Genomic DNA, 114,678 nt, shown 5'->3' on the forward strand with positions numbered 1-114,678 from the left:
AGGTTCATAGCGCTGAGGGTGTGGCCGACGCCGCAGCTAAAGATGAATAGGATCAGCAGCAGCAGATTGAGCCAAATGTCGCGCTTGGCCTTTAGCAGCAGCGGCAATAGAGTCAGGGGAATAATGAAATACGCCGCCGCGATCGCGCCATTGGCAGCAGTCTCCATGCTTGACTCTCCCCTAGAATAGTGCCCCTTTCCTATTCTCAGCCTATGGCCTGCCAGGCCATTAGGACGGGAAACCTCCAATTATTAACTGGCGGCAAGTAAAACATTCACCGGGGAAATGCCGAGCAATTCAAGCTAGCTTCACGGCTTCTACAGAGCACGATCCAGTAAATTTCCGCTGGCGTTAAGTGCAACGTCCTATTGCGAAGCACAACAAACTTTATCGAGGCGTAAAGGTTCAGCCTGAACAGTGGCCGATAACGGTAGGTTCTCGGAGAATGGGGTCATGTACCCAGGCCTAGTACCCCAAGGCTGGCCTGGTTCCTCTTATGTATAAGGACTATCGTTATGAACAATCCCCAAGAAGTGCTTGAGCACCTAAAGCAGCTCGAAAAAGTCGGTACAGTACAAAGCGCCCTATATCGCGAAGAAGCCCAGGCACTACTCGCCGACGACACCGTTAGTCTTAAGTGGCGACGGGCGATCGCCGATCGCCTCAACCGAGCCAACCACGACCTAGCCCTGCACACCGTCAGCAGCGAAGACAGCTACTAAACATCCAATAACCCTCGGCTGAACCCAGCTCATTCACAACTGGAGTTAGCCCAATGACGCCCGGCGGAGCAAAGTCTCTGCCGGGCGTTTGGCTGCGTTCCCAAAGGGCGGCTAGGTCGGATCGCCCTAACCATGTATAGTCTCAAATCACTGCAGGAGCAGGCTGAAGAGCACTAAGAGAAGTCGCGGCCCAGCTACTTTCCCAATCAGAGATTCCCAGGATTTCACTTTGGGCAACCGCTCCGGGCAGCGCTGGCATCGCACCATTACTGGGCTGCAAGTACCCTGCCTCTAGAAGGCTAGTCTGAAACACGTCTGCCAGCAGCTCGTGCACAGTGGTAGTCGGGTGCTGCTGATCCCACCAGAAGTAGCCGGGGTCGTCGAGTAGCCCTTGGTTCAGCAGCGGGTCAGTGACATTGGTAAAACCAAACTCCGCTGGAGACCCAATAATTTCATTGGTCAGCCCAAACAGATCGACCGGGATAATGTCGATCGTAGCGGACAGACTTTGCTCCAGCGCCTCTAGCGTACTGGCCAAGCCAGCATTAAACGCCTGGCTGAGCGCCGTGGCCTGGGCACTGGTGCCATCACCCAGGGCGCGGGGTGTCAGGCCCAGGTTGGGCAGGTTAGGCACTAAAAATGTATCGGCCCCCCGCGCCGCGAGGCTGCCAATTGCCGTGGCGATATTCTGCACCGAGTTGGCCAAGAAGGCTGGAATTGCAGCGGGGTCGCTGGGCAAATTGAATAAATCGTTGGCCCCGGCCCACACTACATAAAGACTGTCAGGGTCAGCCGCGCCTTCCCCGATGCCGCCCAGATAGCTGTCAATTTCGTCGAGCAAGCCCGGTAGGTCAGTCTCTGTGCCCGTGAGCAATGTAATTACAGGGTCGAGGCCGTTGTCACGGCCTGTGGTGGCTCCCCCCACGGAAAAGTTTTGCACCTCGGTAGGCTCTAGTCCGATGTCGCTAGCCAGGTAATCAACCCAAAGATCGCCGTTAGAAAATCGGCCCTCAGAGTAGGGAAAGGGCGGGAAAAAGCCCGTTAGCCCAAACAAGTTGCCAGGGTCTGACAGACTATCGCCAAAGATCGTGAGGCCGTTAAAGCTGGGCACCAACGCCTGGGTTTGAAAACTCTCGGCGGTGAGACTGGTGGCCTCCACATTTAGGAGAATGACGCTGGGTTCTGGCTGGTTCAAGTAGCGCAGGGTAGTGTTTGCCCCCTGCTGAGCGATCGCAATCTGCCCAAAACTCAAGCCTCCTTGCAGCAAGAAGCGATCGGCCCCAGGAGCAAAATCCACCACAGTATCAACCCGGCCATCGTTTTTGAGCACAACGGTATCCTGCCCGGGCCCGGTAAAGAGCTGGTTGTTGCCCACCCCCCCATCGAGAACATCATTGCCCAGGCCACCTAGCAGCCAATCATTTCCTTCGGCCCCAAACAGCTGTTTATTACCCCAGAGACCGACTAAAACTTCGTCTCCCGTGCCGCCGTTGAGCACATCATCGCCAAAGCCACTGACCAAAACAGTACTGCCGAAGATATCAAGGGGACCAAGATCAGCAAGAAACGGATTCAAAAAAGACGGTAAAAGCGATGCCATAACGCCTCCAGAGAGTAAAGCGGGTTGAGTCAAAAGCTATGCCCAGAGTAGCGAATAGCACACCTGACTAGCTCACACTTTAGGTTGACTGAGCACTACATTTACACCCAGCAAAATCAATCCCATGCTAGCCACCATCGTCGCCGTCAAGGGCTCTCGAAAAAATAGCCAGGCCAGCCCCGCCACAAAGATCGGCACCAAACTATAGACCACGCTAGCCGTGCGGGTGGGGCCAACTTGCTGAATGCTGAGGTTAAACAACAGGTAAGCCACCCCCGACGCTGCCACCCCCATATACAGAATGGCGATCAGTGAAGTTAGAGATAGGATCGCCAGCTGCTGCCACCAGCGCTCTAACGAGGCCACTACCAGAAGTTGCCCCACCCCGGCCACGGCGGCATAGAAGGTAATCGTCAACCCCGAGTAGCGCTGGCTCAGCTGCTTAATGATTAAGGAATACACCACCCAGCACAGCACGGCGCACAGCATAAGCCCGTCGCCCCGATTGAGCTCTAAGGTGAGCAGAGTAGTAATGTTGCCGCGAGTCAGCAGCGTCAGCACTCCCAGCAGCGCCAGCACAATGCCGCCGTACTGGCGGCGGGTCAGCCGCTCGCCAATAAACAGCGCCGCCAGCACCCCCGTTACCACTGGATTAAAGGCATTAATAATGGCGGTATTGGCTGTGGCCGTGTAGCGCAGACTGCTAAAGAAAAAATAGTGATAACCCACCACTCCAAATAGACCCAATAGCGCCATTGCACCCCAGTCGGCGCGAGCGACGGTGAGAGCCTTGCTCGGCTGAGCACTGCGGGTGATAAACAGGCCCAACACCGCCATGGCAATGATGTAGCGCAGCAGCGAAGTGGTCAGCGGCCCCAGATCGACTGTGGTGTATTTGCCCGCTACGAAGCTGCCCGCAAACAAAAAGCTGGTGAGAATGGGCAGCAAAACCTTGAGTTTAAGCATCGATCAATCCTACATAGAGCAACCCAGTTCGGGAACCCGTACAGAAGGCTTTGTTGCGATCGCCCCCCTGGCGTCGTAAATTAGCACTCGGAGCTTGCGAGTGCTAAGCTCTGAAAATCTGTGTAATGCGTCTGAGCGGGGCCGAGTGCTAATTCCCCCAGGCGCTGTCTTAATAGCAAATCCGGAGAAGCATTGTATGGCAGCTATCACTTTGGCGGCATCTAGCGTTAAGCCCCTAGCCGATCGAGTTTTGATTAAAGTAAGTGCGTCCGAAGAGACCACCGCTGGCGGCATTCTGCTACCTGACACCGCCAAGGAAAAGCCTCAGGTGGGCGAGATCACCGCCGTAGGCCCCGGTAAAACCGACGATAAAGGCACCCGCCAGGCGCTGGAAGTCAAAATTGGCGACAAGGTGCTCTATTCCAAGTACGCCGGTACCGACATCAAGCTGGGCGGCGACGAGTTTGTGCTGCTGTCTGAGAAAGACATCCTCGCCGTTCTCGGCTAAATCAATTTTGGATTTTAGATTCGAGATTTTGGCAGCGTAGAGTGGGCATTGCCAACCACGACCGCTGCTAGTTGCAAGGCACTATCTGCCATTGCCTCTGCTGAGTTCCGTTGGGTTCCGCTACCGCTTCACCTAGCCTGCTTAGCTGATTCTCTGAGTTCTAATTTCCTCAATTCCCTTCGCTTCACGTTTTCATCATTCACTTCCTATCTTCTTTCCGGAGAAATTCGATTCTATGGCTAAGCGCATTGTTTACAACGAAAACGCCCGTCGCGCCCTTGAGCGAGGCATGGACATTCTGACCGAGGCCGTTGCCGTTACCCTCGGCCCCAAAGGCCGCAACGTGGTGCTCGAAAAGAAATTTGGCGCTCCTCAGATCGTCAATGACGGTGTCACCATTGCCAAAGAAATTGAACTCGAAGACAACATCGAGAACACCGGCGTAGCCCTGATTCGTCAGGCCGCTTCCAAAACCAACGACGCTGCTGGCGACGGCACCACCACCGCCACCGTCCTGGCCCACGCCATGGTTAAAGAAGGGATGCGCAACGTCGCCGCTGGCGCCAACGCCATCTCCCTCAAGCGCGGCATCGACAAAGCCACTGCGTTTCTGGTCGAAAAAATTGCTGAGCACGCCCGCCCCGTCGGCGACTCTAAGTCCATTGCTCAGGTGGGTTCCATCTCCGCCGGCAACGACGAAGAAGTGGGCGCTATGATTGCCGAAGCCATGGAGAAAGTGGGCCGCGAAGGCGTCATCTCCCTAGAAGAAGGCAAGTCGATGACCACCGAACTGGAGGTCACCGAAGGGATGCGCTTTGACAAGGGTTATGTCTCCCCCTACTTCGTCACCGACACCGAGCGCATGGAAGCGGTGCTCGACGAGCCCTACATTCTGATCACCGACAAGAAAATTGCCCTGGTGCAAGATCTGGTGCCCGTGCTGGAGCAAGTCGCTCGCTCCGGTCGTCCCCTGATCATCATTGCTGAGGACATCGAGAAAGAGGCGTTGGCTACCCTGGTGGTCAACCGTCTGCGCGGTGTGCTGAATGTGGCCGCTGTGAAAGCGCCTGGGTTTGGCGATCGCCGCAAAGCCATGCTCGAAGACATCGCCGTGCTGACTGGCGGTCAGGTGATCTCTGAAGACACCGGCCTCAAGCTCGACAACACCAAGCTTGACATGCTGGGTCAGGCCCGCCGCCTTACCATCACCAAAGACACCACCACCATCGTCGCCGAAGGCAACGAGCAGGATGTCAAGGCCCGCTGCGAGCAGATCCGTCGTCAGATCGACGAAACCGAGTCGACCTACGACAAAGAGAAGCTGCAAGAACGCCTGGCTAAGCTCTCCGGCGGTGTGGCCGTGATCAAAGTTGGTGCCGCCACCGAAACCGAGATGAAGGACCGCAAGCTGCGCCTCGAAGACGCTATCAACGCCACCAAGGCAGCTGTTGAAGAAGGCATCGTCCCCGGCGGCGGTACCACTCTGGCTCACCTGGTGCCCGACCTCACCACCTGGCTCGAAGCCAACCTCACCGCTGAAGAGCACACTGGAGCTGCGATCGTGGCCCGTGCCCTCGCCGCTCCCCTGATGCGCATTGCCCAGAACGCTGGCCAAAACGGTGCCGTAATCGCCGAGCGCGTCAAAGAGAAGGACTTCAACGTTGGCTACAACGCCGCCAACGGTGAGTTCGTCGACATGTTTGATGCCGGTATCGTTGACCCCGCTAAGGTGACCCGCTCTGCTCTGCAGAACGCGGCCTCCATCGCCGGTATGGTGCTGACCACCGAGTGCATCGTGGTCGATCTGCCCGAACCCAAAGAAGGTGCCCCCGCAGGCGCTGGCATGGGCGGCGACTTCGACTACTAAGCAGCTGCGTTAGCAACTAGACGAAATTAGGAACATGCCACGGGGCTGTTACTTTGTAAAATCTGGTTTCTAGCAACACGCCACTAATATAAAAGCCGCCCTAAGATTTAGGGCGGCTTTTATGCTGTAAACGAGGTGTAGCGCCAAGTTCTTTCTTCAGGCAGAGAGACAGAGTTAGCCTAGGAGTACGACCCTTAGAACAGCAGACTCAATCAAAGTCACTATTTAAGTAACACCGATAGCCAGGTCTTGAACGTCCTGGCTCTCTTTATGCTAAGGGCCGCATTATGTTTCTCTTCCTAGTAGAACCTGTCTCAGAAACGTTAAAAGAACCAATTACAACGTTTGTGTTGTTACTGGCGATTGTGTTGATCACACCGCCCATTTTTGAGCGGTTCAAGCTACCTGGATTAATCGGACTATTGCTAGCTGGGGTGTTATTTGGCAGCAGCGGATTGGGGTGGCTGAATGCTGACGCCGACATCATGAAGCTGTTTGCAGAAATCGGCAAAATTTATCTCATGTTTGTGGCCGGTCTTGAAATTGACATGGCTCTATTTCAGAAAACGCGTAATCGCTCCCTTGGCTTTGGGATGCTGACTTTTGCTGTCCCTATGCTGGGCGGGATTGCGGTTGGTTTACTCTTCAACTTTGGCTGGTTGGCGGCGGTGTTAATTGGCTCGCTGTTGGCCTCTCACACGCTGCTGGCCTATCCCATTGTGCAGCGGTTTGGCATTGTGAATAATGAGGCCGTGACCGTCACGGTTGGGGCGACAATTTTTACAGACATTGGGTCGCTGCTGGTGCTGGCCATCTGTCTGGGCATTAATCAGGGAGACTTTTCAGCGCTTAAACTGGCCACGCTGTTGGGGTCACTGACTCTATACACGATCGCAGTCTTAGTGGGTCTCAAACAGCTCGGCAGGCTGTTCTTTAGCAAAACGGGTAAAGACGAGGGCAACCAGTTTCTGTTTGTGATGCTCTCTGTGTTTCTCTGCGCCTTGGGAGCCCAGCTAATTGGGGTAGAAAGCATTATTGGGGCTTTTCTGGCGGGGCTAGCTATCAACAGCGTCATTGGCGATGGCCCGGTTAAAGAAAAAACAGAATTTTTGGGCAGCGTTTTATTTATTCCTATGTTTTTTGTGGCCATGGGGCTGCTGCTCGATTTAGAGGCCTTTGGCGACATTCTGCGATCAATTGAGCTGCCTTTGGTCATCGTCGGTATGCTGTTGCTCACCAAGGGGCTGGCCTCCCTGGGTGCCCGCATGCTCTATGGCTACACCTGGCCTGAGACTTGGACCATGTGGTCGCTGTCAATTCCGCAGGTGGCTGCTACGCTAGCGGCGGCCCTGGTGGGCTACGAAGCGGAAATCATTAACTCACAGGTGTTCAACAGCGTCATTTTGCTGATGCTAGTAACGGCTATTTTAGGCCCGCTGGTTACCACTAGGGCCGGCAAACATCTGATCGCTGTAGATGCCCTGGCAGAAAACGAGGGGCTCGACTGGCTGCCTGCTCCCAGCGACATTCCCGAATCGTTTACGGTGGTGGTGCCGGTCTACAACCCGAACACCGAGCAGTGGTTGATTGAGCTAGCAGCGTCGGTCGCCCGGCACGAAAACGGGCGGGTGATTCCCCTAGCGATCGCTCTGGCTCAACCCCAAATGGACTCACCGCAGCTGGCCAGGGCCATGGCCCACAGCCGCCAGCGGCTAGAGGCGGCCCAGGCGATTAGCGCCACCCTAGAAGCCGAGATCGACCCCAGGTTGAGAATCGACTACAACGTGGCTCAGGGCATCTCTCACCTCAGTCGCGAGGAAAATGCCAACCTAATTTTGCTGGGCATGGGGCAGCGATCGCGCCTAAACACCCGACTATTTAGCAACATTCAGGACAGTATTCTCTGGGCCGCCCACTGCCCAGTGGTAGTGGCCCGCCTGCTAGATTCGCCTACAACCTTCAAAACCATTTTGCTGCCGATTGAGAACCCCTCCCCCGCCAACCTCCGCACCCTGCGCTTTGCCCAGGTGCTGGCCAACACCTACCAGGCGAAAATTACGCTGCTGCACGTCCACGGCTCGCGGGCCTCAGAACTCCAGCGCAGCCGGTTGGCCAAGCAGCTAGAGCTATTAGTTGACCGATTCCCCGCCGCAGATATCGATATTGATATTCGCCTCGTAGCGGGAGACAACGTGGTGTCTACCATCGTCAAAACGGCGGCGGAGTATGACGTGGTGATGCTGCGTCTCCAGCGTCGTCGTGTCGGCAACGGGCTGACCGTAGGCTCCCAGACAACGTCCCTGGTCGATCAACTGACCGGCTCAGTCATTTTGGTAGGCGAACCCCATCCCCTGCGCAGCGATCGCCCCGCCCGCTCCAATCGAACAGCCTTTAAGCTCAATTCCAAGCTTTTGGCCTCATCCTAGGGATCACCTGCAATTGAGGGCAAATCCAGTCTAAAGAGCAGATAGCTGAGGCATACAAAACCCATCTACCCCAATACCCATCTACCCTTGATGCCCGTCACCACTGCCGCCGGTAGTGGTGTTCGACGTAGCGCTTAATCTGCCGAGCCATGCGGCGAATGCCTTCCTTTTCGTCTCGGCGAATGAAGGGCAAAAACACTTGGGAGAGCAGGCCAGAGATGCGCTCCTGGTGAATGTATTTGGTGCGGTTGGGGCCAACATCTTCGAGTTCAAACACATGCTCGCTTTTGAAGCCGGGGCCCTTAGCAATCCACCGCAGGCAGTGGTTGGGCTGCACGACCACGATACGGGGCTGAAACTCGGTTTCGTCTTCGCCCTCAAGGCGGCGCAGGGCGAGGAAGATTTCGCCGCCGGGGCGGATCGGCAGATTGGGATCGCAGTCGTAGAGAAAGGTATTCCAACGGTGCCACTCTTCTTTGCGGACGAGGGCGTCCCAAACGGCAAACCGGGGAGCGTTAATGGTAACTTCGCTATAGAAACTGGGCATGGCGGTGAGGGGGTTAGCCAGGAACCGGGGGCTAGAAACCGTGCATAGGTAACAGACGCTACTGCTATCTTCACACACACTGAGAGACACAGACGGGAGAGACTTAGTCGCCTAAACTAGGGAGCTGGTCTTAATATTCCCTCAAGACAGCAGTCTTGTTTCGCTGGCGATCGCCCAAAGGTTCTGGCATGGCAACTCTTACCCCTAACCCTAGTTATAGTCTCAGTCTACGGCTCAAAATTCCCAACAAAACCGGTATGCTGGCGCGAATTACCCAGGCCATTGCCGAAGCCGGGGGCAATTTGGGCGATTTTGAGCTGATTAGCCGCAACCGCCGCGATCTGGTGCGGGTGCTGCACGTCGACGCTTCTAGCGAGGCCCATGTCGAAGACATCATTACGGCGGTCAAAACCGTTGAAGACATCGAGATTTTGGAGATCTGCGATCGCACTTTTAAAATCCACGAGGGCGGCAAGATCAGCGTGGAGAGCAAGCTAGAGCTGCACAGCCAGGATGACCTGGCCATGGCCTACACTCCCGGCGTGGGGCGCGTGTGCGTCGAAATTGCCGAGCACCCCGATCGCGTTTTTGATCTCACCATTAAAGGCAACACGGTGGCGATCGTCACTGACGGTAGCGCCGTCTTGGGCCTGGGGAATCTTGGCCCCGCCGCCGCCCTGCCAGTGATGGAGGGTAAGGCGCTGCTGTTTAAGAAATTTGCTGGGCTGGATGCCTTCCCCATCTGCCTGGATACCCAGGACACCGACGCCATCGTCACCGCCGTCAAGCAGCTGGCCCCTGTGTTTGGCGGCGTCAACCTCGAAGATATCAGCGCTCCCCGCTGTTTTGAGATCGAGGCTCGCCTGCGCCAGGAGCTAGATATTCCCGTGTTCCACGACGACCAGCACGGCACCGCCATTGTCACCCTGGCGGCGCTGATCAACGCCCTCAAGCTGGTCAACAAGTCCCTCACTCAGGTCAAGGTGGTGATTAACGGCGCTGGGGCGGCGGGGGTGGCGATCGCCAAACTGCTGCAAAAGGCCGGAGCCACCGCCATCGTGCTGTGCGACTCCAAAGGCATTCTCTCGCTGAGCCGCGACGACCTAAACGACCAGAAGCAAGAATTTGCGGTGGAAGCATCGGGCACCCTGGCCGACGCCATGGTGGGAGCCGACATCTTCCTGGGCGTCAGCGCGCCGGGGGTCGTGTCGGTGGATATGGTCGCCTCTATGGCGGCAGACCCGATCGTGTTTGCCATGGCCAACCCGATCCCTGAAATTCAGCCCGAACTGGTGACCCACAAAGTGGCCGTGATGGCTACGGGCCGCAGCGACTACCCCAACCAGATCAACAACGTGCTGGCTTTCCCAGGCGTGCTGCGCGGCGCGATCGACTGTCGCGCCCAGGAGATTACGCCGTCGATGTATCTAGAGGCAGCCTACGCGATCGCGGCCTTGGTGAGCCCCCAGCAGCTCGATCGCGAGCACATCATTCCCTCGGTGTTCGATGAGCGCGTGGCGGCAGCGGTCGCCTCGGCGGTCAAGCATGCGGCTCGGGTGGATGGGGTGGCTAGGAAGTAAACAGGGTTTGGGGTTTGGGGTGTAGGGTTCAAGGGGCAGCCCTGTACCTTAAACCCTATACCCACTCCCCCATCTAATCCAACTGTCGCTCCATCAGATAGCGCGTGAACTGAACGCCGTTGCGATCGACCACTTCGGTGTCGTACTGGCTGAAGCCAAATTTTTGGAATAGCCCCAGGCTAAACTCGCTGGCCTCGGTGTAGAGGCGCTGGATGTGCTTCTCCTGGGCGTGGGCAAGCACCGCCTGCATCAGCAGCGAGCCCACGCCCTGGCGCAGACAGTCGTGGCGTACGTAGGTGGACGCCACATAGCCGTTGTTGTCAACGCCCGCAAAACCGAGGATAGCGGTATCATCATCCTCGGCCACGTAGGTGGTCACCCCCAAGATGAATTGGTGAAACCGAGGGCTCGCGGCATCGACGGCGGCCCAAGCCTCAACTTGAGCCTGCCTGTAGTGCTGCGGGCCATTGACCAGCACCGTCTCTCGAAATAAGGTTGCCAAAGCCGGTAAATCGGCTTCAATTGCGGTGCGAAGATTCATGCTTGAGTTACCAGTGGACTATCAGCGGTAGGGCGGGGCGAAAGTCGCGGTGCTGGGCCTGGGTCTCGCCATCAAAGCCGAGTTCCATGAGATAGGTCGGGCCGGTTTGGATTGCGATTAAGTTGGTGGCAGCGAGCACCTCTAGTTCCCCCGATCGCGGCGGCGATTGGGTCAAGGTCAAACTGACCCGCGTTACCTCGCGTAACCCAAAGGCATGATCAAGAGGTTGTGCCTTGGCTTCAGTGTAGCTATCTTGTCGCGTGGCAAAGGGCAGACAAAATAGCATCGGCTCGCTCAGCACCGATATATTGGTCGCTACCGGTATAGCTACGCCCGCCGGGAAGTAAGCGGGCTGGTAGTTCCAATTGGGGAAGGGAAGAGTTGAGGAGGCTTGGCCTGCGATCGGGCGAAGGCATATCCCAAAGGGGCAGGTGCCCTGGGCTAGACCAGACCAGCGATCCCACAGGTGGGTGGGACGAGTGTTGTCAGACTGGGCCTCAGCGGCATTGTGCACCCACAGCAGCTCCAGCATTAGGTTGTGAAAGAAAAAGCAGCGGTTAGCCGTGCCTTGGCCAGCGTGCACGTTGGCTCTGCCCTCCACCAGCCCAAACTGGAGCAGCCGTTCGGCGGCAGGGGCGTTGGGAGCAGTGCAAATAAACAGGTGATCGAGTTCAAACGCCATGTCGTTATCCGCAGCGGCACTTCCCGTTAAGCCGTTCTCAAGGCCACAATTGGGTCCAGTTTAGCCGCCTGACGGGCGGGAAACACACCAAAGAACAGGCCAATGCCGCCAGAAACACTCACCGTCAGCAGAATTGCCCCTGCCGAGATCCCGGCTTCAAAGGGAGTCAGCAACCCAATCAGCAGAATGCCGCTCACCCCCACAGCGGTGCCAATCACGCCCCCTGCGATCGACAGAATGATCGCCTCAATCAAGAACTGACCCAAGATGTCGCCTTGGGAGGCACCGATCGCCTTTCTCAACCCGATCTCCTGGGTGCGCTCTCGCACCGACACCAGCATGATATTCATAATGCCAATGCCGCCGACAAAGAGAGAAATGCCGGCGATCGCCGCCAGCATCAGCGTCAGCGCCCCGGTAATCGTGTTGGCAATGGTGAGCAATGAATCTTGGCTACTGATGTAGAAATCGTCTTCGTCGCGAATGTTGTGGCGCAGGCGCAGCAGGTTGGTGATCTGAAACTCGGCGGTGTCCATGCTGGTGCGATCGCGGGCCGACACGGTGATGAACGAAACTTCGATACCGTAGGGCGATCGCTCGCTGCCGCCAAGGCGGCTAGCTTTGGTGGTCAGCGGCACCATCACCGCGTCGTCGTAGTCAAGGCCCAGGTTAGAGCCTTTTTTCTCCAGCACGCCGACGATGTCAAAGTTGATGCCCCCCACCCGAATCTGCTGACCCAGGCCCGATTCGTCATCAAACAGTCGCTCTCGCAGGGTTTCGCCCACCACCGCCACCTGAGCACTGCGGGTGACATCCAAATCGCTGATGAAGCGCCCGTTGGCCACCTCAAAGCTGCGCACCGAGAGAAAGTCCGGGGTAGTGCCCACCACGTTGATGTTGGCGTTGCGGTTACGGAAGGTGACGAGCTGGCGACCGCTCGACTCAGCCGCCACGCCGCTGACCGAGGGCACCTGCTCAGCGATCGCCGTCGCGTCATCCAGCACCAGCGTGCGCGGCACCTCTAGAGAACCTAGCTCGCGAGTTTCGCGGCTGCCCGGCACCACAAACAGCACGTTTGGTCCCAGGGTTTCGAGCTGGCCATTGACATACCGCTGCGCCCCTTCGCCCAGTCCCACCATCGTAATCACCGAGGCATTGCCGATGATGATACCGAGCATGGTGAGGGCGCTACGGAGACGGTTGGCCGCCAGGGTTTTGGTCGCCATCGACAGGCTTTCTTTCAGATTCATAGAGAAAATATGCTTGGAAATTTGTTAGGGCAGCTAAGAATTGAGACCGGGCTTCTCCAGCTTCTTCTAGCTGAACACAGCGTTCTAGCAGCGCAATATCTAGATCAAGAAGCCAATGGCTGCGATCGGCCAGGTGATATGCAGGTGCATAGCAGTTTGCTACTGCTCTTGGCGCACGGTGATATTTTCGAGGGATTTGCCGGGGGGTAGATCGACAAAGACGCGATCGCCCTCCTCAATACCATCCAAAATTTGAATCTGGTCGCCCACCTGAGGGCCGAGGGTCACGGGCTGAAACACAATATCGCGGTCATCGCCGGGCACGAGCACGCCGCTTTCCCCCGCCTGGGTCACTACCGCTACCGTGGGCACCACCAGGGCATCGGCCAGCTGATCGCCCACAAAATTCACGTTGACGTTCATGTTCGATCGCAGAATATCTTTGCCGTCAGTTAGCTCAATCCGCACCTGAAACAGGGTGACGCTTTGCCGCTCGATCGCCTCGGGGGCCACCAGCTTAACTCGACCGGCAAAGGTCTGATCCGGGAAAGCATCGGCCACCACTTCTACGGTCTGCCCCGGCTCAACCAGGCCAATGTCGGCCTCGGGCACCTCGGCCAGCACCTCTAAATCTTCGGCCAGCGCCACAATCGCCGTAGAGGTGGCCGACGACAGCTCAGAAGCCGAGGTAGTGGGGGTAACAAAGGCGCCCTCGGTAGCAAATTTTTGGGTAACAATGCCGCCAAAGGGGGCGCGAATCAGGGTTTCATCCTGGCGAATCTGGGCGCCGTCGAGCTGGGCACGGGCCTGGGCCAGGCGGGCTTCGGCCTGGGTAATCGCCTCTTGGCGCGGACCACTGCGCAGGTCATCCACTCGCCGCTGCGACTCGGTGACGCGGGCCTGGGCCTGCTCTAGGGCTGCCTGGGCGCTGCGCTGCTCGCGGGCGGCAGTGTCGAGATCCGTCGCCGCCACAGCTCCCCGATCAAACAGCTCCTGGCGGCGAGCCAGATCGCTGGTGGCGAGATCTAGGCGGGCCTGGGCGTCGCGCACTTGAGCGCGGTTGGCCTCAACGGTCGCCTCCGCCTGGGTAATCTCGTCGGGGCGGCTGCCCTGGCGCAGCTCGGCCAGGGCGGCCTCGGCCTCAGCCACAGCGGCCTGATTTTGACTCACCTGGGCAGCGGTGTCGCGGCTTTTCATGCGGGCGATGACCTGGCCGGGTTCGACGCGATCGCCCTGCTCTACGAAGAGTTCTTCCAAAACACCGGCATTCTCAGGGCTGAGGTTCACCGTCTGCACTGGCCTGACGGTGCCGCTGGCCGCCACCCGCACCGTCAGGGGCTCGATCGCCGCTGGGGTCGTAAAGGCCTGGACATCGTAAGCGCTCTGGCGACTGCGCCAAACCCCAAACCCTACCGAGCCCGCCACTACGGCCGCCGCCGCCAGCCCAGCCAACAGCCACACCAGCGGACGACGCACCTTACCAATTAAGGGAACCTGCATAAAAACTTTTTAGATTTTGGCCAGAACTAAACTGCTCAGTTTAATTGTAGCGATCGCAGCTCGCCCCTTACTCTGGGGTAGGGCATTGGCTATCTAGCCCGCCCCCTGCATTGATAAGAGCATCGACAAGGGCATAGATGAGGTCGCTATGGCAGAAACTCCGATTCAAGTGGCGGTGGTGGGCACCGGCTTTGGCCAGAAGGTTCACATTCCGGGGTTGCAGGCCCACCATCGCACCGAGGTGGTTGCAGTGTATCACCGCGATTTAGCGAAAGCGCAGGCGATCGCAGCCGAGCACGGCATCCCCCACGCCTGCGACAGCGTTGAGGCGATCGTGGCTCTACCCCAGGTGCAGGCGGTGACCGTCGCCACCCCGCCCTTTCTGCACTACTCCCAGGCCAAAACTGTGCTTGAGGCGGGCAAGCACCTGCTGCTTGAAAAGCCCACGGCGCTCTCAGGGCCCGAGGCCGAGGCGATCGCCGAGCTGGCGCGCGATCGCAATCTAGTCGCCACCATGGACTTTGAATTTCGCTTTGTGCCCGCCTGGCAGCGGCTGGCCGAGCTGCTGGCCGAGGGCTACGTCGGTAATCTGCGCTTCATCAACATCACCTGGACCGTGCCGGGCCGCGCCGACCCCAGCCGCCCCTGGAACTGGTATTCCCGCCAAGACCAGGGGGGCGGTGCCCTAGGGGCCTTTGCCTCCCACAGCTTCGACTACATCACCTGGCTGTTTGGCCCCATTCAGCGGCTCAGCGCCCGTCTCAGCACCGCCATTCCCCAGCGGCCCGACCCCTCTGGCCAACTCCAGCCGGTCGATGCCGACGACACCTGTAGTTTGATCCTCGATTTGGCCAACGGTGCCCCCTGCCAAGTGGCGATCAGCTCCGTTACCTATGCTGGGCGGGGCCACTGGGTCGAGGTCTACGGCGACGGTGGCACCCTGGTGCTGGGCAGCGACAACCTCACCGACTACGTCCACGGCTTTCGCCTCTGGGGCAGTCAAGGGGGTGCAGCCCTCGCAGAACTGACGATTCCTGATCGCCTCCAGTTTCCCACCACCTATAGCGATGGCCGCATCGCTCCCTTTGTGCGCGTCGTCAACCATTGGGTCAGCGATATCGATCGGGGCCTGGCTACCGAGCCGTCAATTTGGGATGGGGTGCGATCGCAGCACCTGATGGATTTAGCCCATCAGTCCCACCGCCAAAATGCCTGGGTTGAGGTGCCCAAACCCCTATTTCAGGTGTAGAAATGTTCCCGATTTAGGCAGGCCTACCGTTCAGAGTTGGGGGTAAGGGGTATCCTCAGGGCATCCTTAACCTATAAACGGTGCAGCGTTCCAGCCAGTTCTATCACCTCATCCCTAGCCACCGCCCCGGTGATCCATGTCGTTTCAAAGATATCCCCTAGCTACAGTTCAAAAAGTTAGCCAGTTTATTCGCGAGACTCTGGTGCTCCCCCCCCACGAACAGCAACCGAGCGTCAGCGGAGAAGAGGTAGACGATGGCCCCCTACCAGACTCACTCAACGCCCTAGGCGACCTGTTTCGAGTTGGGGATATGCCCGAGGACAACATTCCGGCCCCCAACACCCAGGGGCGCTGGTTTGTCAGTACCCTTGACCCGGCCGAGGCGTTAGTCAAGCTGCCCGGCCTATGGATGCGTCCTGGCACACGCCTGGTGACCTACCTGCGCCAAGACGCCAACGGCGGCATGGGCACTACCGTTGCCCTACCCGGCCTGCTCAGCACCACAGAATATCTAGACGACGCGATCAGCAAAGTGACAGCCCCTGACCAAGTGCCTAAGCCCATGGGGGCCCTACCCAACCTGATGGCGGGCATAGACGGCGACGGGTCGCTGGCATCCTTTCTGGCGGCTTCAATTTTTACCCGCGAGGTGCGGGAGTTTGGCCGCTTCAACCGCTACGCCCGCTGGGTGCACCATCGCTTTGTGGCCGCGCCTCCCCAACAAATTCCGTGGCAGTGGCGCACCAAAATCCCCGAAGACTTTTCTCCCAAAGTGGTGCTCCGCCAGGATGCTGAGATTATCGTCGAGTTTTACACCTGCCGCGTGCAAAAGCCCATTGCCCTGTTTCGCCATCTCGATCGCTACCCGCCCAACAGCTACACCGCCGAAAACCAAGATCAGGTGATAGCGGTGGCGGGGAATGCCGCCAGCTAGGTTGCGCGGCAGGCGGATAAATAAAAAAATTGCTGCTTAGTCAAGGCTCGCTGTGGTTTCCTCCGACCATAGCGGTGGAGATTGGGCAAGAAGAAACGCTGGCTGAAATAAGCCCTTGAAGCTATAAAAAAGGCAGTGAAAACAGCAAGTTATTAAGTATCTAAACGAAAATATTCTCAGGGGTGAGACTTGAAGGGGTAGGTTTGTGCTCCAATAACAGCGGGATCAGCACGGTGACATAGCCCTATGGAGTTCAACCATCTGAGTTTTTACGTGGATGAGGTGGCCCCCTGGCGCGACTGGTTTGTCCATGCCTGGGGAGGTGTTTGGGTTGGGCCAGAGCTGAGTCCAGCTCCAGAGCAACCGGCTCCAGACAAGGCCCTGGTCTATGTAGGGCAGGTACCACTGCTGATTGTGGCTGTGCCCTCGACAGTAACCCAGTACCTGCAACACCACCCGCCGGGCATTGGCGATATTGCCCTCCGGGTGGCCGACCTCGATCAAACTCTGCGTCGGGTGGCCGCTGCCGGGGGCAAAGTTATCCAGCCTATCCAAACCGATGCTTGGGGGCGAGGGTGCTGGGGGCAAATTCAGGGCTGGGGCTCCCTCAGCCACACCTTGGTAGAGACTTGGCAGGGAGAGGTTTGGGTACCGGGCATTGCCCCCAGCGATCGCCAGCAGGCAGCTTGTTCCAGCAGCTTAGTGACGGCGATCGACCACGCCGTAGTCAACGTGCCCACGGGAGAACTGGCCCAGGCGGTGACTTGGTACACCAGTCAGCTCGGCTTTCAACCCCGGCAGCGGTTTGCCATTGATACCTCTCGCTCAGGCCTGCGCAGCCAAGTGCTGGCCCATCCTGAAGGCAGCGCCCAGCTTCCCATCAATGAACCGACCACAGCCAACTCCCAGGTGCAGGAATTTCTCGACTACAACCGAGGCGGCGGTATTCAGCACGTGGCGCTCCACACCGAGGATATTGTCCACACGGTAGAGCAACTGCGCAGCGGTGGAGTGAGTTTTTTGCCGGTGCCCCAGAACTACTACGAAGCCCTTGAGCAACGTCCGGGGTACCAAACCCAGGGCGATATGCCGTCAGAGTGGCTAAGCCAACGGAAAGCCGCCATTGCCCGACTGCAAATTTTGGTGGATTGGGATCCTCACCTACCCCAGGCTCGCCTGCTGCAAACCTTTACCCAGCCCTTTTTAAGCATTCCCACCGTCTTTTTTGAACTGATTCAGCGGCAGGTAGTACGGGTCAACGGCGACTTAGCCAAGGCTCAAGGGTTTGGGGAGCGCAACTTTCAGGCACTGTTTGAGGCCATTGAGCGAGAGCAGATGAAGCGGGGCAGTCTCGCTTAGTAGAATGCCTAAGGAAATGACAGAGAAGGGACTAGCAGGGGTAAAAGGTATAGGGTACAGGGCCAATCTTGTAGCCTTGCACCCTACACCTTAAACCTTGAAATACCTTAGACCTTGAACCGGCAATTCTCTCCAGGCAGCTAGCGCAGGAAACTGCTGATCGTCCACAGCGCCAGGCAGGTGACCGCTGCCGCGATCGCATCGGGGGTGGCCCAGGCAAACTGCGCTCCCTGGGGAATGAGCAGCTGCCCTACGGTCATGCCAAGGGCCAAACCAGCGGCCAGGCCACCGATAGTGAGCAGCACCGATCGCCAGAACTTGTTTTCTTTGCGGTTGAGAAAGTAGATGGCAGCCCCAATCGCTACCGCCAGCGATAGCGACGGCGCGGCGAAACCCAACAGGGCTAGCCCTGCATAGGTCACGGCAGGCCAGAGAATGTCGTCGCGGCTGGGGGTGTCGACCAGGCCATTCAGCCAGTCGGGTCGGGGCAGGGAGGGGGTAGCTTTAGCTAGGGGCGGGGTTTCGGGGACGTTTTCGGCAAAGCGAATGCGATCGGGCACCTTGATCTTGCCCTCTTGGCGCAGGCGCAGGCGCTCCATCAGAATGGCATCGTAGGCCGCTTCGACGGCGGCCTGCTGCTTGGGCTCTTCGGCATAGTGATCGACCAGGCGATCGCGGGCCGCCTGAATTTCTTCAAAGGTTGAGGCTTCAGTTAGCCCCAGCAGTTCGTACGAATTTTGGTCGCTCATCTGCAAAACTCCAAAACCCCCAGACAACTTGACAACAACAGCCTGTCCTGATCGAATCTAAACCCAAGCCCCATGACAGTTGCTAAACCCAGTGTAACCAGCGACCCCACAAATAGGGAACACCTACCGAAATGGGTACTCCCCTAGGGCACATCTTACGGCCTAGGCTACCTGAGAGAGTCCTACGCAATTTTTGTTTGCGTGGTGCGAGGGCGGAGCTACCCCCTTAGGATGGGGAGTAGTTTTGGCGTTTTGCGGATATTTGCCCCGATGGGTACAACGTTAGCAATGGGTTTGTGGCTGGCCGAGGAGCCGTTGGGGGCAGGGGCACTGGCAAATACCACCAGCGACGTTACTGGCTTGGTCAATGCCCTGATCGTGCTGCTGCTGATGGCTACGGTCGTCGCCCTGATTACTCGCCGGCTGCGCATTCCCTACGTGGTAGGACTGGTGCTGGCAGGGCTCAGCATTACTCAATCGGTACTGCCGGAATCAGTGGGGCTCAATCCAGAGATCATTCTCAACCTGTTTTTGCCTATTTTGATTTTTGAAGCGGCCATTAATACCGACATCAGTCGGCTGCGCAGCACCATTAAGCTGATTGCCTTGATCGCAGGGCCGGGGGTGCTGCTGGCGGCAATGATTACCGCGGCCATACTCCAGTGGGGGCTGGGATTGGCAACCATTACAGCCGCCGCCATCGGCGTAATTTTGACCATTACCGACACGGTTTCGGTCATTGCCGCCTTCAGAACGGTGCCGGTGCCCCCTCGGCTGGCCACTATCGTGGAGGGCGAGAGCCTGCTGAATGACGGCACGGCCCTGGTGCTCTTGGGCCTGATCACCACCGTTCACACTCAAGGATCGTTCACGGTAGGGGAAGGGTTGCAGCAGATCGTGATCGCCTTTGTGGGAGGCGGGGTGCTGGGCCTAGGCCTGGGTTACCTGTGTGTAGGGCTATTTCAACAGCTCGACGATGCTCTCAGCAATATTTTGCTGACGGTGGCAGTATCCCTGGGCACGTTTCAGATTGGGCACGAGATCGGTGTATCGAGCGCGATCGCCGTCGTGGTCGCCGGGCTGGTGATTGGTGAACTGGGCTTTCGCCAGACCTCAGCCTCAACTAAGGTCACCCTGCTCAACTTTTGGGAGTATGCGGGCTTTGGGGTCAATACCTTTATCTTTTTGCTGGTGGGTATTGAGGTCGATCCAGAGGTGCTGCTGCAAACCATTCCGGCGGCGCTGTTTGCGGTGCTAGCCTATCAAACCGGCCGCGTTCTGACGACCTACCCACTGCTGTACCTGCTGAGGTTTTTTGATCGCCCCCTGCCCCTGCGCTGGCAGCACGTGCTGATTTTGGGCAATGTCAAAGGGTCGCTGTCGATGGCGCTGGCACTGAGTTTGCCCACCGATCTGCCGGGGCGATCGCAGGTCATCGCCCTGGTATTCAGCACCGTATTGGTGTCGCTGGTGGGTCAAGGGCTAACCCTGCCATGGCTGGTGAAGCGGCTGCGTCTCACAATCCCCTCAGCAACCAGGCAACACCTCGAGACGCTACAGCTCAACTTGATTGCCGCCAAAGCGGGACAGCAAGAGCTAGCCGCCCTGCTGCAATCGGGCAGTTTACCTAAAAATCTCTACGAAGAGTTGTTTGCCGCCTACCAAGCCCAGATTGCTAGCGCCGACCGCGAGCTGCGTGACTTCTACAACCAGCGCCCCCTTGACGACAACGCCCACCTCGAAGACCAAAGTCATCTAGACGGGCTGCGCCGCCGCCTTTATCTAGCTGAGAAGGGGGCCGTCAACGACGCCCTGCGCAAAGGCTTGCTATCCGAAGAGACCAGCCAGTCCTACGTTAGAGCCCTCAACGAAAAGCTGCTCGCCCTGAAAGATGACTGATCCCCAAAAACTAATCCCAAAAAACACTGTTGTTGCTCGCCCCAAGCCTCAGGCGCAGAGCCCCATAAAATCGAGCATCTGTCGCACTAGACCGGGCTTGGTCACCGCCAGAATGGTCGAGCCGCTCTCAAGCACCGTGCTGCCGTTGGGAATGGTTAAATCTTCGTGGGGATGGGCCTGATAACCGATGATTAGCGTGCCTGCCGGGAAGCGAGTATCTTGGGCAATTTCGGCCACGGTGCGACCGACAATGGTGCACTGCTGCGGAATGGGCAGCTTGAGCACTTCCACCTGGCCCTGCTCAAAATGCATCATGGCCTCCACCTGGGGATATTCAATAGCGTTCACAATCCGGTTGATGGTGAGTTCGGTGGTGCTCACGGTGTGGGTCGCCCCCGCCAGCTGGTAGGGCTCGGCAAAGTCGCGATCGCTCATGCGCACCACTGTCTGAGGCACCCCATAGTGCTTTGACAACGTGACGATGGCTAGGTTGAGAGCATCCTCGGGCAGGGCGGCAATCACCGCATCGGCCTTGCGAATGCCCGCTTCCAGCAGAGTAGTAGTATTCACAGCACTGCCCTCGAAGGCCATGACGCCAATCTTTTCACGGGCATACTGGCAGGCCAGCGGGTCAGGGTCGACCACAGCCACGGTATGCCCCTCGCCCAACAGGGTTTTGGCCAGGTCAAGGCCCAACATGCCAGCGCCGCCAATCAATACGTACATGCACAACCCCCTTAAGATCCAGTAGTCACGCTAGGCCAGGGATATAACCCCCTAGGGGGATATACCAAAAATCAGCCTTTTAGTATGCTCACCGCATCCATTGTAGGGATGCAGACCGTTGTCTGGTCTAGGCCACAGCCCTTCCCTATCACTCGCTCATTTTTCATCCTCCGGAGCTATTCCATGAAAGGACTTGTCGGCAAAACCGCGCTGATCACTGGCGCTTCGTCGGGCATTGGCCAGGCGATCGCCATTCGTCTGGCGGAGGAAGGCTGCAATATCGTGATCAACTACCGCAGCAACCCCGATGCTGCTGAAGACACCCGCCGCATAGCCATGGAAAAAGCTTGCGCCGACGTAGAGAACTGTGGTGTAAAGGCGCTGCTGCTCAAAGGCGATGTTTCAAAGGAGGAGGATGCGATCGCCCTGGTGCAGCAGTCTATCGACCACTTTGGTCAGCTCGACATTCTGATCAATAACGCTGGCGTTCAGGCCGACAGTCCATCGGAGGCGCTTGAGGCCGACAGCTTTGATTGGGTGTTGGGGGTTAACTTGCGGGGGGCTTACCTATGTGCTCGCGAAACCATTAAGCACCTGCTGGCCCACAACCGGCCTGGCAGCGTCATCAATATTTCTAGCGTGCACGAAATCATTCCCCGACCTCAGTACCTCAGCTACTCCATCAGCAAAGGTGGCATGGGCAACATGACCCGCACTCTGGCCCTGGAATATGCGGCCAAGGGCATTCGCGTTAACGGCATCGGCCCCGGAGCCACCATCACCCCCATCAACGATGAATGGACCGACAATCCCGCCAAAAAAGCTGAGGTAGAAAGCCACATTCCCATGGGTCGGGCCGGCACCAGCGAAGAAATGGCTGCCGCTGTAGCGTTTCTGGCCTCCGATGAGGCTGCTTACATCACCGGGCAGACCCTCTACATCGATGGCGGTCTCACCCTCTACGCCGACTTCAGGGAAGCCTGGTCAGCTTAGAGAAAGGGTGCAAGGTCTAGGGTATAAGGTTCACGGCCGCCCCTTGCACCCTGCACCTGACACCTCAAACCCTCTACTATTGACGGATCCGCTCTGCCCCCGGCCCATCATCCCTTACCTGAAGAACTGTTACACTTCCTCAACAATCGGTATTACCCCCTGCTCTTGCGATGATACGATGCCCATCAAACGGTTGAGAGATAGGACTTCATGACTGAATCGCTAACAGGTCAAACACCTATTTTTGGAGGCAGCACCGGCGGTCTCCTCACCAAGGCTGCTGTCGAAGAGAAATACGCCATTACCTGGACCAGCCCCAAGAAGCAGGTTTTTGAAATGCCCACCGGTGGCGCTGCCTTCATGAACGAAGGGGATAACCTTCTTTATCTGGCCCGCAAAGAGCAGTGCCTCGCCCTTAGCAGACAGCTGCGCAACAGATTTAAGCCCAGAATCGAAAACTACAAGATCTACCGCGTTTTCCCCAACGGTGAAACCCAGTATCTGCACCCAGCAGACGGCGTCTTCCCTGAGAAGGTGAACGAAGGACGTGCGGCTGTGGGCAGCATCGGGCGCAACATCGGGGCCAACCCCGACCCGTCCACCATCAAGTTTAGCGGTAAGACTACCTACGAGGTCTAGGCCCGTGTGGCTCGGTTTGCTGAGCCAACTGTTACCGAGTTCTGACTGTGACTGTTGTGTTGTAGGGGGGCGTAGCTGCGGCTAGGCCCCTTTTGCTATCTAATCAAGTTTGCCATTGGACTGGCGATCGCCCCTTAGGCCAGCTTTTGAACCATTGCGCTGCCCCAATCGCGCTGTAAAATAAGTGCCATGATTTTTCCAGCCTTTGAGCAGTTTCAAACCTACGCCACCCAGGGCAACTTTGTGCCCGTCTACCAAGAGTGGTTGGCCGATCTCGACACGCCAGTGTCGGCCTGGTACAAAGTTTGTGCCGGACAGCCCTACAGCTTTTTGCTGGAGTCGGTAGAGGGCGGCGAAAGCCTGGGCCGCTACAGTTTTTTGGGCTGCGACCCACTGTGGGTGCTGGAAAGCCGGGGCGACCAGTCTACCCAAACCCACCGCGACGGCACTGTCATTGACCACCAGGGCAACCCCTTCGATACCCTGGCCGACTGCCTGGCCCCCTACCAGCCGGTGAAGCTGCCCGCCCTGCCCCCCGGCATCGGTGGCCTGTTTGGCTTCTGGGGCTACGAGCTGATCCGCTGGATTGAGCCCACGGTGCCCGTTTACCCCCCCAACCCTGACGACCTACCCGACGGTCTGTGGATGCAGGTGGATAGTCTGCTGATTTTCGACCAGGTACAGCGCAAGATCTGGGCGGTGGCCTACGCCGACCTGCGTTACTCCGGTACGGATGTGCGGGCGGCCTACGAGGGGGCCTGCGATCGCGTCCAGCAGCTGCTCCACAAGCTCACCTTGCCGCTACCCCCGGCCCAGTCTGCCCTGTCCTGGCACCCGCCCCACCGCGATACGCCCCCGGTCCAGTACACCAGCAATCGCACCCCGGCTGAATTCTGCGCCAGCGTTGAGCAGGCCAAGGCCCACATTCAGGCCGGAGATATTTTTCAGGTGGTCATTTCCCAGCGGTTAAATACCACCTATGGGGGCAATCCATTCGATCTCTACCGCTCACTGCGGCAGATAAATCCCTCCCCTTACATGTGCTACTTCAACTTTTACGACTGGCAGCTGATTGGCTCTAGCCCTGAAGTCATGGTTAAGGCTACCCTGGCCGACGACCCCAGTCAGCCCTGCCTGGCCACAGTGCGCCCCATCGCCGGCACCCGCCCTCGAGGCAAAACCGCCGCCGAAGACGTCGCCTACGAACAGGACCTGCTGGCTGACCCCAAAGAACGGGCTGAGCACGTCATGCTGGTCGATCTGGGCCGCAACGACCTGGGCCGCGTCTGTCTCAGCGGCACGGTGCAGGTCGACGAGCTGATGGTGATCGAGCGCTATTCCCACGTCATGCATATTGTCAGTAACGTAGTGGGTCACCTCAGCCCTAGCAAAACCGCCTGGGACCTACTCAAGGCCTGCTTTCCAGCGGGTACCGTCAGCGGTGCGCCCAAAATCCGCGCTATGCAGATTATCCATGACCTAGAGCCCTGTCGGCGTGGACCCTACTCTGGGGTTTACGGCTACTACGATTTTGAGGGGCAGCTCAACACCGCCATTACCATTCGCACCATGGTAGTGAGGGCGCTGCCTGAGGGTGGTCACAGCGTTGCGGTGCAGGCCGGGGCCGGACTGGTGGCCGACTCTATTCCTGAATCAGAGTATCAAGAAACCCTAAACAAAGCCCGAGGCATGTTAGAAGCAATTCGATGCCTGGGCTAGCTCTGTTCGACGGCGGTTGTCGCGCCTAGCCACAGCCTTCAGCCCAAGTTACCGAAGGAAACTGCCCAGCACGAAACTGAGTAACACGGCCCTGGTCGTCGGTTTCAAACACCAAACGATAGACGTCTTCACCAGGGTCTTGGGGGGTAAAAATGACTGTTTTACCCAGGGTTACCGGGTTGGCTGTGGCCTCTAGCTGCTCACCATAGACCCGCACCAGGTCTTGCTCGGTTGAACCAATCCGAATACCGCTGCGGGTGGTCGTTAAACTGCCTGGCCAAATGTCGACCCGCAGCACCTGATTGTCAATGGCCATCAGCCCAAGGGGTTCCCCATGGTCTTTAATACGATAGTACTGACATTGGCCATTGCTAGCGTCTTCGATCAGGACTGGAGTGAGCCCCTTCGCCCGCAGATCGTCTAGCTCCATACCGACGCGAATAGGACCAAGCCCCGTAGTCTTGAGAGGCGCAGCCAGCAGCGCCAGGGTTGGCGCAACATCGGCATCGACCCCAGGGGCCAAAGCGATCGCTCGCTGCATCACCCGTAGCGAGCTGAGGGGAGCGAGCACACCGTCAAGTAGAACGCCGGCCTGGGGACTGTAGGAGGGCAATGCTTGAGCGGTAGTCGCAGTGGTGCCAGCAAGGATGGCCTGGGCCTCTCCTTGGGACCGTTGCCCGTAGCTGGCTGCTACCAGCCCAACTAGGGAGGTAAAGACCACGATCGCAGCCAGGGCTCCCCGGCGTTTTTGTTTCCCCTTGACCATTACTCCTAAGTCCGATACATGGCTTAACCAGCGACAAACCGGCGGCGTTTCACGTAATGCCGCCAGCCAGCCGAAACTTACGTTAGACCTAAACCGGCTCAACCCCTAGGCAAGACTTATCATAGGGGGGCAAGTCTGGTCAATGGTGTGACCTAACCTCGCTTTAGTGTAGCAGCCGCAGCCATCTGTCCCCAATGCCATTGCGTCCTTTGCCCCGGCGGTCCCAGATGCCGTCACCTCATCGCCTGCGGTGGTACTCACTGGTGCCCGCCGGGCTGTTGGCGATCGCCACCGGCCTCCTCATTGCCTGGACCAGCAAACAACCCGTAGACGCTGGCGCCACGTTGATACCAGCAACCAGCCCTATGCCAGTGCGGGGCCTCAAAAGGCTGTTTCGTCGCTACCCTGAACGGTTGCCATTGACAGTGCCGCCCCCAGTGATACCTCAGCCCCTGCCGCCCCAGCAAGCCTGGCCCGAGCTACCGCTGGTGCAGGCTCAGCCCAAGTTTAACGACCTCAACAGGGCTCACTGGGCCTGGCCGTTGCTGGCCGACCTAGCCCAGCGGGATTTGGTGTCGGGCTTTCCCGACGGCACCTTTCGCCCTGGGGCAGCGATGACGCGAGCTGAATTTGCCGCCCAGCTGGCCCAGCTCTTTAATCTCCCCCCCGCTCATTCCCCGCTTCCGGTGCAGAGCTCATACTCAGATTTGAAGCCAGATCACTGGGCCTACAAGGGCGTGCAAAAGTCAGTAAAAATGGGGTTTCTCAGCGGCTCTCCAGAGGGGGACTTCCTGCCCGACCAACCGATCAGCCGCATTCAGGTGATCACAGCCCTGGCCAATGGGTTAGCGCTAACGTCTAGCCACGCCGCCACCGAAGCGTTGGTGCCCTACACCGATCGAGAGCAGGTACCAATCTGGGCGATTCGTCAGCTAGTCGCAGCTACTGAAGCAGGCCTAGTGGTTAACTATCCAGAAATTACTACGCTGGCCCCCAACCGACCCGCTAGCCGAGCCGAAGTGGCCGCCATGCTGCATCGATCGCTGGTCTACACAGGCAGTCTGCAAGCCATACCCTCGCCTTACATTGTGGAAAAGGCTGGGCTGCCATCACGGCGTAGCAATTAAACCTCAGCCTTACTGGAACCGAGGTGTGCCGACAGCCGAAAAACTACACCAGATTTCTTAAAACGATGGTAGCGAGATGCCGTCCAGGCCATCCTGCTCTAGGGTAGGCAGCTCTAACCGCTGGCTGCGGCGGGTACGCATGGCCAAGCGATAGCTGACGCTCTGAAGCTCGGCCTGAAGCTGACGATTTTCGCGCTGAATTTCGGCTACCCGCTGCTTGACCGCCGCCATGCGGTCAGCAAACTTTTGTCGATAGACTGTGGGCAATTCTTGCACGACCTGCTCTAACATGCGGGTGCGATCGGTCAACTCCTGCACCGTTTGCCGCAGCTGCAGCACTTCGCCGTCACGTTCTTCCAGCTGCCCTTGGTAAAAGTCAATCTGCTTTTCAACTCCCCGCAGCTGTTCGCGCAGAGCGGTCATCTCCGCCTGGTGCTGCTCAGACATCTCGGGGCTGGGCACAAACCCAGTGTTGCCTTTCACTAGGCGAAACAGTTCCTGAGAAAGCTGCTGCACCAGCTGGTCACGAATGGCCAGCTCAGATTCGAGCCGGGCAATTTCTGCCTGCTGCTCATTCATATCAGCATATGAAGACTGCGCCACAAGATTACTCCCACACCAAATGACTAACCTGCTACCCGATGCACCAAAAGCCTGAATTATGCTCTCTATCCCAGCTCAACTAGCTGCGCCCAAAATAAGGTTGGGTGACCACAGCAAGACTTTGGCAGGGTTGGATTGAGTTGCTGCTAATTTATAGCACCTGTTTGAAAAGTTGGCACACTCAAAATCAAACTGACTGCTCTCTAAACTAAAGCCGCTGGTCAATCTCTTCCCAAGGGCAGACTGACCAACGGCAGATGGGCATTTTACGGCAGAGTCAGCTCTACTCTTCTTCGCCAGTAGCGACGGTAACTTCGTCAGCGGCAACGGCGGCAACGGCCTCAGCAGGTTCTTCGACCGCTTCAGGCAGAGGTTCGTCAGACTCTTGCTTAACGGTCAGAAAGCGAATAACTTCCTCACTCAGACGCATGGCGCGCTCGAGAGGTACGATCGCCCCCCCAGGCCCGGTATAGTTCATCTGAATATAGATGCCCTCGCGGTGGCGATTAATTTCGTAGGCCAGACGGCGCTTGCCCCGGTGCTGGGTCTCCAAAATTGAAGCACCCTGGTCCTTCAACATGGTTTGATATTTGCCAATAGTCGCATCAATCGCCTCGTCATTTAGATCGGGGCGCAGGATGTACATTGTCTCGTACATGTAGGCTGTCATGAAAACTCCTTGTGGACATAGTGGCCTTTGCAGCCAAAAATAGGCATAAATAAGCCTTTGTAGCCGATTAGCCACTCGCTTACCCATGCCTCACGTATTGGCGCAAAGACAAGGATCTACAATCATACCAAGAATTAGCAGGCCAAGAGTTAGAAAATTATGGCGCAACGCTACGTTAGGGTTCAGTCTCAAACCGGGCAACTGCATTACGGCCTGCTGCGCCCCGATCGCAGTGTGCAGGTGCTAGATGCACCACCCTGGTTACAGGGACAGCCCACCGAGGTCGAGCTATTGCCCGGCAGCTATGACCTGCTGGCCCCCTGTGCCCCCTCTAAAGTAGTGGCTGTGGGAAAAAACTATGCCGCCCACGCCGCCGAGATGGGTACCGAAGCCCCACCCGAACCCCTGCTATTTATCAAGCCCTCAACGGCGGTTACCGCCACTGGGGCTCCCATTTACTACCCGCCCCAATCGACCCAAATCGACTATGAAGGCGAGTTGGCCGTAGTAATTGGCGATCGCTGCGCCCATGTACCGCCCGAAGCCGCCCGCGCCAAAATTTGGGGCTACACCATCGCCAACGATGTCACCGCCCGTGACCTGCAAAAGCGCGATAGCCAGTGGACTCGCGCCAAGGGTTTCGATACTTTTTGCCCCCTCGGTCCCTGGATTGTGCGAGAGCTCAGCGCCGGAGCGCTGCTTCAGACCTTTCTCAACGGCCAAGCAGCACCCGTACAGTCAGCCTCGATCGAAGAAATGATCTACAGCCCTGACTATCTGGTGGCCTACATCAGCGAGATTATGACCCTGCTGCCCGGAGACGTGATCCTAACAGGCACCCCAGCCGGGGTCGGCCCGCTTAGGGTTGGTGACCAAGTCAGAGTAGAAATCGAAGGTATTGGCGCGCTCGAGAATACTGTGGCGCTGCGCCCCTAGCGCACCTGCATGTGCACAGCCTCTGAAATCGTTGGGATCTCGGCATAGAGACCCCGGAAGGTTTGCACCAAGGAGTAGCCCACCGAAATCAACATGCCGAGAAACAGCATATTGGACAGCGTGCTAAATAGCAGTTCCCCAAACAGGCTGGGGTCTAGCAGGCTGAGAATAAGGCTAAACACCGCTAGAATGATGCTCAGCAAAATCGCTTGCATAGTGTTGAAGCGAATAAATCGGCTGATGTTTTCGTTGCGCACGACCAGCAAAATTAACGCAAAAAACACGATTAGCCCAAAGAAGGGAATTGTGCTTTCTAGGGTTCCATAGACGGCAATTAGGGGAGACAGGGGCAGCAGCAAAAACCCAAACACCGGAAACTGGCTGATTAGCTGAAGGCCGTAGGGTAGCCCAGCCGTAACCGGCAAAATATAGGGCAGGGCCGCCAGAATGCGATCCAAGATAGTGGGATTTGGGGAACTGCTCCAAGTCATTAGTTTTCTCCAGACAAACGCTAAGGGCTACCAGGCTATAGCCTTACCATATCGTAAATCTATGATTTGCCGGAGAGACGAGGTATACGGTTCAGGGTACGGAGAACAACCCTATGGGGTTCCGTATCTCCACCCTCAACTTGTGATCTTTAACCAATATCAGCCACCCGAAAGCCCATCTGGCACTCAAATTGAGCGGGCTGAGCCTGGTCTAGACTGGTCACTGGGCGACCACAGCGCAGTTTACCCTGCTGCCAGCGGGGCTGCCCGTGGCGATCGGCCATCAGGCAGTTGCAGCACACGGTCTGGGGCGAGATGAGTTGGTTGTCGGTCATTAGCACCAGCATAATGGTCACCTCCCTAATTTCGGGGTTAACCTGACCTTTCCCTAATCTTAGGATGCCTTACGGGAGATGCTGTGTGCTGGCATACGCAATCAAACTCAATCGGTCAACGCAACCCACAATATAAATTGTTGAGTTAGGAAATCGTTGTCGGACGCTGCGTGCAGCGTCCGACAACGATTTGCCGGCAAGTAATCCCTCTATTCCTTAGCCTTGCTGACTTCGCGCGGCTCGGGGGAGATGCCTTTGCGTTTCTTGGGTAGGGGCACACCACCCTCAGACACCTCGGGTTCGCTGCTGTGGTGCTCGCGCTGCCAAGCTGGGACAGTCTGGTCGTAGGCCATCTGCAAAGCAGCAGCAGCGACGGTACGCAGGTCGTACTCTTCACTGAGCTGAGACACTATCGGCAAAAATGACGCCAGCCGCTCACTGGTAATTGCCTCGCGCACCTGACTGCGTAGCCGCTCCAGGTTGCGAGCGGCAATTTCAGCCCGGGTGGGAATTTTGACTAGAGTCATAGGCTGCTTAGTATGGCGCTCAATCTGCCGCAGCTTGTACTTTTCTAGGGGTGTCACCAAGGAAATCGCAACACCTTTCTTGCCCGCTCGTCCGGTGCGGCCGATGCGGTGCACGTAGCTCTCCATGGCATCGGGCATGTCGAAGTTGATCACGTGGGTGAGATCGTCAACGTGCAGACCCCGGGCAGCGATATCGGTCGCAACTACCAGCTTCACCTGCTGCTGGCGAAACCGCATCAGCAGCCGTTCACGTTGGGACTGGCTAAGGTCACCGTGGTACTCATCGACGCTGTAGCCCGCCGCTTGAAGCTGGCGGGTGAGATCGCCAGCGGTGCGACGGGTACGCACAAAGATAATTGCGGTTTCGGGATCCTCTAGCTCCAGGATGGGCTGGAGGGCGCGCACCTTGGTCCAGCCCCGGGGCACGATGTAGCTCACCTGCTGAATCTGCTTAGGCGAGGCCTTGGGCGACTGCACCGTGACGGTCACGGGAGACTGCAAAAACTTGGTGGCCAGCTCCCGAATAGCGGGAGCCATGGTGGCAGAGAAGAAGGCCGTTTGCCGCTCGGCGGGGGCTTTGCTGAGAATTTTTTCAACGTCTTGAATAAAGCCCATGTTGAGCATTTCATCGGCTTCGTCAAGCACGAGCCAGCCCAGGCTTTTAAGGTTGAGGCTGCCTCGATTGAGCATGTCGAGCACGCGGCCTGGAGTGCCCACTACAATCTGAGTCCCCCGCCGAAGCTGCTCCTGCTGGCGCTCGATGGACTGGCCGCCGTAGATGGCTAGCACCTTAGGGCGACCGTCGATGCGAAAGCCGCGCATGGCTTGGCACACCTGAATAGCCAGCTCGCGGGTGGGTGTCAGCACTAGCACCTGCACGGCGGGATTACTGGCATCGACCTGCTCCATTAAGGGCAGAGCAAAGGCAGCAGTTTTGCCGGTGCCGGTTTGGGCCTGACCGATCAGGTCTCGCCCTGAGAGCAGGTGAGGAATGGCCTCTGCCTGAATAGCGGTGGGTTCGTCGTAGCCCATGCTTTCGAGATGGCTAACACGGGCTGCAGATAACCCCAAACTGGCAAACGATAAGGTCATGATGATTCCTTGAAGCAGTGGACAAAAAACGAAATATTGATAAAACTCAGCGAGCCAGGCTTAGCAAGGACTCTGCGGATGGGATCGCGACGATTTCGCCAAACAAGTCGTAGGTGTCAGCGGCAGTAATTTTCACAGGGACAATCTGGTTGAGGGGAGCGGTGCCGGTCACGTAGACCAGACCGTCAACCTCAGGAGCAAAGCGATCGCTACGACCGATCGCCATGCCCGTGGCTGGGTTCTCTTGCTCAATCAACACATCTACTACGCGGCCAATGTGGGCGCGGTTATGCTCCCAAGCAATGGGCTGCTGGGCCAGCATGAGCGCCTCACGACGGCGATCGCGCTCGTCCTGGGGTACCTGGTTGGGCAGGCTGTAGGCAGGGGTGCCTTCCTCAGCGGAGAAGCTGAACACGCCAACGTGGTCAAAGCGATGGCGCTCTACAAACTCCAGCAGATGCTCAACGTGGGCCTCGGTTTCACCAGGAAAGCCAACGATAAAGGTGGTGCGCAGCACAGCCTCGGGAAGAGCCTCTTTAATACGGTGGATAACATTGTCGTTAACCTGTCCCTGCCACGGACGGTTCATGGCCCGCAGCACCTCGGGGTGCGAGTGCTGCAGGGGCAGATCGAGGTAGGGCAGCACGTTGGGGGTTTCTCGAATGGCGGCCAGCACCTCGGGAGTGAGGCCGGTGGGGTAGGCGTAGTGCATGCGCACCCAGGGCACGTCTACTTCACCCAACGCCCGCAGCAGCTCGGCCAGGCGAGGCTTGCCGTAGAGGTCCATGCCGTAGTTGGTGGTAATTTGGGAGATCAGAACCAGCTCCTGTACGCCCTCGGCAGCCAGCTGGTGGGCCTCGGCCACGATAGACTCAATGGTGCGCGATCGCTGGTTGCCGCGCAGGTGCGGAATAATGCAGAACGCGCAGCGGTAGTCACAGCCCTCTGCCACCCGCAGGTAGGCCACGCTAGAGGCGGTAGTGCGGTAGCGAGGCACGGTTTCATCAGCAATGTAAGTGGGTTCAGGAGAAACAATCTTCACCCGCTCGCCCGCTTCGGCCCGCTCAATCACTTCGACAATGCGGTTATAGTCGCCAGTGCCGACCAAGGCCACGGCCTCAGGAATTTCTTCTAGCAACTCATTTTGAAAGTGCTGGGCCAAACAGCCTGTAATCACGACTTTCTTTTGAGCAGCAGCCAGCTCAACCAAGGTACGCACCGACTCTTCCCGCGCTTCTTGGATAAAACTACAGGTGTTGACCACAACGTAGTCGGCCAATTCTTCGTTGGCATCGACTTGGTAGCCCGCCTGCACTAGCAAACCGAGCATGTGCTCGGTATCGACCCGGTTTTTTTCGCAGCCCAGGTGGTTAAACGCAACCGTTGGCTTCAGCCCCATGGTGTCTCTCAGTGTGTAACATGCCAATCATGCCAAAAGCTTTGGGTCGTAGAGTCGACTTAACCACGCTAAGTCACTGGTAAACCGTTCCATCTCGGTACCAGCACCACTAACACCATCGCTCAGGCATCCATCAATCCTGTGTTGACGAATTGCCCAGCAAATCTTTTGGCCAATGGCACCAGGGGGCAATACAAATTAACACTCATAAATAATACATCACAAAAGCAGGGGATGGCCTAAATCGCGTCCCCGGGATTGATATGCTGATAGGGTGGGTTGGGCCTGAGTCTGCTGCGGCGGGCTGGGTCAACCTGAAGTTCTATACGTTAGGCGAGTCCAGGCAAAATTCACGTGGACTTAATCAAAGTCTTTAACACCCGCAACCCGGTCATTGGGGTACTGCACCTGCTGCCCCTGCCGACGTCTCCCCGCTGGCAGGGAGACCTACAGGCTGTTGTCGATCGCGCCGAGCAAGAGGCCACGGCCCTCGCCTCGGGCGGCGTGCACGGCATTATTGTGGAAAATTTTTTTGACGCCCCTTTTACTAAGGGGGCCGTGGACCCAGCGGTGGTCAGCGCCATGGGTCTGGTGGTGCAGCGCTTGCAGACCCTGGTCACAGTGCCCATCGGTATCAACGTACTGCGTAACGATGCCCGTAGTGCTCTAGCGATCGCCACTTGCACCGGGGCAGCCTTTATTCGCGTCAACGTGCTGACGGGGGTGATGGCCACTGACCAGGGATTGATCGAAGGCTGCGCCCACGATCTGCTGCGCTACCGTAAAGAGCTGGGCAGCTCGGTGCAAATTCTGGCCGATGTGCTGGTCAAGCATGCTCGCCCTCTGGGGTCGCCCAACCTCACCACAGCGGTGCAGGAGACGATCCACCGAGGTCTGGCGGACGGCATTATTTTGTCGGGCTGGGCGACGGGCAGCCCGCCTAGCCTAGAAGATTTAGAACTGGCTAAGGCCGCAGCGGGCGATCGCCCCGTCTTCATTGGTAGTGGTGCCGATGTCGACAACATTGGCACCTTGATGAAGGCCGCTGACGGCGTGATTGTCGCCAGCTCCCTCAAGCGTCAGGGCGACGTTAACCAGCCCATCGATCCCATTCGCGTGGGACAGTTTGTGGAAGCCATGCAGGAAAGCCTGCAAGCTCTGGAGGGCAATCTCACCCTACCGACCATGGTGACCTCCTAGGGGTTGCGGCCCATGCCGGAACTGAGGCATTAAGATAGACACTAAACGGGCGGTAACACCCCGCTATTTTGTGTTGCTGTAGAGTTTGGGTTAGCTGTTTTGGAAGAGAGGCGCATCATGAGACGTCGTCGTCAAGAGAGCCGTTGGATTCATCGCTGGTCGCGCTGGCTAGTGGCGGGGATCGCCTTGATTGGTGCTCTGGGTACGGGTTACCTAACCGTTGCCAAGCTGACTGGCGGGGGAACTTGCCCTACGGAGGGGTGCGATCGCGTGCTCTCTAGCCCCTGGGGCACTGTATTTGGCCTACCCCTGACGCTGTTTGGTTGCTTGGCCTACGGCACCATGCTAGTGCTGGCCGTTGCCCCCCTCCTAGTTAACGCCGATACAAACAAGCCCCTACGCCAGAAGCTTGAAACTTGGACCTGGCCGCTGATGTTTATGCTGGCCTCGGCCATGCTGGTATTTAGCGGCTATTTGATGACGGTGCTGGCCTTTGAGCTACAGGCGGTTTGCCCCTACTGCATTGGCTCGGCGCTGTTCGCCCTCTCCATGTTTGTGATTATTTTGCTGGGCAATCGCTGGGATGACCTCGGTCAGATCGCTTTTATTGGCCTGATTGTGGGCGTCGTCACTATCATCTCTACTCTGGCTGTTTACGCCCCTATCAACGCCGCAGGTAGCCCTAGCAGCAATGTCGCTGGACAAGCTGGGCCACCGATTACCAGCGCCTCTGGGCCCGCCGAAGTTGCTCTGGCCAATCACCTTAAAGAGGTCGGCGCGACAATGTATGGCGCTTGGTGGTGCCCCCACTGCCACGACCAAAAACAGCTGTTTGGAGCTGAAGCTGCCACCGCAATCAACTATGTAGAATGTGCAGAAGACGGCCAAAATTCCCAGGTCGCTGTGTGTCGGTCAAAACCCGAAATTACCGGGTTTCCCAGCTGGGAGATCAATGGCGAGTTTTATCCAGGCACCCAAAGCCTGGAGCGTCTGGCGGAGCTGACAAACTACAGTGGGCCAACGAATTTTCAGCGATAGAAGCTTGAACTCATACAAATCGCGCTAGTGCTTTGAACGGCTGGTACCCAAAGACGACCTGGGCACCAGCCGTTTTAGGTTTGACTGTCTACAGTTGTGCACTGGCAAGCTGCACTAGGGCTACATCATGCCTTAGCTGGCGACAGGGTTTAATCAAGAGGCGGGGGCTGATTATGTATGAATCATATGAGCAAATTTAATGCCAAGTATTTCTATCTTGCGGTTTTGTTGTTTCTAGTTGAAACCTTGATCGCGATTTTCCTAGACGATCGCATCATTCGCCCCCTTATTGGCGATATTTTGGTTGTCGTTCTCATCTACTGCTTCATCAAAGCCTTTTGGCAAGTTCGGCCTATCACGGCGGCATTGGGAGTCTTTGCCTTTACCTGCCTTATTGAAGGGCTGCAATATCTTCAGTTGGTCGATCGCATCGGGCTGCGCGATAACCGGCTAATTGCCACCGTACTTGGCACCACCTTTGATAGCAAAGACATTCTGGCCTATGCGATCGGCGCTGCTCTAATGCTGGTTGCCAAGTATCGCTCTGCGGCATTTGGGCGATGGCATATATAGGCTTACCAAACACCGCCGTGCAAACTGTTACTCAACTTTATCTATTTACCCTAAATGGTTCCGGGCTGTGCGCCCCACCCCATTCTGGGAATGCTGAAGCTAAGCCTGGTTGACCATCAACCGACCAGGGGCCGCACAACATTACTAATGGATTGGAGAAACATGCCTAAACGCAGATTACCGCGTGGTGGTGGTACTCAAGTTGCCTTGAGCCCAGAGCTAGCAGTGGCCATGATTGGTCTATTTTCAGCGTTTGCCGATGGTGAAGTATCTAGCGATGCAGAAGCCTATGCGCTGGGTGAGATGGTCAGCTGCATCGATCTCTATTCTGAATATACGGAAGAAGACTTTGCCGACTTGGGCGCTGAGATTGGCAACCTCATTAATGAGGCTGGGGTTGAAGCTGTCGTCTCCCAAGCCATTGAGACGATTAAAGATGAGGGCGTAGAAGAAGCCGCCTTTATTATCGCGCTAGTTGTTCTCGTTGCAGACGGCGAAGTGCCCGAAGATGAGCAAGAGTTTATTGATGACTTGCGCCAGGCTCTCCGGATCTCTGTTGAACGAGCCGACGAAATCGTGAGCGAACTTTTTTCTGAAGCAGAGGAAGAAGAAGAATACGACGAGAGCGAAGAAGAGTAAATTCTGTGCAATTCCTGTTAATGGCAAGAAACTTTATACCATTGACAGGGTATTTCTAAGCTCAAATAACGCATTCAGGTGGGCATTGGGTATGACGGCGTAAGCCTTCTTAACCCAGTGCCCACCAATTTTATTTACCTGAAAGAAAGGCTTCTATTTCTTTTGGGAGTTGGTTATTGTTTCGACAATCTCGTTCTCTTCAGTGATTTCATCGAGATTGAGTTTGTCTTTGATTAATTCACCAGCTGAGCTTTTAGGTTTCTTTCCTGCCTCAGCAGCGGCGGCGGCGGTAGTAGCGGCTTTGTTTTGCCATTCTCGACGCTGCTCTCGCATTTCGCTGAGTTTTTCTTCAGGAATGGTTGTCTTCAGAGCTTCAGATTCTGCTTGAGCAGCAAAGCGAGACGATGCTGCCAGGGCTACTAGTGAGCTAGGGGTAGGGCTAGCCAAAGCTGCCGTTTGGGAAAAGCCAAACAGTGCAACCACAGTCACAAACAGCACTGTAAGACGTTTGGCAATCATCTTTAATGAGATATGAATCTTACTAGTTGTCATGTTTCTATCCTTCTAAAAGTAGCAATAAAACTGTGGGAGATACACTGAGTTACAGATTTATTCTGCAAAACGGACATATCTAATAACTATGAAAAAGCGATCAATCAGTCTACAAGCTCACAGCTAATGACTTCCCAGATGTAAGTAGCGTAAGTAAAAATATGGCCTCTAACGTCTTCCCGAAGATAGAAACGGAGCAGAAGGTCGCTCAGGTAGGACTAAATTGAATCGTGAACTCGGCAGACAGCAGAGATTACACCTGCCTAGATCCGCTAGCTATAGGGAACTAGTGACACCTTGCTTCAGGCATGGTCTAAGGTACGAAGGACAAAGGGTTTATAACTTTGCCGGTTCTCTTGATTACCCTTTGCTCATTAGGTGCGTTGCTGATATCACCGGGGCCAGATGTAGCCCAGATCGTCGATCACTAGGGGCGTATCGGGAAAGTCGCGCTGGGTGAACTGGCGCACCAGCACCACGCCGCCAAAGTGGTCGTCAAGGTAAGGGACACCGTTGCGATCGAGGGCGACGGGGATGATGCGCCCGCTGACGAAGTTGCCCTGGGCATCGAGGTCGGTTTGCAGAATCAGCGAGGTGCCCAAGGGGCCAACGGTAGAAAGACTGCGGTAGCCGAGGAAATTTCCGAGGGAATAGGCGATCAGCTTGTTGTTGTACAGCTCGATCGCCCTAGGAACGTGGGGACCATGGCCAAGCACCAAATCGGCTCCGTGGTCAACAACGGCGCGCGAGAAGCGCACGACGTTGCCGCGATTTTCGGAGTAGAACATCTCGTCTTGATCGCGGGTGACGGTGGCATCGGTGCCCTCTTTGCCGGCGTGGAAGGAGACGACGACGACATCGGCCTGGGCGTTGGCGGTCTCTACTAGGGCGATCGCAGCCTCTATATCCTGCACCCGGTTGTGCTCTTGGTAGTTGCTAAAGCCGATGAACGCCACGGTTTGTCCCTGGGCCTCGACGTACAAAATTTCGCCTTTGCGGCCCACGGCCTTCATACCCGCCGCTTCGATGTGGGCGATGGTATCGGTAAAGCCCTGCTCAAAGAAATCCATGGAGTGGTTATTGGCCACGCTCAGAACGTCAAACCCGGCCTCTTTGAGCACGCTAGCGTACCAGGGCGGGGTGCGAAAGGCGAAGGTATTGGCGCTGCCGGTGTCTTTGGCGCTGCTGGGCACTTCTGTAAGGGTGCTTTCAAAATTGCCGAAGGTAATATCGGCTTCGCCCAGGTGGTATTGAATGCTGCCAAACAGGTATTGCCAGTCGTTGGGCAGACGGTAGCGCTGGTAGTCGGTACCGGGAATGATGTCGCCCACGGCCTTGATGGTTAGGGCCACGGGGGCCGCTAGGTCGGGGATCGCCAAAGCTGCTGTAGACGCTGCCGGAAGCAGGGGCTCGATCGCCTGAGTCATACCGGCCTTGGCGGCAGGTAGTGACTGGGTTGGGCTAGGTTCGCGCTGCTGTTCGTAACGCCATTGAGTGATCCCAGCGGCCAGGCCAAACCCGAGCACCGTTGCCATAGACAATGCTCCCCAACGCCAGCGGCCTCTAGTCCTCGCCGCTGGCGCTGGCCCTGATGCCGTTGATCTGCGATCGCTGGGCGCGACTTCCGCAGTCTTCTCCTCCAACGTTCCATCGACAAAAATGGTGGCTGGAGGCGCTGGGGCGGCAGCATCTAGGCTAAAGACCTGCTGCCAGCGGTGTTCCAGGGGGCGATCGGTGCCATCCACCACCTTGAGTTCGGCGATATCTGGCAGAGCGAGAGCCGTCACTACGGCATGAATGCGATCGAGATGCTGGGGCAGCCCGTCACGGTGAGGGGTGGTGAGCAGCACGTAGAGAGTGCGATCGCGCCGAGAAACCTCTACTCGCAGCGCTGGATCATTCAGGGCGGTGGTGAGCAACTCGGCGATCGCGGCCATGTTGCCCCGCTGAGCCTGGGGCCATTGAGACAGTTGGGTCAGGTCAGCAATAGTCACAAACGAAAGGGTATCCAGGCTCCAAAGTTATGCAAATCATACCGGTGGAGCAAAAAGAAATTACTAACCTCACAAAAAATGCCCTGCTAGCCAAGAGCCAACGGGGCAAAGACGAGTCTATCGAACACTGGCAAACTTAGAGGAATCTCCACTTTTGCCACAAGACATAGGACTTTTCAAACATCCTCTCAGCGAATTGCCGGAAGGAAAATTGTCTCTCTCTGGTCTAGACGACCTCAACAGAGGTAAAAAACACGGTGGGTGCATTGCTAATCGCCTCAGCTCACGCAACAAAAGCAGGCCCAGATTTAACCTTGCCTACCGAGACTCCAGCACCCCGCCAAAGCTAGAGCCGACAATTCGAGGCTGCCCGTCCAGCATTTGTACCGTGAACGATCGCTGTTCTCGTTGAGTAGAGCCATCGGGATAAACATAGGTGTTCTCGCCCACAAACTCAACGCTGTTTGCGGTTTGTCCCGTTACCCGCAGATTCTCAACCGAAACACGATCGAATTGGGAAAAAAAGCCGGGGTCAAACTGCTGCGCTAGCGGACCGCTAAACTGCGATCGCGCCGCATCCCAAGATTTGCTCGAAACATGACTATACAGAGTTGCCACCGTCGCCTGGGCTGCCTCGGGCGTTAGCTCGCCACCCTCTGGAGCTGGTGGAGCCGGTGGTTCAGGTTCTACAACCTCTTCATCTGACGCATCGACCATCTCTGGCTCTGGGGCAGTGGGTGCCTCAGGCTCGGCCTCAGCCGATTCGACAGCGGCCTCGGGGGGTGCGGCAGGCGCTTCCGCTTTGGGCTCAGATTCAACGGCTGTAGGCTCAGCTTCGGCAGGTGCATCAGCGGAGGGAGCCGTGGCCACCACTGAAGTTTCGTCTTCTGGGGTAGACGAGGCTGAGCGCCACGCCTGCCAGCCGAGCAGACCGGCGATCGCTACTACAGACGCCGCCAAGGCTCCTGCCACTAAGGGCAACCAGCTAGCTGACGACGACTCTCGCCGCTGCATCGGTGCCTTCGCTGCTGGCACCCTGGCTGCCGGCACCTGAGCCGCTGGCACCTGGGCTGCTGCTGTCAGCTGAGTTCGTTCTCGCGGCCGTCCGACCACCACTGTGGCGGCGGTGGTGCGGGGAGTCTGCCCCTGGGGCGGCGGCGCAGCTGGCACATACCGACTCAAGGCCGGGGGCAACTTCCTTAGGGCAGCCAGAGCCTCAGTAGCAGTGGTGTAGCGGGTGCGAAAGTCGTAGCGCACCATCACCTCCAAGACATCCAGCAGGGCAGGATTGGCCTGAGGCGCGTAGCGCTGCCACTCCAGCTCACCGCTGTGGGGGTCGGGATGCAGCTCAGTCGGCGGGTAGCCGGTCAGAGCCTGAATGCCCAAGATGCCAACGGCATAGATATCGCTGCTGAACTGGGGTCGCCCAGCCACCTGCTCACTGGGCATATACCCCTGGGTGCCAATGGAGATGGTGTGGCTGAGGCCAGAGCGCAGGGCGGTGGCCTGGGCGCTCACCTGCTTCACCGCGCCAAAGTCAATCAGCACGAGGCGGCGATCGCTGGCGCGGCGAATCAAATTCGAGGGCTTGATGTCGCGATGGATGACGCCGTGGGAATGAACAAAAGCCAAAATTCCTAGCAGATCGCCCAGGAAGGCGGCAACCTGGGCCTCAGTCCAAGGGGTTCCTAGTTCCTCCGCTAGGGAGTGACCTTCGATCAGCTCCTGGGCCAGGTAAAACTCTTGCCCTTCCTCAAAGTGGGCCAGCAGCCCCGGAATCTGTGGGTGCGTCCCCAGCTTGTAGAGGGTCTGGGCCTCAGTATCAAATAGCCGCCGCGCCGTTTGCAGCTCTTCAGCACTGGTCACCTGGGGTTTGAGCTGCTTTACCACGCAGAGCGGATGCCCCGGCAGGTGCAGGTCTTGGGCGCTAAAGGTTTGGCCAAAACCCCCAGAGCCCAAGGGCTGTACGAGCCGATAGCGGCCCCCCAGCGGTCTAGATTCTGGCGGAAGGTTGGGAAACGAAGCGGTCATAGCCATGGACGAGTGACGTTTGAACTATTAGACGACAGTCTAGCGGGTATCGTTACCCCCCCTAGGGTAGCGCTCAGCGGCATAACCCTAAATATAGCGATGGCCACAGATGCCGACTTGGCCGATTTTAGGGTGACGCACTGAACCATCGGCGGGTTCCCGAGGGAGGCAACGGGGTGACGGCAAAAGAATAAAAGTAGAAGAGCGAAAGGCTAAAAAGGTTCGCTAGCTTGAATCGGAATAGCTTGGCTGTCCCAACCCAGCTTCACTAGCTGTAAGCTTTCAGAACTGCCAGAGCTATAGGAATTCGCCCTAAAATAGGTTCGACAAAGTCATCGGCTCCAAGTTTTGGTTGCAGAACATGGAAATCGACCCCTATGCCTCTCACCACCTCGATGCGGTTATTCGGCTGGCGCTGCGGGCCTGGGCACCCGTTTTTGATTCAATTCAAACCACAATGAATGCCGAGGTGTATCAAGCGTTCTATCCCGATCAGTGGCGGGGGAGTCAGCAAAAGGCTGTCGAGGATGTCTGCGCTGGAGAAGACACCCATGTGTGGGTTGCTAGGGAAGCAGACTCTGTTGTGGGGTTTGTCGCCGTCAAGCTGCACCCGGCAGACAGTATGGGTGAGATCTATATGGTTGCCGTCGATCCAAATTTTCAGGGTCGCGGCATTGGCAGCACTCTGACAAACTTTGCCCTGGACTGGATGAAAGAGGCTGGCATGGCGATCGCGATGGTTGAGACCGGTGGTGATCCTGGCCATGCCCCAGCCCGACATACTTACGAAAAGGCAGGCTTTGATCTGTGGCCAGTCGCTAGATACTTCAAAAAGCTCTAGTGCGATCGCCGCCACTCCGGCCGGCACCATGCCCACGCTTTGGGCCAAGCGGATTCTCTATAGAAGCCGTTTCCCTGACCCAGCCCCTACTCCAACGACTCGCGATACCGCGCCAGCAGGGGCTGCAGAAAGTCATAGCCATCGACGCCAATCACGGCGAGGAACTGGCGACGGTGGTCGGCGAGAATGCCCTCAAAGGTCTCTGGCCCCAGTTGCCCATAGAGAATGCTGAGCAGAGCCGCAGGCTGCCGCCATTCTGGGGAGTCGATTTGGTGGTGTAGATACATGCCGAGGCAGCCGGTGAGCACCGCTTGTTCGAGGTTGCCGTCGCCTTGGTAAGCAGCGGCGAGGTGGGCAAAATTGGAGGCCATTAGAAAGCGATCGCCGATCGCCTGCGCCACCTGAAGCCCTTGCTGGAGAGACTCGATCGCATCCCGATATTGCCCGAGCTTGAGCTGGGCGATGCCGAGACTGTTGGCGCAGAGGGCCTGGCTGGGGCGATCGCCCACCTGCTCCGACAGAGCTAGCCCCTGCTCTAGGTAGCTGAGCACGGTTTCGTACTGTTCGGCTTCCAATAGCTGAGATTGGCCCTGGGCAACCTGGCTGTAGCCCACGTTGGCCAGGGCGTTAGCCTGACCAATGCGATCGCCGCTCTGGCGGGCCAAAATCAGCGCCCGCTGGCTGTGACCCTGGGCGGCCTCAAAGTCTTGCTGGGCCACCGAGGTGCGACTGAGATGGTTGAGACTGGCGATTTCGCAAGGCACATCGTGGGCCTCGCGGGCCACCTCCAGGGCCTGCTGGTGAAAGCGCTGGGCCTGGCTATAGTTGCCCAGCGCCCGCTGTGAATAGCCCAGCAGGGTGAGAATGCGGGCTTTTACCGCTGTGTTGGGCACGGCCTGCAGGGGCTGATCGAGATACTCCAGCAGGGCGCGGAGGGGTTCCCCAGATAAAGCGGTAAATAGACCGCCGTAGAGTGGGAAATAGCTCTGGTTAGCAAACTGCCGCAGCCCCTGGAGCGCCAGCTGAAACGAGCCCGTCGACAGAATGCGCTGCCCCTGCTGGCCCAGACGGTCAGAGATCTGCCCCCAGACCACGGCAAAGGTGAGAAAGGTCGCGATCGACAGCCGCTTGCCAGATTGGGGGTCGTAGGGCTGGCGATCGAACCAGTTCACCAGGGCCAGCTGCAGGCGCTGCAAAACCACCCCCCAGGCAATCCAGTCGGTCACGGCTAGGGGAGCCGTCACGCCAGCGGCAGTGACCGTTTGATGCTGAGCTAGATCAACAAACAGGCGTTTTAGCGCCAGGTTATTCACAATTTTGCCCCAGTACTGCCACGGGCCAGACTGCTCGCCAGGCTCACTAAAGCCCAGCTGCTGGCCCTGGGCATAGATCCACCCCACGACGTCGCCTTCGAGCTGCTGCCAAGCGGCCAGCCCCTGGTCAAGCCCATCAGCTAGGGTGGCCAGGGCAGGGGCAGTCTCGGCAGCCGAGACCGATTCGGACGGCACAGGAGCCTGCTTAAGCGCCCGCACCAGCTGCCCCAGCTGTTCTCGAGAGAGGGGCTGATCGCGGTTGGGGTCAAGGGCAGCGAGGAGGCGAGACAGCCGGTCTTCGGGCGGTGCGTTGAGAATTTCGGCTTCTACGCCGGTCAGCACCGCCGTGGCTTGGTTGTCGGCCTGCCAGCGCTCCCATTCACCCTGAATAGTGCGGAGGGCACGCTGTTGGCGCAGCGCTTTGGCCTGCTTAAATTCGTCACTGCCGGGGGCCAGGTCGGGCTCTAGAGCTGCCAGCGTCGTGGCCAAGGCCCGCTCAAACAGTTCGCCACCGCCTGGCTCGATGCCCGCTTGCAGCATGCGGTAGACCTGCTGTTTTGACTGAATTCTGCCCTTGAGGGTAGCGGCCACTATGTCATCAATGAGGGCCTGGTAGGGTTGAGCCATAGATCGCCATGCCGTTAAAACTGTGGAGGAGCCGTTGCCCAAGTGTGCCACAGATTTTTCTGAGATTCAGCCCGCTAGCGGTAGAGTGCCATAGCCGGTGAAGCCTGGGCTAGGACAGCCTAAAACGCCAGGATTCAGGGCCCATCGAGTATTTTTTCGTTTTTCGCTCTTCTACTTTCTTTTTTGCCACAAGGAAACAAAGCCCGGCGAAATCCTAGGGTAAGGTAGCCTGGGAAAAGCGCATTCAATTCCCTTAAAGCTATGGGCGGGGTTCCGTGGAGCACGACCCACGCCGGGGTGCATCGGCTGCTGAAAGTTCGTCCGCTGCTGCCTCGGGGGGCGACAGGGTTATTGGCGGTGTCGGGTGGGCAAGATTCGGTGTGCCTGCTCAAACTGCTGGTCGATCTGCGGCCCAAGTGGAGCTGGCAGCTGCGGGCGGTGCACTGCGATCACCGCTGGCGGCCCGACTCGGCGGCCAACGCCAATTTTGTGCGGCAGCTCTGCGAAGGCTGGGGCGTTCCCTGTGAGGTGGTTACCGCCGATGCCGACTATGCTACCGAGGCCCAGGCTCGGCATTGGCGATATCGGGTATTTGAAGATTTGGCCAGACAAGCACGCTGTAGCCACGTGGTAACGGGGCATACGGCAAGCGATCGCACCGAAACCCTGCTCTACAACCTGCTGCGGGGAAGCGGCACCGATGGTCTCCAGGCCCTGGCCTGGCAGCGGCCCCTCTCCCAAGACAGCCCCGTTGCCGTGGTGCGCCCCCTGCTCGGGCTGACGCGCCAGCAGACCGCAGAGTTCTGCCGCCAGTTTGACCTGCCCATCTGGCCCGATGCCACCAACCAAGACACCGGCTATGCCCGCAACCGCATTCGCCTAGAGCTATTGCCCTACCTGCAACAGCACTTCAACCCTGGGGTAGACGTGACTTTGGCCCAGACAGCGGAGCTGCTCACCGCTGAGGTCGAGCTGCTAGAGGCGATGGCAGGCGAGTTATATGGGTCATCGGTCTCATCCCCAGATGGGGATAGCGAAGTGTGGAAAATTCAGCGATCGCCCCTCAAAACCGCGCCGTTGGCCCTCCAGCGGCGGGTGCTGCGGCGGCTGCTTCAGCAGGTAACTCTAGCCCAAATCAGCTTTGAGCATGTCGAGAAACTCGTCGCCCTGCTCGCCGCCCCCCAGGGCAGCCAGAGCGATCCCTTCCCCGGTGGGCTAGTTGCTGTGGTAGACGGCGACTGGCTGGTGCTAAAGGCATCCCATGCTATGTGAGGCGGCATGGGATGGCGAAGGTTCTAGAATGGCAGTAGTTCTATTTACCCTGTCTGCGTGGGCTAACCCATGACCTTACCCCCCGCACTACGCTATCGCTTGGTACGCCTGCAATCCTTGGGGCGATCGCTCAATCGCCCTACTGTGTGGGGCGGTCTTGGCCTGCTGGGTCTGCTAGCCGTGGCCGTACCCCAGTACTTGCGCAACCCCGAGTGGCGCAGTCAGTACAACCCCGCCGTTGACAGCGCCGCCGTTGACCCCAGCACCAACGTGGGCAACTTATCTAACGACGATTTGGCCGACCTGGCCGAAATCGACAATCTGGCCGTGTTACTCGACCAGATTCAGCCCACTACAGCTACGGCTTTAGAGGGGGAGGAGGCGCGATCGCCCAACACCGATGCCCTGGCGCTGCCCACCGCTACAGAGGAGCAGCAGGCCCCCACTAGCCCCTTTGCCAACTATTTAGAGCGCAGCCGCTTTCGGTTTAGCCCCTCAGCCAGCGGCGGCGAAGCCAATCTGGATACCGCCCGATCGCTTGACCCTTCGTCAGCCGATCCGACAGCGTCTGGCGAGGGCGCACCACAACCCAGCGCCTTGCAACAAGCACTTAATCAGCGCCGTGCCGACACCGCTCCTGCCGCTGAGACAGCATCTGAGGAGCGCAATCCGGTAGCTGAAGCTGCCCCTACCGACAATCTCACGCCCTCGCCCTGGATGGTCGAAGGCAGCCTGCCTGGAGTAGATCAGCGGTTTATTCGCACGACCCCGCAGATGTCGCCACCGCCGGGGACAACAGGTTATACATTGCCGCCAACGCTAGCGCCTAGCCCAGCAGCAGTCGCCCCAGCGGCTCCAGTAGCGCCAGCTGCGCTCAACTTAAACCTTGGGGCTCCAGCCGCCACGCCCTCTGCGGAGGTAACGGCGCAGCCTACGTCTGGTGTGCCAAGCAATGTCCCTAGCTCCACTCTTCAACCAGAACCTGCTCCCTTTTCCGCCCCGAGGCCACCCGGCGTTTACACCGGAAACGGCTATATCAACACGTTCTCAGACCCAAGCGGGCCAGCAAATTAGGCAAAGGCGACAGCCTGCTTAACCCTTTCAGGCGGTTCACTCGGAAGTTCAACGGTGAAATACGCACTAAAGCATACTGACACGGCTTATTTCTCGCTACAAAAAGAGGATGACTAGGCCTTTGCCCAGTCATCCTCCTAAGAATTTCAAACAATGGCGGCTCTAGTCAGCGTTTGACTCTGGGTAGGGGTCACTCAGTTGCTCAGTCTCTGGGCAATCTTCAGAGACATTAATCTCGACATCGCCTCGGGGGACGGCGGCGAGGCGCTTGGTGACTGCGCCGATGCTCTCTAGGCGCACCATTTCTTCCCAAGAGCAAATCTCGTCTTCTTCCTCAGTTTCGTAGCGAAAGGTGACCAGATCGCCTTCAATGTCTAAAATCTTCGCCCGCTCAATCCAACGCTGTTGATCCCGGAGAAAAATCCACACATCTTGACCATCACAACAGAGTTGATAGATCTTGCGGTGTAGCATAATCGCGGCTCCTTCACAGGTAACATCAACGCTCATATCGCTTCACTAGCGGAGGGGAGCGTTCACCCAGCTGAAACGAGGTTGCCCTACATCATAGGCCTTGCTTTGCCACGTGGTTGTGCACTCGCTCTGGCTAAACTACGCATCAGCAGTTTGGGTAGATGACCAGCAGCTACGGGTCGTAGCTAATCCTGGTTCTGTACCTTAACATTCCCCGAGGCATTCATTCTTCTCATATCAGTGAAGCGAAGACTGTAGTGTAACAAGCCTTACGTTCGCTTGCCCACAGGGGGCTGGGGCCGAGCGCTATAGTGAGAAATTAGCCCTATTCTCGGTCTTGCCCTATGCTGCTGCACCTCTGCACCTGGCCCGAAGTTGAGGCCTACCTGACTCAATCGTCGGGCATTATTTTGCCGATTGGCTCTACGGAGCAGCACGGCCCTACTGGCCTGATTGGCACGGACGCCATCTGCGCCGAGGTGGTGGCCAAGGGTGTAGGAGAAGCCGCCAACGCCCTGGTTGGCCCCACCATCAATGTCGGTATGGCGCTGCATCACACGGCCTTTCCCGGCTCTATGACCCTGCGCCCCAGCACGCTCATTGCCGTCATTTTGGACTACCTTACGCCCCTGGTGCGCCACGGCTTTACTCGGTTCTTTTTTGTCAACGGCCACGGCGGCAATATTGCCACCCTCAAGGCGGCCTTTGCTGAAGCCTACACTGCCCTAGCCCATGAGCAAATTCCTAATGCCGAGCGGGTGCGCTGCAAGACGGCCAACTGGTTTATGGCGCGATCGGTCTACACCCTGGCGAAGGAACTCTATGGCGACCAAGAAGGCTCCCACGCTACACCCAGCGAGGTGGCCCTAACTCAGTACGCTTACCCCGATTTCATTAAGCAGGCACCACTGGAGCCGCAGGTGGCTCCGTCGGGCCACGCGATCTACAGCCCGACGGACTTTCGCCTGCGCTACCCCGATGGCCGCATGGGCTCAAACCCGGCGCTGGCTACTCCCGAGCATGGGCAGCAGCTCTATGAGGCCGCGGTGAAAGAACTTACTAGCGACTATCTGGCGTTTTTGGCGGCAGAGTGAGGCTGTTAGCGAGTGATATAGCATTGCAGGGCGCGGCTGACCTTGGCCAATCGATACCTCAAAATGCGTAATGCATTTCTGATAAATACAATAGTGGCATCGATAACACTAGAGGTTTAAGGCTCTGGCATCTGCCATTTGGGGTTGATCAAGCTGGTCATCACGTGGTCTTGCCACTGGCCGTTGATAAATAGGTAGTCGCGGGCAATGCCCTCGATCTGAAAGCCCAATCGCTTGAGCACGCTGGCGCTGCGGTGGTTGTGGGGCATATAGTTGGCCATCACCCGGTGCAGATTGAGATTGTCAAAGGCGTAAGCAACGATCGCTTTGCCAGCCTCGGTCATATAGCCCTGGCCCTGATGCTCGGCAGAGAGACCATAGCCCAAGGTAGCCCCCTGAAACGCGCCGCGAATGATGGTGTTGAGATTGATGGTGCCCATCACTTGGCTCGGCTCAGTGCGAGAAAAGATAAACAGCTTCACCGCCTGACCGGCGTAGAAATCGTTGCGGCGGGCATTCAGCACATTTCGCCAGAAGTCTGGGGTGTAAAAGTCGTCTGGCCGCTGGGGCTCAAAGGGTTGTAGATAGTCGCTGTTGTCGTGGTAGTAGCGCAAAATCTCGGCAATGTCGCTGGGTTTGCCAAGCCGCAGCCGCAGCCGTGAGGTGTTGAGCGTGGGCTCTTGAGTGATCATTGATGCCCATAGTAGTGGCCCACCGAGGTTTGAGCTAAGCAATGGAGTGCCATCCTGCGGTGAGAGGAGCATTGCTATGGTGCCATAGGAGGGGGTGGGGGAGACGGGGAAGTGAGGGAGGTGAGGAAGATGGGGGCGGCATAGGGGCGGGTAGGCTTTTTCGGTATAGTAGGGGTCTGCAAAATCGAGGATGGAGAGCTATGGCGCGCCTGGCACTGTTGAGCGTATCGGATAAAACCGGGCTGGTGGAATTAGCCAAAACTTTGGTAGAAGAGTTTGGCTTTAACCTAGTCAGCAGCGGCGGTACGGCGAAGGCGATCGCAGCGGCAGGCCTCCCCGTCACCAAAGTCTCTGACTACACCGGCTCACCCGAAATCCTTGGCGGACGGGTCAAGACGCTGCACCCCAAAATCCACGGCGGCATTTTGGCGCGGCAAGACCTGGCCGAAGACCAAAAGGATTTGGCTGACAACGGCATTCGTCCGCTGGATCTGGTGGTGGTGAACCTCTACCCTTTTGAGCAGACGATCGCAAAAGAAGGCGTGACCATGGCCGATGCGATCGAGAATATCGACATCGGCGGGCCAGCCATGCTGCGGGCGGCCGCCAAAAACCACGCCCACCTGACCGTGCTATGCAGTGCCGAGCAGTATGAGCCTTATCTGGAGGCGCTACGCGCTAGCGATGGCCAGGTGCCGCTAGAGTTTCGCCAAGAGTGTGCGCGGGCGGCGTTTTGGCACACGGCCAGCTACGACCAGGCGATCGCTACCTACCTCACCGCATCCACTAGCGAACCAGATACCCTACCTCAGCAGTGGGCCATGACGGGTCGCCAGCAGGCGACATTGCGCTACGGCGAGAATCCTCACCAGACCGCTGCCTGGTATCGCACGGGTTCCACTCCCACTGGGTGGGCTGGGGCCGAGCAGCTCCAGGGCAAAGAGCTGAGCTACAACAATCTGGTAGATCTCGAGGCAGCGCGGCGGATTATTGCCGAGTTCCCCAGCGATCGCCCCGCCGCCGCCGTGCTCAAGCACACCAACCCCTGCGGTGTGGGGATGGGCGATACGCTAGCTAGCGCCTACCGCCGCGCCTACGATGCCGACGATGTCTCGGCCTTTGGCGGCATTGTGGTGCTCAATCGCCCCATCGATGCCGACACCGCCGAGCAGCTGACGGGTACGTTTTTAGAGTGCATTGTGGCTCCGGGGTGCGATCGCGCCGCCCAAGACATCCTCGCCAAAAAGCAAAACCTGCGAGTGCTGGTGCTAGAGGATCTACTGACCGGGCCAACCCAGGTGGTGAATGCGATCGCAGGCGGCTTCTTGCTCCAGGCTCCCGACACCTACCGCGACGACCCCGCTACCTGGCAGATTGTTACGGAGGCCAAGCCCACCGAGGCCGAGCTGGCCGAAATGCTGTTTGCTTGGCGGGTGGTGAAGCATGTGAAATCGAATGCGATCGTGGTCACCCACCAGCAGCAAACCCTTGGCATTGGAGCTGGGCAGATGAACCGCGTCGGCTCTGTCAGCATCGCCCTAGCCCAGGCCGGTGCAAAAGCCCAGGGCGCGGTGCTAGCCAGCGATGGCTTCTTTCCCTTCGACGACTCGGTTCGCACCGCCGCCGCTGCGGGCATTCGCGCTGTGGTGCAGCCCGGCGGCAGCCGCCGCGACGACGACTCGATCAAAGCGGCCAACGAGCTGGGCCTGATTATGGCCATGACCGGCATACGGCATTTCCTGCATTAAAAAATTGTCCAGTGGTGCATCGCTGCTTGGATGCACCCTGCTCAGAAGAATGGAGCTACCCTAGACCTTATTGCTGCCCAGCCCTCAGTAGCGTAGTACCGATGCAGATTTTATCTATCAACAGCGGTCGACCCGAAACTATAACCATTGGGCAACGGGTCGCTACCACAGGCATTTTTAAGACACCGATCGCAGGGCAGGTTCACGTCAGTACCCAAGGGTTGGTAGGAGATACGATAGCCGATACCGCTCACCACGGGGGCATAGACCAGGCCGTTTATCTCTACAGCGCCGAAGACTACGCTTGGTGGGAGGCTAAGCTACAGCGCCCGATTCCCTTTGGTACTTTTGGTGAAAACCTCACACTCTCAAGCTTTGGGCCTCAACCACTCCGGGCTGGCGATCGCATCGCGATCAACGCCGTCTTGCTTGAAGTCACCTTCCCGCGCATTCCATGCTCCACCCTCGCAGCCCGGATGAGTGACGCCACTTTCGTCCAGCAGTTTATCCAGGCCCGGCGACCGGGAGCCTACACCCGAGTGTTATCAACCGGCGATCTACAGGTAAACGATCCAGTCACCATGGAGTATGCTTCCCCCGGCTTTCCGACCCTGACAGAACTATCTGACCTGTGGCATGACAGGGATCGCCACCCCGATCTGCTTCGCAAAGGGCTCAACGCCCCGATTGCAGAACGGTTCAAAGCAATCTTTCAGCAGTGGCTAGAGCGGGGCTCAACGCCTTCTGATTCTGTGGCACATGAGGACTAAACCCCAGTCGCGTCATTGGGCCCGCTCAAACCTGCTCGTCTACTTTTGAGCGATATCCGATTCAGCGGCGGGCTCTTCAGGAACCGGGTCGTAGCCGCCGGGATGAAAGGGGTGACAGCGCGTAATCCGTCGAGCCGCTAGCCAGCTCCCCTTCGCCGGGCCAAACCGCTCGATCGCCGTCAGCGCGTACTGAGAGCAGGTCGGGTTAAACCGACAAGTGGGCGGAAACAGCGGCGACAGCAGCCGTCGATAGCCATGGATGAGGAGCAGCAAAACTTGCTTCATAGCCCCATTTTAGCGAGCTTGGGTGCAGGGTTCACGGTGCAAGGTACAGAGCCGAAGAGGGACCTTATACCCAAAACCTTGAACCCTTACACCCTCTAATAATCCAACATCAGCGTGTTGTAGTCTTGCGGAGCCTGGCGGCTGTTGCGTTCGGGCAAATACACGTTGGTGCTAGGGGCAAAGTTTAGCCCTTGGGGCCTGGGGGCAGCAGCAGGCTGGGTGGGCTGGCGCAGAGTGGTGGCTTTGGCGTCGAGCCCTGCGGTTGCCTGCTCAATCTCAGCGAGGCGATCGCATAGCTGCTGACGGCGACCGTCAATGTACTCTAGCTCCTGCTCAAGGCGCGTCTTCTCGACGGTGAGCTTGTACATATCGAGATACTGGGCGGCCTCAGTGGCCGGGCGCGGCATCGTGCTGATCTTAGGAAAACTTCGGCGGGGGGCGCGTTTGATGCTCATAAGCTATCCGAGGGCTGACCTAGAGTTCACAGCGTTAGCTTGCCCACCTAGGCAAACGAATTCCCAGCGGCGCACGATTTGTAGCAATGGGTCACGCTTGGGCTAGAACGCGGGCCAGGGCGTAGACCACATCTACACCCACGTTATCGCCTTCTTTATTGGTGGCGGCAGCGATGGTGGCGGAGCGACCGGCTAGGGCCGAAAAGTGAAAAGCTGCGATCGAGTAGCCTGGCCCGCCACCGTTGTGCCCCGCGACTCGACCATAGGGCGATGCGGTATCCACAAACAGTCCTAGCCCGCAGCCCACATTTTGCAGGGGTGGGTGCGACCCCAAGCTGTGAATCGGCTGAGCCATCTGCTCTACCAGCGTGAGGTCGAGAATATGACCTGTGATTAGAGCATGCATCATCGTGGCCAGCTCTGCCGCCGTAGACACCACCACCCCATGGGAAACCCAACCGGGATGGTACCGCTGCGACATATCCTCAAGCTCGTCGCCAAATATTGACGTATAGCCTGGTGTCAGACCCGTGACATCGTCTAGCGAAGCGGCGACAAATGTACGCTTCAAGCCCAAGGGCACAAAGAATAGCTCGTCTAAATAGCCCTGCATAGATTGCTCGGTGACCTTCTCTAGCAACAGCTTGAGCGCTAAATAGCCAATGTTGGAATAGGACCAGCCTTGGCCAGGGTCAAACAGCAATCCTCGATTAGAGGCCACCTCAAGAAAGGCCTCGGGCGACCAGGGAGCACTGGGGGTTGTTTTTACCGCTTCGTTGTAAGCCGGCAGACCGCCGTAATCGGGCAAGCCGCTGCTATGGCTGAGAATCTGACGCAGGGTAATGGGCGTTGCAACTGGAAAATCTGACCAATAATCTTGAATGGGTGTGTCCAGACCGAGGCATCCTGCGCTAACTTGACGCAGAACCGCCGCCGCAATGAGCGATTTAGTCACGCTGTAGATATAGAAGCTGGCGTCGGTGGAGAGCGGTATCGTCTGGCTCAGGTCTTGATGCCCTACGCCCATAGCGAGCGAGGGCTTGCCTTCTATACAAATGGCGATCGCCGCCCCCGGCATTTGAGCCTGAACCAGCGTTTGTTCAACCGCTTCTTTAAGCGCCACTTGCATGCCTTGATCCATACAATTCAAGCTCAATGTTTTGACAGACGTCTCGAATGGTTTGCCGCAGCCACAGATTGGCTGCATCGCGATCGCTGAGTTTGCTCCAGGCCATCGAGATTACCCAGTGAGGCACATCAAGGGGTAGTTCAAAGACCTGTAGGGGATAGTACTGGAGAAAGTGCTGTTTTAGGCAGGAAGGAATGGCTGCAAGGAGATCAGAAGTAGCGATCGCCGTTGGTAATGCCAACCAGTAGGGCACTGTCAGCGCAACGCGCCGTTGTAGACCTTGCTCAGACAGAATTTGGTCAACAATACCGACGGCATCCCGCCGCAACGTAAAGAGAGCGTGGGGAAATGCAACAAATTTATCTAGGCTAACTTTGTCATTTTCAAGGGCGGGATGATTTAATCGACAGACTCCAAGGAATCGCTCTATCAGCAGGTTTTCTTCAAGAACATGGCTGGGCAAATCCACAAAAGTCCCTAATGCCAAGTCGATGATTTCACCTTCAATCAACTCTACAAATGACTCTTTTTCAACGGTAATCAAGCGTAAGTCAATGTGCGGTGCTTGTTGCTTAAATGCGACTAGCATTTTTGGCAAAATCAAGCTGGCAAAATAGTCAGATGTAGCGAGGGTAAACACCCGTTGCGAACTGAGCGGGGTGAAGGATTGCGGTTCTGCTAAAGTGGCTCGAATGGTATCTAGGGCGGCAGTGATCTGGGGGGCGATCGCCTTCGCCTTCGCGGTAGGCCGCATTTCTCGCCCTACCCGCACGAACAGGTTGTCATTAAAAAGCGATCGCAATCTGCCTAGGCTTGCGCTCATAGCAGGTTGCCCTACATGAAGGCGTTGAGCCGCTGCTGTAACGCTTTTCGAATCATATAGCGCCTCAAAAGCCACCAGCAGGTTGAGGTCGATAGCCCCTAGCTCAATCATTTTCGTTGATGGATTACATCTAAATTATCAATTTGATTTATTTTAGCCCTACCTCTATCGTGGGCTTAAGGCGTAAAGAAAGTAAACCATGAGTGATATAGAATCCCAAAATTTGGCAATTGCCCATCGATTTGTCACTCAATTTTTGGGGAAAGGCAATCTGAGCATCGCAGCGGAACTGCTCGATGAAAACGTGCAGGTGACTACTGGCTTGAAGCCCAGCGGCCCCATCAATGGTATTGAAGAATACACACAGGTGTTTTCTGATTTCTACGCGGCCTTTCCCGATGTGGAACCACTGACTATTGAAGACAGTTTTGCGGCAGGCGATCGCGTTATGGTGCGCTTTAAGTCATTTCAGCAGCATGTGAAAGACTATTTTGGCATTCCCAAGAGCGATCGCGTCATTACCTTTCACGAAACCCACGTCATGCGCATTCTCAACGGCAAGATTGTGGAAAACATTGTCAGCGCTACAAACTTAGAGTTTGAAATGCTGATGGCTCCTGTGTTAGCGCCTTTAATTTTGAACTAACTGTTTAAAGAATGCCACGGCATTTTCTATGAGGATAGCAGTTACCTAAATTAAAAACCGCTCAACTTTGTCGGATAGAATACATGACTATTTGTTGGTTATGCGCCAACATAACCCAACGATATCTGATGCCCGGACTGTATTCCGTTCTGCGTTATAGCTATGGCCCTTCCAGATCTCTATGCCAACACACCCGTTGAGCTAGTTCCAGCCCAATCTCTAGCGACTTTTCCAGTTAATACATTTTTAGAAAACCTGGCGATCGCCCCCAATGGCGATATCTTTGTCACTAGCCACGAAGCTGGAGAAATTTTTAGGCTCGACACCCATCACAACCTCACTCAATATGCCAAGCTTGACGGCAAAGTCACGGGCATTGTTATCACCGGGTCAGACAACCTTTTGGTCAACGGGTGGACTGCAGAGGGTGTGCCATTTATTGCAACGCTAACCCAGGGAACAGTTGAGTCGCTGCAAACTGTCCCCGATGCGGCTTTTCTCAATGGCATCACCGCCATTGCCCCCGACTTATACCTCATGGCCGACTCCTACCGAGGAGCAATTTGGCTCTTTGAATTAGCAACTAAGGCCGTTAAAATTTGGCTAGAGCACCCGCTATTGGCCCGTAGCGACAGCAGCGATCCCTTCCCAGCCGCCAACGGGTTGAAGCGATTTGGAAACAATTTATACGTATCTAACACGCAGCAAAAGCTGCTGCTGCGCATTCCTCTAAGCCATAATTTGGCACCCCAAGAGCCCGAGCTTTTTGTGTCGGGCACTAACATTGATGACTTTGCCTTTGATACCTACGGCAATCTCTATGGGGCAACCCATGTCTACAACAGCGTGCTGCGCATCAAGCCCGATGGCCAAACGACAGTTATCGCTCAGTCTGAGCAGGGGGTCACTGGCTGCACCGCTGTAGCCTTTCACGGCACAGATTTGTACGTTGTCAACAATGGGGGCATGTTTTTACCGCCACCGGGAGGCGTTGAGCCGGCCCAAATCGTGCGGCTTGAGGTAGGCGTTACCGGCGCGCATCCCAATTGGAAGCTACACCATGATTAGTGACCCTCCCGTAACAGTGGATGTAATGCAAAGCGTCAGACCCGGCAAAGACCGTGAGTTTGAGACTTTATTAGAGAAAATCATCGGCACCGCCAGCACCTTTGAAGGTTATTTAGGCTCCTCGGTCTTTCGACCTAATGAACAAAATCCGTCGGAATATCGCATCATTTTCAAGTTTGATCGGCTAGAAAACTTGAAGCATTGGGAAAACTCCACCGCTCGCCAAAAGTTTTTAAGCGTAGCCAAAAAACTCACAGTTGATGATGGCACATTTTCAATTATTACTGGCCTAGAAACCTGGTTTACGCTACCTGCGAAACCAGGCGTGAAGCCTCCCGCCCGTTACAAGATGGTTCTGGTTTCTGGAGTGGCTATTTTTGCCATCAACCAGGTGCTGGTGTTGCTGCCTAAAGCCTGGTTAGCACCATTTCCTCCGCTGGTGCAGTTACTAATTTTAGTGTTTATTACAACGGCGCTAATGACCTATGTGGTCATGCCTAGACTGACCAAGTTACTAGCTAGTTGGCTCTATCCCCAGCTTTAGTTACCCACCCAACCAGGAGAAAAGTTATGGCAAAGTTGTGCGTCATTGTAGGTATGGGTGAAGGCAACGGCATGGCGATCGCCCGCAAGTTTGCTAGCGAAGGTTTTGCGATCGCCATGGTCGCCCGCAACGAAGCCAAGCTGAAAGGCTACCAAGCCACCTTAGAAACCGAAGGCATTACCGCCCACTATTTCTTAGCTGACGCAGGGGATGATGCCGCGCTGACCGCTGCTTTTGCCGCGATTCAAACACAGTTGGGCACGCCAGAGGTACTAATCTACAACGCCGCCGTGCCCCGCATGGAAAGCGTGTTGCAAACCAGCTACGACACCTTGGTCAACGACTTTAAAGCCAATGTAGCGGGGGCGATCGCCTGCGTCCAGGCCATCCTCCCCGCTATGGAGGCTGAGCAAAAAGGCACGCTGCTGTTCACGGGCGGCGGGTTCGCCCTCTACCCCGACCCCAACTTTGTTTCTCTTTCCCTAGGCAAAGCGGGCATTCGGGTGCTGGCCAGCACGCTCCACGCTGCGCTGAAGGATTCGCCAATTAAAGTCGGTACTGTCACCATCTGCGGCACAGTCAACGGCAATGACCCCAAGTACAGCAGCGACCTGATCGCTGAAGAATACTGGAAGCTCCACATCGCTGAAAATGGGGAGTACGAAACGATCTATTGATCTAACATCTAGCCCATCTACACCCCAATACCTGGGGTGGTGGATGGGCTAGATCTGTATTTGTGGCGGCGATCGCAGACCCCCTACCAGCCTAAAGCTGGCCAAAGCCCTTCTTTTTCTTCTGAGCTTTTTGCTTCTTGTTGCTGGGGGCACGGAATCCTGGCTGAGGTCCACCGCCCATGCCCGGTAGCCCCGGCATACCGCCGCCCATACCCGGCATACCGCCACCCATGCCTGGCATACCGCCCATACCAGGGAAGCCGCCGCCCCGACCCATCTGCTGCATCATGGTGCGCATTTTGGTGAAGTCGCTGACCAGCTTGCCCACGTCTTTTTCTTGATGGCCCGAGCCTTTAGCAATGCGGCGGCGGCGGCTGGGGGAGCTAGAGAGCAAGTTGGGCTGCTTGCGCTCCTGGGTGGTCATGGAATTGATCATGGCTTCGCAGCGCTTGAGCTGAGCCTCACCCTGTTCCAGCATGTCTCCAGTAATCTGCTTGCCCATACCTGGGATTAGCTTCATAATGCCGCCCAGCGAGCCCATGCTCTTCATAAAGCGCATCTGCTTGAGAAAGTCGTCGAAGTCAAACTCGGCTTCGAGAATTTTCTGCGTCAGCTTTTCGGCATCGGCGATATCAACAGCTTCCTGAGCTTTTTCGACCAGGGTGAGCACGTCACCCATGCCGAGAATGCGGGAGGCCATGCGATCGGGGTAGAAGGGTTGCAGAGCCTCTACCTTTTCGCCCACACCAATGAACTTGATCGGCTGGCCCGAAATTTGCCGCACCGACAGGGCCGCACCACCGCGGGCATCGCCGTCCATTTTAGTGAGAATGGCCCCAGTAATGCCGATCTCGTCGTGAAAGGTGCGGGTGAGGTTGGCAGCTTCCTGGCCGGTCATGGCGTCGACCACCAGCAGCACTTCGTCGGGCTGAATGGCCGTTTTGATGTCGGCCAGTTCGGCCATCATTTTGGGGTCGATCTGCAAACGACCTGCGGTGTCGACAATGACGGTGTCAACGCCATCGGCTTTGGCTTTCTCAATGCCCTGGCGAGCGATATCCACTGGGTTGGCATCGGTGCCCAGCTCAAACACGGGCACGTCGATCTGCTTGCCGAGGGTAACCAGCTGATCGATCGCCGCAGGGCGATAGACGTCGGTGGCCACCAGCAGGGTACTGCGATTTTCTTTGCGCAGGTGCAGGGCTAGCTTGGCAGTGGCAGTGGTTTTACCCGTACCCTGAAGGCCTGCCATCAGCACCACGGTGGGCTTGGTCGGGGAGTCGGCCAGAGGGGCGTTGGTGTCGCCCATGAGCCGGATGAGTTCGTCGTTCACCACTTTGATGAACTGCTGGTCGGGGCTTACCCCTTTGACCACCTCAATGCCCAAGGCGTTTTCTTTGACCTGGGCGATAAAGTCTTTGATCACCTGGAGGTTGACATCGGCCTCTAGCAGGGCGCGGCGCACCTCGCGCAGGGCGCTGTCGATGTTGGACTCGCTGATTTTGTCCTGACCACGCAGGCTTTTCCAGGCAGACTCAAGGCGATCGGACAGGGCTTCAAACATGGTTTAACGAAGAGAATAATCCTGGGGCGGAAATTCTATTCTAAGGGGTGAAGGCCCTAACCAGGAGCGCAGCTAGCCCAGCTGGGAATGACGCACCGCGATTGGGTACCATAAACATAAACGGAAAACTCAGCCCAGGTGAGCTGACACAAATACTAGGCTGGTGTTGCGCCACAAGGGTAGGGTTTATCCCATCTCTAAAAACTCCTAGGATTCCGCAAAGATGTCAGGGCTGCTGCGGAATTCTCCTGGGTTGCTTTGTAAGACTTTTGAAGGGTACATCAAGAGCAACTATGGCAAACGAATCGTCTCGCTGCATCGATACTGATCGAATAGCTGCCCCTGAGGGGGGACTACTGATAGATATCTCATATAGTCTGGGCGATCGCGATGAATGCGGCCAGGAGGGTGAGACCCCTGATCAAATGATGGCTCAACCAACCTTGCCCTGGCTAGAGCTGATTCAGAACTACAGCCACTTTGCCATGGCGGTGGTGGATGTAGCTACGGCGATCGGCACCCCCACCCCAGCCTATCCGGTGCTGTTTGCCAACCGATACTTTTGCCGGCTGTCGGGCATTTGTTCTGAGGGGAGGCACCTCGACCTCAGCTTTTTTGACCGGCTCTCAGCAGCGGATCAAAAGGGGCTACGGGAGCAGTTTCGACGGCATTTCTTAAATGCGGTGCTGCGCTATGCCTATGGGTCAGACGACTTAGTTTCACAGCGGCTGCTCGACGAGCCGCTGGTGGTGTCGCTGGCCGACTCTGAAACCGGCGAAACCCGCCAGATTGAGCTCCGGCTGCGCACGGCAACGGGGGGCTTGCAGATAACGGCGATCGCCCCCGAGCTTCAGGCTTGCCTAGCAGACTGCTGGCCTGTGGCCCCCAGCCGCGAGCAGGTAACTACTCAGCTGCTCAGCCAAGAACCCGCCTTTAGACAGCTGATTGCGGCCCTTAAGCCGGGCCAGTACAGCGCTAGCGGCCAGATTTTAATCGAGGGCATCGACGTCACCGAGCAGGAGACCTCCAAGGCGCTGATTGAACTGCTGGTGGGTCACGAGTCAGTGCTGGGAACCCGCCGCTTTGAGCAGGCTAACGAGTTGATGAAGCAGCTGTTTAGCGCTACCGACAGCTTTTTGCTGAGCGCCGAGAATAGCCAGGCCCAGCTCTTTACCCAGCTCAATCAACCCGAGTGGCAGACTGCCAACTACGCGATCGCAGAGTTGCAGGGATCAGTCTTTTTGCGGGCAACCGATCGCCGTGAGGTGGTCAACGTGTCCGACCTTAGCCTCGACTGCACTACGGCCTGCGAGGCCGCGATGCTAAATCAGGGGGTGCGATCGCTGCTGCTGATCCCGTTAGTGATGCGCACCGCTCGACTGGGCGACAGCACGGCCCAGATGGTGGGTCTCGTCGGTCTCACCAGTCCCAGACCCTACGCCTTTGACCAGGCCGATTGCAGTCGCGCCACAACGCTGATTCCAGCGCTGACGGCGGCTATGCGCCACAGTGTGCAAGACCGCTTCACCAACATTCACCCCTCGGTGCGGTGGCGGTTTGAGCAAGAGGCCGAGCGCCTGAGCCTGGGGCTGCCCCCCGCCCAGATTGTCTTTGAGAATGTCTATCCGCTCTACGGCATCTCTGATATTCGCGGCTCGTCTGACGAGCGCAACCGGACGATTCAAAAAGATCTGCTAACCCAGTTTCGCCTCGCCCTGGCCGTAGTGGAAGCGGCGGGCCGGGCCGTCAACAATGCTCTGGTGGGGCAGCTGGCCCTCGATCTGGCCGACCACATTGCCTGGCTAGAGAAAGGGGTAACGGTCGATTCTGAAGTGACGTTGCTGCGCTATCTGCAAGGGGAAGTGGAGGTGCATTTTGCCTACTTTGCCCAACACAGCCCCGAGGCCGAGGCCGCGATCGCTCAGTACAAAGCCGCCATCGACCCCAACCATGGCTGCGTCTATGCCGCCCGCGCCCTGTATGACGAAACCATTGGCCACATCAACGGGCTGCTGCGCGATACCTGGACCCAGTGGCAGCAGTCGATGCAGGCGATTACCCCCCACTACTGCGATCTGGAGGCCACCGACGGCATTGACCACATGATCTACACCGGTCGGGCCATCGACCCCAACTTCACCGAGTTTCAGCTGAAGTCGCTGCGCTACGAGCAGCTGCGGGCGGTGTGCGACTGCGCTCGCAAGGGGTTTTTGCTCAAAGCCGCCTACGACACCGACATGACTATCACTCACCTGGTGCTGGTGCAGGGCTACACGGTGGATATCGTCCACGACGAATCGACTGAGCGCCTGTTTGATGTGCGGGGCACCCGCGACACCCGCTACGAAATTGTCAAAAAACGCATTGACAAGGCCCGCGATGCGGAAAAGGGCGATCGCATTACCCAGCCCGGCATGCTGACGGTGGTCTATTCGACTAGCGAAGAGTGGCAGGAGTATGAGCGCTACCTGCGCTACCTCCACCGCGAGGGCATTGTGGCAGGCGACATTGAGCAGGGCACGGTAGAACCGCTCCAGGGAGTCAGCGGCCTCAAGTTTGCTCGGGTAAGGGTGAACCCTGAGTAGGGGCAGCTGCCGTAGAAATAGGCCCCAAAAGGAACCGGGTGCCTGAGAACCGTCCATTCAGGCGTTGGACAACTCAACAGGCACCCGGTTCCTATCAGTCTTGATTTAGCGGCTGCGTTGCAGACCGGGAGGTAGGCCACGGTCACTATCAGCCTGGCGTTGAAGGCCGCGGGGCAGGCCGCGATCGCTATCGACCTGGCGTTGCAGACCCGGAGGTAAATTTTGATCTTCTGCGGTGGTGGTGACTACAGCAGTCTCAGACTCAGGGGTCTCACCTTCAAGCGGTTCGACGAGAACGGACTCGACAGTTTCGAGCGTGACCTCGGAGGTTTCTACCGTAACGGCGGGGGATTCTACCTGGGGTACCACCTCTTGCACTGCAGATACGTTGGGCTGAGGACGCTGCCCTTGCCCTTGTCCAGGGCGGGCGTCTGCGGCGGTGGCGGCTAGGGCAGCGGTGGCCAAAATGCTGAGGGTAGCTAGGGCAAGTTGCGATCGCAGGCTCATAGTGGTCATCCTTGGGTCAACAACGAGGGAGCAGCACGCCCAATTCCGTGTGAGCCACTGCCTTTATGTATCCAAGGTAACCGTGGGGGGTCGAACCCCTCATCTGTAGATACACCCATCTCCGTCGCAAAGGGGATAAACCGAGTCGTAGCGCGCCTGGCGTTTACCAAACAGCTCGTAGCGGCGATCGCGCACCACGGCATAGATTGAGTCGCCCACCGCCTTGGCTCCAGGCAGCGCTCGATAGGCTTGGATAAAGGGGTTGCTCAAAGGCAGCAGCCGGCCAATTTCTTCGGCGGCATCACTGCCCTGCCAGCGGCGCTCAGGGGCCTGCTTATCAATCACAATCATGCCGGCTTCGCAGTCTTGAGAAGTAATGCCGTAGCGAGCTAGAGTGGCCTCGTCCTGCATGGGCACGTACTGAAACTGGGTGCCCTGATCGAGCGACTCCAGCAGCTGCACTAGACTGACGCAGAGGTTACAGTTACCGTCATAAATCACACAGTACATAGTAGTATTGCTGCTGATGGGTCGCCTTATTATCTTAGCCATCCGCTGATTGAGTTTCAGCTGTGGGGTAGATTAGCCCGCACTGCTTTCTTCCTGAAATCGACGCTATATCTTGTCTTATCTTTTTGGGATAGCCGCTGGCCCTTAAATAGGGGTTTAAGCTCTCTGAGGCGTCCACTTCAGAGCACCGATGAGATCGGGCAGCACGCTAACGCATGACCCACGGCCTAGGGTTGCGGGCAACGCCCTAGCCGGTGCATTTACCTCAGCAAAAACTAATGGTTGTGAAAAGACTGATCGATGGACGGTTTCAGTTCATTCGAGTTGTCAGTACTAAGGCCTACACCAAGACCTACCTGATGACCGATCATGGCGATCCGGCAAAGGCAAAGTGCATTGTTAAGCATTTGCAGCTGCCCTCTCACAACACCATTACCCTAAAATTTCTCAACGATTTGCTGGCCAAGCGGGTTAACCTGCTCAAGCGCATGGGCGATCACGAGGCGATCGCCAAAAACCTCTCTACAGTCCAGGAGGGGCAAGACTTTTACTGGGTGCGCGACTATGTTGCAGGCCATTCCCTCATGGCTGAACTGGCTGAGGGCAAACCCAGATCAGAGGCCGAGGTACTGCGCTTTTTAGTCGAGAGCCTGGAAATTTTAGACCTGATCCAACGCCACGGCATTGCCCACCAGAACCTGCACCCCAACAACCTGATTCGGCACCGCGATCGCGGTCACCTAGTGCTGGTAGATTTTGGCCTGATTCAGGATGCGGGCACTCCAGAACCGAGCTTGGACAACGGCAACTCCGCAACTCTCACCGCCGAGTCAGCCTACTTGCCCCAGGTCAAACACCGCCAGTACACCCGCTTTGCTACCGACCACTTTGCCCTAGGCATGATTGCCATGCAAATGGCTACGGGCCTCTCTAACGAGGCTATCCCTCGCCTCAACCAGGATGATTTCTTAGCCCAGATCAAGCTCCAACTCGACGAGTGCTCAACCCTGGGCAACCCCCTCAAAGACATTCTGACCAAGATGGTGTCGCCCCAGCCCGAGACGCAGTATCACCAGGCTAAGGACGTTTTGCTGGACCTGGCCGAGCGAGTGGGCCCCGCTGCCCCGGCGGCTGCAGCCGAGCCCACTAGCCCCCCGCCCCCGGAGAACGGCGCCATGGATTCAGAACGGTCAGCGTCGATGCCGCCCACAGCTCCCCGTTCCGCCCGCCTTAGCCATCGCCCCAAGGTTTGGCTAGGCGCTGGGATCGCGATCGCCCTGCTGACGGTGGCGGGAGTGTTTTTGCTGCGCATTCCCCAACGCATGACGGTCAATGGCTTACTGCAGCAGGCCGAGGCCGCCAAGCAGGTAGGGCAAAAGAATGACTCGCTCAACTACCTCAACCAAGCTATAGATTTAAAGCCCGACCACGGCAAGGCCCTGGCCCAGCGCTCTACTCTGCTGTGGGAGAACGGGCAGTCGGAGGAGGCCCTGCAAGACTTAACCAACGCCATTCAGAACGACCCCGACACGGCCACCTGGTACTTTCAGCGGGGCAACCTGCGCTTTCACCTGGGAGATTTGCAGGGGGCGATCGCAGACTACGGCGATGCCCTAGAGCGCGAAACCACTTATGTTGATGCCCACATCAACCGGGGAAACGCTCGAGCCGAGCTGGGGGATGAGGAAGGAGCCCTGCAGGACTACACCGCCGCCATTAACCTGGCCAAGGATCCGGAAAGCAAGGCCGATGCCTACCTCAATCGGTGCCTATCGCTTTCCAATTTGGCAGACCACGCCGCTGCTCTCAACGACTGCACCGAGGCCGTCAACCTGCGCCCTAACAACAGCCTGGCCTACGAAAACCGAGGGCTAGTCAAGCGGCGACTCAACGATTTTCAGGGGGCGATTCAAGACTTTACGATCGCAATTCAAATCAATGCAGGCAGCCCGGAGCCTTACTACAATCGCGGTTTGACGCGCCAAGATCTGGGCGACTACACCGGAGCCATGGCCGATTTCAATCAAACGATTCAGCTCAATCCCGATCATCCCTTTGCCCATTACGACCGGGGGTTGCTCCATGCGGAGCTGGGGGATATTGAGAGCGCGATCGCCGATTTAGAAACCGTGGCTAGCGCCTGTCTCGACGTCAGCCGCCTGGGCTGCTTTGACGACGCCAAATATCAACTAGAAAAGCTCCGAGCTATTCAGGAAGAAGAACCTTAGCTGCCGCGCATCTGCCGTCGCCCACTGCCCGACCGTTTTTTACCTTGAACGTAGCTGCTAGCAACCGTATCTGCGTTAACCTCAGCAGCCTCAACGGGAGCTAACGGAGCAGCAGCCGTCTGCGGAGACAGCGCCACATAGCTCAAGCCACCCACGCCACCAACTAAAACAGCAGCCAACACTACAGAGAAACGATGCCACATGATGGTATTCCAAATCTGGACAGTTACCTCTTCTCTGTGGCCAAAAAGAATCCAGCTATTTCTGATGTATCAGAAGTAACAAGTTAGTAAACTATTGAGCGGGTTCTTAAAGATTGGGTACAAATACTGCTCAGCCCGTTTTAGCAGTTGACGACCCTAAGCACGGTTGTTAACCTAGCCGCCTTTTGCTGTGCACTGTATACAGAAACGTTCTTTATAGTGAGAATTATCGACGGTGAAACCCAAGGCTCTGCGCCAGCAGGCCACAGCCCTGGCAACATGCCCATCCCAGCAGTTAGGAGCGACCTATGTACAACCTGAAGGCGGTGATTATTGGAGCCGGCATTGGTGGATTGACCACGGGCATCGCCATGCGGCAGGCAGGGTACCAGGTCGAAATTTACGATCGCGCCCAAGAACTGCGACCCGCCGGTGCTGGTATCTCGCTCTGGTCGAACGGGGTCAAGGTGCTTAACCGCCTAGGGCTAGGGGAAAAGCTGGCCGCCATTGGCGGTGAGATGAACGCCATGGAGTACCGCAGCCACACCGATGAATCCCTGAGCTACGTCGATCTGCGCCCCTTGTTTGAGCGGGTGGGCCAACGCCCCTACCCTGTGGCCCGCACCGATCTGCAAACCATGCTGCTCGAAGCCTTTGGCCCCGAGGATGTGCACTTGGGCATGCTCTGCACCGGCGTTGAGCAAGATGAGCACAGCGCCACCGCCATTTTTGAGAATGGGGAGCGGGCGAGCGGCGACTTGGTAGTGGGGGCCGACGGCATTCATTCAGCGGTGCGGACCCATGTGGTAGGGCAGGTCGATCGCCGCTATGCCCGCTACGTCAACTGGAATGGCCTGGTCAAGGCTGACCCTGAACTGTGCGACCCAAACCTGTGGGTACTCTACGTGGGCGACAGCAAGCGCGCCTCGATGATGCCGGTGGGGGGCGATCGCTTTTACTTTTTCTTTGGGGCACCGATGGCTGAGGGCACCCAGGTTGAGCCCACCTACCGCCAGGATGAACTATCAAAAATCTTTCAGGGCTGGCCCGAGCCGGTGCAAAAGCTCATTCAAGCCCTTGACCCAGAGCAGACCAATCGCCTAGAGATTGGCGACATCGACCCGCTAGATTGCTTGGTGAAAGGACGCATTGCCCTCCTAGGCGACTCAGCCCACGCCACCACCCCCACCCTAGGCCAGGGCGGCTGTCAGGCGATCGAAGATGCCGAAGTGCTGACCCGCTACCTGCACACCACCAACATGGGCGTGGCCGATGCCCTCAAGCGCTATGAGGCGGCCCGCAAAGACCGCACCGCCGAGCTAGTGCTCAAGGCCCGCAAGCGCACCAGCATCATCTACGGCTATGTGCCCGCGGCTACCCAGCAGTGGTACAGCGATCTTAAGCAAGAGCCGCCCGAGGCCGTCATTGACGCCCTGGCCAAGGTGATTTTAGCTGGCCCTATGGGCTAGCAAGCGCGTATTGGAACTAGCAGATTGTGAGTCTTCTCAGCGCCATCAGGATTCTGCTAGCAGAATAATCATGTCCTGGGGCTGAAACTCAACGGGCTGATCCTTAGGGGGATTGATCACGACTCCGTAAGATTGGGCTAAGTTTTTGGCACTGGCTTTACGCCGATATCCAATAGCTGATTCTCCCCGCTGTCTGGCCGCTTCTACTACGGTATAAAAATTGACGGGGCGATCGCTGGCTACATAGTGACCAGCTGGTTTGAGGTAAATCTCTGACCCTTCTGGGCTAAAGAGATCGGTCAAGACCGCATTAATATTCTTCTGTTCCGCAACCTGCGCCAGCATGAGGCTAATGAGCTGCTCACTAATGACGAAATCATCTGGGCGGGCGACCTGCGCCAGGGTTTGATTGCGAACATCTAAAAATTCGGTGACGATCTGGCAATCGTGGTGATGGCGATCGCAAATATCTCGCAAATGCAGGAGCGTTACCAGCGTATGGGCATCGGCCTGATCGGTATTGAGGGTCGAATTACACAGCACAACGGCATGGTTATACTTCGTTAGATTGAGGTTTTCTAGCACATCTCGATCGGTAGGATCCCCTTGCTGATAGCTGACCGTTTGTCGTTGAAGGTGCAGCGTTGTCTCTGACAAATTCACCTCTACGGAAGGGAATTCTGCGACAACCATAACGCTTGAACCGGGGGCTACGTATTGATCTAAGAGTTGAATGATCGTCTCGATGCGATCGTTCCAGCCCAAAATTAGCGTGTGCTCGGCGGCGGCTGGGGCGAGCTCAGTTAGTTGAATAGCTTGATAGTCAATTGGAGCGTCTGCTGATTGATTTAGGTAAGTTGTATCGTCATCTTCACTAATGACGATCAGGCGCTCTGAAGGCTGTAAACGCCGCTCATGGGCAGGGTTGAGCTGAATATCGCCATTGACGGTTTGAATGCCAATTACGGCTGATTTGTTGTAGGCCAAAAGCGCCTCACCATAGGTCTTACCACATAGCGCAGGCTCTTCTCGAAAGTAAATTTCGTCGCCGCTAAAGTTCAGTAAATCGATGTAAACTGTTGACAATCCCGACTGTCGACAGGTCTGCACAACGATACGTGAAATCAAGTCGTTAGTTAGTAAAGGCTCTATATCGTCATGGGCAATTAGCTTGAGGACATCTAGGGTTTTTGGGCTTTGTACCTGAGCAACTAGGTGATAGGGTTGGGGGTGCGATCTAGGAATAGTAGTAATCGCCAACAATGTTTTGACTAACTGCGCATCTCCGTGGTCTGCAATTGAATTTAAGATCACGATGGAACGCGCTGTTTGAATATTCACAATGCCCAGATCGGCCATATTGCTAGGGCTGCCGGTGCGGCACACTAAGCGAATCCGAGGTAATTTCCCCAGCACTTCAGCCAGGGCCGTTTCCATTTCAATCTTATCTTTTTCGCTGAGGATGACAATGCAGGTGTTTGAGCGGTTTGCATTAGCCAGCGATAACTCTGAAATAAGGGTAAAAATTTGCAACGACCAACCCAAAATCACAATGTGGTCGGTTTCAATGACGCGCGATCGCCCTTTGCGCAGGTCTTCTAGCTTGGCATCGATGCCGCTGCTGAGCAGACCAATGAGCGTACTGACGACAAAGATGCCGCCAAAGGTGACAAACAGCATGAGCAGGCGAAACCCCCAGCCTGTGTCGCCCCCCACTGCGCCTGAGTCAAGGGTCCGCATCAACACGCCCCACAGAGCTTCGGGAAGATTGAGGCGATCGCTGCCCTCTGGTGCAAGCCCCGAGAGGCTCACCAAAATCGCCATCAGCACAATAAATACTAGGGATAGCAACGCTAGGCCACTGACCAGCGCCACGGTCCCTCGGGCCATGAAGTTGTCAAACCTGTAGCGCAATCGGCCAACAAGCGTGCTGTTGTGTTGTTTGTTGCGAAATATTGAGCGGCTATGAACGGATTTTGACATAGAGGGATTGGCTAACCAGTTGGCATTGAATGTTCTAAGACATTCAGAGTATGCAATAGTTTTCCCGGTTAATTATTGATTGCACCGCCCTGACTTAGTATGTGAGTATAGATTTGGGTGAGGAACGCAGTTCTCCTAAATCAAAATCTATGGATTGTGCTTGCCCACATTGAAAGACGATTGTTCAGACAACGTTGAGCTTGCTACTAAACAGGGATCGTGCTCAGTAGGGTTGCCTTAGTTTCAAATGCATATACTTGTCACCGAACTATTGAAAGTGCTCATCAATTAATTGCTTTGGGCATAGCTCGTTTAAGTAATTATTTTCATCAACTAGACTTCTTGCAAATGACTTAAATCCGGAGACAGTCATGAATTCGATGTGGCTTAGCTTTAGCGACGGCAAATCATAAGAGCTAGTTGATTTATGCTTTTTATCCATAAACACGCTTACATTGTTTACTTGCCTGACTGGAATTTTTATGTCCCCACAATTGTCATAAGCAATAATCCATAATCGCTCATCTGGAATAACAACAAACGGCATGAAAATATGCAATTCATATTCACTCTCAAAAGACTTAATTTGACGATGCTCCTGAGAATATGCGATTAAGCTTGAGATTGATTGAGACCATTTATCGAAAATTTCTGAATCCTTCCCCAAAAAAGAATCACCTTTTCTTATTACTTGATTCACAGATTTACCGCAAAATTCATCAATTCGATATCGCGAAGGATTTGCAATATCAAAGGGATGAAATTTCCCTAACAAGCCATGAACTTGATTTGTCACTTTTGATGTTATGTATTTCTTGGTAGCACAAATGAATATTCTTAGGTTTGATTCAATTTCGGAGCGAGGCAGACAAGATACTAATACAGGACTAAACTCGCTAATATTTTTGCACTCTACCGCAGCGTGCAAACAGATATTGTCTCGACAGTAAGTAAATCGAAAGTCATATTCTCTAGTCTTCTGTGTTGTTGGATCTTCATAAGTGCCTCCGTGAAGTGGAATGATACCGATCCCGGAAAGTGCTTGCTTAACTTGAATTTCAAAAGCAAAGTCAGAGTAACTTAGAATGAATTCTTCGATGTCACTTTGATCAATAGGACGAGGGCTGTTAGGCATCTAGTTTTCTTCAGTAGCAGGATGACTAGCTATGTGGCAAGTGCAATTTTTGCTGGCGGCTTTTGCAAATCTGTCAGAGAAGCCTTTCAGCTTAAGGTTAAAAGTTTTACGTTTAGAGCCGAGCGATCCATGCTTTGGTGGCCCAGGTCAGAGTCAAGGTCTCCCAAACAGATCGAGCTGTTCTGAAGGGTCATAAGCACCTGCCAAATCTTTTGATCGGCGGCGGGGCTTACTCGGTTGAGGCGCTTCACCCCGTAACCCTACGGCGATCGTGCTGTTGCGCTCGATTTCGCGCATCACGTCGCGGGCGCGTTGGATGACAGAGGTGGGTAGCCCCGCCAGCCGCCCTGCCTCAATGCCGTAGGATTTGTCAGCTCCGCCGGGCTGCACCTGGTGCAAAAAGATAATTTGGTCGGGCATTTCTTTGACCGTGACCTGGTAGTTGGCTACGTTGGGAATCAGCGCCGCCAATTCATTCAGCTCGTGGTAATGGGTGGCAAAAATGGTGCGGGCCTCGATCTCGACTGCCAGGTGCTCGGCCACCGCCCAGGCGATGGAGAGACCATCAAAGGTGGCGGTGCCCCGGCCGATCTCATCGAGCAGCACCAGGGATCTGGGCGTGGCGTGGTTCAAAATGTTCGCCGTCTCGTTCATCTCGACCATGAAGGTGGATTGGCCGCTAGCCAGGTCGTCAACGGCACCGACGCGGGTGAAAATGCGATCGCACACCCCCAGCCGCGCCCCCTTGGCGGGCACAAAGCTGCCCATCTGGGCCATCAGCTGAATTAGCCCCACCTGGCGCAGATAGCAGCTCTTGCCGCTGGCGTTGGGGCCGGTGAGAATGATCAGGTCTTGGGGGTGGTCGGCGTCGCGATCGGTCGGGATCGTGCCCATGTAGTTGGAGTTGGGCACAAAGAACCCAGCCGGGAGCAGCTGTTCGACCACGGGGTGGCGGCCCTCGGTGACGGCGATCGCCCGCGACTCATCCATCTCGGGGCAGCAGTAGCCTTGGAAGATGGCCACTTCTGCCAATCCGCACAGCACATCAGCGGCCGCTACTGCTGAGGCTACTTTGCGAATCAGTTCGACCTGCTCGCCCACCTGCTCGCGCAGCCGGTTGAAGATCTCGTACTCCAGGGCATTGATCTCAGACTCAATGTTGAAGACTCGCGTTTCGCGCTCCTTGAGTTCGGGGGTGATGTAGCGCTCTTCGTTGGTGAGGGTCTGCTTGCGGATGTAATCGTCGGGGGCTTGGTCGGCGCGGGCGCGGGAAATGCTGATGTAGTAGCCAAAAGCTTTGTTAAAGCCAACTTTGAGGGTGGAGATGCCGGTACGCTGGCGCTCGGCGGGTTCTAGCTCCGCAATCCACTTTTGGTCGTCCACCGCTTGCTGGCGCAGGGTGTCAAGCTGAGCGTTGACGCCATCACGAATTAGGTGGCCTTCGGTGAGGTAGAGGGGCGGGGTTTCGACCAAGTGCGATCGCAGCGTCTGCCCCAGTTGCTCTAGCTCCGGCGGCACATACTGCAAGGCTTGCAGGTAAGGCGAGGTCGCTTTTTCTGCCAAAGCTGCCAAGTCAGGCAGCCGCAAAAACGAATCCGCCAAGGCAACGAGATCCCTGGCGTTGGCGGTGCCAGATCCAGCTCGACCCGCTAGCCGTTCTAAGTCATAGATCTGCTTCAGCTTGTGCTGGAGCATCTGCCGCAGGTTGCCGTCCTGCAACAGTTCCACGATTGTGGACTGCCGCTGTTGGATGCCCTTCACGTCCAGCAGCGGTTGCAGTAGCCAACGGCGCAGGGTGCGCCCGCCCATGGCCGTAACGGTGCGATCGAGCGCCCACAGTAAAGAGCCGTTGTAGGTGCCATCCCGTGCCGTCTGGGTAATTTCTAGATTGCGGCGGGTCTGGTGATCGATCACCAAGTAGGCGGCTAGGGTGTAGGTGCAGAGGGGCTGAAGCGGAGCCTGCACGGTCTTCTGTGTCTCTTCGACGTAGTGCAGCAGGCCGCCCGCTGCCCGCACCGCCAGGGGCAAGTGGTCGCAGCCCAGCCCTTCTAGTGACCTGAGCCGAAACCGCTGGAGCAATCGCTGCCGCGCCTCGCTTTGGCTATAGGGACCTTGGGGCCGCAGGGTGTAGCAAAACTGACGCGGCAGGCAGTCCGGCAATTGGTCAGACTGATCTCCCGGACGCAGCATTGCCCCCAAGTTGGGCGCATCCACCGGAAAAAGCACCTCGGCGGGCTGAAGCCTGAGCAATTCCTGACAGAGCTGATCGAGGTCTTCCCCTTGGGTAGTGAGAAATTCTCCAGTGGAGACATCGGCATGGGCCATTCCCCAGTGGTGACCAGCCACCACTACAGAGGCCAAAAAGTTGTTTTGGCTGGCGCTCAGCATACCCTCTTCGATCACGGTGCCGGGGGTGATGACGCGGGTGACTTCGCGCTTGACCAATCCCTGAGCAACCGCCGGATCCTCAACTTGGTCGCAGATGGCGATCGCATAGCCCCGTTCAACCAGCAGCGTGCAATAGCGATCGAGGGCGTGGTGGGGAATGCCTGCCAGGGGCACCCGGCCAATCTGCTTGCCCGCCTCTTTGCTGGTCAGCACCAGCTCTAGCTCGCGGGCGATCGCGATTGCATCTTGAAAAAAGGTTTCAAAAAAGTCGCCCACCCGATACAGCACCAGAGCGTGGGGATACTGCTCCTTCATCTCCACGTAGTGGCGCATCATCGGCGTCAGGTCATCCCAATTTACCGAGTGGTGGTCGGCGTAGCGCACCGTGTGCTTGGCCAACCGCTCGGGGATGGGGGGCGGGCTATCAGCGGAGGGGGAAGAACCGGGCATGGATTGTGTCAGATGTTACGCACCGTTAAGCTTCGTTGCACGGCCTGTGAGGGGTACAGAGCCTATGTTAGTTTCGATATCGTTGCATATGTTATCGATGTTTAATAGAAGAGAGGTTGTTTCCGTGGCCCTGTCAGAAAACTTTGCTCCAGCCCTGACCGAAACCCGCGAAGACTTTTCCGAATACGTCGCCCATCTCCAGCTCCACATGACGCTCCAGGCTCGCAACTTGGTGCCCTCCCTCAGCAACACCGGCGATAGCCGCCACCATCTGCTGCACCAAACCCAGGCCGATATCGAGAAATTCGTCTCCCGCCAGGGGTTCTAGAGAACTCGTTTAGAGCAGTTGTTAAACCGGAATTCTGGACCGTAGCCGCGTATCGAGGCCAGCCCAGGGTTCCGTTTTTTTTGTAGGCCGCATTGCCCGGTTCAACCGCCTACCAACCTTCAGCTATGACCTGCCATCTCGCCCGCATTGATCGTTTCCCCGTCAAATCATTAGATGGGGTTTCGGTGTCTCAGGCCACGGTATTGGCCAGTGGAGCGTTGGAGGGCGATCGCACCTACGCCCTCTTCGATGCCCAAAATCGGCTGATCAACGGCAAGCGCAACGCCGCCATCCACCGCCTACGCGCCACCTTTACTGAGAATAGCGAGGTGATTACGCTGGCGATCGAGGGGGACAACGTGTCGGCCACGTTTCGGATGCAGGAGCAGAAATCGCAGCTCGAAGCCTGGCTGAGCGACTACTTTCAGCAGCCTGTCACTCTGCGAGAAAACCGCAACCTAGGCTTTCCAGACGATACTGCCGCCGCTGGGCCAACCATCGTCAGCACAGCCACGCTAGCCACCGTCGCCGCCTGGCACAACCTCACCCTTGAAGAAACCCGCCGCCGCTTTCGCACCAACTTAGAAATCGACGGTGTCCCTGCCTTCTGGGAAGACCAGCTCTTCGGCCCCGACTCAGCCCCTGTACGCTTTGCGATCGGCAATGTGGTGCTAGAGGGCATCAACCCCTGCCAGCGTTGCATCGTTCCTACCCGCGACACTTTAACCGGGGCAGCCACCGCCCCTTTTCAAAAAACCTTCTCTCAACAGCGGGCCGCCACCCTGCCCGACTGGGCTCCCTCATCGCGGTTCAATCACTTCTATAAGCTGGCGGTCAATACCAACATCATCGGCCAGGGCGGCCACACACTCAAAGTAGGGGATAGTGTTAGCTTGATTTAAGCGGCGTCCCTTGCCCAACGTTTTTCAGGGATAGCCATGCCCATGATTGCTAGCCCGGCCTCTGCCTACATTCACATTCCCTTTTGCCGCCGTCGCTGCTTCTACTGTGACTTCCCTATCTCAGTGCTGGGCAACCACCAGCGGGGCGAGACCTCCGGCACAGTCGAGAGCTACGTAGACCAGCTGTGCGAAGAGATTGCAGCCACGCCAAAGCTCAACGAGCACCCCCTACAGACTGTATTCTTCGGCGGCGGCACCCCTTCTTTGGTCTCTGTCCCCCAGCTCGAACAAATTCTCGCCCAGCTCGACCAGCACCTCGGCATTGACCCCACAGCCGAGATCTCCATGGAAATGGACCCTGGCACCTTTGATCTAGAGCATCTTCAGGGCTACCTAGCCGCAGGCATCACCCGCATCAGTCTCGGCGTGCAAGCACTGGATGACACAACGCTAGAAAGCTGCGGCCGATACCACCGCGTTGTTGATGTCTATCGCGCCGTCGATTGGCTGCATCAGGTCGCTATGCCTAACTGGAGCCTAGATTTGATTTCGGGACTGCCCCATCAGACCCTAACTGATTGGGAAATTGGCTTGTTTAAGGCGGTAGCCCTCCACCCCCATCACCTGTCGATCTACGATCTGACGGTGGAACCTCAGACAGTATTCGCCAAGCGCTACCAGCCCGGCGACCAGCCTCTGCCCACAGATGAGCAAACGGCGGCGATGTATCGACTCGCCCAAGCGTTGCTCACTGCCCAGGGCTACGAGCACTACGAAGTCTCTAACTACGCTCAGCCAAAGCACCAATGTCAGCATAATTTGACCTATTGGCGCAATCAGCCCTACTACGGCTTTGGCCTCGGGGCGACTAGCTACACCCAACTTCAGCGCGTTAGCCGTCCTCGCACCTTGGCCACCTATGGTGACTGGGTAACAGAGTTTCAGGCTGCTGGAGGAATCCACAGCGAACCTCCGACACCAACCCTGGAGCAACTGCTGGATCGACTGATGTTGGGCTTGCGATTAAAGGAGGGAATCAGTGGAGATGAGGTGCGATCGCTCTGCGACCCCGCCACTTGGAACACCCTTCGCTCAGCCCTCAATCCCCATATTGCTCAAGGCTGGGTGATGCTAGAAGGTGACACCTGGGACACCCTGCAGCGTCTGCGGCTCAGTGATCCCGAAGGTTTTCTGTTCTCTAACGTTGTGCTCTCTGACTGCTTTCGGGCGATCGATGACTTGATTGACAGTTGAAGTTCTAGGGACATGATTTGAGCCTCAACTTGCGGAGCAGCTTGCAAGATTAAACTCCTTAAATGGTGCATCGCTCCGCGGATGCACCCTACATCACCCATCCACCCGCCTACCCATCCACCCTCCTACCCATCCACCCACACACCGCCAAAAGTAACCACACACTAATGCCCCGCTCCGCCTTTGCAGTAAAGTAGATCCCTGTGACATTTTTATGGCTGACCCATGCCCAAGGTTCTAGTTTCCGACCCCGTTGACCAGGCGGGCCTCGATATTCTTTCCCAAGTTGCTCAAGTAGATGTCAACACCAGCCTTTCCCCTGAGGAACTGGTAGCTGCCATCGGCGACTACGACGCGCTGATGATTCGCTCTGGCACCAAGGTGACCAAGGCCGTCATTGATGCGGGGCAGAACCTAAAAATTATTGGTCGAGCTGGGGTTGGGGTCGACAACGTCGATGTGCCCGAGGCCACCCGGCGGGGCATTGTGGTGGTCAACTCCCCAGAAGGCAACACCATTGCCGCCGCCGAGCACGCCCTGGCCATGATGATGTCGATGTCGCGCTACATTCCCAGCGCCGATCGCTCCGTTAAATCTGGCGAATGGAAGCGCAAAGACTTTACCGGGGTTGAAATTTATAAGAAAACCCTTGGCGTGGTGGGCTTGGGCAAAATTGGCTCCCACGTGGCCACCGTAGCGCGGGCCATGGGCATGAAGCTGCTGGCCTACGACCCGTTTATTTCTGCAGAGCGCGCTGAGCAGCTGGGCTGCCGCTTGGTGGAGCTAGATCTGCTGTTCCGCGAAGCCGACTACATCACTCTGCACCTGCCCAAGACCCCCGAGACCACCCACCTGGTCAATGAAGAAGCCCTAGCGACCATGAAGCCCACGGTGCGCATCATCAACTGCGCCCGGGGCGGCATCATTGATGAAGCCGCGCTGGCTAAAGCTCTGCGTGAAGGCACCATCGGTGGGGCCGCTCTGGATGTCTATGAATCTGAGCCTCTGGGCGATTCAGAGTTGCGAGAGCTAGATAAAGCCATTATTCTCACCCCCCACTTGGGAGCCTCCACCGAAGAGGCCCAAGTGAATGTGGCCATCGATGTGGCCGAGCAAATTCGCGACGTGCTGCTGGGGCTACCGGCGCGATCGGCAGTGAATATCCCCGGCCTGCGCCCCGAGGTGATGCAAAAGCTACGCCCCTACCTGCAACTGGCTGAAACCTTGGGCAACCTGGTGGGTCAGCTGGCCGGGGGCCGGGTTCAAGAACTGACGGTACGCCTCCAGGGCGACATTGCCGGGGGCGATACCCAGCCGATTATGGTGGCGGCGCTCAAGGGGTTGCTGTCCCACGCGCTGCAGGAACGGGTCAACTATGTTAACGCCTCCATCGAAGCGAAAGAGCGCGGCATTCACGTGATTGAGACCCGCGATGCCGACATTCGCGACTACACGGGCTCGCTAAACCTGTCGGCCAAAGGCAGCCTAGGCGAGCACTCCGTCACGGGTGTGCTGCTGGGGGGCAGCGAAATTCGCGTCACCGACATCGACGAGTTCCCCATTAACGTGCCACCGACGCAGCACATGCTGTTTACCCTGCACCGCGATATGCCGGGCATTATCGGCAAAATTGGCTCGCTGCTGGGCAGCTTTAACGTCAACATTGCCAGCATGCAGGTGGGCCGCAAGATTGTGCGCGGTGACGCGGTCATGGCCCTCAGCCTTGATGACCCCCTGCCGGAGGGCATTCTGGATGAGATTCTCAAGGTGCCGGGCATTCGCGATGCCTATACGGTGAACCTGTAGGTTTGAGGAACCCTGTAGGATAGGCAAGGGCAACAGCGCTTGGCCTTGACGGAAAGTGGGTAGTGGGCAGTGCCCATCCTACAGGGTCACGATCAGGAGCGCATCGTAGAGATAGAGTGTTAGCCCAATTTTGATAGTTGCGAGGCAGCCCCTAGAATGGCCGTGGTTAACACCTGGTGGGAAGTGAAGGTACTGTGCGATCCATCTTTGGAGGACACAGTCTTTTGGCGGTTTGACAGCTTTGGCAGCCAGGGCACCTCAACCCAGCAGCGGGGATCATCCTGCGTGGTGCAGGCCTATTTTCCCCAGCATCGGCTAGAGCTGCTTGACCTATCGGCCATGGCCCTGTTAATTAAGCAAGACGCTCTCTGCAACAATCTGGTGCTGCCCCGCATCAGCTGGCAGCTGATCGACGAAGAAGACTGGTCTAAAAGCTGGAAAGACCACTGGAAGCCAGAGCCAATTGGCGATCGCTTCTTGATTACCCCCGCTTGGTTAGAGCCTCCGGCAGACAACCAGCGGCTGGTGCTGCGCCTCGACCCCGGCGTGGCCTTTGGCACCGGCAACCACCCCACCACTCAGCTCTGCCTAGAGTCGCTCGAAATGCGGCTGACCTATGAAAAAACCGACGTTACTATTGCCGATATTGGCTGCGGGTCTGGCATTCTCTCGATTGGGGCGCTGCTGTTAGGAGCTAGACGGGCTTACGCTGCCGACACCGACGACTTAGCAATTCATTCGGCTGTCGGCAACCGCACCCTGAACGGGCTAACGGAGGAGCAGCTACCGCTGCTGCACGGTAGTTTAGACACCATTGCCCAAGCCATTGATGCTCCCGTAGACGGCATTGTCTGCAATATTCTGGCGGAGGTGATTATGGACCTCATCCCCCAGATGCACACTATTGTCACTCCCGATGGCTGGGGCATTCTCAGCGGCATTTTGCTCGATCAGTCGAAACTGGTGGCCGACACCTTGGAGCAGCACGGCTGGGTGGTGGCCACCCTCTGGCGGCGACAGGAGTGGTGCTGTCTCAACGTGCGGCGATCGCCCGCCTAAACCCATGAATCGTTCTGATATCAGCTTTGTAGCTAAAGTGATCGGGCTCTCGGCAGCCCTGAGCGCTCTGATTAAGTATGGGTTGCCTATGGTGTTGACCGGATCTCAGGTGGCTCAAAACAACCCTACCCTAGGCTTGGTCGTAGCGCTGCTACTGGCTCCCTCAGCATTGATGGGCGGCCTTTTCTGGCTGCGGCGCACCTCTAACTCCTAGGCTTGCCCATGCGCACCATCGACAGCATCAACGCTAAAATTCGCGCCGGGCAGGTGGTTGTGCAAACCGCCGAAGCCTTCAAAGTGCAGGCCAAGGAGCAAGGCATTGCCGCCGCTGCTAAAGCGGTGGATGTAGTGGTCGCTGGCACCTTTGAGCCGATGGAGTCATCGGGCGCCATGATCAACTTGGGTCACACCGACCCGCCCATCAAGCTACTGGAGTGTTACCTAGATGGAGTGCCCGCCTACGCTGGCTTCGGGGCAGTAGATGTCTGCTTGGGGGCGAGCCAGCCAGCCGTGGCCGGGCGCGGGGCCGATCTGGGCGAGGCCGAAACCGTGCGAGAGCATGGCGGCGGCCATGTGATTGCCGATCTAATCGCCGGGCGCAGCGTGCCGCTTCAAGCCACGGGCCACGGCACCGACTGCTACCCCCGCACCTCCCTCGAAACCACCATTACCCGCGACAGCATCAACCAGTTCTACCTGTTTAGCCCCAGGGGGCTCTACCAAAATTTTATTGTGGGGGTGAACGGGGGCGATCGCACCCTTTCCACCTACCTGGGTCCTCTGCAGCCCCGTCTTGGCAATGCGGTGTATGCCAACTCAGGAGCGCTATCGCCATTGCTGAATGATCCGGACCTGGAGGCCATTGGCATCGGTACCCGCATCTTTTTCGGCGGCGGTATTGGCTATCTCGCTTGGGAGGGCACCCAGCACTTTCCGCTGCAGCGCCGGTTGCCCAACCGCACCCCTATCGGCCCCGCCGCCACCCTGGCCCTGATCGGCGATGCCAAACAGATGCAGCCCTACTGGGTGAGGGGCTGCTATTTTAAGGGCTACGGCCCTTCGCTGATGCTCGGGGTTGGGGTACCGATTCCCATTCTCAATGAGCAGGTGGCGGCCCACTGTGCTGTTCAGGACGCTGACATTGTCGCCCCTGTGATGGACTTTTCCATTCCCCGACGGGTGCGGCCCACCTTTGGCTTGGTCAGCTATGCCCAGCTCAAGTCGGGCAGCATTACCATCGAAGGTCAGCCGGTGCGCACGGCACCGCTAGCCAGCATTTACATGGCCCGCCAGGTGGCCAACGAGCTCAAGACCTGGATTGAAGCTGGACAGTTTGAGCTCACGTCCCCAGTGGCGGCGGCACCTCAAGACCGTGCCTTTTTGCCCCAGGATGCCTTGGGCAGCTAACCAGCTTTATTCGGTACTGCTTTCAAGATTTTCGTCCCGCTTTTTGGGGCGATCCATTCCGGAATCGCTGCCCTTGACACCGGTAGGCCGACGGCTAGGCATGGGTGGACGGCTACCGCCGGGCCCGCTGCGACCAGCACCGGGCCTGCCGCGCCGAGGCGGGCCACCACCACTGCCCTTAGCCCGCTTCTTAGGCGGCACGATGCCTACCGCTGAGGCTTCGCTGAGCACCAGCACCTTGGCTTCGCGCTTGACTTTAAAGTCCCAAAAATAGCCCACAGTACGGCCCTCAATGGTGCCGTGGAGCAGTAGTTTGAACGGTTTAGACGCGCCGGGAGTGCGCTTGGCCCCCTGCAAAATCTTGACGGCAATACATTTATCTTCAGGCGTGTACTTGATGACCTCGCCGCGAATCGAGAAGAAGTTGTCGTCTACCGGCGGCAGGTCAGCCAAATCTAGTTTTTCAGAGGCAGCTTCATCAGGACCGTCCTCGTCTTCGCTGGCAGGGGATTCTCCAGGTAATCCGAGAGTTTCAGGCTCCCAAACTCCAACGATCTGCAAGTGTAGGTCTTGGTCATCATTATCAAGCTCGCGCCGGGTGCGGGGGTAAACCACCCATAGGTGGGACACCGTTAAGTCAATGTGCTTTTTTACTAAACTAGTAATGCGACCAAGCAGCACCGAGTCGATGACGTGGCCATCGTCAGTGATCAAGTTGCCCCGGTTGAGCTGGTCGGCTTCGCTCGGTTCGTAAGTGCCCCGCACCAGACCAATGGCCCGGTACTGCATCGGTTCGCTGGGGGGAGCAATGGGCTGATAGCGATAGGCCGCAGGATCTATTTCAGTGGCGGGCTCTGGGGTTTTCTCTGTTACGGTTGCCTTAGGCGCCACTACAGCATGGTCAACCGCCTTAACCAACGGCTTGACAGCCACAGAAGTGTCTGGAGTGACGGCGGGGCGCACCGGACGCACCGGGCGCTGGGGCGGCGACAGTAGCGATGGCCGATCCGCAGTGGGTGCCGTCCCCTTGTCGTGACTATCCTTAGCGTTAATGTCGCTCTTATTAGAAGCGTCTTGCTCTGCAGAACCCATAACACCCACCGATCTCCCTCTCAACATAAACTAGCCACCCGGCGCAACAGCAACTCTGCGCATGACTTAGCCTGTAAGCCTAGCGTAACATTCACCCTTTAATGTGCATTGTCAGGGCAAATATTTAAGCGGTTAACACGATTCGCTCAAGGCTTTACAAACAAGTCAAAAAGCTACCTTTAAGGTGATTCTCTACTGCCAAGGCAGCCTGCACTGCCGCAGCTGTGTCCTTAATTGAGTAACTCTCCTAAGTTTCCATCGGTAACGGTTAGCAATCCGTATTGTTTCTGAGCTTTTTGACAACTTCTTTGCTACTGTAGCCCTGTCTATGGCCTTGCCAGGCTAGGGCGCAGATTCAGCCCTAGGCTAAAACGCTAAGATCATTTACTTAAACGATTGATTGCGATCGCACTTCGGCTGCGATCGCGCCGCTCCCTTGAAGAGGTACACCCGTGACCGCAAACCGCAACCGTTGGCTCGTTGGCACTGTCTTAACCCTGGCCTTAGCAGCCTTTTTATCGCTGTCGCTGCTGCCAATTTTGGGCAGCAATAGCGGCCGTAAAGCCAGCAGCACCCCCGCCGCTGACCCCGCCGCTGACCCCGTGGCCATGCAGGCCGAGCTGGAGGCCCAGGCAAAAGGCTATGAACTGGTGCTAGAGCGCGAGCCCGACAATCAAACCGCTCTCCAGGGGCTAGTTGACGCTCGCATTCAGCTCGGCGACATCAACGGAGTGGTAGCTCCCCTCGAAAAGCTCGTCGAGCTCAACCCTAGCGTGCCTGACTACGCGGTGCTCCTGGCCCAAACCAAGCAGCAGATGGGCGATCTCGAAGGCGCGGCCCAGATCTATCGTCAGGTGCTCGACCAGCAGCCCGGCAACATGAACGCCCTGCAAGGGTTAACGGTGCTCCTAGTGCAGCAGGAGCGGCCTCAGGCAGCGATCGGGCTGCTGCAAGATACGCTTAAAACCGCCAACCAGCTGCAATCAGAGGGCGGCGCCGCCGGTTTCGACACGACATCGGTGAAACTGCTGCTGGCCCAGGTGCATGTCGAGAACAAGAACCCAGACCAGGCGATCGCCCTCTACGACGAGACCATTGCCGCTGCCCCCGAAGACTTCCGCCCGGTCTTAGCTAAGGCGCTGGTGCTGCGAGATCAGGGCGACACTGAAACGGCCCAGGCTCTTTTTGCCCAGGCCACAACCCTAGCTCCAGCACAGTACAAAGACCAAATTGGTCAAATGGCGACCCAGGGACAGACAGCACCGGAGGCTAGCGGCGGCATTGTCGAGCCCGCTCCCGCTGAACCTGAGCCCACCAAGTCAACGCCCTAGCTCATTGCCCTAGCCGGAGTCGAAGAGGCAACCCCTCGATCGGGACGGCTTGAGGCGGCGGCGCTGGCGTCGACAGGCTCAAACTCAATGTGGTTGAGCAGGGTGGTCACAAAGGCAAACAGCAAGAACGGCAGCGACAATACCAGAATCAGCCCTACGGTAGCCAGCGCAAAAATTGGCTGCCGCGCCCCCATCAGCGCCAGGGAGGCCGCTAAACTCACGAACAAAATCACCAGCCAGGCAATAACTTGCCCGTAAATATCTCCAAAGGTAAGCGTGCAAGCGAAGCGATACTTATTGCCGGTATCCATGGTGTTGTCCTGCCAGAATCAGTCCTATTAGAGTTCAGCATATCGGCCTCACCTAGACCGCTGTAGTTTCTCAACATTTCCACAAGAGTTGCAATGAAATGTTGCAGCCCATTACATAGATATAAGCGGGACCATGGGGTATCAGTACATTCTGTTTTACAAGCCCTACAACGTACTCAGTCAGTTCAGCTCGGGGAGCACCCCGCCCGCCTCTGACTCGGCCCCCCGCCTCACGCTGAAAGACTTCATTCCCATTGCCGACGTTTACCCCGTCGGCCGGCTCGATCGCGATAGCGAAGGCCTGATGCTGCTGACTGACCACGGCCGAGTCCAGCATCGGCTGAGCGAGCCCCGCTTTGGCCACCCCCGCACCTATTGGGTACAGATCGAGCAGGTGCCTGCTCCAAACGCCCTCGCCCAGCTACGGCAGGGGGTCACCATTAAGGGCTACCGCACCCAGCCCTGCCAGGTCGAATTGCTCACGACCGAACCCCTCCTGCCGGAACGAGATCCGCCCATTCGCTTTCGTCAAAGCATCCCCACCGCCTGGCTAGCCATGACCCTACAGGAGGGCAAAAACCGTCAGGTGCGCCGCATGACCGCCGCTGTGGGTCACCCCACCCTGCGGCTGGTGCGCCAGGCGATCGCCCATCTCCACCTGGGCAATCTACAGCCTGGCCAGTGGCGGCATGCTACCCCTGCTGAGCAGCGAGGGCTGCTGCAAATCTAGACTCTGGCGATCGCCAACCTTACGCAACTTGGCTGAGACCGGGTCAAGAAACGATGGGTCAACCAGGTCAGGACAAGGGCATTAAGTTACCATGAGCTTGCAATAGGGGCGACCTGGAGGTGACCCGTGCGATACTTAACGTGCAACGGTGAGGCCGTTTTACTTCGAAGGTGCATTAAGCGGTTGCTGAGAGTCTGCTGATTCACCCAGAGCCGCGCACAACTTAAACGCCTGGCGATAGGGCATGCCCTACTTGCTGGCTGGCTAGCCTAACTTTGGATCATTGCTAGGATGCTAACCTGCCCCTTTTGTGAGTTTGACAATATCAATTCACAGCGGTCCTGCAAACGGTGTGGCCAGCCACTCCAGCTTTGGCGAGTGATCGATATTCCTCGGGCAGGGGCAGGGGCGATCGCCCCTGGCGATCTTGACCCAGATGGTTACCTCGATAGCGATCGCCGCTATCGGCTCATGTCGCCGTCAGACAGCAAAACATCGTTTGGTGCTACCCCCCTAGTTGTTATCGATTGCCAGCCCGAGGCCGACGCGCCCCTGCAAGCCCTTCAAGCAGACTGGCTCGAAACACCAACTCTCAATCCCGTAGACCATCCTCTAGCTGTTACAGTTCCCCCCGAGGCCTACCCATACCTCGCCCTCCAAGCCGACTATTTTCCGGCCGTTCCTGAGTTGCACCACGCTTGGCAAACGCCTCAGCGGGCTCTTTTACTGATTGAAGACCGCAGCGTTTGGCTATCGCTAACAGCCGGCTGGGCGGCCATAAACGACCCCCTTCAGCACCTCCAGTGGTTGTTTGAGACTACGCTGCTGTGGGAGGCATTAGCACCATGGCAGGGGCAGGCTACCCTCCTAACTCCCCAGCGGCTCGCCCTCAACGAAAATAATCTGCTCTGCCTGACTCAAGTCGACCAGGTGCCCAACTTGCCTCTCTTGCGCTTAGAAGCACTAGGTCAGATGTGGCTGACCATGCTTAATGGCGGACAATGCTGTTTGCCTTCTAAGGTAAAAACTTTAATCAGCAATCTGGCTGAGGGGCAGCTAGGTGACCTCGAGCAGGTACAAACCACCTTGGCCGAAGCTGCCCAAGCCTATTCGCCGCCGGTTGAGGTCTACTCGACCCCCAAACCAGAGCTTGAGGAAGCGATTACAGATTCAGGCCTGGACTCTGACATCGAGCTACCAGCCGCCGGTTGCGATCTCGATGCCGATGCGGTTTTTGACACCCAAGAACTGTCTGATGACGACGATGGCGGTGGGCCCATAGAAACGCCAACCATGGTCTTACCCATGAAGCTGGCTCACCTCGATGATGCCGGCCAGAGCCACGTCGGCCAGCAGCGCCACCACAACGAAGACTGGTTCTTTACCCAAACACAGTTACAAAAGGTCAGCGGTCCCCAGGGCACCGTTCTGCGGTCTAAAGGGCTCTACATTCTCTGTGATGGCATGGGTGGGCACGCCTCAGGCGAAGTGGCGAGTCAGCTAGCCGTGCGCACGCTGCGCGATTACTTGACTCAGCACTGGAGCAGCGATCGCCTGCCAGACCAAAGCACCCTGGCGCAGGCCGTAATCACCGCCAACCAAACTATCTTCGACATCAACCAAGCCAACGCCACATCTGGGGTAGGGCGCATGGGCACCACCCTCGTCATGGTGCTGCTGCACAACCTCGACATTGCCGTCGTTCATGTGGGCGATAGCCGCCTATACAGCTACAACAAGCGCCTAGGACTGCGACAGCTCACCCTCGATCATGAGGTCGGCCAACGCGAAATTAATCGAGGCGTAGAGCGAGCTCTAGCCTATGCCCGCCCTGATGCCTACCAACTGACCCAGGCCCTGGGTCCTAGGGGCCAAGAAGACCTTGTCCCCGGCATTGCCTACCACGAACTTACAGAAGACACGCTGCTGATTCTGTGCTCCGACGGTCTCAGCGACAATGACTTACTGGAGCGCCACGCTGATACCCATATTGCTAACCTGCTAAGCTCAAGGACTAACTTAGACAATGGCGCTATCCAGCTTATCGATTTAGCCAACGAAAAAAATGGCCATGACAACATCACGACCATTCTTGTACGTATTAAGTTACAGCCCGATATGCTGTCGATGACGAGTTAACCAACCCTTCATCGACCGGCTATCCCATTAATCCTCTTCCCAAGATTGCACCGACAGCAAATCCTCAATCGGGTCTTGGGTAGAAAAGTCGAATTCTTCCAGTTCTTGCTTCCAGTGGGTCCAGTCATCCCCAAACAAGAAAGCAATTTTCCAAATCGGATCGCTGGGGCGAACAACTTTGGACTTCTTAACTAAAGACTCAACTTGGCGCTGAAATTTCACCATGGGGTGAGCGACAACTAAGTCGGCAATTGCTTCAGTCATATTTTCGATTTAAAAAGCTCTTCAGAACGTTGAACCGGGGAAATCTGCACACCCTTGAAACTTGCGCAGGCATTAACCCGAGATTCAGGAACACAGCATAACACAAGACTGCAAGAACGCAATTCCGTTTAAGCTTAATCTCTCTTGGGGAGTCACAGAACCTTGCCCATGCCCCAGAGTTGGTGTCCTTACCACCTCATCATAAACCCCAAGCAGATGGATGGCGACGCCAGCTGGTCTCCCGTTGGGGTGAGATAACCGTACCTCAGTGGTTGTAGCTTTGGGTTTACCCGATAGTCGCTAAACTAGAGGCTACATTCTTTTTTGCCTTCAGCGTTGACCAATGGCTCAAACTGATTTGTCTGCACCCGAGTCTACTGTACCCATGCTTCTGCCCCGCACCAGCGAGTCAGAGGCGCTTCAGCGCATCCGCCACACCTTTTCCCACGTTATGGCCATGGCGGTACAGACGTTGTTTCCTAAGACGCAGGTGACCATCGGCCCCTCGATCGACTACGGCTTCTACTATGACTTTGATAGCCCTGAGCCCTTCACTGACCAAGACCTGAAAGCAATCAAGAAAGAGATGATCAAGATCATCAACAAAGGGCTGCCAGTAACTCAGGAAACCGTCACCCGCGAAGAAGCCCAGCGCCGCATTGAGGCCTTGGGCGAACCCTACAAACTCGAAATTCTACAAGATCTAAAAGATCCGATTACGCTTTACCATCTGGGTGACCAGTGGTGGGATCTCTGCGCGGGGCCCCACGTGGCTAGCACTACCGACTTGAACCCCAAGGCTTTTGAGTTAGAAAGTGTGGCGGGAGCCTACTGGCGCGGCGATGAAAACCGAGCCCAGCTTCAGCGCATCTATGGCACCGCTTGGGAAACTCCTGAGCAGCTTCAGGAGTACAAGCGCCGCCGGGAAGAGGCTAAGCGCCGCGACCACCGCAAACTGGGCAAAGAGCTAGGGCTGTTTATTTTTGCTGACGACGTTGGGCCAGGTCTGCCCCTGTGGACACCTAAGGGCACAGTGCTGCGCTCTACGCTGGAAACCTTCCTGAAAGAGGAGCAAACTAAGCGGGGATATCTAGGCGTAGTTACCCCCCATATCGCCCGGGTAGACCTATTCAAAACCTCGGGGCACTGGCAGAACTACCGGGAAGACATGTTTCCGCTGATGGCGGACGATGATGCGGCTCGCCTAGCTGAGGAGGGCTTTGTGATGAAGCCCATGAACTGTCCCTTCCATATTCAGATCTATAAGAGTGAATTGCGATCGTATCGAGAGCTGCCCCTGCGTCTAGCGGAGTTTGGCACAGTGTATCGCTATGAGCAATCGGGAGAACTGGGCGGGCTCACCCGAGTGCGGGGCTTTACGGTAGACGACTCCCACCTGTTTGTGCGCCCTGAGCAGCTCGACGACGAGTTCCTCAAGGTGGTAGATCTGATTCTCTCGGTGTTTCGCAGCCTGAAGCTGAAAAACTTCAAGGCACGACTCAGCTTCCGTGACCCTGAGTCGACCAAATACATCGGGGGTGACGAGGTGTGGGGAACCTCTCAAAATGCCATTCGCCGGGCTGTTCAGACGCTTGGGATGGACTATTTCGAGGCGCCGGGAGAGGCAGCTTTTTACGGCCCTAAGCTCGACTTCATCTTTCGAGATGCCCTAGAGCGGGAGTGGCAGTTGGGCACGGTGCAGGTTGACTACAATCTACCCGAGCGCTTTGACCTGGAATACGTAGCCGAAGACGGCTCGCGCCAGCGCCCAGTGATGATTCACCGCGCTCCCTTTGGTTCGCTAGAGCGGCTGATTGGCATTTTGATTGAGGAATATGCGGGCGACTTTCCGCTGTGGCTGGCTCCGGTGCAGATGCGCCTGCTGCCTGTCACGGAGGAACAGCTGGGTTTTGCTCAATCCGTTGCTGATCAGCTCTTAGCTAGGGGTGTTCGGGTGGAGGTTGATGCCAGCGGCGATCGCCTCGGCAAGATGGTGCGCAATGCCGAAAAGGCCAAGATCCCGATCATGGCCGTAGTCGGTGCGAAGGAGTTGGAGGCCAATGCCCTCAACATTCGCACCCGCGCCCAGGGAGAGCTAGGTGCTCTGCCCATGGCTGAGGTGGTGGAGCGGGTGGCGGGGGCGATCGCCGCCCGCGAAGACTTCTAGCCCTAGGTTGCTTCAGGCAAGTCAGCCTCAAGCTCGCGCAGGTCGCTGAGCGATTGCTCCATGGCGTCGATCAGCGATCGCACCTCTTGATCGCGGGTCTGCTGCTGTTGCTGCGCTAGATTAGTCAGTACGCTCAGGCAGGAGTCCATACCGGCAGCGAACTCGTAGCGGGTGACGGTGTCTTCGCCCCGAAAGGTGCCGTCGGGGTAGCCGCTGACGCAGCCATAAGTCCCGGCCAGATTCAGCAGAGCCTCGTAGGCCCAGTGGTCGGGCGACACGTCGGTAAAGGGTAAGACCAGCTGTTCAGTACCTTGAGCAACGGGTTCGACAACAGCATCTACGGGTTCCGCCTGGGCAGGGGCGATCGCCGCCAAAATCCCAAGACCAAGCCCTAGAGCCAGTACACCATTTTGAATGACTGAGTTTGCGTTCATAACAAAAATCTTGGATTTCCCATATTCAGGACCTATTCGCCCCCCGGCCTTACTTTCAGTCTGACAGAGGCTTCCCAAAAAGTGATAGTATCCTTGGCCTAAATGTTCCACGCCCGCCGGAGGCTTTTGTGGTGTCAACGCCCATCTCTGTTACTGTGCCCGCCACCACTGCCAACATTGGCCCTGGCTTCGACTGTTTGGGAGCCGCGCTGACGCTCTATAACCGCTTTCGCTTTACGGCCCTCGATCAGGCGGCGGGAACAGTAGCGATCGCAGTGAGCGGACTAGAGGCCGACCGGGTGGCGACGGACGAGTCTAACTTGGTTTACAAAGCCTTTGCCCACTTTTATAAGCAGCAGGGGTTGGCAGTGCCCGCGGTGGAGATTGAGATTGATCTGGCCGTTCCCCTAGCGCGTGGGTTGGGTAGCTCGTCTACCGCCATTGTGGGCGGGCTGCTGGGGGCGAATGCGCTGTGCGAACGGCCCCTTAATCGTTCGGCGGTAGTGGAGATGGCGATCGCCCTAGAGGGCCACCCCGACAATGTCGTACCTGCCCTAGTAGGGGGCTGCCAGCTAGCTGTCGGCAATGCTGACGGTACCGCTACCCTATGCCCCATTCCTTGGCACTCTGATATTGTGCCGGTGGTGATTGTGCCCGACTTTGAGCTTTCCACCGCTGCCGCCCGTAAGGTCTTGCCAGCCAGCTATAGCCGGGCCGACGCTATTTTCAATACTGCTCACCTCGGATTACTGCTGCGAGGGTTAGAGAGCGGTCGGGGCGACTGGCTGCGGGTGGCCTTGGGCGATCGCATCCACCAGCCCTATCGACAGTCTCTAATTCCCGGCTATGAGGCTGTCTCAACCGCCGCTGCCGAGGCCGGAGCCTACGGCCTTGTCATTAGTGGTGCTGGCCCCACGCTGCTAGCCCTCACACCTGTCGACCAAAGCGCTGCGGTGGGCGACGCTATGACTGCAGCATGGGCCAATGCTGGGCAGTCAACCACAACCCATGTGCTTAGCCTAGAAATTACTGGAGCCCAGGTAAGCCCTATCTAGCTACATTGGACTGCCAGCTCCCCAACACATTGCAAAGTGCTGAGTCGCGTCCCGACCGACGGCTCAATAAATCAAGACTTCTTGATGCCACAAGAATCCCGGCCATCAGGAAACACCAATCCATCTGCGATTTAGATAAGCGCGGGCAAATGTAACGTTTTAGGTATTGACGTATCTAAATGTGAGTGCTCGCTCTAATTAATTCAAGTGCGAAAAGCGCCTGAGATGCTTGCGTAGCCTTCATAGCTGGCCCTCAGACATCAATATTTTGCGATTTTGGGCGGAAATTACTTATCAAATGTTTATTAAGTTTCCTATACTAGGGACGGGCGCAAAGATAGGTATATCTCTCTATCGATCTTGCAGTCCGGTTTGTTACTTCGTCGTGCCTTTTAGGCTACGGCTCGCTCGCTGAAGTCCTCCGACCTCCTGCCTAGGGTAGGCCGCCGCGAACAGCATTTGTAGCTCGTCTTATCTAGATGACTACGCCCAAGGGGGTGTGTCCGCCTCGAATCAGACACTAAAACCGGAATCTGAATGCGCTGGCTGTTTCTGTAGTACTACTCACGCGAATTGTCATGCTAACCGAGCAATTTCCGTGGCTAACGACCCTAGTTTTATTGCCTTTACTGGCGATTTTGCCGATACCGGTCCTGCCCAATCGCAATGGGCAAACTCTCCGCTGGTACGCCCTGGGCATTGGCTTCATCGAGTTTTCGCTAATTCTCTACACGTTTATTAACTTCTACAATCTCAACCAGCCCGGTCTACAGCTGGTAGAAAGCTATGACTGGGTACCTCAGGTGGGCATCACCTGGTCACTTGGAGCCGATGGCCTAGCAATGCCGCTGGTGGTGCTGAGTGGTCTGGTGACGACCCTGGCTATTTTGGCTTCGTGGAATATTACCCACCGTCCTCGCCTCTACTTCAGCCTGCTGCTGGTGATGTATAGCGCCCAGGTTGGGGTCTTTTTGGCCCAGGACTTGGTGATGTTCTTCTTAATGTGGGAATTAGAGCTGGTGCCGGTTTACCTGCTAATTTCCATCTGGGGCGGTAAAAAGCGCCTCTACGCCGCCACTAAATTTATTCTCTACACTGCCATCGGTTCTGTCTTCATTCTGGTAGCAGCCCTAGCCATGGCGTTCTACGGCGATACCGTTACCTTTAACCTGACGGAACTGGCCCAGAAAGACTACAGCCTCACATTCCAACTCCTAGTCTACGCAGCTTTCTTAGTAGCCTTTGCAGTTAAGTTACCGATTTTTCCGCTGCACACCTGGCTACCCGACGCCCACAGCGAAGCCCCCGCCGCCGTGTCAATGATCTTGGCCGGGGTCCTGCTCAAGATGGCGGGCTATGGCCTGATTCGCATGAACATTGAGATGCTGCCCGATGCCCATCTCTATTTCGCGCCTTTCCTGGCGATTCTCGGCGTGGTCAACGTCATCTATGCGTCGATGACCGCCTTTGGCCAAGACAACCTCAAGCGCCGCATGGCCTACTCATCAGTGGCCCACATGGGCTTTGTGCTGATTGGCTGCTCGGCCTTCACCACCCTGGGTATGAGCGGCGCTATGCTGCAAATGATTTCCCACGGGCTGATCGCGGCGGTGATGTTCTTTTTGTCTGGGGTGACCTACGAGCGCACCCACACCCTCGATATGGATGAGATGGGTGGCATCGCTCGCAAGATGCCCACCAGCTTCGCCTTCTTTACCGCTGCTTCTATGGCATCGCTGGCCCTGCCCGGCATGAGCGGGTTTGTCAGCGAGATCGCGGTGTTCCTCGGTATGGCCACTAGCGATGTCTACAGCACGACCTTCAAGACCGTAATTATTATTGGTGCTGCTGTTGGGGTGGTGCTGTCGCCCATTTATCTACTCTCTATGCTGCGCCGCATTTTCTACGGTGACGCGGGTAAGGTAGTGGCTAAGGTACCCAACATCATTGATATTCGCCCCCGGGAGGCCTTTGTAGCGGCCTGTCTGCTGGTACCGATCATTGGGATTGGCCTCTATCCAAAGCTGGCCACTCAGGTTTACGACGCCAAAACTGTTGAGGTGGCTAGTCGCGTACAGCATACCCTGCTAGCATCTGCTCCAACTTCGCCGCTCTACGCCCATGTGCTGGTGGCTCCTCAGGTGACAGTGGCTGAATTGCCCACTGTTCTGTCCTCTCAAATCGACTAGCCCCAGACGGGTTATTGAGTCAATTAGTCGCTGCACTCTGGTCTTATGACTGGGGTGCAGCATTTTTTTGTGGCAATGCGGTTGTAAAGGTAGACCCATAGACAATTTAGGCTCTGTCTCTGGGCACTCTGAGACACAAGGGCAAACCATCACAATAACGATAGGGCGATCGGGCCGGTCTGTGACCAGAGCACCTCTCCTAGCCAACGTCAGTGACCCAACAAACCAACTTTGGTGCAGTTCTTCCTAAATAAGTTATGGCTCAGCAACACCCCTGTCCTCACTGCAACAATCGACATCTGCTGCGCATTGGGGTGCGCGGTATTCGCCAGTGCTCTAGCTGCAAAGCTTACGTTGATGTGCGATCGCGCCACTGGTTGAAGCGCCTAATTCGCGATCGCGCTGCCTAGGAACTCAGATCTGGGTAACAATAGAGGTGCCCTAATTTGCGAGGCACCATGGCCGGCAAGTTTTTCCACAAACCAGGCGCGGAGCTAGCCGATCGCGTTCCCCCCGGTCAGCATTTGGCTAAGGGTTTTCCGGTGCTCACCTACGGCGAGACGCCCCACGTTGCTCAAGCCGACTGGACCTTGAGCATCACAGGCTTGGCCCAGGCTAAAACCTTTACCTGGGACGAAATGATGTCACTGCCCCAGGCGGAGTTCACCGCTGACTTTCACTGCGTGACGACCTGGTCAAAGCTGGATGTAACCTGGCGGGGCGTGCACGTCACCGACTTGATGGAGCAGTTGGCGATCGAGCCCGAGGCAACCCACGTCATGCTGCACTGCTACGGCGGCTATACCACCAACCTTACCCTGGCCGACTTTGTTCTACCCGAAAACTTTTTTGCCCACACCCTAGAAGGTGAGCCTTTGCCCGCCGAGCATGGCGGCCCTATGCGCCTAGTGGTACCCCACCTCTATGCCTGGAAAAGCGCCAAATGGGTCAACGGCGTAGAGTTTCTTGCGGCCCCGGCCCTGGGTTTTTGGGAGCGTAACGGCTACCACGAGCGGGGCGAACCGTGGGCGGAAGAGCGCTACAGCGATCGCTAGCCCTACCGATTGCCGTAGCGGCCCCAACTTAAAAACGCTGTGACTATATAAAGCACAATGGTCGAACCGATGATCGATGGCACCAGCGGTACGCCCTGGAAGCTCCAGGTCAGCCACGGTAGGCTAAAGCTGTATTGCTGAAGCAGGTAGTCGGCGACCCATTGCCCGACAAATACGCCGATCAGGCCAATTAGTACTAGGCCCAACAGTTTGCCGGGCACTTGTCTAGGCACTAAGATGTTTGCGGCAAAGGCGCAGGCCATAGCAATGAGAACTTGAACGAGCAGGCTAATCAGATCATCCATCGGGGTCTTGCTCCTAAAGCTAGGTATCTCGCTCGCGTGTAGAGTTACTGTACCCATTTCGCAGCCGCTGAAATCCTTGAGGCGTAGGCTTCAGAGCCCTTTGGATTTAAATCCACCCCTGAATTGCGGCTTGGTAGACGGCCTGATAACGGTTTTTTGCCTGCAGCTTAGTCAGGCTATTGTTGATGTGAAACTTTACCGTGCTCTCGCTGATGTAGAGGCGGGCGGCAATGTCGCGATCGCGCAGCCCCTGTGCCAGCAGCGCCATAATCTCTCGCTCTCGCTCGGACGGACGCGGGTAGCTAGGGTCGCTGGAGGTTGCTTCTACTGATTGCCCCTGGCTAACTCGCTGAACAACCTGTCGCAGTTGCTCAACATCTATTGTCCAATCGATCACGGCCTGAGCCGACGGTGGAGGCAACGCCTTAACCCGCACCCAAATAGTGCAGGTCGCCTCTTGGGCGGTGGGTTCGCTGTCGGTAATCACGACGGCCTCTGGATCAAAGGGGTCGCACACCGTCAGCCAAGCCTTGTAGGCCATGCAGGTTAAGGCTACCTGTACCAGGGCCGTGGAGCACTGAATACTGACCTTTGCCCCTAATCGCCCATTGGTGTAGGGAGTTTGCAGAGTAATTTGCACCATCTGCTGCTGGGGGCCGGGCTGGGTTTGTAGGCTGCCCCCCAGGCAGGTGGCCATAAACCGCAGTTGGTGACAGCGCGATCGCCACTGAGCCACCGCATCGGCAGCAGCTTGAGCTCCATCGGCAGTCGGTATCGCTACGATCGCTTCTAGCGCTACGTCGGTCGCACCGTAGACCAGCCGAGCATAATCACAGTTAAATTCGTCTAGTAGCTCAGCTAGCTGTACAAATAGGTGGCCCGTAGAAGCTGGCAGCGCCATTTCGGTACCCACCAGCGCCATTGTGGTGGTCTTCAAAATTGTTGCCAGCTGGTCAGATAAAGCCGAGCGCTGGGCCAAGACAGCCGCTGAGCCCATTCGTTTGGTCTCAACGCTCAGCGCTGCGTCGAGGGCAATGGTGGCGGTCATGCAGAGCACCTGCAAGACCTCTAAAAACTCTGCGGCCATGGGGCTACGGCTAAAGGTGGCCAGCACCCCAATGACGCGATCGTCGGTCATCAGCGGATAGCCTGCAAACCCCTGAATATTGTTGGCGATCGCCCAGTCTCGATCCTTAACCCAGGCTTCTTCGGCCAGGCGATTGCTGAGAAAGGGAACCCGGTTTTGGGCAATTTTGCCGACTTTGTAGGCCCCCATGGGCACCCGCGCAAAGGAGCCGTTGGTATGGGTATATAGTCCCGAAGATGCCACCAGTCGGAGGGCGGTTTGCTCCGGTTCTACCACCCAGATCCGAGCAAAGGCACAGCCAAACTGATCGACCAACCCATTGGTAATGAATCGGGCAATGGTTTCTACCTCAAGGCACCCCGACAACCGTTGGGCAATTTTATTAACCCGCTGCAAATCGAGCAGCAGCCGAGTTTGGTTGGGCAAATCAACGCTGGGGCTTTCCACACCGGCGGGAGCAGCACTCACAGGCCTTCCTGACATTTTCTGTCTATAGGTTGAAGGCAACTCGGTTGATACACTGTATCGGTTGACACGACTGAGAGATTTTGTGTCAGATTGCCCAGCTAAATTTTTGAGAAGTTGGTTTTACCGCCATGGTTTCAACCTGAGGGCGATTGCACCCAAACACTGATGGGTTTGTCAAGACTCAGTAAACTTTCTGACTCGATCTGAGCCCCATCTCCGTATTTTTTGCTAGAACGTGAGCGAAGTGTGAACCGCGCATAAAGCCGCAAGTTTGCCCGCGAGTCACCCGGATTGTGCATCTGCCTCTCGTAGTTGTTTAAAGCCCCCATTCTGGAGAAGCAGATGAAGGAGAGACTCATAGGCGTCGGCCTTGGGGTCGGTGTCGCTTTGACTCTAGGTATCTCGTGGACAGATTCTGCTCAAGCATTCTCACTGAATAGCAAAGTTACTGTCGAGAACTTTCTCGTATTCCCTGGGACATCAACAAAGATTCCCTACGGAGGAAGTGTGCCTATTGAGCAGGGGCCTATCGATGTAGTAGTTAGCTCAGATACCACTAACCCTGAATTAAGCCGATTTGGTGGCATTTGGGATATTAATTTAGGTAACAACTCGATCTCGTTTACCCTAAATTCTCTATTTAGCAATGTCACTTCTGGGGATGACATCTACAGATTTAAGGCGCCCAGTTTTGGTCTGCCAGGCCAGAACAGCGTGACTGGCTTTACGGTTACGCCTCTCGCAGGCAGCTTGGCTTTTGGTAACAAACCGGTGATTACACGAGTGGCAGGCAACTGGATCGATGTGGTTTTTCCAGTGGGCTTTGCCCCAGGAAATCAGCCCAACCTCACCCTAATTCCTGGACAGCTGGGTTTTAAAGTCAATTTGGAGGTAGAACCAACCCCTGTACCGACCCCGGCGCTGCTGCCTGGACTAGTGGGCATGGGTTTGGCAGCTCTGCGCCAGCGCCGTGAGGACGGTCGAGCAGATAAAACCCAGCCCTAAACTTCCTTAGGGTCAGATGGGCTGATTTCTGAAGCGCTGTCTTTGAAGCGATCTTTGGCCGTGGCGAAGGCTTCTTTCATGGCAGCCTGAATCTTTTTAGGGTCGGGCTTTTTCCCCCCCATTAGGTCACCGAAGTAGACGCAGGCTCCTTCGCCTAGAGCCCAGGTGTAGGCAGCTGCCCAGGAGGCAGCGATTACGCTGCCAAAGCCGGGGATGAATTTGACTAGCTCGCGCCCGACGGCTTGGGCAAAAAAGCCACCTGCGATCGCACTAATTAGCCCTCCAGCTTGTGAAGGGCTCAGAGTTTGGCCATAGAGCTTACCCAACAGCACCACCATGGAAACCTGAAGCGCCGTCAGCACCGGCATAGTGGCAAAGGGTAGAGGTACCGCCGCCAGGGTGGCTGCCATAACGGCAAAGGCTGACATGTAGTGCCGCCCCACATCGCGGTAGAGGTTACCCAATTGGTTGGTGGCCTCGGCCTGCTCGTCCAGCAGTTGGTAAAGCGCCTGGGCCTCGGCCTCAGGTAGCAGGTCGGCCAGGGCATCGCGCATCGCGTCGAGGCCGTAGAACACAGGGTCGAAGCCGTCTTCGTCAAGGGTGAAGTCGATCAGCACGGTGCGATCGACCAATCCCTCAAAATTAGCTTGCACAGCCTGAAAAGGACGCTGCACGGCCTCCATCTCGGGAGGGTAAGGCGGGTGATTGTCCTGGTCTGAGGGATAGACCTCATGGCTGGAGGTGACCACCAGCAGGCAGGGCACGGTGGGAAACTGCTGACGCAAACGGACGGCAATTTGGCGCAGGGTGTCGGTGGCGAAATCGTTGATTTTGACCGTCAAAACCAAAATGCGGGCCGTGCGGGTCTCACTGTTGAGATCGTCAACCAGCTCAGCAATGATGGCCTCGGTGGCCTGGGTTACATCCCCTAGCCCTACGGTATCGGTAAAGAGCAGCAGGGGCAGATCTTCAGAGGGGTAGGCGTAGCGCTGGGTGTTTTGGGTGTGGGGCTTGAAACCCTGACCGATGATATCGGCTGAAACTCCAGTTAACCCCCGCACGATGGAGCTTTTGCCCGCTTGAGGTTTGCCAATCAGCAGGGCCTCAGTGGTGGGCAACTGCTCGCGCACCGCCGCCAAAATTTCGACCACTTTGTCATCGTCAATATTGAACCAGCGGCTGAGCTGCTGATCAGGCCGGAGCTGACCGATGCGATCGCGCAACAGCTGCCAGGCCTCTAGCATCGGAGCGGCCCACGACGGGCTGTCATTGGAGGGATTAGATTGTGGAGAGTCGCCCATACCTAGGCTCTAATTCTGCTGATCAGATACGGCCATCATGCCACGCCTTGCCCTTCCTCAGCTGCCTTAGTAGCTCAACAGCAGGGCACCAAGACGCCCCTCAGCTCTAGTCATCGAGCAGCACAGAGGGATTGCCCGGTAGGGTAGCGGGCTGTTTTTTGGCCGTTCCGGTGGAGCGGTTGCTGCGGCTGTCGAGCTTACCCTGGGCAATGGGAACAGTGAAGTGAAATTGGCTGCCCTTGTTTTTACCCTCTGATTCGGCCCAGATTGTGCCCCCCAACCCCTCCACAATCTGACGGCACATGGCCAGTCCTAGCCCCGTACCGCCGGTAGTCCGCCGCAGCGCCCCTTCTTCTTGATAAAAGCGATCGAACACCACATTTAGGCGGCTGGGCTCAATGCCGCGTCCGGTGTCGGCGACGGTAACTTGCAGGTGGGTAGGGCTAGAGCGGGTCACCTGAATAATGATTTTGCCGGTGGTAGGGGTAAATTTTTGGGCGTTGTCAAGCAGTTTAGCCAGCACCTCGACCAGCCACTCACCGTCGGCGCGCACCAGGGGCACCTGCTTGGGAATTTTGACCTTGATGGTGGGGGTTGCGGCGCTGTCTTGGCTACCGTGGATGCTGCTGAGGGCCAAATCGACGCATTCCTGAATGGAGAGCGACTCTAGGTTCCACTCGACTCGACCGCTCTCAAGCCGTGACAGGGTGAGAAAGTCTTGTACCAGCTTGCGCATGCGCTCGGCATCTTCTAGGGCCGATTGCAGCATAATCTGACGCAGCTCGTTGGGCATGTCGGGTTCAGTGGCCAGGCTTTCGAGGCAGACCTGAATAGTTGAGAGCGGGGTGCGTAGCTCGTGCCCAGTAATGGCAATTAAATTGGCCCGAGTGCGATCGAGGGCTTCGAGCTGCTGGTTGAGATCCTGTAGGTTAGCGTAGGCCTCAGCCTGAATAATGGCGACGCTGAGCTGGGTGGCAATCGCATCTACCAAGGCCGTGTCGTCTTCGCTCCATACGTAGGGCTGGGGTAGGCAGTGGTGCAGCTCGATCAGGCCCACTAGGCGATCTTGGTATGTCAGGGGCACAATCAGCCATGACTGAATCTGCCACCGCTCAATCAGGGGGCGAATGGCCTCTAGCTCATAACGAAAGGGCGACTCGCGGTCTTGGGTGTCGGCAATGGCGACAATTTCTTTGGTGTCTTGAATGTAGTCAAATAGGGGATTGGTGGCCAGCGGCCAGGTCTCGCCCAGCAGCGACTCGACCTTGCTGTTGAGGTGCTGGTGCGCAATCACTACCGTGGCGTCGGTGGCGCTACAGGGATAGATTAGGCAGCGACACACGTGTAGCGCTTGGCCCAACTCCTGGGCCGCTTTGGCAAAAATTTCGTCGGCGTTAAGAGACTGCCGCACCACCGAGGTAATGGAGTTAACCAAGCGCTCCCGTCGCTCTTGAGCGGTAATAGCCTTGTAGGCTTTGAGCAGCTTGTACTGCCCTGCCTGGAGGTAGGTGACCAGTCGCTGGGTAAAAGGATCAGGCCCACCGCTGCCGTCAAGGCGTTCGGTAGGCATCAGGGATGGATTGATGTAACGCTGGCGGGCGATCGCAATTTTGTCAGCCAAGTCAGGGCGGTATCCGGCAATGCGATCGAGCAGCATGTCTGCTGCCCGCTGACTGACGTAGCGGTCTTGGGTCCAAACTCCCTCAAACCGGCGAGTTTGGTCGAGATGGGGGCCATCTATGGCCGGTACGGGCGATCGCTCTCGACAGATCAAGCAGGCGCTGTAGTCAGCCCCCACCACAATCAGATGCCACTCCTGGGTAAGGGCATCGTCGGTGTCAAAGGCGATCGTTTCGTAGTTCTCAGAGCGACTGGCAAAACTGGTGCCCAGGGCCGACAACACATAGACCTGATCGGTCAGCTCAGCGATGCGCAGATAGCGGTTAGCCTCCTGCAAATAAAACCGCTCCTGCTGAAAGCTAGCAATCACTAAAAACTTCGCCGTCCCCGCCAGCACGTGATCTTCCATCGCGTGGGACAACGCGGTTAGAGAAGTCTTGAAGTAGAGGCTAGGTCTCAGCTGGGGAATTGCGGTCAGCAATTCTTCCACTACAGAGGTGGAATGGCTCATGGTTCAGTTCAGGGAACCGTCGATTCAAAGGTTCTGCCCTGGCGCTCTCTAGAGAACCCCCAGGAGACCCGGTCGCATCGGCAGCAGTTACTCTCACCTAGCCTACCAGCTACCCCCTTTCTCGATAGATATATTGTAACCATTTGCCAAAAACAGCCTTTGTCAGGGCAGAATGCCTGTTCTATCCGGCGGATCAGCAATAAAAAAACACCTGCGCAAGCTTGCGCAGGTGGCCTAAATACTATGGTTCTAACCCACAGCAAGAACTAACGCTTTGGAGAAAGCTACATCACACCAGTCATATCGCTGGTGTCTTTGAGAAAGCCACTGTAGGCTTCCATGCCGTGCTCGCCAATGTCCAGCCCTTTCATCTCTTCTTCGGCGCTGACCCGCAGGCCCAGCACAGACTTAACCACCAGCCAGAATATGGTGGACAGCACTACCGTAAACAAACCAACGGTCAAGATGCCCAGAATTTGAAGCCCTAGCTGACCTAAGCCGCCACCGTAGAACAGCCCAGAAATACCCTCACCCCCTTGGGTAAAGTTATTGGGGTTGGCAAACAAACCTACGGCTAGGGTGCCCCAGATGCCGCAGACCAGGTGCACCGAGGTAGCACCCACAGGGTCGTCGATCTTAATGCTGTCAAAGAAGCCGACCGCGAACACCACCAGGATGCCGCCAATCAAACCGACCACGAAAGCACCTGCATAACCAAAGACAAAGCAGCCAGCGGTAACCGATACCAGACCAGCCAGAATGCCGTTGATAGTCATCGACAGGTCGGGCTTGCCGCTCATTGCCCAGGAGACAAACGTAGCGGCTACACCACCGGCAGCAGCACCCAGGTTGGTGGTAACCGCAATATAGGCTACGTTTGAATCGGCTGCGAGCTGAGAACCAGGGTTGAACCCAAACCAGCCTAACCAGAGGATGAGGCAGCCCAGGGTCGCAATGCTCAAATTGTGGCCAGGCAGAGCATTAACCTGCCCATCAGAGTTGTACTTACCCATGCGGGGGCCAAGAAAAGCCGCTCCCATAAGAGCTGCCCACCCGCCAACAGAGTGCACAATTGTAGACCCGGCAAAGTCGTGGAAACCAAGATCAGCCAGCCAGCCACCACCCCAGAGCCAGTGGCCAGTGATGGGGTAGGCAATAGCGGTCAGCAAAACGCTGAAGATGAGAAAGTCAACAAACTTGATGCGCTCGGCCACTGCCCCAGACACGATGGTGGCAGCAGTGCCAGCGAAGGCAACCTGGAACAGGAAGAACGTATCCTTGGTGAGGTTTATGCCATCGGGACCTAAACCGTACAGCTCAGGGGCACCACCGAGGAAGAAGCTCCCCCAGCCTACCCAGCCGTTGCCATTTGCACCAAACATCAGCGAAAAGCCGATGAACCAAAAGGCTAGGGTGGCTAGCGCAAACACAATCAGGTTTTTGGTCAACACGTTGACAGCATTCTTTTGCCGGCAAAAGCCAGTCTCCACCATGGCGAAGCCGGCGTTCATGAAAATGACCAAGAACGAACAGACCAGCACCCAAATGTTATTGAGGGTGACTTGCACATCGGCAGCAGTCAACTCTTCCTGAGCGTGAGCTGCGACTCCCCAGGTGGCCAGAATAATCAACGCCAATGGGATACAGGCTATCCAAGCCCAGCCGCCAACCCGGGCGAATAGACGCTTAAACACCTGGTCAAAGGGCGGCACATTGGCATTCCAAAAGCTCGGCTTAGACCGCCTCCGGAACTTAGAACGATTACGCAACACTAGATTAGACATCTCAACAGACGTTCCTTCAACACAATCAGACAGTGAACACGGCCTACCGCTTTTCGGATCTGTGCTCTCAGCCGCATAGCAGTGAGAAGATCCGCATGGGAGCTAAGGCCCACAGAATAGATGCATTCTGCGAACCACATACAAAGTTGCAAGTTTCTAACGGCGGCTACCTCAACCGAGAAATACCTTTAGAAACCCACACCGATCTGCCTAAACATTTTTGAGATTAAGGGCAGAGGAATTTGCGTGTAAATAGAACAAGTTGATTCCATCAATTCTGAGGCAAGCAATCTGTATCAGGCGATACACAACACCACACAAGGCTGCTACATCCCTTATGTAATCCTTAAAACACGGGGTTAATTAACTGCAAATTAATTTGTTTGTTAAAGACGTTTTAAGGAACATTGCAGTCAAAAAAGGTGCTGGTGTCTTCTAAACTTGATTCGCTAAGTAGCTTTGGGGTCCAAGCTGATCGAGTTTTTGCTGTTTGGCGAGCACTGAAGCTTCAAGAGCGCGGCGATATTGGGCGACCTGGTCGAGTAGGGTAGGGCGATCGGTAGCCAAAATCTGCACCGCCAGCAGCCCAGCATTCATGGCATTGCCAATGGCAACTGTGGCTACCGGAATGCCTGCTGGCATTTGCACAATGGAGTAGAGCGAATCGAGCCCTTGCATAGTGCGGCTGACTACGGGGACGCCGATTACTGGTAGTGGGGTGAGGGCAGCGACCATGCCGGGCAGGTGAGCGGCCCCTCCAGCTCCGGCAATGATCACCTTGAGGCCGCGATCGCGGGCAGTTTGAGCATAGGTAACCATGCGCTCGGGGGTACGGTGGGCCGACACAATGGCCACTTCGTGAGCGACCCCAAACTCGGTACAGATCTCAATGGCGGCAGCCATGGTGGGCAGGTCTGAATCGCTGCCCATAATGATGCCAATTTCAGGGCTGTTGTCAGAGCCAATCTCAGAGTTAGTCATCGCCTTCGCTGCCGTCGAAAAGTGCCTACCCATCATGCCACTGGCAGGTTTCAGGCGATGGCCCCAGAAGCCTGGGGGAAGGTTGAGTTTCGTTGCGGGCCGTTTTGGCGCAGCAAAACATCATAGAATTTTACAGAAATTAGCAAACCCTGAAGCCCTCCCTATGACTGCCACTGACGACAAAACCGTAGTTCGCGAATACTTCAATGCCACTGGCTTTGACCGCTGGCAGCGCATCTACGGCGATGGCGAAGTCAATAAAGTTCAGCTCGACATTCGCAAGGGTCATCAGCAGACCGTAGACACGCTGATGGGCTGGCTAGAGGCCGATGGCAATCTGGCTGGGCTCAGCTGCTGCGATGCGGGCTGCGGCGTAGGCAGTCTAACGATTCCCCTGGCTCAGGCAGGTGCGCAGGTCTATGCCAGCGACATCTCCGCCAAAATGGTCGAGGAGGCCCGCCAAAGAGCGGAGGTAGCTTTAGAGGGCAAAAATTTGCCTACCTTTGAGGTCAAAGACCTGGAGGAGTTGGCCGGTCGCTACCACACAGTGATTTGCTTAGACGTGCTGATTCACTATCCTCAGGACAAAGTGCAGGGCATGATCAGCCATCTCGGTTCGCTAGCCGAGTCGCGCCTGATTATGAGCTTTGCGCCCAAGACGCTGTTCTATAGCGCGCTGAAGAAGGTGGGCGAATTCTTCCCGGGGCCGAGCAAAACCACTCGTGCATATCTGCACCGGGAGGCCGACATTGTGAAGGCGCTGGAGGCCGAAGGCTGGCGCATCGAGCGGCGCACCTTGACCAAGACCCAGTTTTACTTCTCGCGCATGCTAGAAGCCGTCAAAGACCAGTAGGCCGCTATAGGCAGGAACGAGACAGCCATGACTCTAGAGCGGCTATGGATCGCGATCGCAGCGGTGCTGGGCGGCACCGCCGTAGCCGCAGGAGCCTTTGCCACCCACGCCCTTAAACCTCAGCTCAGCGATCGACTGCTGGCGGTGTTTGAGACCGCAGCCCGCTATCAGATGTACCACGCCCTGGCTCTGCTGCTGCTGGTCCTAGTGCGGCACCAAGGGCTAGCGGCCCCAGGATGGCTTGCCGTCTCAGGGTGGGCCTTGATCGCCGGTACGGTCGTATTTTCGGGCAGCCTCTATGTCTTGGCACTGACGGGTCAAACTATGCTAGGGGCCTGGCACTGACGGGTCAAACTATGCTAGGGGCCGTGGCCCCGATTGGCGGCGCAGCTTTGATGGTGGGCTGGGCCTGTCTGGCCATAGCCGGGCTGCGGGGGGCTGGAGAGAGTTAGGGAGTCAGAGGGTAGCGGAATTGGGTGACTCGCTGACCATATTTTTCTCTCTGGAGCGCTATCTCTATCCAGAGTCCACCTACTCAGCCCAGGCGGGCAGGCTATGATAACCCTGTGTCACGCCGGGCCGCTATGTTTGAATACCTATCGCCGCGATCGCTGGCTACGCTCCAGGAGATTATCGAGTACCTGGAACTCCAGCAGGCCGCCCAAGATTTCCGCCTGGAGGTTGAGCACCGGGCCAACCTGGAAGCTTACTATCAGTGGTATGACCAAGTAGCCGCCGAAAACCGCCGCGATCTGGAGCAGATGCGGACAGAGACAAACCTTTTGACCTGGTTCAGCCGTCGCTCTATCTAAGAGAGCAACAGAGCCTAACCCAATCAACTTTTTGAGCGATTCGCGCCCAGGATTAGAGCAGTTCTAACTCATCTTGCTTGAGGTGAGCGCGCATGGGCCGCTTAGCCCCCTCGACCTCAAACTCCACCTGAACCGGAAAGTTAGGGCTGATGGGGCGACCCTTGTAGTCGGTGAGAATAGTCACAACGACTCCCTCTAAACCTTTAGCATCGAAGGCTTCGTTGCGGTGCAGCGGGTGGTGATAAAAAATAACCGATTCTTTGATTCGGACGCGTTCGCCAACATTCATAGCACACACTCGCTCTTACTCAATCCTCCCTAGCGCCTGGTGACCAGGTGGGAACTTGCTTTTTTGTAGCCCTATTATCTTTGCACAGGATGGGCGCTTACACGTGGCTGCTGCCGATCAGGTCGAGCTATTCCCTGACTGGGGGCCGTAGGGCTGCATGAGTTCATCCAGACGCTGGGCTATAGCAGCCATTTCGGGGTCACGGCGGGCGACTGATTGAGTGCGGTCCTGAAACGCCTGGCCAATTTCGGTGTCATAGAGCAGGTGACGGGCCTGGTTGAGCAATTCGGGGGCGCGATCTAGGGGCTGGGGCTGCTTTGACATCAACACCTCGTCGATTTGCACAATCAGTTGAGAGATAGGCCGCAGCCAGCTAAATTGCTCGTGGTTGAGCACCAGACGCAGGTAGTCGCCCTTGTTGGCGATCGCACCGTGGTTGGCCTCGTAGCGGTCTTTCTCAGCATCCATCAAAATTTTGTGGGCCTTCAGCAGCAGGGGTCGAAACTGGCGCAGGGATTCAAAGGCCGGATCAGAAGCAGGATTACCAACAGTCATGTAACTCTCGCGCAGGCGTGCAGTACTCCCTTCACCATTCCACGAATAGAGAGCGATTTCAAGCCGCCCGGTGCTGAGGGGCGATCGCCCCCATGGGGTGACTGGGTTTGGTGTCACAATAGCCCTACGTTCCTTTTATCTGGTCATGGACTTTACCACCGTTCGCCCTGGGCAGCTTTCCATCATTGCTAACGATTTCGATGCCCGGCCGATGAGTTTTGTGCAAGATGGCGATCGCCAGGGCTACGAACCGGCTGTGGCGCGGGCGGTGAGCGAGGCCCTGGGGTTGGTGCCGGTGTGGTTTGACTGCCCACCCGAAGAGTTTTACCCCACCCTTAGCACTGGCGATTACGACGTGGTGTGGTTTAGCCAGGCTATTACCCAAGATCGCCGCGCCTGGGCCGACTTTACCCGCCCCTACGGTCGCTTTGACGAGGCCGTGCTAGTGCGCGAAGACAGCCCTATCCAGACGATGGAAGACCTATCGGGCAAGCGGCTCGGCTCCCTGGCGGGCAGCAGCCCACTCATTCTCACTGAAGCTTTGCCTGACCTAGAATGGGTGCCGTTCGAAGGGGCCGACCACACCCGACCTACCTTGCTGACGGCCCTGGGCCAGGGCGCGATCGATGCCCTGGTGGGCGATGCCCTGCTGCTACTTACCGCCGAGGCCGACACTACTAGTCTGCGAGTAGCTTTTCAAATTCCCACCCAACACCCCTTTGGCGTTGGGGTGTTGCCAGGCAACCGGGAACTGCTGGAGGCCCTCAATCAGGCGATCAATCAGCTAATTATGAACGGCACCCTGGCTAAGCTGTGGGCCCAGTGGATTCCTTACAAGCCGTTTCCGTTTTAGCAGGGTCGAGGTTGGGAGCGGGCAGTTGGGCAATGAATGCCGTTGCATCCTTCACTGAGAGGGGCGAAGAGAAGTAATAGCCCTGCCCTCCCTGACACTGGTGGGCCTGAAGGTAAGCCGCCTGCTCGGCGGTTTCAATGCCCTCGGCCACCACCGTCAAATTGAGGTTGGTGGCCAAGCTGATGATGGCTTTGACAATTTCGTAGTCGTCCGTGCTGGGGTCAGAGCGATGCAGGTGGGTAATAAACGACTTGTCAATTTTGAGCACGTCGATGGGAAATCGATGCAGGTAGCTGAGGGATGAGTAGCCGGTACCAAAGTCATCCATACAGATCTGGATGCGGCGCTGGCGCAGCTGTTTGAGCAGATCGATGGCCATCTGAGCATTTTGAATCAGCACGCTTTCAGTGATTTCAACCTTCAGGTGCTGTCCCTGCAGGTGATTGCGGCTCAGGGCAGCGTCTATTTGCTGAATCAGGTCAGGGCGCACAAATTGCTTACCGGAGAGATTGACGCTGACGGTGAGAGGTTGACTGTGGGGCAGCTCTCGATGCCAATAGCTCAGCTGACGGCAGGCCTCGTTTAGGGTCCACAGGTCGAGGGCAGTAATTAATCCAGTGTTTTCGGCAACGGGGATAAAGTCGAGGGGAGGCACCAGCCCCCGGCGGGGATGCTGCCACCGCACCAAAGCCTCAAATCCCTGCACCGTGCCGGTGGCCAAATTGACGATGGGCTGATAGTAAAGCCGCAGTTCACCCCGCTCTAGGGCTCGGCGCAGGTCGTTCTCAAGCTCCATCTGCTGCATCACCAGGGTGTGCATGGGAGCGTCAAAAATAGCGTATTCGCGGTTGCTGCCCTTGGCTTTATACATGGCGATATCGGCATCGCGCAGCATTTGGTTGGGGTCGGTGTAGGTGGTGGCGCTGAGGGCGATACCAATGCTGGCGTGGACAAAGACCTCATGCCCCTGGAGCAGCACCGGGCTTTCGAGAATGGCATGAATGCGCTGGGCCATGGTGACGGCAACAGCGGCATCGCTGATATTAGACAGCAGCACCACAAATTCGTCGCCCCCCAAACGGGCGGCCACATCTGCTGGGCGCAGGCAGGTTTGCAGTCGTTGGGCCACCACCTGAAGCAGTTGATCGCCCATGGCGTGACCCAGACTGTCGTTGATCACTTTGAAGCGATCGAGGTCGAGAAACAGCAGGGCAAACTGGCGATTCGCGCAGCGTTCTGGAACCGACTCGAAACAAGTATCCGTCCCGGAATCGCAGCAGAGGTCGGGCGCGCCATCAAAGGTAGCGCCCACTGAAGAACAATGGTTGGTGCAGTGGTGGTGCAGGTGCTCAAGCGCCTGAGCCAGCCGTTCTAGGAACAGCGTCCGGTTGGGCAGCCCGGTGAGGCGATCGTGGGAGGCATCGTAGCGCAGCTGGGCCTCCAGGCGCTTGCGCTCGGTCAACTCGATCTGGGCCTGGGCATAGAGCTCGGCCTGGTGAATGGCGATCGCCAAATGGTCGGCCAACCGCTTAATGAGTTTGATTTCGGCCTCGCTCCAGCAGCGGGGGCCAGGGCATTGATGGACACTCAAGATGCCTTTGACCTCGCCCCGGTAGCGAATGGAGACTGCCAGAATCGCCCCGATATTCAGCTCTTGAGCCAGGGCCAGGTTGGGCAGCAGCATCGGGTCAGCCCTGACATCGTCTACGACCACCGGCAGCTCCTCAGCCAACACCCGCTGGGCATGGGGGTTGCCCTCAATGGGAACTACCTGCCCCTGTAAACTATCGAAACCGGGCATGCTGGCCGTGTTGGTGTGCACCAACACCTGGTCGGTCGCCTGACAGAGAATCACCAGGCCGCGACTGGCGGCGAAGGTGTGTAGCATTTCAGTCGCCGCCCGCTGGAGCAGCGTCTCCAGCTCCAGACTGTCGCTAATGGCGCTGATGATGTTGTTGAGCAACTTTTCCTGCTGGGCCAGGGCGCTGGTCTGAGCCAGCAGCTGGCTCTGCTGGAGGGCGATCGCCACTTGATCAGCCAGCTGAGATAACAGGGCGCGCTCCTTGGGCTGCCACTGCCGCGGGCCGCGGCAGTGGTGAGCGCACAGCAATCCCCAGAGATGGCTGCCACAGTTGATCGGCACAACCAGATTGGCCTGCACCTGAAAGCGCTTCAGCAACGCGCGGTAGCAGGGGTCGATGGTGGCCTCAGCCAAATTGTCGATATGGTGGGTGCGGCCTCGACGGTAGCGGTGGGCCAAGCCTGGCTTGGTTAAGAAACAGGTGTCTTCTACGGTGAGGCCAAGGGTTGCATCCCAAGGGGGCAGCACCGCTTCAACCGCCATAGTGCCGCTGAGGTCGGGATTAAAGCGGTAGATGAGCACTCGGTCGGTCTGCAAAAACTGCCGCACCTCGGTAACGGTGGTCTGCAAGATCTGCTCGACATCTAGAGATTGGTGAATGTGTTGGGTAATGGTGCGAATCAGATGCTCTTCTTCGGCCTGGCGGCGCAGCGCCTCCTGGGCCTTGGCAAGGGGAGTGATATCGGTGGCCACTGACCCCAAAATGGGGGTGCCATCGGCCTCCAGGCTCACGGGGAACAGTACCGAGCTAAACACCCGCTGCTCCCCCTGAAGATGCAGCGTATCTTCTACGGTTAGGGAGGTCTGGGTGGTGACGATGTGCTGCACCCGCTCCATAAAAACGCTCAACACCGAAGGCGGCAGCAGATCGGCAAAGGAACGCCCCACCACATCCTCAGGATGCAAGCCAAACTGGGCAGCGGTGGCCTGATTGACTCGCCGATAGCGTCCAGTGGCATCAAAGATGCTGACCAGAGCCGGAGAGTTGTCGATAAACGCCTGCATCTGCTGGTTAGCGCTGACTAGGGCCTGCTCAGTATGTTTGCGATCGCTGATATCGAGCACAACAATATCCCAAGCAATGTCGCCGTTGGCAAAGCTTTCTGGGCAACCCATGCCCTGGAGCCAGGTCTGCCGCCCCGAGGGAGTGAGCAGCCGCCATTCGCAGAACCAGGGAGTGAGGGTAGCGCCAGAACGCTGGAGCAGCTCCTGCACAGTGCTGCGATCGTCGGGATGAATAGACAGCCAGAGCCGCTGGGGCTGGCCGCGCAGCTGCTCGAGCTCTAGCTCCCACATGTCGACACAGCCGGGGCTGACGTAGGTGATGTCGTCGGCCCCGGAGGGGTGCTGCACGTAGCGCAACACAACCCCCGGCAGGTTAGCCAGCACCGGCTGTAGGCGGCGTTGCAAGCGCTGGTCAGCCTGGCGCTGATGGGTCACGTCTGGCCCAATGCTGGTGAACCGCTGCACCAGGCCGCGGGCGCTGGTCAAAACGGTGGTGTTCCAAGCGATCAGGCGGCGATCGCCGCTGCGGGTGAGAATTTCAGTCTCATGGCGAACAGCCCCTTGGCTCTGGCCCACGGCGGCTCGTAATAGCTCACTCAGCGCCTGGCGATCGCCAGCGGGGATAAACAGCTCAAACCAGTTGCCACCCACAACTTCGTGGCGTTGCCAGCCGGTGAGATTGAGCAGGTAATCGTTACAAAGCAAAATTTGGCCACTGGCATCGACCACTAGCCCCGCCATGGCCATCGCTTCGATCACCGCCCAAAAATGCTGCTCCGACATCTGTAAATCGCCGGTTTGGTCATCGCCTGTCCGGGCATTGGGAGCACCCACTACAGGATCGGAATCAGGCAAAGAAGTCCAATCATCGGTCATACAAGACGTTTCTAGGGGCGAGGCAGCCTGTGGGGGCTACACAAACCAGAGGCATTCCCAACTCATTCTTCCCACCCCGCAACCGTATACGGGGTGACCGTTCATAGGTCTTAATGTGTTCTATGGTAATTACCCCCAGGTAACTCTGGTAGCTGCAGGGCTAGGCACCCACCAGCATAGCGAAGCCCTCAGCGCGATCGCACCGAGGGCTATAGCCTCGCCGTCTTTATACATAAGTTGGAGCAGGCCGCCCATAAACAGGCTAAAGAAACTGCTGCCAGTTTTCACTGCGAAACAGGGCTCGCTCAGCCTTGCGGCGGCGCTGTAGGCCAGGCATCACGTTGCCCCCAGCATAGATCCACTTGGCGAACTCCTCCGACGCCCCGGCCACGTCTCCGGCGTTGAGCTTCTTCAGCAAGGTAGACGACTGCAAATTGCTGGGGCCGACGTTGAAGGTAAACGACACCAGCGCCGAAAACTGGTCGCTGGTCAGGGTGCGAGTCACAGCATCGGAGACGGCCTTTTCATACTTTTTGAGGTCGCGCTTGAGAATCTCTTCGGCCTCGGCCCGGGTAATGGTAAGCCCGCGGTAGACCTGCGGTGCCCCCGCGGAGGAGGTATGGCCATAGCCAATGGTCCAGGGTTCACCACCGGTGCCGGGGTCGGGGTAGGCGCTGAGGCTCAGGCCCTCAAACCCCTTAACAATCGCTAGCCCAGCGGCGTTGATGGTGTTGCCCGGAGGCGGTGGGGGCGGTGGGGGTGGCGCGGGCGGCATGGGCTGGGGCTCAGGCCCCCCAGTGCCGATAGACACCGTCATGGCACGTGGATAATCATCCCGCTGAAACCATGTCTTGACGCTGCCAACGTTGACTACCTGCTCCTTGGGATTATTGCTCGACGGATATTTCGTGATGCGAGAGATCCAGTAGCCTCCCTGCATCAGGTAAATTGCAATGTCTGTTTCTTTAATCCAGGTTCCCATATGACCTCCCCGGAGCAGTCCGCATACCAGGAATTTACAATACTTTCGGAATAATGGGCCATTGAGTTTTGGCCAGGTTCTACCATTTTGCCCACCGTGGAGCATAGATTTAACCCCTATAGCCCGGCCAATCGCCATAGCCAGCCGCGCGATCGGCGAGAGCTACGCCCTGGCAGTTCGATTTGGCACAGCCAAAGTTCGTCCCTAACCAAGGTTTCAACTGCTACCCCGCAGGATGACCAGTAATTTTTGTCTACTCTTCTAAGGTGAGGTTGCGATTTGCCCCTGGCAAGGCTAAGTCAACACCGCCTTGACAAACCCAGCAGAAGGTTTTTTCCAGGCAGACGATTCAGTCGTTAAGATATTCAAAGCTTAATGTCTTTTCTGGTGGCTTATTATCTCCATGGCTTTGCTCTCAGCAACCGCAGATTTGCCCTCCCGCCTGGTTTCACCCACCATTCGTCGCTTACCCAACGGCCTTACGGTCATTGCTGAGCAAATGCCCTTAGAGGTTGTCAACCTGAGCCTGTGGCTGCGGGTAGGCTCAGCGGTAGAAAGCGACGCCATCAACGGCATGGCCCACTTTCTAGAGCACATGATCTTTAAGGGCACTCAGCAGCTGCGCTGCGGTGAGTTTGAGCGCCAAGTGGAAGAGCGCGGGGCCTTGACCAACGCTGCCACCAGCCAAGACTACACCAAGTACTACATCACCACAGCGCCCCAAGACTTCGCCGCCCTGGCCCCGCTGCAAATTCAGATGGTGATGGCTCCGCGCCTCAGCGACCATGATTTTGAGCGCGAGCGTCCGGTGATTTTGGAAGAAATTCGCCGCGCAGACGATAACCCCCGCCGCCGTACCTATTCCCGCACCATGGAGCTGGTGTTTGACCGGCTGCCCTACCGTCGCCCGGTGCTAGGGCCGACCACCGTGGTCGAGGGGCTCACCCCGGCACAAATGCGAGAGTTCCACAGCACTTGGTATCAGCCCCAGAGCATGACGGCGGTAGCGGTGGGCAACCTGCCGGTAGAAACCCTGATTGCCACGGTGGCTGAGGGCTTTGAGCAAGCCATGGCCCAGCGCCCCACACCGCCAGACACCGCCAGCACTATTGAACGGTTCAAGCCGCTACTGCCCGACGACCTAGAGCCCCCCTTTACGACCGTGCGGCGGGCAACCCACGCCGATCCGGCCATGGCTCAGGCACGTCTGGTGATGGCCTGGCGAGTGCCAGGGGTGACTCACCTAGAGGACACCTACGGCCTCGATATCTTGGCCTCAATTTTGGGGCGGGGGCTAACCTCACGCCTGGTGCGCGATCTGCGGGAAGAGCGCAAGCTGGTGACCAGCATTAGCTGTACCAACATGACCATGGCCCACCAGGGGGCGTTTATGGTGTCGGCCCAGCTGCCCGCCGAAGATTTAGATCAGGTGGAGGGGGCGATCGCCCAGCACATTGCCACCGTGATGGAGGAGCCTGTCAGCCCCACAGAACTGAGCCGCGTGCAAACCCAGGTAGCCAACCGGTTTATCTTTGCCAACGAAACGCCGAGCGATCGCGCCGGGCTTTACGGTTACTACCAGACCCTAACGGGCGACATCACTGAAGGGCTCAACTACCCGGCCTATATTCAAAATCTGGGCGTCAAGGACGTGTTGCAGTCGGCCCAGCGCTATCTCTCCAGCGAGGCCTATGGGGTGGTTGCCCTACAGCCGGCGGCTTAGGACGGGCAGCTATGTGGACTGCGATCGCCCAGCACATTGGCGCTAAGACCGGCACTGCCTTTACCATTGCCGACCGGCGATCGGTGGGGGGCGGTTGCATCAACCAGGCCTATCAAGTGAGTGACGGTAACCAATCATATTTTCTCAAGCTCAATCAGGCGTCGCAGGTGACGATGTTTGAGGCCGAGGCCCTGGGCCTGAAGGATATGTATGACAGCCAGACCATTCGGGTGCCCAAGCCAATCTGCTGGGGCACGGTGGATGGGTCGGCCTACATCGCCATGGAGTGGCTAGAGCTGGGCAGCGGTGGCGGCGACGCCTGGAGCCGTATGGGCGAGGCCCTGGCGGCGATGCACCGGGTGACCAGCGAGAAAGGTTTTGGCTGGCACCAGAGCAACACCATTGGTGCCACCCCGCAGCCCAACCCTCGGACGGCGACCTGGTTGGAGTTTTATCGCGAGCACCGGTTGCGCCACCAGTTTCGCCTAGCGGGTCGTCGCGGGGGTCGGTTTCCGCGTCAGCACGAGTTGCTGATGGCTTTACCGGATTTGTTGGCGGGCCATGACCCGGTTCCGGCCCTGGTGCATGGCGATCTGTGGTCGGGCAATGCGGCGGTGACGAAAGACGGAGAGCCAGTGATTTTGGACCCGGCGACGTATTTTGGCGATCGCGAGGTAGACATCGCTATGACCGAGCTATTTGGCCGCTTTCCCGCTGCGTTTTATGAGGCGTACAATGCGGTCTATCCCCTAGGCCAGGGCTATAAGACCCGCAAAACGCTCTACAACCTGTATCACGTTCTCAACCACTTCACCCTGTTTGGCGGTAGCTATGAGTCGCAGGCTAACCGCATGATCGACCAGCTGCTGCGGTGAAAGGTAACCGCTAGGCCATGGCTTCAATGCTAAGAGTGCTAATAATCCAAGCTTCACAATCTACTATCAATCTTTGTTTTGACGTGGATCATCTGCTGGTGAATGTATTTCAGTTTTAATCCAAAACCGTCTCACCGCATCAGCGACAGGCGAGAGTAAGGCTGGCCAAGTCATCGGAGCTACCCGGCGATTAGGGATGACGTGTTCGATGGTGAACCGATTGACACTCAACCGTTCTGGAGAGTGGCAATACTCGCACATATAGCCAGCCCGATTTTGAATGAATTTGCTTAGCTGCATTACGAATTGGCATATTAGGCCAACTGCATGGCGTTCATATGAGTGAAAATGCGATCTAGCTATCCAATCGCCTTTAGCTCAACAGTTTCATCAACCGTGAGCTAATCTACTTTTTTCTTTTCTAGAAGTTGCTCCATTCGTAACTGAGATGCTCGCTGAATTTAAACAAGTTCCAGCTTCCAACCTTCTCAAGCTGAATCCCATGGATCAAAAACGATGGTTTGCTAAGCGCTATAACCATGACAGCCTCCATTGTGTAGCTAAGCTGGGTACCCTATTGTTCTTACGCTCCGCGTGAATACTCACGACGACGCTTCTGCGCCCCTTGCTGAGAAGATGCAGGAGAATCCAGGAAGATAGTGTCAACGTTGAAGCAGCGTATCTTTTGAGGTAGCTTCTAAATTTTCTTGAGGATTTGACTGAAAATAATATTGAAGCCAATCACGGCTGTATTCTAAAAGTCTATCTAAACCCAAATTCCATTCCCATGCGATAATCTTATTATCTCTGCCAACTGATATCAAAGTCTGCGAATCAGGACTAAACTCTACGTGCATAACTGCATCATTGTGCCCTCTGAGGGTAGCAATTAAGCTGCCGTCCAATCTCCAAAGCTTAACGGTTTTATCAAAGCTAGCAGAGGCGATGACTTGACTATCAGGACTAAATCTGGCGCAATAAACAAAATTGCTATGTCCTCGAAATGTTTTTATTAACTCACCATCCTGGCTCCATAATTTGACGGTGTTATCTCGACAACCAGACACAAGATATTGTCCATCTGCGCTAAAGTTTACGCTCATCACAGCACGTGCGTGGCCCTTTACGGTTTTAAGAAGAGTTCCGTTGATATCCCAGAGATGAATCTTTCGACTACTCGTACCTGCAGCAATATTGCGTCCATTAGAGCTAAAGCAAACGCTATAGTTATACTGATTTTCATCTCCCTGAAACGTTTTGACTAGGGTGCCGTCAATCCGCCAGATCTTAATAACATTGTCAGCACCTACAGAAGCAATAAACTCACCATTTGGGCTGAAACTTATGTCCCAAGTTCTACCTTCGGTGTCAATTTTAGAGACTAAGATCCCATCAAGTTTTCTAATGAAGATAGTTCCATCGCTAGCACTAGTCGAAGCTAGTTTTTGCCCATCAGGGCTAAATTGAACTTTTTCAACGATCCCTTGCTGTCCATCGAAAATTTTAAGTGGATCTCCGTTTCGATTCCAAAGCCTTACAGTTCCTTCGTTATCGCCAGTTGCGACAGTATTGCCATCAGGATTAAAACTCAACCCATAAAAACTTTGTCCTTCGTATCCATCAAAAATTTTAGTTAAACCATTGCCGTCTAGACGCCAAAGCCGCAATATTCCGTCAATGCCTGCAGAGACTAGTAGACTTCCATCTGGACTAAAACAAGTAGAGTTGATGCTGCAGTTCTGTCGAAATACTCTTGTTACTGTATTATTTTTCCAGAGTTTTAGATTGCCATCGCTATCACTATAAGCAGCGGCAGAGCCATCTAAGCTAAAGCAAATATCTGAAGCAATCTGCCATTTCTCTGTGGGAAGTTCAGTAATGGATAAGTCGTCTATTTGAATCAATACTGCATTGCTGCCACCTACCGCAGCGAGAATTTTACCTTCTGGATGGAAGCTAAGTCTTTGTACTCCCCGCTCAAGCTCTAATTCCTTTTTTAGATTGCCATCTAAATCCCATAATTTAAGAGTTGTATCTGAAGGACGGCTTACACCAGAAGCTAGTAATTTGCCATCGGGACTAAAACAAATGTCATTTCCAAATTCGTGTCCCTTAAAGCTTTGAAGAACAGTGCCATCTAACTGCCAAAGTTTAATTACTCCATCATCGTCGATTGAAGCAATCATAGTTCCATCAGGACTGAAGCAAACACCTCCAACATCAGAGCTATGCTCAGTAAAGGTATCAATTAATGTGCCATCTACTTTCCAAAGCTTTACTGTACAGTCTTCGCTAGAAGAGGCTAAAAGCTGACTATTAGGATGAAAAGCGATTGAATTGATGCAATCCGCATGAGCTTCAATAGTTTGAATTAGAGAACCGTCCACATTCCAAATATTTATAATTCCGTCATTGTCACCCGACGCTAGCTTTCCATCTAGACTAAAGCTTAATCCCGATACAGCAGTAGCATGCCCTACCAGGCGATTACACTCTCTCACGCTATAGTTGGCTTGCTGAAGAACTGACACAAGCTGATTGTAAATTTTAGGCTCAGACTCTGACCATTCAAAGCCTTTAAAGTCGGCACCTGCTTTGAAGCCCTCAAATAGGGCATCAAAATATTGGCCCGATTCAAACAAAGCCTCTGAAGATTTGCAAAGTGCCCTAATTTCACTTTTTTCAGCTTCTGTACGTCGCTTTTGTGCTTCGTCATACAATTCCTTCCAGCGATTATTTTCTTTTCGCTGCATATCTTGACTAGCGGTAATATAATCCTTATGAATTTCAGATGGCTTAGGTTTTTTGCTTGTGCTGTCAAGCAACCACTGTTCAGCAGTTGCTAATTCTGTCCCTCGAAGCAGAAAGCTCTCATGCTGATTATTTCTTCCCCATTCCTCTGCTCGGAGCTTTAATCGCGTGTATACCTGTGCATGTTCTAAATCTGTATCGATCGCTTCCAGCAATTTCTCTAGAGCAGATTCAAAACTAATATCACCACAAAATGAAATAATTTGAAATTTTGCCAACTCTAAAGGTAATTGCGTTGAACTAGTTTCGCGGCATAAAACAGGAACAAGTTGCTTGCCATGCTTAATTGCATAATTAACTTCATCAAGACAGTAGGACGAGGCAACAGAATCTGGACTAATTACGAAAATAAATTTATTCCCGTGCTCAATGCCTTTATAAATATTTTTCCTCCAATCTACTGCCGGAGCAATGTCCTCCCAGTCCACCCAAATAGTACGGTTAAGCTTGTTTAATGCAGAGAATAACGCACGGACAAAAGCTTTATCTCGACGAGAATATGAAATAAAGATGTCAGTTGACATGTGCTGTTATTTCCTAAAAAATAGTTGCATATTATAGTAAGCTTTGCTAAGTCAGATTTTTTATTTTTTGGCTGACAATGCATCTGACGAGAGCCGACGCAATAGTAACGAATTAACCACCACCGCCACGGAGCTAAATGCCATCATGCCGCCTGCAGCGGCGGGGCTGAGGCTGACTCCGGCGGTGGGCAGCAGCACCCCAGCGGCTAGGGGGATAGCCACCAGGTTGTAGGCAAAGGCCCAGGCCAAGTTTTGGCGAATTTTGTTGAAGGTGGCGCGGCTGAGGGTGAGGGTCTCGAGCAGGCCCGAGAGGTGGTCACCCATGAGAATTACGTCGGCGGTTTCCATGGCGATGTCGGTGCCGGAGTGAAGGCTGATGCCAACATCGGCCTGGACTAGGGCAGGGGCGTCGTTGATGCCGTCGCCCATCAGCGCAACAGTGTGCCCCTCGGCCTGTAGCTGGCGGATCGCATCAACTTTGCCCTGGGGGGAGACTTCGGCGGTGACCTGGCTGGGAGCGAGGTTGAGCTGGGCCGCGATCGCCCCTGCCACCTCCTTTCGATCGCCCGTCAGTACCCGCACTTGGAGGTCCTGTTTTTGCAGAGCTTCAACCACGCTGACGGCATCGGGGCGCAGCTGGTCTGCGATCGCCACCAGCCCTACTACGCGATCGCCCAGAGCTACGTAAACGACGGTCTGCCCAGCTTCCGCCAAAGCCTTTGCTCGATCTTGCACCTTGGCATCTAGCACCAGCTCTCGTTGAATCATCCACTTTTGGTTACCTAGAGCGCAGGGCTGCACAATGTCTTGCCAAGTGATTTGAGCAGCAACGCCGAGGCCTGGTTGGGTATCAAACTCGTCAGCTTGCAGTAGCTCCAATTCTCGGACTGTTGCAGCCTGGTGAATGGCCTCGGCCAGAGGGTGGCGGGTGCCGCTTTCGACGGTGGCGGCGAGCTGCACAATATCGGCCTCACTTAGGCCCTCTGCAATCACGTGAATCGCTGTCACCTGAGGCTGGCCTAGGGTGAGGGTGCCGGTTTTGTCGAATACAACCGTGTCGAGGTGGTGGATGGTTTCGAGGCTATCGCCGC

102 protein-coding genes (1 of these 102 only partly in view) are annotated in these 114,678 nt (G+C 56.6%); 53 read left to right on the forward strand and 49 right to left on the reverse strand.

Annotated elements, in window-relative coordinates; all coding sequences use genetic code 11:
* Positions 1-515 precede the first annotated feature (515 nt).
* Entirely contained in the window at positions 516-722 is a 207-nt protein-coding gene (locus tag H6F59_RS01330; RefSeq protein WP_190515012.1) for a hypothetical protein, read from the forward strand.
* A gap of 142 nt (positions 723-864) precedes the next feature.
* Here the strand turns inward: H6F59_RS01330 and H6F59_RS01335 are convergent, their stop codons facing one another.
* Together H6F59_RS01335 and H6F59_RS01340 are read right to left on the reverse strand one after the other, a co-directional pair.
* The gene (locus H6F59_RS01335; RefSeq protein ID WP_190694523.1) at positions 865-2,322 is read right to left on the reverse strand and encodes an SGNH/GDSL hydrolase family protein; all 1,458 of its coding nucleotides are present in this window, start codon (positions 2,320-2,322) and stop codon (positions 865-867) included.
* A gap of 72 nt (positions 2,323-2,394) precedes the next feature.
* Complete coding sequence (locus H6F59_RS01340) at positions 2,395-3,288, reverse strand: DMT family transporter (protein ID WP_190694525.1); 894 nt, start codon at positions 3,286-3,288, stop codon at positions 2,395-2,397.
* 196 nt (positions 3,289-3,484) lie between these two features.
* On the opposite strand from H6F59_RS01340, the gene groES reads away from it, so the two are divergent.
* From groES to H6F59_RS01355, 3 genes are all read left to right on the forward strand, one after another.
* Positions 3,485-3,796, forward strand: coding sequence for a co-chaperone GroES (groES, locus tag H6F59_RS01345; RefSeq protein WP_190694526.1), 312 nt, complete (start codon positions 3,485-3,487; stop codon positions 3,794-3,796).
* A gap of 235 nt (positions 3,797-4,031) precedes the next feature.
* Complete coding sequence (gene groL, locus H6F59_RS01350; protein WP_190515021.1) at positions 4,032-5,663, forward strand: chaperonin GroEL; 1,632 nt, start codon at positions 4,032-4,034, stop codon at positions 5,661-5,663.
* A gap of 287 nt (positions 5,664-5,950) precedes the next feature.
* Complete coding sequence (locus H6F59_RS01355; RefSeq protein WP_190694527.1) at positions 5,951-8,089, forward strand: cation:proton antiporter; 2,139 nt, start codon at positions 5,951-5,953, stop codon at positions 8,087-8,089.
* 97 nt (positions 8,090-8,186) lie between these two features.
* On the opposite strand, the gene H6F59_RS01360 is transcribed toward H6F59_RS01355, so the two are convergent.
* Positions 8,187-8,636, reverse strand: a complete 450-nt coding sequence (locus H6F59_RS01360; RefSeq protein ID WP_190694528.1) for an SRPBCC domain-containing protein — start codon at positions 8,634-8,636, stop codon at positions 8,187-8,189.
* Positions 8,637-8,824: 188 nt separating this feature from the next.
* Here H6F59_RS01360 and H6F59_RS01365 point away from each other — a divergent pair, with 188 nt between their 5' ends.
* Complete coding sequence (locus H6F59_RS01365) at positions 8,825-10,216, forward strand: NAD-dependent malic enzyme (RefSeq protein WP_190515029.1); 1,392 nt, start codon at positions 8,825-8,827, stop codon at positions 10,214-10,216.
* A 73-nt stretch (positions 10,217-10,289) separates the two neighbouring features.
* On the opposite strand, the gene H6F59_RS01370 is transcribed toward H6F59_RS01365, so the two are convergent.
* The 4 genes from H6F59_RS01370 to H6F59_RS01385 all read right to left on the reverse strand — a co-directional run bounded on the left by H6F59_RS01370 (position 10,290) and on the right by H6F59_RS01385 (position 14,189).
* Positions 10,290-10,757: a GNAT family N-acetyltransferase gene (locus H6F59_RS01370; protein WP_190694529.1), complete on the reverse strand. Its 468-nt coding sequence runs from the start codon at positions 10,755-10,757 to the stop codon at positions 10,290-10,292.
* 7 nt (positions 10,758-10,764) lie between these two features.
* Positions 10,765-11,439 carry a VOC family protein gene (locus H6F59_RS01375; RefSeq protein WP_190694531.1) on the reverse strand — a complete coding sequence of 225 codons (675 nt, stop codon included), beginning with the start codon at positions 11,437-11,439 and terminating at the stop codon, positions 10,765-10,767.
* Between the two features lie 26 nt (positions 11,440-11,465).
* Positions 11,466-12,689, reverse strand: coding sequence for an ABC transporter permease (locus tag H6F59_RS01380; RefSeq protein ID WP_190694533.1), 1,224 nt, complete (start codon positions 12,687-12,689; stop codon positions 11,466-11,468).
* A gap of 159 nt (positions 12,690-12,848) precedes the next feature.
* Complete coding sequence (locus tag H6F59_RS01385; protein ID WP_190694535.1) at positions 12,849-14,189, reverse strand: efflux RND transporter periplasmic adaptor subunit; 1,341 nt, start codon at positions 14,187-14,189, stop codon at positions 12,849-12,851.
* A 148-nt stretch (positions 14,190-14,337) separates the two neighbouring features.
* Between H6F59_RS01385 and H6F59_RS01390 the strand changes: the two genes are divergently transcribed.
* The 3 genes from H6F59_RS01390 to H6F59_RS01400 all read left to right on the forward strand — a co-directional run bounded on the left by H6F59_RS01390 (position 14,338) and on the right by H6F59_RS01400 (position 17,731).
* Positions 14,338-15,438, forward strand: a complete 1,101-nt coding sequence (locus H6F59_RS01390) for a Gfo/Idh/MocA family protein (protein ID WP_190694538.1) — start codon at positions 14,338-14,340, stop codon at positions 15,436-15,438.
* 136 nt (positions 15,439-15,574) lie between these two features.
* Positions 15,575-16,372, forward strand: a complete 798-nt coding sequence (locus H6F59_RS01395) for a hypothetical protein (RefSeq protein WP_190515043.1) — start codon at positions 15,575-15,577, stop codon at positions 16,370-16,372.
* 246 nt (positions 16,373-16,618) lie between these two features.
* Positions 16,619-17,731 carry a 4-hydroxyphenylpyruvate dioxygenase family protein gene (locus tag H6F59_RS01400; RefSeq protein ID WP_190694540.1) on the forward strand — a complete coding sequence of 371 codons (1,113 nt, stop codon included), beginning with the start codon at positions 16,619-16,621 and terminating at the stop codon, positions 17,729-17,731.
* Positions 17,732-17,871: 140 nt separating this feature from the next.
* On the opposite strand, the gene H6F59_RS01405 is transcribed toward H6F59_RS01400, so the two are convergent.
* Positions 17,872-18,480 carry a CPP1-like family protein gene (locus tag H6F59_RS01405; protein WP_190515047.1) on the reverse strand — a complete coding sequence of 203 codons (609 nt, stop codon included), beginning with the start codon at positions 18,478-18,480 and terminating at the stop codon, positions 17,872-17,874.
* Between the two features lie 288 nt (positions 18,481-18,768).
* On the opposite strand from H6F59_RS01405, the gene H6F59_RS01410 reads away from it, so the two are divergent.
* A complete protein-coding gene (locus tag H6F59_RS01410; protein WP_190694893.1) occupies positions 18,769-20,379 on the forward strand; it encodes a sodium:proton antiporter in 1,611 nt (536 codons plus the stop codon).
* A 48-nt stretch (positions 20,380-20,427) separates the two neighbouring features.
* Here H6F59_RS01410 and H6F59_RS01415 read toward each other — a convergent pair whose 3' ends face one another.
* Complete coding sequence (locus tag H6F59_RS01415) at positions 20,428-21,105, reverse strand: TrkA family potassium uptake protein (protein WP_190515050.1); 678 nt, start codon at positions 21,103-21,105, stop codon at positions 20,428-20,430.
* 183 nt (positions 21,106-21,288) lie between these two features.
* On the opposite strand from H6F59_RS01415, the gene H6F59_RS01420 reads away from it, so the two are divergent.
* The 3 genes from H6F59_RS01420 to H6F59_RS01430 all read left to right on the forward strand — a co-directional run bounded on the left by H6F59_RS01420 (position 21,289) and on the right by H6F59_RS01430 (position 24,456).
* Complete coding sequence (locus H6F59_RS01420) at positions 21,289-22,098, forward strand: glucose 1-dehydrogenase (RefSeq protein ID WP_190694542.1); 810 nt, start codon at positions 21,289-21,291, stop codon at positions 22,096-22,098.
* A 210-nt stretch (positions 22,099-22,308) separates the two neighbouring features.
* A complete protein-coding gene (locus tag H6F59_RS01425; protein ID WP_190694544.1) occupies positions 22,309-22,737 on the forward strand; it encodes a photosystem I reaction center subunit II PsaD in 429 nt (142 codons plus the stop codon).
* 189 nt (positions 22,738-22,926) lie between these two features.
* Positions 22,927-24,456 carry an anthranilate synthase component I family protein gene (locus H6F59_RS01430; RefSeq protein WP_190694546.1) on the forward strand — a complete coding sequence of 510 codons (1,530 nt, stop codon included), beginning with the start codon at positions 22,927-22,929 and terminating at the stop codon, positions 24,454-24,456.
* 25 nt (positions 24,457-24,481) lie between these two features.
* Here H6F59_RS01430 and H6F59_RS01435 read toward each other — a convergent pair whose 3' ends face one another.
* On the reverse strand, positions 24,482-25,222 hold the full coding sequence (locus H6F59_RS01435) for a hypothetical protein (RefSeq protein ID WP_190694547.1): 741 nt from the start codon (positions 25,220-25,222) through the stop codon (positions 24,482-24,484).
* A gap of 227 nt (positions 25,223-25,449) precedes the next feature.
* On the opposite strand from H6F59_RS01435, the gene H6F59_RS01440 reads away from it, so the two are divergent.
* Positions 25,450-26,349, forward strand: a complete 900-nt coding sequence (locus tag H6F59_RS01440) for an S-layer homology domain-containing protein (RefSeq protein ID WP_190694549.1) — start codon at positions 25,450-25,452, stop codon at positions 26,347-26,349.
* 57 nt (positions 26,350-26,406) lie between these two features.
* Here H6F59_RS01440 and H6F59_RS01445 read toward each other — a convergent pair whose 3' ends face one another.
* Positions 26,407-26,952 carry an Npun_F5560 family protein gene (locus H6F59_RS01445; protein ID WP_313887080.1) on the reverse strand — a complete coding sequence of 182 codons (546 nt, stop codon included), beginning with the start codon at positions 26,950-26,952 and terminating at the stop codon, positions 26,407-26,409.
* A 283-nt stretch (positions 26,953-27,235) separates the two neighbouring features.
* Positions 27,236-27,622, reverse strand: coding sequence for a 30S ribosomal protein S6 (gene rpsF, locus H6F59_RS01450; RefSeq protein ID WP_190694551.1), 387 nt, complete (start codon positions 27,620-27,622; stop codon positions 27,236-27,238).
* A 159-nt stretch (positions 27,623-27,781) separates the two neighbouring features.
* Here rpsF and H6F59_RS01455 point away from each other — a divergent pair, with 159 nt between their 5' ends.
* The gene (locus H6F59_RS01455) at positions 27,782-28,558 is read left to right on the forward strand and encodes a fumarylacetoacetate hydrolase family protein (protein WP_190694553.1); all 777 of its coding nucleotides are present in this window, start codon (positions 27,782-27,784) and stop codon (positions 28,556-28,558) included.
* Here H6F59_RS01455 and H6F59_RS01460 read toward each other — a convergent pair.
* From H6F59_RS01460 to rimO, 4 genes are all read right to left on the reverse strand, one after another.
* On the reverse strand, positions 28,555-29,049 hold the full coding sequence (locus H6F59_RS01460) for a Tic20 family protein (RefSeq protein WP_190515070.1): 495 nt from the start codon (positions 29,047-29,049) through the stop codon (positions 28,555-28,557). The two genes, H6F59_RS01455 and H6F59_RS01460, sit on opposite strands and share 4 nt — an antisense overlap.
* Before the next feature lie 149 nt (positions 29,050-29,198).
* Positions 29,199-29,396, reverse strand: a complete 198-nt coding sequence (locus H6F59_RS01465; protein ID WP_190515072.1) for a hypothetical protein — start codon at positions 29,394-29,396, stop codon at positions 29,199-29,201.
* 197 nt (positions 29,397-29,593) lie between these two features.
* A complete protein-coding gene (locus H6F59_RS01470; RefSeq protein ID WP_190515074.1) occupies positions 29,594-31,003 on the reverse strand; it encodes a DEAD/DEAH box helicase in 1,410 nt (469 codons plus the stop codon).
* Positions 31,004-31,049: 46 nt separating this feature from the next.
* Positions 31,050-32,402 carry a 30S ribosomal protein S12 methylthiotransferase RimO gene (rimO, locus tag H6F59_RS01475; protein ID WP_190515076.1) on the reverse strand — a complete coding sequence of 451 codons (1,353 nt, stop codon included), beginning with the start codon at positions 32,400-32,402 and terminating at the stop codon, positions 31,050-31,052.
* Between the two features lie 354 nt (positions 32,403-32,756).
* On the opposite strand from rimO, the gene btpA reads away from it, so the two are divergent.
* From btpA to H6F59_RS01495, 4 genes are all read left to right on the forward strand, one after another.
* The gene (gene btpA / locus H6F59_RS01480; RefSeq protein ID WP_190694555.1) at positions 32,757-33,602 is read left to right on the forward strand and encodes a photosystem I biogenesis protein BtpA; all 846 of its coding nucleotides are present in this window, start codon (positions 32,757-32,759) and stop codon (positions 33,600-33,602) included.
* A 117-nt stretch (positions 33,603-33,719) separates the two neighbouring features.
* Complete coding sequence (locus H6F59_RS01485; RefSeq protein WP_190694557.1) at positions 33,720-34,640, forward strand: vitamin K epoxide reductase family protein; 921 nt, start codon at positions 33,720-33,722, stop codon at positions 34,638-34,640.
* A gap of 186 nt (positions 34,641-34,826) precedes the next feature.
* Positions 34,827-35,213, forward strand: a complete 387-nt coding sequence (locus H6F59_RS01490; protein WP_190694559.1) for a DUF2809 domain-containing protein — start codon at positions 34,827-34,829, stop codon at positions 35,211-35,213.
* Between the two features lie 162 nt (positions 35,214-35,375).
* Positions 35,376-35,852: a tellurite resistance TerB family protein gene (locus H6F59_RS01495; RefSeq protein ID WP_190694561.1), complete on the forward strand. Its 477-nt coding sequence runs from the start codon at positions 35,376-35,378 to the stop codon at positions 35,850-35,852.
* Positions 35,853-36,005: 153 nt separating this feature from the next.
* On the opposite strand, the gene H6F59_RS01500 is transcribed toward H6F59_RS01495, so the two are convergent.
* The 3 genes from H6F59_RS01500 to H6F59_RS01510 all read right to left on the reverse strand — a co-directional run bounded on the left by H6F59_RS01500 (position 36,006) and on the right by H6F59_RS01510 (position 40,429).
* Positions 36,006-36,404 carry a hypothetical protein gene (locus H6F59_RS01500; RefSeq protein WP_190694563.1) on the reverse strand — a complete coding sequence of 133 codons (399 nt, stop codon included), beginning with the start codon at positions 36,402-36,404 and terminating at the stop codon, positions 36,006-36,008.
* 392 nt (positions 36,405-36,796) lie between these two features.
* On the reverse strand, positions 36,797-38,398 hold the full coding sequence (locus tag H6F59_RS26180) for a CapA family protein (RefSeq protein WP_199325507.1): 1,602 nt from the start codon (positions 38,396-38,398) through the stop codon (positions 36,797-36,799).
* Positions 38,399-38,716: 318 nt separating this feature from the next.
* Positions 38,717-40,429, reverse strand: coding sequence for a serine/threonine-protein kinase (locus H6F59_RS01510; protein ID WP_190694565.1), 1,713 nt, complete (start codon positions 40,427-40,429; stop codon positions 38,717-38,719).
* 361 nt (positions 40,430-40,790) lie between these two features.
* On the opposite strand from H6F59_RS01510, the gene H6F59_RS01515 reads away from it, so the two are divergent.
* Complete coding sequence (locus tag H6F59_RS01515; protein WP_190694567.1) at positions 40,791-41,270, forward strand: GNAT family N-acetyltransferase; 480 nt, start codon at positions 40,791-40,793, stop codon at positions 41,268-41,270.
* An 86-nt stretch (positions 41,271-41,356) separates the two neighbouring features.
* On the opposite strand, the gene H6F59_RS01520 is transcribed toward H6F59_RS01515, so the two are convergent.
* Positions 41,357-43,210 (reverse strand): tetratricopeptide repeat protein, encoded by a 1,854-nt coding sequence (locus H6F59_RS01520; protein ID WP_190694569.1) that lies wholly within the window; start codon positions 43,208-43,210, stop codon positions 41,357-41,359.
* A 261-nt stretch (positions 43,211-43,471) separates the two neighbouring features.
* Between H6F59_RS01520 and tilS the strand changes: the two genes are divergently transcribed.
* Entirely contained in the window at positions 43,472-44,482 is a 1,011-nt protein-coding gene (tilS, locus tag H6F59_RS01525; RefSeq protein WP_190694571.1) for a tRNA lysidine(34) synthetase TilS, read from the forward strand.
* Between the two features lie 69 nt (positions 44,483-44,551).
* Positions 44,552-45,556, forward strand: coding sequence for a hypothetical protein (locus H6F59_RS01530; RefSeq protein WP_190694574.1), 1,005 nt, complete (start codon positions 44,552-44,554; stop codon positions 45,554-45,556).
* 162 nt (positions 45,557-45,718) lie between these two features.
* Here the strand turns inward: H6F59_RS01530 and H6F59_RS01535 are convergent, their stop codons facing one another.
* Positions 45,719-46,030: a DUF6679 family protein gene (locus H6F59_RS01535; RefSeq protein WP_190515103.1), complete on the reverse strand. Its 312-nt coding sequence runs from the start codon at positions 46,028-46,030 to the stop codon at positions 45,719-45,721.
* A 344-nt stretch (positions 46,031-46,374) separates the two neighbouring features.
* On the opposite strand from H6F59_RS01535, the gene H6F59_RS01540 reads away from it, so the two are divergent.
* Positions 46,375-47,124, forward strand: a complete 750-nt coding sequence (locus tag H6F59_RS01540; RefSeq protein ID WP_190694576.1) for a creatininase family protein — start codon at positions 46,375-46,377, stop codon at positions 47,122-47,124.
* 116 nt (positions 47,125-47,240) lie between these two features.
* On the opposite strand, the gene H6F59_RS01545 is transcribed toward H6F59_RS01540, so the two are convergent.
* On the reverse strand, positions 47,241-47,816 hold the full coding sequence (locus H6F59_RS01545) for a GNAT family N-acetyltransferase (RefSeq protein ID WP_190694578.1): 576 nt from the start codon (positions 47,814-47,816) through the stop codon (positions 47,241-47,243).
* A 200-nt stretch (positions 47,817-48,016) separates the two neighbouring features.
* On the opposite strand from H6F59_RS01545, the gene purH reads away from it, so the two are divergent.
* Complete coding sequence (gene purH / locus H6F59_RS01550; RefSeq protein WP_190694580.1) at positions 48,017-49,564, forward strand: bifunctional phosphoribosylaminoimidazolecarboxamide formyltransferase/IMP cyclohydrolase; 1,548 nt, start codon at positions 48,017-48,019, stop codon at positions 49,562-49,564.
* Between the two features lie 101 nt (positions 49,565-49,665).
* On the forward strand, positions 49,666-50,334 hold the full coding sequence (locus H6F59_RS01555; RefSeq protein WP_190694582.1) for an MOSC domain-containing protein: 669 nt from the start codon (positions 49,666-49,668) through the stop codon (positions 50,332-50,334).
* Between the two features lie 39 nt (positions 50,335-50,373).
* On the opposite strand, the gene yidD is transcribed toward H6F59_RS01555, so the two are convergent.
* From yidD to H6F59_RS01575, 4 genes are all read right to left on the reverse strand, one after another.
* Entirely contained in the window at positions 50,374-50,619 is a 246-nt protein-coding gene (gene yidD, locus H6F59_RS01560) for a membrane protein insertion efficiency factor YidD (protein WP_190515117.1), read from the reverse strand.
* A 95-nt stretch (positions 50,620-50,714) separates the two neighbouring features.
* On the reverse strand, positions 50,715-51,074 hold the full coding sequence (locus H6F59_RS01565) for a hypothetical protein (RefSeq protein ID WP_190515120.1): 360 nt from the start codon (positions 51,072-51,074) through the stop codon (positions 50,715-50,717).
* A gap of 91 nt (positions 51,075-51,165) precedes the next feature.
* Positions 51,166-52,215, reverse strand: a complete 1,050-nt coding sequence (locus H6F59_RS01570; protein ID WP_190694584.1) for a serine hydrolase — start codon at positions 52,213-52,215, stop codon at positions 51,166-51,168.
* Positions 52,187-53,137: a LysR family transcriptional regulator gene (locus tag H6F59_RS01575; protein ID WP_190694586.1), complete on the reverse strand. Its 951-nt coding sequence runs from the start codon at positions 53,135-53,137 to the stop codon at positions 52,187-52,189. The genes H6F59_RS01570 and H6F59_RS01575 overlap by 29 nt, the downstream gene beginning before the upstream one ends.
* Positions 53,138-53,225: 88 nt before the next feature.
* Here H6F59_RS01575 and H6F59_RS01580 point away from each other — a divergent pair, with 88 nt between their 5' ends.
* The 4 genes from H6F59_RS01580 to H6F59_RS01595 all read left to right on the forward strand — a co-directional run bounded on the left by H6F59_RS01580 (position 53,226) and on the right by H6F59_RS01595 (position 55,961).
* A complete protein-coding gene (locus tag H6F59_RS01580; RefSeq protein WP_190694590.1) occupies positions 53,226-53,672 on the forward strand; it encodes an ester cyclase in 447 nt (148 codons plus the stop codon).
* A gap of 162 nt (positions 53,673-53,834) precedes the next feature.
* Positions 53,835-54,740 (forward strand): SMP-30/gluconolactonase/LRE family protein, encoded by a 906-nt coding sequence (locus H6F59_RS01585; RefSeq protein WP_190694591.1) that lies wholly within the window; start codon positions 53,835-53,837, stop codon positions 54,738-54,740.
* Positions 54,733-55,284, forward strand: coding sequence for an antibiotic biosynthesis monooxygenase (locus tag H6F59_RS01590; protein WP_190694593.1), 552 nt, complete (start codon positions 54,733-54,735; stop codon positions 55,282-55,284). Before H6F59_RS01585 ends, H6F59_RS01590 begins: the two co-directional genes overlap by 8 nt.
* A gap of 26 nt (positions 55,285-55,310) precedes the next feature.
* Positions 55,311-55,961 carry an SDR family NAD(P)-dependent oxidoreductase gene (locus H6F59_RS01595; protein ID WP_190694596.1) on the forward strand — a complete coding sequence of 217 codons (651 nt, stop codon included), beginning with the start codon at positions 55,311-55,313 and terminating at the stop codon, positions 55,959-55,961.
* A 91-nt stretch (positions 55,962-56,052) separates the two neighbouring features.
* Here the strand turns inward: H6F59_RS01595 and ffh are convergent, their stop codons facing one another.
* Entirely contained in the window at positions 56,053-57,525 is a 1,473-nt protein-coding gene (gene ffh / locus H6F59_RS01600; RefSeq protein ID WP_190694598.1) for a signal recognition particle protein, read from the reverse strand.
* A 293-nt stretch (positions 57,526-57,818) separates the two neighbouring features.
* Here ffh and H6F59_RS01605 point away from each other — a divergent pair, with 293 nt between their 5' ends.
* Positions 57,819-60,110: a GAF domain-containing protein gene (locus tag H6F59_RS01605; RefSeq protein WP_242021208.1), complete on the forward strand. Its 2,292-nt coding sequence runs from the start codon at positions 57,819-57,821 to the stop codon at positions 60,108-60,110.
* A gap of 105 nt (positions 60,111-60,215) precedes the next feature.
* Here the strand turns inward: H6F59_RS01605 and H6F59_RS01610 are convergent, their stop codons facing one another.
* Together H6F59_RS01610 and H6F59_RS01615 are read right to left on the reverse strand one after the other, a co-directional pair.
* Complete coding sequence (locus H6F59_RS01610) at positions 60,216-60,626, reverse strand: hypothetical protein (protein WP_190694600.1); 411 nt, start codon at positions 60,624-60,626, stop codon at positions 60,216-60,218.
* Positions 60,627-60,716: 90 nt separating this feature from the next.
* Complete coding sequence (locus tag H6F59_RS01615) at positions 60,717-61,127, reverse strand: thiol-disulfide oxidoreductase DCC family protein (protein WP_190694602.1); 411 nt, start codon at positions 61,125-61,127, stop codon at positions 60,717-60,719.
* 278 nt (positions 61,128-61,405) lie between these two features.
* Here H6F59_RS01615 and H6F59_RS01620 point away from each other — a divergent pair, with 278 nt between their 5' ends.
* Positions 61,406-63,355: a tetratricopeptide repeat protein gene (locus H6F59_RS01620; RefSeq protein ID WP_190694604.1), complete on the forward strand. Its 1,950-nt coding sequence runs from the start codon at positions 61,406-61,408 to the stop codon at positions 63,353-63,355.
* Here the strand turns inward: H6F59_RS01620 and H6F59_RS01625 are convergent.
* Positions 63,352-63,558, reverse strand: a complete 207-nt coding sequence (locus tag H6F59_RS01625; RefSeq protein WP_190515143.1) for a hypothetical protein — start codon at positions 63,556-63,558, stop codon at positions 63,352-63,354. The genes H6F59_RS01620 and H6F59_RS01625 overlap by 4 nt on opposite strands.
* Positions 63,559-63,866: 308 nt before the next feature.
* On the opposite strand from H6F59_RS01625, the gene hpxO reads away from it, so the two are divergent.
* Positions 63,867-65,027, forward strand: coding sequence for an FAD-dependent urate hydroxylase HpxO (gene hpxO, locus H6F59_RS01630; protein WP_190694606.1), 1,161 nt, complete (start codon positions 63,867-63,869; stop codon positions 65,025-65,027).
* Between the two features lie 45 nt (positions 65,028-65,072).
* Here hpxO and H6F59_RS01635 read toward each other — a convergent pair whose 3' ends face one another.
* From H6F59_RS01635 to mutS, 3 genes are all read right to left on the reverse strand, one after another.
* Positions 65,073-66,917, reverse strand: coding sequence for a CASTOR/POLLUX-related putative ion channel (locus tag H6F59_RS01635; RefSeq protein ID WP_199325510.1), 1,845 nt, complete (start codon positions 66,915-66,917; stop codon positions 65,073-65,075).
* 361 nt (positions 66,918-67,278) lie between these two features.
* Entirely contained in the window at positions 67,279-68,145 is an 867-nt protein-coding gene (locus H6F59_RS01640; protein ID WP_190694611.1) for a hypothetical protein, read from the reverse strand.
* 153 nt (positions 68,146-68,298) lie between these two features.
* Positions 68,299-70,983 (reverse strand): DNA mismatch repair protein MutS, encoded by a 2,685-nt coding sequence (gene mutS / locus H6F59_RS01645; RefSeq protein ID WP_190694612.1) that lies wholly within the window; start codon positions 70,981-70,983, stop codon positions 68,299-68,301.
* A 97-nt stretch (positions 70,984-71,080) separates the two neighbouring features.
* On the opposite strand from mutS, the gene H6F59_RS01650 reads away from it, so the two are divergent.
* The 7 genes from H6F59_RS01650 (at position 71,081) to H6F59_RS01680 (ending at position 77,739) form a co-directional block, all read left to right on the forward strand.
* Positions 71,081-71,311 (forward strand): hypothetical protein, encoded by a 231-nt coding sequence (locus H6F59_RS01650; RefSeq protein WP_190515151.1) that lies wholly within the window; start codon positions 71,081-71,083, stop codon positions 71,309-71,311.
* Positions 71,312-71,436: 125 nt separating this feature from the next.
* Entirely contained in the window at positions 71,437-72,213 is a 777-nt protein-coding gene (locus H6F59_RS01655; RefSeq protein ID WP_190694614.1) for an MOSC domain-containing protein, read from the forward strand.
* Positions 72,214-72,255: 42 nt separating this feature from the next.
* A complete protein-coding gene (gene hemW / locus H6F59_RS01660; protein WP_190694898.1) occupies positions 72,256-73,467 on the forward strand; it encodes a radical SAM family heme chaperone HemW in 1,212 nt (403 codons plus the stop codon).
* 225 nt (positions 73,468-73,692) lie between these two features.
* A complete protein-coding gene (gene serA / locus H6F59_RS01665) occupies positions 73,693-75,273 on the forward strand; it encodes a phosphoglycerate dehydrogenase (protein WP_190694616.1) in 1,581 nt (526 codons plus the stop codon).
* Between the two features lie 162 nt (positions 75,274-75,435).
* Complete coding sequence (gene prmA / locus H6F59_RS01670; protein WP_190694900.1) at positions 75,436-76,332, forward strand: 50S ribosomal protein L11 methyltransferase; 897 nt, start codon at positions 75,436-75,438, stop codon at positions 76,330-76,332.
* 4 nt (positions 76,333-76,336) lie between these two features.
* Positions 76,337-76,546: a hypothetical protein gene (locus H6F59_RS01675; protein ID WP_190694618.1), complete on the forward strand. Its 210-nt coding sequence runs from the start codon at positions 76,337-76,339 to the stop codon at positions 76,544-76,546.
* A gap of 8 nt (positions 76,547-76,554) precedes the next feature.
* Positions 76,555-77,739: a homocysteine biosynthesis protein gene (locus tag H6F59_RS01680; protein WP_190694620.1), complete on the forward strand. Its 1,185-nt coding sequence runs from the start codon at positions 76,555-76,557 to the stop codon at positions 77,737-77,739.
* A gap of 6 nt (positions 77,740-77,745) precedes the next feature.
* On the opposite strand, the gene H6F59_RS01685 is transcribed toward H6F59_RS01680, so the two are convergent.
* Positions 77,746-78,831, reverse strand: a complete 1,086-nt coding sequence (locus tag H6F59_RS01685) for a hypothetical protein (protein WP_190694622.1) — start codon at positions 78,829-78,831, stop codon at positions 77,746-77,748.
* Between the two features lie 452 nt (positions 78,832-79,283).
* Between H6F59_RS01685 and H6F59_RS01690 the strand changes: the two genes are divergently transcribed.
* Positions 79,284-80,162 (forward strand): tetratricopeptide repeat protein, encoded by an 879-nt coding sequence (locus tag H6F59_RS01690; protein WP_190694624.1) that lies wholly within the window; start codon positions 79,284-79,286, stop codon positions 80,160-80,162.
* On the opposite strand, the gene H6F59_RS01695 is transcribed toward H6F59_RS01690, so the two are convergent.
* Entirely contained in the window at positions 80,159-80,473 is a 315-nt protein-coding gene (locus H6F59_RS01695; RefSeq protein ID WP_073607132.1) for a hypothetical protein, read from the reverse strand. The genes H6F59_RS01690 and H6F59_RS01695 overlap by 4 nt on opposite strands.
* 133 nt (positions 80,474-80,606) lie before the next feature.
* On the opposite strand from H6F59_RS01695, the gene H6F59_RS01700 reads away from it, so the two are divergent.
* Entirely contained in the window at positions 80,607-81,203 is a 597-nt protein-coding gene (locus tag H6F59_RS01700) for a pseudouridine synthase (protein WP_190694626.1), read from the forward strand.
* A gap of 378 nt (positions 81,204-81,581) precedes the next feature.
* Complete coding sequence (locus tag H6F59_RS01705) at positions 81,582-83,342, forward strand: serine/threonine phosphatase (RefSeq protein ID WP_190694628.1); 1,761 nt, start codon at positions 81,582-81,584, stop codon at positions 83,340-83,342.
* A gap of 27 nt (positions 83,343-83,369) precedes the next feature.
* Here H6F59_RS01705 and H6F59_RS01710 read toward each other — a convergent pair whose 3' ends face one another.
* Complete coding sequence (locus tag H6F59_RS01710; RefSeq protein ID WP_190515173.1) at positions 83,370-83,606, reverse strand: DUF4327 family protein; 237 nt, start codon at positions 83,604-83,606, stop codon at positions 83,370-83,372.
* A 343-nt stretch (positions 83,607-83,949) separates the two neighbouring features.
* Here H6F59_RS01710 and thrS point away from each other — a divergent pair, with 343 nt between their 5' ends.
* Positions 83,950-85,773 carry a threonine--tRNA ligase gene (thrS, locus tag H6F59_RS01715; RefSeq protein ID WP_190694631.1) on the forward strand — a complete coding sequence of 608 codons (1,824 nt, stop codon included), beginning with the start codon at positions 83,950-83,952 and terminating at the stop codon, positions 85,771-85,773.
* A gap of 2 nt (positions 85,774-85,775) precedes the next feature.
* Here thrS and H6F59_RS01720 read toward each other — a convergent pair whose 3' ends face one another.
* Entirely contained in the window at positions 85,776-86,207 is a 432-nt protein-coding gene (locus tag H6F59_RS01720) for an S-layer homology domain-containing protein (protein ID WP_190694633.1), read from the reverse strand.
* A gap of 128 nt (positions 86,208-86,335) precedes the next feature.
* Here H6F59_RS01720 and thrB point away from each other — a divergent pair, with 128 nt between their 5' ends.
* From thrB to H6F59_RS01740, 4 genes are all read left to right on the forward strand, one after another.
* Positions 86,336-87,262 carry a homoserine kinase gene (thrB, locus tag H6F59_RS01725; protein ID WP_190694635.1) on the forward strand — a complete coding sequence of 309 codons (927 nt, stop codon included), beginning with the start codon at positions 86,336-86,338 and terminating at the stop codon, positions 87,260-87,262.
* Positions 87,263-87,840: 578 nt separating this feature from the next.
* Entirely contained in the window at positions 87,841-89,451 is a 1,611-nt protein-coding gene (locus H6F59_RS01730; protein ID WP_190515183.1) for an NAD(P)H-quinone oxidoreductase subunit 4, read from the forward strand.
* A 257-nt stretch (positions 89,452-89,708) separates the two neighbouring features.
* Positions 89,709-89,861, forward strand: a complete 153-nt coding sequence (locus H6F59_RS01735; protein WP_190515185.1) for a transposase — start codon at positions 89,709-89,711, stop codon at positions 89,859-89,861.
* A 48-nt stretch (positions 89,862-89,909) separates the two neighbouring features.
* Positions 89,910-90,506, forward strand: a complete 597-nt coding sequence (locus tag H6F59_RS01740) for a sulfite oxidase-like oxidoreductase (RefSeq protein ID WP_190694638.1) — start codon at positions 89,910-89,912, stop codon at positions 90,504-90,506.
* 2 nt (positions 90,507-90,508) lie between these two features.
* On the opposite strand, the gene H6F59_RS01745 is transcribed toward H6F59_RS01740, so the two are convergent.
* Positions 90,509-90,811: a hypothetical protein gene (locus tag H6F59_RS01745; protein WP_190694640.1), complete on the reverse strand. Its 303-nt coding sequence runs from the start codon at positions 90,809-90,811 to the stop codon at positions 90,509-90,511.
* Positions 90,812-90,917: 106 nt separating this feature from the next.
* The gene (locus H6F59_RS26655) at positions 90,918-92,366 is read right to left on the reverse strand and encodes a LuxR C-terminal-related transcriptional regulator (RefSeq protein WP_313887083.1); all 1,449 of its coding nucleotides are present in this window, start codon (positions 92,364-92,366) and stop codon (positions 90,918-90,920) included.
* Positions 92,367-93,149: 783 nt separating this feature from the next.
* Here H6F59_RS26655 and H6F59_RS27215 point away from each other — a divergent pair.
* Positions 93,150-93,371: a PTPA-CTERM sorting domain-containing protein gene (locus H6F59_RS27215; protein WP_190694644.1), complete on the forward strand. Its 222-nt coding sequence runs from the start codon at positions 93,150-93,152 to the stop codon at positions 93,369-93,371.
* Here the strand turns inward: H6F59_RS27215 and H6F59_RS01760 are convergent.
* The 4 genes from H6F59_RS01760 to purE form a co-directional block, all read right to left on the reverse strand.
* Entirely contained in the window at positions 93,368-94,672 is a 1,305-nt protein-coding gene (locus tag H6F59_RS01760) for a GTPase (protein WP_190694646.1), read from the reverse strand. The two genes, H6F59_RS27215 and H6F59_RS01760, sit on opposite strands and share 4 nt — an antisense overlap.
* Before the next feature lie 106 nt (positions 94,673-94,778).
* The gene (locus H6F59_RS01765) at positions 94,779-96,803 is read right to left on the reverse strand and encodes a DICT sensory domain-containing protein (RefSeq protein WP_190694649.1); all 2,025 of its coding nucleotides are present in this window, start codon (positions 96,801-96,803) and stop codon (positions 94,779-94,781) included.
* A gap of 284 nt (positions 96,804-97,087) precedes the next feature.
* Positions 97,088-98,587 (reverse strand): ammonium transporter, encoded by a 1,500-nt coding sequence (locus H6F59_RS01770; RefSeq protein ID WP_190694651.1) that lies wholly within the window; start codon positions 98,585-98,587, stop codon positions 97,088-97,090.
* A gap of 435 nt (positions 98,588-99,022) precedes the next feature.
* Positions 99,023-99,568 carry a 5-(carboxyamino)imidazole ribonucleotide mutase gene (gene purE / locus H6F59_RS01775; RefSeq protein ID WP_190694652.1) on the reverse strand — a complete coding sequence of 182 codons (546 nt, stop codon included), beginning with the start codon at positions 99,566-99,568 and terminating at the stop codon, positions 99,023-99,025.
* 163 nt (positions 99,569-99,731) lie between these two features.
* On the opposite strand from purE, the gene bchM reads away from it, so the two are divergent.
* The 3 genes from bchM to H6F59_RS01790 all read left to right on the forward strand — a co-directional run bounded on the left by bchM (position 99,732) and on the right by H6F59_RS01790 (position 101,233).
* Positions 99,732-100,421 (forward strand): magnesium protoporphyrin IX methyltransferase, encoded by a 690-nt coding sequence (gene bchM / locus H6F59_RS01780; RefSeq protein ID WP_190694654.1) that lies wholly within the window; start codon positions 99,732-99,734, stop codon positions 100,419-100,421.
* 27 nt (positions 100,422-100,448) lie between these two features.
* Complete coding sequence (locus H6F59_RS01785) at positions 100,449-100,766, forward strand: DUF423 domain-containing protein (RefSeq protein WP_242021210.1); 318 nt, start codon at positions 100,449-100,451, stop codon at positions 100,764-100,766.
* A gap of 221 nt (positions 100,767-100,987) precedes the next feature.
* Positions 100,988-101,233: a hypothetical protein gene (locus H6F59_RS01790; RefSeq protein ID WP_190694656.1), complete on the forward strand. Its 246-nt coding sequence runs from the start codon at positions 100,988-100,990 to the stop codon at positions 101,231-101,233.
* Between the two features lie 52 nt (positions 101,234-101,285).
* Here the strand turns inward: H6F59_RS01790 and H6F59_RS01795 are convergent, their stop codons facing one another.
* Together H6F59_RS01795 and H6F59_RS01800 are read right to left on the reverse strand one after the other, a co-directional pair.
* The gene (locus H6F59_RS01795) at positions 101,286-101,522 is read right to left on the reverse strand and encodes a ferredoxin-thioredoxin reductase variable chain (protein ID WP_190515220.1); all 237 of its coding nucleotides are present in this window, start codon (positions 101,520-101,522) and stop codon (positions 101,286-101,288) included.
* A gap of 117 nt (positions 101,523-101,639) precedes the next feature.
* Positions 101,640-102,194 carry a hypothetical protein gene (locus tag H6F59_RS01800; RefSeq protein WP_190694659.1) on the reverse strand — a complete coding sequence of 185 codons (555 nt, stop codon included), beginning with the start codon at positions 102,192-102,194 and terminating at the stop codon, positions 101,640-101,642.
* Positions 102,195-102,222: 28 nt separating this feature from the next.
* On the opposite strand from H6F59_RS01800, the gene H6F59_RS01805 reads away from it, so the two are divergent.
* Positions 102,223-102,930, forward strand: a complete 708-nt coding sequence (locus tag H6F59_RS01805; protein WP_190694661.1) for an ABC transporter substrate-binding protein — start codon at positions 102,223-102,225, stop codon at positions 102,928-102,930.
* On the opposite strand, the gene H6F59_RS01810 is transcribed toward H6F59_RS01805, so the two are convergent.
* Both H6F59_RS01810 and H6F59_RS01815 read right to left on the reverse strand, forming a co-directional pair.
* Positions 102,884-106,672, reverse strand: coding sequence for an EAL domain-containing protein (locus tag H6F59_RS01810; RefSeq protein ID WP_190694663.1), 3,789 nt, complete (start codon positions 106,670-106,672; stop codon positions 102,884-102,886). The genes H6F59_RS01805 and H6F59_RS01810 overlap by 47 nt on opposite strands.
* A gap of 262 nt (positions 106,673-106,934) precedes the next feature.
* On the reverse strand, positions 106,935-107,447 hold the full coding sequence (locus tag H6F59_RS01815; RefSeq protein ID WP_279308336.1) for a lysozyme: 513 nt from the start codon (positions 107,445-107,447) through the stop codon (positions 106,935-106,937).
* Positions 107,448-108,057: 610 nt separating this feature from the next.
* Between H6F59_RS01815 and H6F59_RS01820 the strand changes: the two genes are divergently transcribed.
* Positions 108,058-109,377 (forward strand): pitrilysin family protein, encoded by a 1,320-nt coding sequence (locus tag H6F59_RS01820; RefSeq protein WP_190694667.1) that lies wholly within the window; start codon positions 108,058-108,060, stop codon positions 109,375-109,377.
* 11 nt (positions 109,378-109,388) lie between these two features.
* Positions 109,389-110,252, forward strand: coding sequence for a fructosamine kinase family protein (locus H6F59_RS01825; RefSeq protein ID WP_190694669.1), 864 nt, complete (start codon positions 109,389-109,391; stop codon positions 110,250-110,252).
* Between the two features lie 662 nt (positions 110,253-110,914).
* Here the strand turns inward: H6F59_RS01825 and H6F59_RS01830 are convergent.
* Together H6F59_RS01830 and H6F59_RS01835 are read right to left on the reverse strand one after the other, a co-directional pair.
* On the reverse strand, positions 110,915-113,587 hold the full coding sequence (locus tag H6F59_RS01830; protein WP_190694671.1) for a TIR domain-containing protein: 2,673 nt from the start codon (positions 113,585-113,587) through the stop codon (positions 110,915-110,917).
* A gap of 60 nt (positions 113,588-113,647) precedes the next feature.
* A protein-coding gene (locus H6F59_RS01835) for a cation-translocating P-type ATPase (protein ID WP_190694674.1) crosses the window boundary here: on the reverse strand, positions 113,648-114,678 show its end. It continues 1,372 nt past the right edge of the window; only the last 1,031 of its 2,403 coding nucleotides appear in the window; its start codon lies beyond the right edge, outside the window; its stop codon occupies positions 113,648-113,650.

The organism is Nodosilinea sp. FACHB-141, from assembly GCF_014696135.1.
In the GTDB taxonomy this organism is placed as follows: domain Bacteria; phylum Cyanobacteriota; class Cyanobacteriia; order Phormidesmidales; family Phormidesmidaceae; genus Nodosilinea.

What these genes read in the sequence shown, in the direction of transcription:
- H6F59_RS01615 (WP_190694602.1), bottom strand. Translation starts at nt 61,127, where the DNA reads ATGTACTGTGTGATTTATGACGGTAACTGTAACCTCTGCGTCAGTCTA.
- H6F59_RS01640 (WP_190694611.1), bottom strand. Translation starts at nt 68,145, where the DNA reads ATGCCTAACAGCCCTCGTCCTATTGATCAAAGTGACATCGAAGAATTC.
- H6F59_RS01385 (WP_190694535.1), bottom strand. Translation starts at nt 14,189, where the DNA reads ATGCAGGTTCCCTTAATTGGTAAGGTGCGTCGTCCGCTGGTGTGGCTG.
- H6F59_RS01605 (WP_242021208.1), top strand. Translation starts at nt 57,819, where the DNA reads ATGGCAAACGAATCGTCTCGCTGCATCGATACTGATCGAATAGCTGCC.
- H6F59_RS01405 (WP_190515047.1), bottom strand. Translation starts at nt 18,480, where the DNA reads ATGAGCGACCAAAATTCGTACGAACTGCTGGGGCTAACTGAAGCCTCA.
- H6F59_RS01570 (WP_190694584.1), bottom strand. Translation starts at nt 52,215, where the DNA reads ATGGATCAAGGCATGCAAGTGGCGCTTAAAGAAGCGGTTGAACAAACG.
- rpsF (WP_190694551.1), bottom strand. Translation starts at nt 27,622, where the DNA reads ATGACAGCCTACATGTACGAGACAATGTACATCCTGCGCCCCGATCTA.
- H6F59_RS01730 (WP_190515183.1), top strand. Translation starts at nt 87,841, where the DNA reads ATGCTAACCGAGCAATTTCCGTGGCTAACGACCCTAGTTTTATTGCCT.
- H6F59_RS01575 (WP_190694586.1), bottom strand. Translation starts at nt 53,137, where the DNA reads ATGATTGAGCTAGGGGCTATCGACCTCAACCTGCTGGTGGCTTTTGAG.
- H6F59_RS01820 (WP_190694667.1), top strand. Translation starts at nt 108,058, where the DNA reads ATGGCTTTGCTCTCAGCAACCGCAGATTTGCCCTCCCGCCTGGTTTCA.
- tilS (WP_190694571.1), top strand. Translation starts at nt 43,472, where the DNA reads ATGGGCGGGGTTCCGTGGAGCACGACCCACGCCGGGGTGCATCGGCTG.
- H6F59_RS01335 (WP_190694523.1), bottom strand. Translation starts at nt 2,322, where the DNA reads ATGGCATCGCTTTTACCGTCTTTTTTGAATCCGTTTCTTGCTGATCTT.
- H6F59_RS01440 (WP_190694549.1), top strand. Translation starts at nt 25,450, where the DNA reads ATGCCGTCACCTCATCGCCTGCGGTGGTACTCACTGGTGCCCGCCGGG.
- H6F59_RS01510 (WP_190694565.1), bottom strand. Translation starts at nt 40,429, where the DNA reads ATGACCGCTTCGTTTCCCAACCTTCCGCCAGAATCTAGACCGCTGGGG.
- H6F59_RS01795 (WP_190515220.1), bottom strand. Translation starts at nt 101,522, where the DNA reads ATGAATGTTGGCGAACGCGTCCGAATCAAAGAATCGGTTATTTTTTAT.
- H6F59_RS01710 (WP_190515173.1), bottom strand. Translation starts at nt 83,606, where the DNA reads ATGACTGAAGCAATTGCCGACTTAGTTGTCGCTCACCCCATGGTGAAA.
- H6F59_RS01610 (WP_190694600.1), bottom strand. Translation starts at nt 60,626, where the DNA reads ATGACCACTATGAGCCTGCGATCGCAACTTGCCCTAGCTACCCTCAGC.
- H6F59_RS01360 (WP_190694528.1), bottom strand. Translation starts at nt 8,636, where the DNA reads ATGCCCAGTTTCTATAGCGAAGTTACCATTAACGCTCCCCGGTTTGCC.
- H6F59_RS01700 (WP_190694626.1), top strand. Translation starts at nt 80,607, where the DNA reads ATGGGGTATCAGTACATTCTGTTTTACAAGCCCTACAACGTACTCAGT.
- H6F59_RS01740 (WP_190694638.1), top strand. Translation starts at nt 89,910, where the DNA reads ATGGCCGGCAAGTTTTTCCACAAACCAGGCGCGGAGCTAGCCGATCGC.
- H6F59_RS01825 (WP_190694669.1), top strand. Translation starts at nt 109,389, where the DNA reads ATGTGGACTGCGATCGCCCAGCACATTGGCGCTAAGACCGGCACTGCC.
- H6F59_RS01830 (WP_190694671.1), bottom strand. Translation starts at nt 113,587, where the DNA reads ATGTCAACTGACATCTTTATTTCATATTCTCGTCGAGATAAAGCTTTT.
- hemW (WP_190694898.1), top strand. Translation starts at nt 72,256, where the DNA reads ATGATTGCTAGCCCGGCCTCTGCCTACATTCACATTCCCTTTTGCCGC.
- H6F59_RS01620 (WP_190694604.1), top strand. Translation starts at nt 61,406, where the DNA reads ATGGTTGTGAAAAGACTGATCGATGGACGGTTTCAGTTCATTCGAGTT.
- H6F59_RS01535 (WP_190515103.1), bottom strand. Translation starts at nt 46,030, where the DNA reads ATGCTACACCGCAAGATCTATCAACTCTGTTGTGATGGTCAAGATGTG.
- H6F59_RS01400 (WP_190694540.1), top strand. Translation starts at nt 16,619, where the DNA reads ATGGAGTTCAACCATCTGAGTTTTTACGTGGATGAGGTGGCCCCCTGG.
- H6F59_RS01745 (WP_190694640.1), bottom strand. Translation starts at nt 90,811, where the DNA reads ATGGATGATCTGATTAGCCTGCTCGTTCAAGTTCTCATTGCTATGGCC.
- H6F59_RS01395 (WP_190515043.1), top strand. Translation starts at nt 15,575, where the DNA reads ATGTCGTTTCAAAGATATCCCCTAGCTACAGTTCAAAAAGTTAGCCAG.
- H6F59_RS01735 (WP_190515185.1), top strand. Translation starts at nt 89,709, where the DNA reads ATGGCTCAGCAACACCCCTGTCCTCACTGCAACAATCGACATCTGCTG.
- serA (WP_190694616.1), top strand. Translation starts at nt 73,693, where the DNA reads ATGCCCAAGGTTCTAGTTTCCGACCCCGTTGACCAGGCGGGCCTCGAT.
- H6F59_RS01785 (WP_242021210.1), top strand. Translation starts at nt 100,449, where the DNA reads ATGACTCTAGAGCGGCTATGGATCGCGATCGCAGCGGTGCTGGGCGGC.
- H6F59_RS01545 (WP_190694578.1), bottom strand. Translation starts at nt 47,816, where the DNA reads ATGATCACTCAAGAGCCCACGCTCAACACCTCACGGCTGCGGCTGCGG.
- H6F59_RS01415 (WP_190515050.1), bottom strand. Translation starts at nt 21,105, where the DNA reads ATGTACGTATTGATTGGCGGCGCTGGCATGTTGGGCCTTGACCTGGCC.
- H6F59_RS01580 (WP_190694590.1), top strand. Translation starts at nt 53,226, where the DNA reads ATGAGTGATATAGAATCCCAAAATTTGGCAATTGCCCATCGATTTGTC.
- H6F59_RS01380 (WP_190694533.1), bottom strand. Translation starts at nt 12,689, where the DNA reads ATGAATCTGAAAGAAAGCCTGTCGATGGCGACCAAAACCCTGGCGGCC.
- H6F59_RS01585 (WP_190694591.1), top strand. Translation starts at nt 53,835, where the DNA reads ATGGCCCTTCCAGATCTCTATGCCAACACACCCGTTGAGCTAGTTCCA.
- H6F59_RS01515 (WP_190694567.1), top strand. Translation starts at nt 40,791, where the DNA reads ATGGAAATCGACCCCTATGCCTCTCACCACCTCGATGCGGTTATTCGG.
- H6F59_RS01695 (WP_073607132.1), bottom strand. Translation starts at nt 80,473, where the DNA reads ATGGATACCGGCAATAAGTATCGCTTCGCTTGCACGCTTACCTTTGGA.
- ffh (WP_190694598.1), bottom strand. Translation starts at nt 57,525, where the DNA reads ATGTTTGAAGCCCTGTCCGATCGCCTTGAGTCTGCCTGGAAAAGCCTG.
- H6F59_RS01330 (WP_190515012.1), top strand. Translation starts at nt 516, where the DNA reads ATGAACAATCCCCAAGAAGTGCTTGAGCACCTAAAGCAGCTCGAAAAA.
- H6F59_RS01410 (WP_190694893.1), top strand. Translation starts at nt 18,769, where the DNA reads ATGGGTTTGTGGCTGGCCGAGGAGCCGTTGGGGGCAGGGGCACTGGCA.
- H6F59_RS01340 (WP_190694525.1), bottom strand. Translation starts at nt 3,288, where the DNA reads ATGCTTAAACTCAAGGTTTTGCTGCCCATTCTCACCAGCTTTTTGTTT.
- H6F59_RS01455 (WP_190694553.1), top strand. Translation starts at nt 27,782, where the DNA reads ATGGCGCAACGCTACGTTAGGGTTCAGTCTCAAACCGGGCAACTGCAT.
- H6F59_RS01530 (WP_190694574.1), top strand. Translation starts at nt 44,552, where the DNA reads ATGACCTTACCCCCCGCACTACGCTATCGCTTGGTACGCCTGCAATCC.
- H6F59_RS01625 (WP_190515143.1), bottom strand. Translation starts at nt 63,558, where the DNA reads ATGTGGCATCGTTTCTCTGTAGTGTTGGCTGCTGTTTTAGTTGGTGGC.
- H6F59_RS01500 (WP_190694563.1), bottom strand. Translation starts at nt 36,404, where the DNA reads ATGACAACTAGTAAGATTCATATCTCATTAAAGATGATTGCCAAACGT.
- H6F59_RS01765 (WP_190694649.1), bottom strand. Translation starts at nt 96,803, where the DNA reads ATGAGCCATTCCACCTCTGTAGTGGAAGAATTGCTGACCGCAATTCCC.
- H6F59_RS01520 (WP_190694569.1), bottom strand. Translation starts at nt 43,210, where the DNA reads ATGGCTCAACCCTACCAGGCCCTCATTGATGACATAGTGGCCGCTACC.
- H6F59_RS01650 (WP_190515151.1), top strand. Translation starts at nt 71,081, where the DNA reads ATGTTTAATAGAAGAGAGGTTGTTTCCGTGGCCCTGTCAGAAAACTTT.
- H6F59_RS01540 (WP_190694576.1), top strand. Translation starts at nt 46,375, where the DNA reads ATGCTGCTGCACCTCTGCACCTGGCCCGAAGTTGAGGCCTACCTGACT.
- H6F59_RS01355 (WP_190694527.1), top strand. Translation starts at nt 5,951, where the DNA reads ATGTTTCTCTTCCTAGTAGAACCTGTCTCAGAAACGTTAAAAGAACCA.
- purH (WP_190694580.1), top strand. Translation starts at nt 48,017, where the DNA reads ATGGCGCGCCTGGCACTGTTGAGCGTATCGGATAAAACCGGGCTGGTG.
- mutS (WP_190694612.1), bottom strand. Translation starts at nt 70,983, where the DNA reads ATGCCCGGTTCTTCCCCCTCCGCTGATAGCCCGCCCCCCATCCCCGAG.
- H6F59_RS01425 (WP_190694544.1), top strand. Translation starts at nt 22,309, where the DNA reads ATGACTGAATCGCTAACAGGTCAAACACCTATTTTTGGAGGCAGCACC.
- hpxO (WP_190694606.1), top strand. Translation starts at nt 63,867, where the DNA reads ATGTACAACCTGAAGGCGGTGATTATTGGAGCCGGCATTGGTGGATTG.
- H6F59_RS01805 (WP_190694661.1), top strand. Translation starts at nt 102,223, where the DNA reads ATGGACTTTACCACCGTTCGCCCTGGGCAGCTTTCCATCATTGCTAAC.
- H6F59_RS01720 (WP_190694633.1), bottom strand. Translation starts at nt 86,207, where the DNA reads ATGAACGCAAACTCAGTCATTCAAAATGGTGTACTGGCTCTAGGGCTT.
- groES (WP_190694526.1), top strand. Translation starts at nt 3,485, where the DNA reads ATGGCAGCTATCACTTTGGCGGCATCTAGCGTTAAGCCCCTAGCCGAT.
- H6F59_RS01655 (WP_190694614.1), top strand. Translation starts at nt 71,437, where the DNA reads ATGACCTGCCATCTCGCCCGCATTGATCGTTTCCCCGTCAAATCATTA.
- H6F59_RS01810 (WP_190694663.1), bottom strand. Translation starts at nt 106,672, where the DNA reads ATGACCGATGATTGGACTTCTTTGCCTGATTCCGATCCTGTAGTGGGT.
- H6F59_RS01495 (WP_190694561.1), top strand. Translation starts at nt 35,376, where the DNA reads ATGCCTAAACGCAGATTACCGCGTGGTGGTGGTACTCAAGTTGCCTTG.
- H6F59_RS01490 (WP_190694559.1), top strand. Translation starts at nt 34,827, where the DNA reads ATGAGCAAATTTAATGCCAAGTATTTCTATCTTGCGGTTTTGTTGTTT.
- H6F59_RS01635 (WP_199325510.1), bottom strand. Translation starts at nt 66,917, where the DNA reads ATGGCCCGAGGGACCGTGGCGCTGGTCAGTGGCCTAGCGTTGCTATCC.
- thrS (WP_190694631.1), top strand. Translation starts at nt 83,950, where the DNA reads ATGGCTCAAACTGATTTGTCTGCACCCGAGTCTACTGTACCCATGCTT.
- yidD (WP_190515117.1), bottom strand. Translation starts at nt 50,619, where the DNA reads ATGAAGCAAGTTTTGCTGCTCCTCATCCATGGCTATCGACGGCTGCTG.
- H6F59_RS01680 (WP_190694620.1), top strand. Translation starts at nt 76,555, where the DNA reads ATGCGCACCATCGACAGCATCAACGCTAAAATTCGCGCCGGGCAGGTG.
- H6F59_RS01420 (WP_190694542.1), top strand. Translation starts at nt 21,289, where the DNA reads ATGAAAGGACTTGTCGGCAAAACCGCGCTGATCACTGGCGCTTCGTCG.
- H6F59_RS01390 (WP_190694538.1), top strand. Translation starts at nt 14,338, where the DNA reads ATGGCAGAAACTCCGATTCAAGTGGCGGTGGTGGGCACCGGCTTTGGC.
- H6F59_RS01365 (WP_190515029.1), top strand. Translation starts at nt 8,825, where the DNA reads ATGGCAACTCTTACCCCTAACCCTAGTTATAGTCTCAGTCTACGGCTC.
- H6F59_RS01370 (WP_190694529.1), bottom strand. Translation starts at nt 10,757, where the DNA reads ATGAATCTTCGCACCGCAATTGAAGCCGATTTACCGGCTTTGGCAACC.
- H6F59_RS01460 (WP_190515070.1), bottom strand. Translation starts at nt 29,049, where the DNA reads ATGACTTGGAGCAGTTCCCCAAATCCCACTATCTTGGATCGCATTCTG.
- H6F59_RS01485 (WP_190694557.1), top strand. Translation starts at nt 33,720, where the DNA reads ATGAGACGTCGTCGTCAAGAGAGCCGTTGGATTCATCGCTGGTCGCGC.
- H6F59_RS01770 (WP_190694651.1), bottom strand. Translation starts at nt 98,587, where the DNA reads ATGTCTAATCTAGTGTTGCGTAATCGTTCTAAGTTCCGGAGGCGGTCT.
- H6F59_RS01590 (WP_190694593.1), top strand. Translation starts at nt 54,733, where the DNA reads ATGATTAGTGACCCTCCCGTAACAGTGGATGTAATGCAAAGCGTCAGA.
- H6F59_RS01555 (WP_190694582.1), top strand. Translation starts at nt 49,666, where the DNA reads ATGCAGATTTTATCTATCAACAGCGGTCGACCCGAAACTATAACCATT.
- H6F59_RS01595 (WP_190694596.1), top strand. Translation starts at nt 55,311, where the DNA reads ATGGCAAAGTTGTGCGTCATTGTAGGTATGGGTGAAGGCAACGGCATG.
- H6F59_RS01760 (WP_190694646.1), bottom strand. Translation starts at nt 94,672, where the DNA reads ATGGGCGACTCTCCACAATCTAATCCCTCCAATGACAGCCCGTCGTGG.
- H6F59_RS01815 (WP_279308336.1), bottom strand. Translation starts at nt 107,447, where the DNA reads ATGCCGCCCGCGCCACCCCCACCGCCCCCACCGCCTCCGGGCAACACC.
- H6F59_RS01465 (WP_190515072.1), bottom strand. Translation starts at nt 29,396, where the DNA reads ATGCTGGTGCTAATGACCGACAACCAACTCATCTCGCCCCAGACCGTG.
- H6F59_RS01565 (WP_190515120.1), bottom strand. Translation starts at nt 51,074, where the DNA reads ATGAGCATCAAACGCGCCCCCCGCCGAAGTTTTCCTAAGATCAGCACG.
- H6F59_RS01375 (WP_190694531.1), bottom strand. Translation starts at nt 11,439, where the DNA reads ATGGCGTTTGAACTCGATCACCTGTTTATTTGCACTGCTCCCAACGCC.
- rimO (WP_190515076.1), bottom strand. Translation starts at nt 32,402, where the DNA reads ATGGGGCTGAAGCCAACGGTTGCGTTTAACCACCTGGGCTGCGAAAAA.
- purE (WP_190694652.1), bottom strand. Translation starts at nt 99,568, where the DNA reads ATGACTAACTCTGAGATTGGCTCTGACAACAGCCCTGAAATTGGCATC.
- H6F59_RS01675 (WP_190694618.1), top strand. Translation starts at nt 76,337, where the DNA reads ATGAATCGTTCTGATATCAGCTTTGTAGCTAAAGTGATCGGGCTCTCG.
- H6F59_RS01430 (WP_190694546.1), top strand. Translation starts at nt 22,927, where the DNA reads ATGATTTTTCCAGCCTTTGAGCAGTTTCAAACCTACGCCACCCAGGGC.
- H6F59_RS01435 (WP_190694547.1), bottom strand. Translation starts at nt 25,222, where the DNA reads ATGGTCAAGGGGAAACAAAAACGCCGGGGAGCCCTGGCTGCGATCGTG.
- groL (WP_190515021.1), top strand. Translation starts at nt 4,032, where the DNA reads ATGGCTAAGCGCATTGTTTACAACGAAAACGCCCGTCGCGCCCTTGAG.
- bchM (WP_190694654.1), top strand. Translation starts at nt 99,732, where the DNA reads ATGACTGCCACTGACGACAAAACCGTAGTTCGCGAATACTTCAATGCC.
- H6F59_RS01470 (WP_190515074.1), bottom strand. Translation starts at nt 31,003, where the DNA reads ATGACCTTATCGTTTGCCAGTTTGGGGTTATCTGCAGCCCGTGTTAGC.
- H6F59_RS01685 (WP_190694622.1), bottom strand. Translation starts at nt 78,831, where the DNA reads ATGGGTTCTGCAGAGCAAGACGCTTCTAATAAGAGCGACATTAACGCT.